The sequence below is a fragment of the Roseovarius sp. MMSF_3298 genome (genome assembly GCF_030733705.1).
Classification (GTDB): domain Bacteria; phylum Pseudomonadota; class Alphaproteobacteria; order Rhodobacterales; family Rhodobacteraceae; genus Roseovarius; species Roseovarius confluentis.
On record NZ_JASHIN010000016.1, the window covers coordinates 1 to 103,723 of the forward strand.

Sequence of the window (103,723 nt, forward strand, 5' to 3'; positions counted from 1 at the left end):
GGCCCCGACGATGGGTTCAGCGGATCACTCGACGGCCAGCGCCTTGTCCAACAGTTCCTGACCTTCGGGCGAGCCTTCCAGGAACGCCTTGTAGGCCGTTTCCTGTGCGATCTCGCGCCAAGCGTCGAACTCTTCCTGGCTCATCTCGGCGATCTCGACACCGTTCTCGGCAAAGACGTCACGCGCATTGCCGTCCTGGCTCTTGGCCTCTTCGAGGTAGAACGCCTCGGCCTTCTCGGCGGCCTCCATCAGCGCGGTCTGCTGTTCCTCGCTCAGGCTTTCGAACTTGGATTTGTTCATCAGAAGCGGCTGGTACATGAACCACAGCGCATAGTCGCCCGCCGGGGTAAAGCACGACACCTGCTCGTAGATGCGGTAGCTGACAAAGGACGAGGACGAGGTGTTGGCGGCGTCCAGAACGCCGGTCTGCATCGCGTTATAGATCTCGGCCGAGCTCATCGACGCGATCGACGCACCGGCCCCCGCCAGCATCTGCTCGAACGCCTTGCCTGCGGCACGGGTCTGCAGGCCTTCCACGTCCTCGGGCGCGGTAATGCACTGCTCCTTGCCGGCAAAGCCACCGGCCAGGTAGCCGTGGACCAGCACCATGATGTCATCCTCGGCCATGATGGCCTCGATATCGCCCATGAACTCGGATTCGTTCAAACGCGCGGCGTGGTCGTGGTTCTTCACCAGCCCGGGCATCAGGGTCAGGTTGTAGGCGTTGCGCAGGCCGCCTGCATAGGACAGCGGAAAGACGATCATGTCGACCTGCCCACGGGCCAGCGGCTTGTATTGCTCGCGCGCCTTGAACAGCGATTGCGACGGGAAAATCTGGATATCCAGATCGACATCCGCCGCCGCGACCTCGTCGGCAACCATCTGCGCCACCTTGTGACGCACGTCGCTCGTGGACCATTGGTGCGACAGGCGCAGATCTTCGGCACTTGCCGTCAGGCTGCCTGCGAATAGCGCTGCTGCCGCGACTGCGGCTGTAAAATTCAGTTTCATATGTTCCTCCCAAAACGTCCTGATTCGTACTCGGACTGCCCCGCACCCTAACGAGATTGTGTCACCAGTCAAATTCTTTGTATACAAGAACGGATTTCTTGCGCTCTAGACTGCGGTGTGCTAGCGGATTGAAATGGAACGCAAGCGCGCAGATCTCATCGCGGACGCCATCGAGGAGTTGATCCTCGACGGAACCTTCGACGATGGGGACAGGCTTGACGAGGTCCAGCTGGCCGAACGCTTCAACGTCTCCAGAACCCCGATAAGAGAGGCGCTTCAAAGGCTTATCCTGTCCGGCCTGGTGGAACAGCTGCCACGCCGCGGGGTCTTCGTGCGCCAGCCAGGCCCCGTCGAACTGATCGAGATGTTCGAGGTCATGGCCGAACTTGAAGCGGTTTGCGCCCGGCTGGCCGCGTCACGCATTTCCGACGCGGCCCTTGCCCAGTTGCGCGCCATAAACGAGCGATGCCGCACCGCGACCGAGGCGCAGGACGCCGATGGCAACTACGACCAGAACGATCTTTTCCACGCCACGCTCTACGCCCAGACCGGCAACGCGTTCCTCGAACAGGAGTGTCTGCGGCTGCAGCGCCGCCTGCGCCCGTTCCGCCGCCTGCAACTGCGCTGGCGCGGACGCATGGCGCAATCGGTGGCCGAACATGACGCCATTCTGGCCGCGATCGAGGCCGGAGACGGCGATCAGGCCGGCAACCTGCTGCGCCAGCACGTCGCTGTCCAGGGCGAGAAATTCCACCGCCTGATGTCCAGCCTGAAGCCCGCCGCCGAGTGACCCCGGCGATCAGGCCAGCGCAGTCTCCACTGCCTGGCCCAGCTTGTCGACCAACTCGTCCAGCTGGTCTTCGGTCAGGATGAAGGGCGGCGCCAACAGCACGTGATCGCCGCGCTGCCCGTCCACGGTGCCGCCCATCGGATAACAGATCAGCCCCGCCTCGAACGCCGCTGCCTTGACCCTCGCGTGCAGCTTCCGGCCCGGATCGAACGGCGCTTTCGTCTCGCGATCCTCGACCAGTTCGATCCCCTGGAACAACCCGCGCCCGCGAATGTCGCCCACATGCGGGTGCTGCCCGAACCTGTCGACCAGCCGCTCCCGCAGCGCCTTGCTCAGCGGTGCCACCCGCGCTGCCACGCCATCGTCCAGCAAACGGTCCAGCACCGCCCCCGCCGCCGCGCAGGCGGTCGGATGGCCCAGATAGGTATGGCCGTGCTGGAAAAATCCGGACCCTTCGGCGATCGTGTCGTGGATCAAGGCCGTGCACATCATCGCGCCGATCGGCTGATACCCGGCCCCCAGCCCCTTGGCGATGGCGCAAATATCCGGCGCGATCCCGTCCTGTTCGCAGGCGAACAGCGTGCCGGTGCGTCCCATCCCGCACATCACCTCGTCGAGGATCAGCAGGATGCCATGCCGGTCGCAGACCTCTCGCACCGCACGGTAATACCCCTCGACCGGCGGCACCGCGCCCAGCGTCGCCCCCACCACGGGCTCGGCCACGAAGGCCATGATCGTCTCTGCACCGTGATGCTGGATCTCGGCCTCCAGCTCCGCCACCAGCCGCGCGGCATAGCCCTGCGCGGTCTCGCCCTCCTGCATGCCCCGATAGGCATAGCAGGGCGAAACATGGCTCACCTCCATCAAGAGCGGCGCGAACGGCGCGCGCCGCCACGCGTTGCCGCCCGTCGCCAGCGCCCCCAGCGTATTGCCGTGATAGCTTTGCCGCCGCGCGATCACCCGGCTGCGCTGTGGCTGTCCCGCCTCGATGAAATACTGCCGCGCCAGTTTCAGCGCCGCTTCCATGGCCTCGGACCCGCCGGACACGAAGTAAACCCGCTCCAGACCCTTGGGCGCCACGGCCACCAATCGATCCGCCAGGGCCTCCGCCGGCTCGGACGACAGGAACCCGGTATGCGCAAAGGCAACCTTGTCCAACTGCGCCTTGATCGCCGCCGTCACATGCGGGTCGCCATGCCCCAGGCACGACACCGCCGCACCGCCGGAACCATCGAGATACGCCTTGCCCGATGTGTCGTAGAGGTAGGCCCCTTCGCCCCGTGACACGGTCGGCGGCGCAGCGCGGCTGTTGCGGTGAAACACGCGGCTCATTCGGCTAACACCTTGAATTCAATAATTTGTCGCCCGATGGCCTTGCAAGCGAGGCAAGTTCTGGCTCTACTGTGCCCATCGACTCATCCCAGGATGATGTTCGCAACAGAGGGAGAACACCATGAAAAACTACCTTCTCGGCGCGTTTGCCGCCGCAGGAATCGCCATTTCCGCCCCCGCATCGGCGCAGGAGTTCATCTCCATTGGCACCGGTGGCGTGACGGGCGTCTATTATCCCACCGGCGGCGCGATCTGCCGTCTTGTCAACAAGTCCCGCAAGGATCACGGCATCCGCTGCGCCGTGGAATCCACCGGCGGCTCGGTCTACAACATCAACACGATCAAGGCCGGCGAGCTGGAATTCGGCGTCGCGCAGTCCGACTGGCAGTACCACGCCTATAACGGCACCTCGACCTTCTCGGACAACCCCTTTCCGGAAATCCGTTCGGTCTTCTCGGTCCACCCCGAACCCTTCACGTTGATCGCCCGGTCCGATGCCGGCATCGAAAGCTTCGAGGACCTCAAGGGCAAGCGCTTCAACGTGGGCAACGCCGGTTCCGGCCTGCGCGCCACGACCGAGGTGCTGATGGCCGAATACGGCATGACCATGGACGATTTCGCGCTGGCGACCGAGTACAAAGGTTCGGAAATGTCGCAACAGCTTTGCGACGGCAACATCGACGCCATGGTCTACGTCGTGGGTCACCCGGCCGCCGCCATCCAGGAAGCGGCGACCACCTGTGACGTCACGCTCGTGAACGTCACAGGCGACGTGATCGACAAGCTGATCGACGAAAACCCCTATTACCGTACCGCCACGGTTCCCGGCGGCATGTACGCCGGCAACGACGAGGACGTCACCACCTTCGGCGTAGGCGCAACCCTCGTGACCTCCGCCGACGTGTCGGAAGACACGGTCTACGTGCTTGCGAAGGGAGTGATGGAGAACATCGACGACTTCCGCCAGCTGCACCCGGCCTTCGCCAACCTCGAGCCTTCCGAGATGGTTCAGGACGCTCTGTCGGCCCCGCTGCACCCCGGCGCGGAAAAGGCCTACAAGGAACTGGACCTGATGGAATAAGCCTCTGACACCCAAAGGGCGCCCCGATGCGGGCGCCCTTTTCACGACGACGAGACTTGCTTGAGGGGGCATGACAGTGAGCGATCAAACCGAGAATACACGCAGTGCCGATGATATGGTGGCCGAGGCCGATACCGGCGCGCGCAACCCGTCCGCCGCATGGCAGACAAGGCTGATCATCGGCACGTGCATCGTCTGGTCCTTGTTTCAGCTCTACATCGCTTCCCGCGTGCCGGGCATCATGGCGCAGGCCACCGGCATGTCGATCTTCGCCAATATCGTCGCACAGGCCCGCTACGTGCACCTGGCCTTTGCCATCATGCTGGCGACGCTCGCCTTTCCGCTGTTCAAGACCTCGCCGCGCGACCGCATCCCCCTCTATGACTGGGCGCTCATCATCCTTGGCGTGTCCGCCTGTCTCTACCTCGTGGTGTTCCGGTTCGAGATCGCCGACCGTCCGGGGCTGTGGAACACGACCGACGTCACCATGTCCGCCATCGGCATGACCGTGCTGATGATCTCGGTCTACCGCTCGCTCGGGCTTCCACTGGTGATCATCGCGTCCTGCTTCATCCTGTTCGCCTTTTTCGGCGGGTATTCGGAATGGGCTCGCAACATCACCAATTACGGCGGCGCGTCCCTGTCCAAGGCGCTTGGTCACTACTGGATGCAGACCGAGGGTGTCTTTGGCGTGGCCCTTGGCGTGTCGACCACGATGATCTTCCTCTTCGTGCTGTTCGGCGCCCTGCTGGACCGTGCCGGCGGCGGCAACTGGTTCATCAAGGTGGCCATCGCCCTTCTGGGCGCCCTGCGCGGCGGCCCGGCCAAGGCCTCGGTCCTGTCGTCCATGATGACCGGCATGATCTCCGGCTCGTCCATCGCCAATACCGTCACCACCGGCACCTTCACCATCCCTCTGATGAAGCGCATCGGCTTTCCGGCGGAAAAGGCCGGCGCGGTCGAGGTCGCCTCGTCCACCAACGGCCAGCTGACCCCGCCCGTCATGGGCGCCGCGGCCTTCCTGATGGTCGAATACGTCAACATCCCCTATATCGACGTGGTCAAGCACGCCTTTCTTCCAGCGGTCATCTCCTACATCGCGCTGCTCTACATCGTGCATCTTGAAAGCCTGAAGATGGGCCTGAAGGGGCTGGAGAAACCGGGCCGCCGCATCGGCGTGCTGATGATCCTGATCCTGTTCCTGTCCGGCTTCATCTTCCTCGGCATCTGCACCTTCCTGATGATCGGCCTGCGCACCGTTCTCGAGCCGATCATGGGCAATTCCATCTATGCGGCGGTCGCGCTCGTGGCCGTGCTCTACATCGTGCTCGTCGCCATCGCCGCGCGTTATCCCGACCTCAAGATGGACAAGGACGAAGATGGCCCGCCCGAGGCGCCGCGTCTGACACCGACGCTGATCGGCGGGCTTTATTTCGCCATTCCGATCTTCATCCTGGTGTGGAACCTGATGGTGCGCACCGACACGCTCGACCGCCTGTCGCCTGCACTCTCGGCCTTCTGGGCGACGATCTTCATGATCATCATCGCGCTGACACACCGCCCTTTGAAGGCGATGTTCCGGGGTGAGGGCTTTGCCGGCGAAACATGGCAGGGCTGGCGCGATTTCATCGACGGGCTGATCCTGGGGGCGCGCAACATGATCGGCATCGGCGTCGCCACGGGCGCCGCCGGCATCATCGTCGGCACGATCTCCCTGACCGGCGCGCACCAGGTCATCGGCCAGGTGATCGAGGTCATCTCCGGCGGGAATATCTGGGCATTGCTGATCCTCGTCGCGATCCTGTCACTGATCCTCGGCATGGGCCTGCCTACCACCGCGAACTACATCGTGGTCTCGTCCCTGATGGCCCCGGTGATCATCTCGGTCGGCGCCACGGCGGGCTATCAGTTCGAGCTCATCGCCGTGCACCTGTTCGTCTTCTACTTCGGCATTCTGGCGGATGATACGCCACCCGTGGGCCTCGCGGCCTACGCGGCGGCGGCAATCTCACGCGGCGACCCGATCAAGACCGGTGTCCAGGGCTTTGGCTACGATATCCGCACGGCGCTCCTGCCGTTCCTGTTCATCTTCAACACCGACTTGCTTCTGATGGACGTGGGGCTGCTCAAGGGCGTGATGGTGTTCTTCATATCACTGATCGCCATGCTGCTCTTCGCGGCTGCCACGCAGGGCTATTTCATCGCCAAATCGCGCAAGTGGGAAAGCGCGATGCTCCTCGTCATCGCCTTCATGCTGTTCCGGCCCGGCGTCTTCCTCGACCAGATATCAGAGCCGTACCAGACCGCCACAGGCAGCGAGGTGTTTGCGCTGATGGACTCGGTCGACACCGGTCAGGACATTCGCCTGACCATCGAGGGGCCGGACTTCGACACCGCCGAGATCCGGCCAACCACCATCGTGGTCCCCGGTATCGCCGGCGACGGCACCGCGGCGCTCTCCGAACAGGGGCTCAATGTCATCGAAGAAGACGGCGTGCTCAAGCTCGAAGAACCCTTCCCCGGCACCCCGCATTTCGAAGCCATCGGCATCGAGTACGACTTTTACGGCGACAGCCCCGTTGTCCTGGACAAGGTCGAGGTCGAGAATGACCGCATGCCGAAGGAGCTGTTCTTCATCCCCGCCCTGATCCTGCTGGCAGGGATCGTCCTGATCCAGCGGCCCCGTGCCACCCAACCGGCCTTCTGAGGAGGACACGCCATGTTCCGGAAACTGCTTCTGGCCGTCGACATCAACGCGATGGAAGGCGCCGACCGCCTGGCGCAAGCGGCCAAGCTGCTGGCCGCAGGCGACGGTGCCGAAATCCACGTTATCAACGTGGTCCCGGGCAGCGGCATGAACATGGTCGGTGCCGCCTTCGAGGGCGACTACAACCGCGAAGCCAAAGCCGCCGCCGAGAAAGCGCTGAAAGACTGGTCTGATGGCGCCTTCGACGGCAAGGCGCAGGTGCACGTGACCGAGGGGACGATCTATGACAGCGTGCTGCGCATGGCCGACAAGATCGGCGCGGACGTGATCGTCGTAGGGGCGCATCGCCCCGAGCTTCGCGATTACCTCGTCGGCCCGAACGCCGCGCGGATCACCCGCCACGCCAACCAGTCCGTGATCGTCATCCGCTAGGATTTGTTGGCGGTCACCCGCGCCAGCAAGGCTTTTGCGGCCGACTGCTCCGCCTGCCGCTTGGCCCCGGCGGTGGCCTCTTCGGCCTCGCCGTTTTCCAGCCGCGCCTCGATGGTGAATTGCGGCGCGTGATCCGGCCCGCTGCGCGCCGTCTCCGCGTAGACCGGCGGGGCCAGCCCCTGCGCCTGCGCCCATTCCTGCAACGCGGTCTTGGCATCCCGCGCGTCGGCCTTGACGGATGTCACCCGGTCCCCCCACAGCCGCAGGATAACCTCCTGCGCCGCGTCGAACCCGGCATCGCGGTAGACGGCGGCGATCACCGCCTCCATCGCATCGCCCAGAAGTGCCTGCTTGCGCCGCCCGCCCGACATCATCTCGGACCGGCCCAGCTTCAGCACCTGGCCAAGCTCGATCTGTCGCGCCACCTCGGCACAGGTCTCCTTGCGCACCAGCGCGTTGTAGCGCGGCGCAAGCTGCCCTTCGGCGGCACCCTTGTCGCTTTCCAGCAGCGCCTCGGCAATGACCAGCCCCAGAACCCTGTCGCCCAGGAATTCCAGCCGCTGGTTATCGTCCCGGTTGGCCGTGGTCATCGACCCGTGCGTCACCGCCCGCACCAGCAGTTCGGGCCGCCCGAACGCATGCCCAAGGCGGCTCTCGAACGCTTTGAGATCGCCCGACAGCTTCATTCCTGCCTCAGTCCAGCTTCTCGAAGAAGCGGTCGCCGCGCCATGTCCAGAAGAACAGCATCGACCGGCCCGCCGATGAAAAGATCACCCGGTCCGCCCGACCGATCAGGTTCTCGAACGGAACGTATCCCACCCCGCCCGGCGCCGTCAGCGGCGCGCGGCTGTCGGTGGAATTGTCCCGGTTGTCGCCCATGAAGAAATAATGCCCCTCGGGCACCTCGTAGACGCCGGTGCTGTCGTACCTTTGCGACCCCACGTTCAGAATGCTGTGCGACACGCCGTTGGGCAGGGTTTCAATCTGCCGCTCTTTCTCGCAAATGCCTCCCACGCCCACGGCCCCGTTGGCACAGCGCGGCGTCTTGCCCAGCGGGCCCTGCGCTTCCAGCACTTCCTCGAAGTTTCCGGCATCTTCCAGTTCGACCGGCTCGCCGTTGATGTTCAGCACGCCGCCTTTCATCTGGATACGGTCGCCCGGCAGGCCCACGACCCGCTTGATGTAATCCGTGCCGTTACTGGGGTGACGGAACACGATGATATCGCCCCGCTCGGGTTCCGAGCCGAAAAGACGCGTGTTGTCGTTATCCAGAAAGCCGCAGATGTTCTTGGCGTCGATGTCGATCCCGAGCCGCTCCATCTTGATGTTCGGGCAGGACGCATAGGAATAGCCATAAGCGAACTTGTTGACGAACAGGAAATCTCCGATCAACAGGGTATCTTTCATCGACCCGGACGGAATCCAGAACGGCTGGAACAGGATCGTGCGGAAAATACCGGCGATCAGCAGCGCCCAGAAGACCGTCTTGACGGTTTCCCAGATCGTGCTCGATGTCTTGGATTCTTCGGCCATGCCTGCCTCCGCTTGCTCTTCTGCGCTACATGCGGGGCGGGGTGACGAGTGTCAAGCCACGCTCACGTGCGCAGCCGGCGTTGCAGCCAGCCACAAAGTCGCACCGCATAACGATTTCACGCCGCCTGTCGCGCCTCGATCACCACAAAGGCCTGCGCCCAGGGATGATCGTCGGTCAACGTCACGTGGATAATCGCCTCGTATCCGTCGGGCGTCATCTCCGCCAGACGCTCGGCGGCCCAGCCCGTGACCTTCATCACCGGCTGCCCGGTCTCCAGGTTGCTGACCGCCATGTCCTTCCACGCGATCCCCATGCGCAGGCCCGTGCCCAGCGCCTTGGAACAGGCCTCCTTGGCCGCCCAACGCTTGGCATAGGTGCCCGCCACATCGCGGCGGCGTTCGGCCTTGCGCTGCTCGATTGGCGTGAACACCCGGTTGCGGAACCGGTCACCGAACCGCTCCAGCGTGCCCGCGATCCGGTCTATGTTGGCCAGGTCCGTGCCGATCCCCAGGATCATGAATGCGCCCCTTATCCGGCTGAAAACAGGGGGAAACTTACACCCAAAGCCCAGGCAAGCGCCAGCCCCAGACCGACACCCGGGCCAACCGCGCCAAAGCGCAGCGCCGCCATCCGCCCGATCCAGCCGAAGCTGAGGAAGAACAGCACGACCACCGGCGCGATCAGAAGCAGGAAGAAAAGCCCTTCGAAATCCAGCGCCACCGCGAGGCCCAGCGATACCAGAAAGCCAAGCCTTGCCAGCACCCTGCGCCCCAGACCTGCGCCCTGAACCGCCCACGCGTCGGCCAGCATGAACGGCACGGCCCCCAGCGCCAGCGCCGCGATGATCCCGTACCGCTCGGGCACGGGCCAGAAGTTGGCGCCGTAGCGATCCAGCGCGAAGCCGAAGACGCCCACGGTCCAGACCAGCACCAGCACCCCGCCCAAGATGCTGATCGGCCCCGGCCGCGCCCCAGTGGCCCAAAGCGCGCCAAGCTGCACCAAACCGTATATCAGCAGGTGCAGCGCCAGGTAATCCGCCACCAGAACCGGCAGGACTTGCGTATCCACAGCCGCGGCCAGCGTTGGGGCCGCAAGCATCGGCGCCGCCACGATTGCAGCGAACCGTCGCCACGACAGCTCATCGGGCAATCCCCCGGCCGCCGGGAACAGCCGTGCGACGGGCGCAAACAGCATCGTGATCGCCGCCAGCAATCCGATCAGCGCCCAGCCCGTCTGGCGCACCTGCGCCTGCCCATCCCATCCGTAATAGGTGTTCAGCCAGTCCAGTGCCGCGGTCCGGCCCGTCCGCGAATGCAGGATCGCCACATGGTCCACCGCCGGTGCCACGATCGCCTCGCGGCGGACGCCGTCCGAGGCCGCGGCCACCGCGTCAGCGGCAAAGCCTTGCAAACGCGGCTCCCACGCGCCAGTGATCATCAGCATGTTATCCGGCGCCTGCGCCGTCACCGCGCCCGAAAACGTGGCCAACAGGACCAGCGGCCCGATGCCCTCGGTCTCCAGCGCCGCCCGGACCAGCACATCGGTCGCCATCGAATGCCCGACCAGCGCCACGTCTCCGGCATCGGCCCGCGCCGCCGCGATCACCTCCAGCGTCTGGTTCACCAACAACCGCGTTGTGCCGTCCACGGCCGTGACATCGCCCGACATCGGTACGGGATGCCGCCCGTGCCCTTCGAAATCATAGGCATGGACGCGGTACCCCGCCTGCGCCAACAGCAGGCCATACCCCTGCATCATCTGCCGCGACCCGGCAAAGCCATGCGCCATGACCACCGCCGGCCCGTCCTCGGACCCGGCCCAGACGGTCACAGGCGTCGGCCCCACACTCATCTCTTCGAACGTGACCCCTGAACGCGCGCTTTCCAGCGTCCAAAGCGCCCAACAGCCCAAAAGCAGCGCCGCCACGGCCAGCCACCGATGCCATTGCACCGTCACCGAAAGCTGGCCTCGATCGCACCGCTGGCCTGGTTCACGCTGAATCGCAGCATCCGATCCTCGGCCTCGATCGGCCCCATAACCCGCACCGCAAGCTCGAAGATCAGCCCGATTGAAGGATCATAGTCCGCCTCAAGCGAACCGAAATCGACGTCCGCGAACCCGCGCGTGCCCTCGACGCTCAGGATCCGGCACTGCCGTGCGCCCAGCTCGTCATAGGGCGGTGACAGGATCAGGATATGCAAAGGCGACGCGCCCGGCTCGATCCGGTCCAGCAGTGCGATCCGCACCTTCCCGTCCGAGAACGTCCGCGTGTAATCCTCCCAGGGTTCGATCAGCCCTTCGGCACCGCTGCGCCAGCCGCAAGGACCGACGTCTTGCGCGTGCCCCTTGCCGCCCAACGCGACAAGGCCAACCGCCAGTGCAGCCAATGTCTTCCTCATGGTTCCGCCCCCGCATACCGCGTAGGGTGGGTGAAAACCCACCGCCGCCCCCTCACATCGCTCGCGCCCATCACTCGCCTCCCCGTTCCTCGCGGGCCTTGTCGCGGCTCATCGTGTTGCCCGCACCGATCCCGTAGAAGAACCGGTTGGCCAACAGGTAGCCGCCCGCATACATCAGCAGCAACGTCACGAATTGCTGAGATCCCGGCGCGGCAATGGCCAGCTTGGCAAATTCCGGCGCCACCTGCGGTCCGGCATAGGCCAGCGCCACGTTCAACACCGTTGCCACACCCATCCCGATGAAGCCAAAGCGCCAGGCCCGGCTCGACCCGGGCAGGCCGGCGTGACGGCGCACATATTGCTGACCTTCGATCAGCGCGGCGATCATCGCCGGCACCATGATCTGCGCGGCCGAGCCCAGCATCTCGTCCTTCGTGATCCCCAACAATCGCACCACCTGCGCCACGCCGATGGCCACGGCCAGAAAAACGGCGCTGTAGCGCAGCCAGATCATCCCGCCGAACGCAGCGTGTCGCCCCGCGCCTCGTCCATCAGCCGCCGCATCTCCTCGATCGCGGGCCCGAGCCCGCGAAAGATCGACTCGCCGATCAGGAAATGCCCGATATTCAGTTCCATCACCTCGGGGAACGCAGCGACCGGTTTCACCGTGTCATAGGTCAGCCCGTGACCCGCATGCACCTCCAGCCCCAGCGACTGCGCGAAAGCCGACATTTCCCGTAGGCTGTCCAGTTCCCGGTCGCGTTCTTCGAAACGGCCCTCGGCATGGGCATCGCAATAGGCCCCGGTATGCAGCTCGATCACCTCGGCGCCGATCCGGTGCGCGGCCTCGATCTGGCGCTTGTCGGCGGCGATGAAAATCGACACCCGGCACCCCGCTTCGCGCAAGGGCGCGATGAAATGCGCCAGCCGGTTTTCCTCGCGCGCCACTTCCAGACCGCCCTCCGTGGTGCGTTCCTCGCGCTTCTCGGGCACGATGCAGACCGCGTGCGGCTTGTGGCGCAGGGCGATCTTCTGCATCTCGTCGGTCGCGGCCATCTCGAAATTCAATGGCCCTTTCAGCGCCGCCATCAGCCCGTCGATATCCGCATCCGAGATATGCCGCCGGTCCTCGCGCAGATGCGCCGTGATCCCGTCCGCCCCGGCCGCCTCGGCCTGCTTGGCGGCCCGGACCGGGTCGGGATAGGCCCCGCCGCGCGCATTCCGCACCGTCGCGACGTGGTCGATATTCACGCCAAGGCGCAGTTTTCCGGCATCGCTCATGAAATTCTCCAGCTTGTGATCGGCGACTCGGCCTTGACCCTAAAGCGTTTCGCGAAAAACCTGAATCACAGATTCTCGCGGAATGCGGTGCACCGTTCACTCGTTGCGCGCGTTCTGCCTTTCGCTGATGTCTCAGGTTAAAGGCAGAACGCTTTAGTGCTTCTCGGGCTCCGCGTCAGCCTTGTCCTTGTTCCCGGTCCTGGCCTCCTTGGCCGCGGCCTTTTCTGCGGCCTTCTCCGCCGCCTTCTCGCGAATCGCGGCCAGCTTGGCCTTGATCCGGCCCTTGCGACGGTTCTGATAAGCTTGGATCAATGGCAGGCTGATGTAATAGCAGGTCAGGCCCGCAATCGTGCCCGGGATCAACGCGCCGATCATGTAGGGAAAGAACACTTCGTCATAAAAGACTGTCAGCCGGCTCCAATCCGCGCTCTGCTCGTTGAAGATCGACCAAAGGTTATCCTTAAGGTCTCGCCCCGCATCGACGAACTTGCTGCCAAGGGTGCCATGCGCCTCCAGCTCGGGATTGTTGCGCAACCCCAGCATGAAATACCCGGTCTGAAGCGAAGACGCCCCGATAAATACGAAAGTGAGGGGATTACCGAAAAAAGTCGACAACAACGCCGCAACAATATTCGCACGCAAGATCCATGCGAGCGTGACCGCCAGCAAAAAGTGCAGCCCGAAGAACGGCGTGAAGCTGACGAAGACTCCGGCAAAAATGCCGCGCGCGATCCGGTGCGGCGGATCCGGCAGGCGTCTGACCCGGTGCTTGACGTAGTGGAACGCCCGCGTCCAACCCGATCGTGGCCAAAGGAACCGTAACGTGGCCTTCCACCAAGGCAGTCTGTCACGGCGTTTGAAAACCACGGGGCGCGGCTCCTTCGGGTCAGCTCTGTTCCGTTCCGCTACTGGCCGCCAGCCGGCCGGGATCACGGAACCGTTCCACCGTGGCCACGTCGCTTTCTGCATCCAGAACCGAGATCACGCCGTGCAGATGTTCTGCATCACGCAACTCGACATCTATCAGCAGCCGGTAAAAATCCGGTTTGCGGTCCACGAATGTCAGGTCCGAGATATTGGCCTTCTGCTCTCCGATCAACGTGCAAATACGTCCCAGCACCCCGGCGTCATTGCCGATGGTCACATCCAGCGTCGCCTCGTAGACGGCCGCGTGCGTGCCGCCGTGCCATTGCAGGTCCATCCAGCGCTCTGGCTGTTCCTCGTAACGTTGCAGGTTCTCGCAGTCGATCGTGTGCACCACCACGCCCTTGCCGCGATAGGTGATGCCGACGATTCGCTCCCCCGGCAGCGGCTGACAGCATGGCGCACGGTCGAATCGCTGGTCCGGCTCCAGACCTATAACGGCACGGTCCAGCCCCACCTCGTTGCCGGTATCCGGCGCCAGGTCCGGGTAGACCGCGTTCAGAACCCGGCTGGTGGTCAGTTCGGCACTGCCCAGCCGCGCCAGGACCTCGTCACGGCCTTTCAGGCGCAGGGTCTTGGCCGCGCGTTCCAGCGCCTTGTCCGTGGGTTTCTTGCCCACATGCTCGAACGCCGCCCGCGCCAGCTCCCGGCCCAGCCGGATATAGCGGTCACGATCGACCTCGCGCAGCGCCCGGCGAATTGCCGCTCGCGCCTTGCCCGTGGTGGCGATATCCAGCCAAGTGGCCTGCGGCGTCTGCCCGTCGGCGGTGATCACCTCGACCGACTGGCCATTCTTGATCCGGGTCCACAAAGGCACCCGCATCCCGTCCACCTTGGCGCCCACGCAGCCATTGCCGATCCGCGTGTGAATCGCATAGCCGAAATCAATCGGCGTCGCCCCGCGCGGCAACTTCACCACGTCCCCCTTGGGCGTGAAGCAGAACACCTGGTCGGCATACATCTCCAGCTTCACCGCCTCGAGGAATTCGTCGTGGTCCTCCTCGCTGTCGAACTGCTCGGTCAGGCTGGAAATCCACTTGGCCGGGTCCACGGCAAAGGGGTTCTCGGCCGGCACGCCGTCACGATACGACCAATGCGCCGCCACGCCGGTTTCGGCCACCTCGTGCATCTGGCGGGTGCGCAGCTGCACCTCGACCAGCTTGCCGTCACGTCCCGACACCGTGGTGTGGATCGACCGATACCCGTTCGATTTGGGCTGGCTGATGTAATCCTTGAAACGCCCTGGCACCGCGCGCCAGCGCCGGTGGATCACGCCCAGCGTGCGGTAACAATCATCCTCGGCAGCCGTGATGATGCGAAACCCGTAGATGTCGCTCAGCCGGGAAAAGCCCATCTCCTTTTCCTGCATCTTGCGCCAGATCGAATAGGGCTTCTTCGCCCGGCCCAGGATCTCGGCCTTGATCCCCGCCTCCTGCAGCTCCAGCCGCATGTCGCCGGTGATCCGCTCGATCACGTCACCCGCCTCGCGCTGCAAGGTGATGAACCGCCGCATGATCGACGCCCGCGCCTCGGGGTTGATGACGCGAAAGGCCAGGTCTTCCAGTTCCTCGCGCATCCACTGCATGCCCATCCGGCCCGCCAGCGGCGCGAAGATATCCATCGTCTCGCGCGCTTTCTTCAGCTGCTTTTCGGGCCGCATCGCGCGGATCGTGCGCATGTTGTGCAGCCGGTCCGCCAGCTTCACCAGGATCACGCGCATGTCCTTCGACATCGCCATGAACAGCTTGCGGAAGTTCTCGGCCTGCTGGGTCTCGGTGCTGGACAGTTGCAGGTTGGTCAGCTTGGTGACGCCATCCACCAGGTCGGCGATCTCGCCGCCAAACCGTTCGGCCACGGCGTTGTACGACGCGCGCGTGTCCTCGATCGTATCATGCAGCAGGGCCGTGATGATCGTCGCATCGTCCAGCCGCTGTTCCGTCAGAATGGCGGCGACCGCCACGGGATGGCTGAAATAGGGCTCCCCGGAATGCCGGGTCTGGCCCTCGTGCATTTCCATTCCGAACGCATAGGCGTCGCGGATCAGGTCGCTATGACTTCTCGGGTTATAGGCGCGGACAAGATCGACAAGCGTATCTGCACCAATCATCTGGTCCGCGTCCCATCACCTGCCCGGAGGCCGGGGTCTCAGCCCTGGCCCTGCGCCTCCATCAGCGCGCGCAGCAGTTTCTCTTCGGACATATCGTCCTCGGCAGGTTTCTCGGCTTCTTCGCCCATCAGCAGCGCCATGGAATCGTCTTCCGGCTCGTCGACCTCGATCTGGCTCTGGTTCGATTCGATCAGACGCTCGCGCAGATCGTCTGCGGCTTGCGTTTCCTCTGCGATCTCGCGCAGCGCCACGACCGGGTTCTTGTCGTTGTCGCGGTCCACGGTGACCGGCGAGCCCGACGAAATCTCGCGCGCACGGTGTGCCGCCAGCATCACCAGGTCAAAGCGGTTCGGGACTTTGTCAACGCAGTCTTCAGTGGTTACGCGCGCCATGGGGCCTCCGGATAGGGCAGATATCTAAAGAAGCCCTTCATTTAAAGCGTCTCCCTAGGCTTTACAAGCAGAGAATCAGTCCAGCGCCACAACCTCCGCAACCGCATCGGCCGGCAGATCCGACAGCATTTCGGCCACGGTCCTCTTCAGAACCGGATGCACCCAGTCTGACGCGACGTCATTCAATGGCACCAGCACGAAGGCCCGCTCGTGCAACCGCGGGTGCGGCAGGATAAGGCGGTCGGGCGCATCCCGCATCTGCCGCTCAAGCGGCAAGCCTTGCCATGCGGTGTATGTCTCTTCGTCCGGCACCACGCGCGCCCCCGCAGCCAAAAGATCAAGGTCCAGCGTCCGCTGCCCCCAGCGTTGGTCCCGCGCGCGCCCGAACGCGCCCTCCAATTCGTGCAAAAGTTGTAGCAATTCGGCAGGACTGGCCTCTACCGCAAGCACAGCAGCCGCATTGACGTAGTCCGGTCCTGCGCCTGCGGGAAAGCAAGGTGTGCGGTACATCCGGCTTGCCTGCACCACGCGCGCACCCATCTGCGGCAACCGGTCCAACGCGGCCCGCAAGGTCGCCTCCGGCGCCCCGGCCTCGGACGGCAAGTTCCCGCCCAAAGCGATCAGGTAGTTTTGCTCAGGCATCGCTCGGCCTTATCCTCGTATATAGGTGTAGCGGTCTTGCGGAGGTCAGACTAAACTTTTAGGTACAGCTTCTGTCCTGCCGAGTTTCAAATCCACTCACAGGTTTATCGTCTAGTACATCGTCGCGGCAGGGCAAACACATTCGGAAGGACATTTTATGTTTTACAAGGACGAACGGCTCGCGCTGTTCATCGACGGCTCAAACTTATACGCAGCGGCCAAGGCACTGGGCTTTGACATCGATTACAAGCTTCTGCGGACTGAGTTCATGCGCCGTGGCAAGCTGCTCCGTGCGTTTTACTACACGGCGCTGCTGGAGAACGAGGAATACTCACCGATCCGCCCGCTGGTCGACTGGCTCAATTACAACGGCTACACCATGGTCACGAAACCGGCCAAGGAATATACCGACAGTCAGGGCCGTCGTAAGGTCAAAGGCAACATGGACATCGAACTGACCGTGGACGCCATGGAACTCGCGCCCCGGATCGACCATATCGTCCTGTTCTCCGGCGACGGCGATTTCCGCCCGCTCGTGGAAAGCCTTCAGCGCCAGGGCGTGCGTGTGTCGGTCGTCTCGACCATCCGCAGCCAGCCGCCAATGATCTCCGACGACCTGCGTCGCCAGGCCGATAATTTCATCGAGCTTGAAGACCTCAAGGAAGTCATCGGTCGCCCTCCGCGCGAGGACGCGCCCGAACGCCAGCAGGCCTCCGCCTGACGTAGCGCAGAGCTTGAGAACGGTGCGGGACGCGCATCATGCCAACGTCCCGCGCCGCCAAGCCAGTGCAACCGATATTCCCACCCCCTCTGGACGCAGCCTGTCACAGTCTTTACGTCTGAGGGTGAACAGGAGTGTCCATGACCAAGCCGCCCCTCACCCTCTATCTCGCAGCCCCGCGCGGCTTCTGCGCCGGCGTCGACCGCGCCATCAAGATCGTCGAGATGGCGCTCGAGAAATGGGGCGCCCCGGTCTATGTCCGCCACGAGATCGTGCATAACAAGTACGTGGTCGATGATCTGCGGGCCAAGGGCGCGGTGTTCGTCGAGGAACTCGACGAATGCCCGGATGACCGCCCCGTGATCTTTTCCGCCCACGGCGTCCCCAAATCGGTCCCGGCCGAGGCCGCCTCGCGCGAGATGGTCTATGTCGACGCCACCTGCCCGCTCGTGTCCAAGGTCCATATCGAGGCCGAGCGTCACGCCGTGAACGGCCTTCAGATCATCATGATCGGCCATGCCGGCCACCCCGAGACCGTCGGCACCATGGGCCAGCTGCCGGACGGTGACGTCCTGCTGGTCGAAACGCCCGAGGATGTGGCGCATGTCGAGGTCCGCGACCCCGGCAAGCTCGCCTTCGTCACGCAGACCACCCTTTCGGTGGACGACACCGCCGATATCGTCACCGCCCTTCAGGCCCGTTTCCCCGACATCACCGGCCCGCACAAGGAAGACATCTGCTACGCCACCACCAACCGGCAGGAGGCCGTCAAGGCCATGGCTGAAAAGGCCGACGCGATGCTTGTGGTCGGCGCCCCCAATTCGTCCAACTCCAGGCGGCTGGTCGAGGTCGGCGCCCGCGCCGGCTGTTCCTACTCCCAGCTTGTGCAACGCGCCGCCGACATCGACTGGCGCGCGCTCGACGGCATCACCACAATGGGGATCACCGCCGGCGCCTCGGCCCCCGAGGTGCTGATCAACGAGGTGATAGATGCGTTCCGCGACCGCTATGACGTCACCGTCGAACAGGTGGAAACCGCGCAGGAAAACGTCGAATTCAAGGTGCCCCGGGTTCTGCGCGAACCAGCCTGATGCCATGGCCCGCGACGGTATTTCCTGGCGCACGTATTTTGACCCGTCCCGATGCTGCCAGCGCCACGCCACTCGAAACGAAGCAAAGGCACCACCCGCGCGACCCGTCCCGGGCCTGACCCGGAACCTCTCTCTGCGAGTCAGGTTTTCCTGTCTTTTCAAATTCCACCGTGACTGTAGGCTCTCCCGAAAGACGGGAACTCAACTTGACACGCGACATCCTTGCCCGGCTCACCGGCAGCGCCATCACCACCTTCGCGCGGCTCATCACCGCCGTTCGTGCCATCTGGGACGGCTCAGATCCCGAACCGGTCCAGCGGGTCTATTTCGCCAACCACACCTCCAACGGCGATTTCATCCTGATCTGGACGGTCCTGCCGCCCAACCTGCGGCGCCGGACGCGCCCGGTGGCCGGGGCCGATTACTGGCTCAAATCCCCGCTCAAGACATTCATCGGCCGCGATGTCTTCAACGCGGTCCTGATCGACCGCGACACCGAGACCCGCACCCAGGACCCGATAAAGCTCATCCTCGACGGGCTTGATGCCGGCGCCTCGCTTATCCTCTTCCCCGAGGGCACCCGGAACACCACGGACAAGCCTCTTCTGCCGTTCAAAAGCGGGCTCTACAACATCTCCGATGCCCGCCCCGAGGTGGATCTGGTGCCGGTCTGGATCGACAATCTCAACGACGTCATGCCCAAGGGCAAGCTGGTGCCGATCCCGCTTCTGTGCACCGTCACCTTTGGCGCACCGATCCGCGTCGAACCCGGCGAGGACCGCAAGGATTTCCTCAATCGGGCCGAAACCGCCCTGCAGGCGCTTGCCCCAGCCGACGACAGTCCGGCAGAGAAGGCCACAGCATGACCGACACGCACGCGGATTTTCTCACCCTGCTGGCCGGTATCATCGGCGTCCTCATCGTCGCCAGCGGCATCGGCTACGTGCTCAAGCAGCGCGTCGCACCGGATGGCTCCAACGCGACGATCGAAAACCTCAATGCCCGCATCATCGCCTGGTGGGGCATGACGGCGTTTCTCGCCGTGGCGTTCCTCGCCGGGCGCGGCGGCGTCATCGCGCTTTTCGCCTTCACCTCCTTCGCGGCCCTGCGCGAATTCGTGACGCTGACAACCCGCCGCGCGTCCGATCACTGGGCCATCGCCTGCGCCTTCTTCGTGATCCTTCCCCTGCAATACTGGCTCATCTGGTACGAATGGTACGGCATGTGGTCGCTCTTGATCCCGGTCTATGCCTTCCTCATCCTGCCCATCATCGCGGTGCTGCAAGGCGACAGCCGCAACTTCCTCGTCCGCATCTCACAGATGCAATGGGCCCTGATGATCTGCGTTTTCTGCGCCAGCCACGTGCCCGCGCTCCTCTTCCTCGAAATCCCCGGCTTCGAGGCCCGCAACGTCCTGCTGATCGCCTTCCTCATCGTCGTGGTCCAGCTGTCGGACGTGCTGCAATACACGTGGGGCAAGCTTTTCGGACGCCACCCGGTCGCGCCCTCGCTCTCGCCGTCGAAGACATGGGAAGGACTGATCGGCGGCGTCGCCTCGGCCACGCTGATCGGCACGGCGCTGTTCTGGATCACGCCCTTCACCCCGCTTCAGGCCGCCGGCATGTCGCTCGTCATCACACTCGCGGGCTTTTTCGGCGGGCTGGTGATGTCCGCGATCAAGCGCGACCGGGGCGTCAAGGACTGGGGCCACATGATCGCAGGCCACGGCGGCTTCATCGACCGGCTCGATTCGGTGGTGTTCTCGGCCCCGCTCTTCTTCCACCTGACGCGGTATTACTGGTCGCTCACATGAGCCTCTTGCGCTCGAACCTCGTGCATATGGCCGGTGGCTTCGTCCTGATGGGCGGCTGGGCGGTCCTTGCCAACGCGGGCCACCCGATGCCGGCGCCGGTGATCGCCGGCATCGTTCAGGGCGCACTGTCCGCCGGCATCACGCTGGTGCTGAAATCGGTGATCGAACGCCTGCTGCCGCGCATCTCCGGAACCCCCGGCCTGATTCTGCCGCCGCTCGCCTGTGCCGCGGTGTCGATCACGGTGCTGTTCCTCGTGCATCGCACCGTCGGCACACCGGAAATCGCGGCGACCCTCGCCCTGCCCGTCACCGTCGCCATCTGTTACGCCGCACTCTACAATTACCGCCTGAGGCACGCCCCATGACCGACACCCGCCGCCCCCTGAACAGCCGAGACACCGGCTGGGCCCGCCGCATCGCGCGCTGGCTCAGCCGCACGTCGCTCACACCCAACCGCATCAGCCAGGGCTCGATCCTCTTCTCGGCCCTCGCCTGCCTCGCGTTCTGGGCCTCCGCGCACACCGGCACGACCGCCACCATCGTCCTGCTGCTGATTGCCGCGCTCGGCTGTCAGGTGCGCCTGCTCTGCAATCTTTTCGACGGCATGGTCGCCGTCGAAGGCGGCAAGTCCGAACCCGACGGCCCCTTCTGGAACGAGGCCCCCGACCGCGCCGCCGATCTGCTGATCCTGACCGGCGCGGGGCTGGCCACCGGACAACTCGCGCTCGGCCTGCTGGCCGGAGCATTGGCCATCGCCACCGCCTATATCCGCGAACTGGGCCGGGCCGAGGGGCTGGGCCCGGATTTCTCGGGCCCCTTCGCCAAACCGCAGCGCATGGCCGCGATCACCGCCGGCGCAGTCCTGACCGCGATCGAACTGGCGCTATTCGACACGCGCTACGCCTTGCTTGTCGCGCTGATCGTGACCGCTCTCGGCACGGGCACCACCGCCCTCGCCCGCTCCGCCCGCATGATCCGCGCCATGAAACACCAGGCGCGCGACATGTCTGACACTTGATCCCGCCGGGGCGGCCTTCTAAACCAATTCCGACGCTTGCAGCCAAGGACCGCCCCGCCCCGTGAACGAGATTCCCCGCACACCCCTGATCCTTGCACTGGCCGGCCTGCTGCCGTTCCTGTGGAGCGCCGCGACCGTGCTCTGGCCCGATCTGGCGATCTGGACCCAGCGCGTGGTCGGGCCGCGCTTCGTCGGGCCTTACGTGGGGCTGTTCTACGGCGCGGTGATCCTCAGCTTCATGTCCGGCGTGCTCTGGGGGTTCGCCACGCGCATGACCGGCCCTTCGGCCACCACCGGCTACGTGCTCTCGGTCATTCCCGCGCTCTGGGTGTTCTTCACCCAAGGCGGCGGCGCCTACAAGGCCGGGATCATGCTGATCGTCGGCTTCGCCGGTATCCTCGCGCTCGACTGGCTGTTCTGGCGCGACGGGGTGACGCCGAACTGGTGGATGCGCCTGCGCCTGATCATCACCGCCGTTGTCGTGCTCTGCCTCGTGATCGGCCTCACGCAATGAGCCATGACGACGAGACCATCCGGGTCTACGGGTCCGAGGCCGCGCGCTATGCCGACATGACGAAGAATGCGGGCAAGGACCCGGCGCTGCGTCTCTTTCTCGACCATCTCGCCCCCGGCAGCCGCATTCTCGATCTCGGCTGCGGCCCCGGCATCGCCTCGGGCATCATGGCGTCCGAGGGACACGCGGTCATCGCCACCGACGCCACGCCGGAAATGGTCGCCCTCGCCGAGGCGCGACCGGGCGTCACCGCCCGGCGCGCCACTTTCGACGAGATCGACGAGGTCGCGGCCTATGACGCGGTCTGGGCCAATTTCTCGCTCCTGCACGCGCCCCGCGCCGACCTGCCCCGGTATATTGCGGCACTGGCGACCGCGCTGAAACCCGGCGGGCTGCTGCATATCGGCATGAAAACCGGCACCGGCGAACATCGCGACACGCTCGGACGGCTCTATACCTATGTCACCGAGGCCGAGCTTTCCGACCTTCTGACCGCGGCGGGCCTGCACCCGTTCAAGACGCGCACCGGCGCCGACAAAGGCCTTGATGGCAGTCTGGCCGAGTGGGTGACCCTCCTTGCAAGAAAGCCCGCTGATGACTGAGCTTTTCGCCTATACCGATGGCGCCTGTTCCGGCAATCCCGGCCCCGGCGGCTGGGGGGCGCTGCTCCAGGCCAAGGACGGCGACGACATCGTCAAGGAACGCGAACTCAGCGGCGGCGAGGCCGAGACCACGAACAACCGGATGGAATTGCTGGCGGCCATCACCGCGCTCGAGACGCTGTCAAAGCCCACGCAGATCACCATCGTCACCGACAGCGCCTATGTGAAGAACGGCGTCACCGGCTGGATTCACGGCTGGAAGCGGAACGGCTGGAAAACCTCGAACAAGAAGCCGGTCAAGAATGTCGATCTGTGGCAAAGGCTCGACGCCGCGGCCAACCGCCATGACGTGACCTGGGAATGGGTCAAGGGCCATGCCGGCCACCCGGAAAACGAACGCGCCGACGAACTCGCCCGCGCCGGCATGGCCCCCTTCAAGCCCGGCAAAGCCAAGTCATGACGGCGCTTTTCCTGCTGGACCACGCCTCGGTTCTGATCTTCGCGCTGACCGGGGCGCTGGTGGCGTCACGCGCGCAGCTCGACGTGGTGGGCTTCGCCTTCATCGCCTGCCTGACGGCGGTGGGCGGCGGCACCGTTCGCGATGTGCTTCTTGATCGCAACCCGGTCTTCTGGATCGCCAACCCCAGCTTCATCGCCACGGCCTGCGCCGCCGCGATCCTGATTTTCTTCACTGCGCATCTGTTCGAGAGCCGGTACCGCCTCCTGCTCTGGCTCGACAGCCTTGCGCTGGCCGTGGCGGTCCCGGCAGGCGTGGCCACTGCACTGGCCATGGCGCAACCGCTGCCCATCGTGGTGATCATGGGCATGGTCACAGGCTGCCTCGGCGGGTTGATGCGCGACGTTGTGTGCAACGAGCTGCCTCTGGTGTTGAAGCAAGGCGAACTCTACGTCACCGCCGCCTTCGCAGGGTCGCTGGCCGCCGTGGCGGTATCGCTGATCACGCGGCAGGAGATCTTTATCCTGATCGCCTGCGCCGGCGTCACCTGGGCCTTGCGCGCGGGGTCATTGGCTTTCGGCTGGCGCCTTCCGGTCTACCGCTCGCGCCCGCCGCGGGCGTAAGCTATTTCCGCGCCTTGTACGCCTGGTAGCCCCAGATCAGCACGAGCGCCCCCAGCACCGCGCCAATGATACCGCCCAGCAGGCCAAGGAAGGCCAGGATACCTTGCAGGATCAGCCCACCCAGCAGCGCCCCGGCCACACCAATGCCGATCGTCACCAGCGGGTCGGCGTCGATGCGCATGATCCGTGTCGCAAGATAGCCCGCAACGGCCCCGATGACGATGAGATAGATCAGTCCCATGCTGCGCCTCCCTCTCAGCGGCCTCTACGCCAGTGCGTCGGAATTATGATCAGCGCCCCGATGGACGAGATGATCGCATCCACCCCCGGCGCACCGAAACGAAAGCCGAACATGATGCGGATGAAGTAGAACAAAAAGGCCCCACCGACGCAGATGATGATCGATTGCAGGATCCCGTTGCGGGTGAAGCCGGATTTCTCGCTGAGATAGCCGACGATCCCGGCGATCACCACGGTGCCGAACAGTTGCAGATACATGAGACCTCGTTGCTCTGGTTGGCGCGATGCTGGCCTGTTTCCGGACCGGACGCAAGCGCGGGTCACTGGGATATTCTTGGCCAGAGGAAAAGGAGGGTCAAAGGCGGGTTCCCTTGGGGAGCGCCATGCCGCGCAGGAAGTCCTCCGTCCCCTGCGGCCCACGTCCGGCCTTTTGCAGTCGCAGGACTTTCACCGCGCCGCTGCCACACGCGATGGTCAGCGCGTCGTCGAGCACCTCGCCGGGCGTTCCGCTGCCCGCGCCAATTTGCGAGGCAAGGAACTTGATCCGCGTGCCCTCGTGGTCGATCCACGCGCCAGGAAAGGGTGAAAGGCCACGGATCTGGCGGTCGACAGCTTCAGCAGGACGGGTCCAGTCGATCCGCGCCTCCGCCTTGTCGATCTTGTCGGCATAGGTGACGCCGTCCTCCGGCTGCGGCTCGGGCGTCAGCGTATCGAGCTGTGCCAGAGCCTCGGTAATCGCCTCCGCACCCAAACGCGACAGGCGATCATGCAGCGCCCCGGTTGTCTCCTCCGCGCCGATCGGTGTCTCGCGACGCAACAGCACCGGCCCGGTGTCCAGACCCGCCTCCATCTGCATGATGCAGACGCCGGTTCTTTCATCTCCCGCCATGATCGCGCGGTGGATCGGCGCCGCCCCGCGCCAGCGCGGCAGCAGGCTGGCGTGGATATTCAGGCAGCCTTGTTTCGGCGCGTCCAGAATGGCTTGCGGCAGGATCAGCCCATAGGCGACCACCACCGCCGCGTCGGCGTTCAGTGCGGCAAAATCCGCCTGCTCGGCCTCGCCTTTCAGACTGACGGGATGGCGCACGGCCAGACCCAGCGCCTCGGCCCGCGCCTGGACCGGGCTGGGGCGGTCCTTCTTGCCGCGCCCTGCCGGGCGGGGCGGCTGGCAATAGACCGCCGCGATCTCGTGCCCGGCATCCACCAGCGCGTCCAGCACCGGCACCGAAAAATCGGGCGTTCCCATGAAGATCAGGCGCACGACACTCTCCTGCTGGCGCCTCAGCGCTGTTTGCGGGCGCGGCGCAGCAGCATGTCGCGCTTCACCTTGCTCAATCGGTCGAAATACATGCGCCCGTTCAGATGATCGACCTGGTGTTGCACGCTGGTCGCCCAAAGCCCGACGAAATCCCGCTCCTCGACCTCACCTTCAGCGTTCAGGAACCGCACCGTCACGGCGCGCGGGCGACTGATCCTGGCATGCACGCCGGGCAGGTTCGGGCTGGCCTCGTCATGCTCGCGCATCTGGGCGCTGGCGTGCAGGATCTCGGGGTTCGCCAAGCGCACCGCCTGACCGCGCGCATCGCTGGCATCGACCACGGCCAGCCGCTTCATCACGCCGATCTGCACGGCGGCCAGCCCCACGCCCGGCATCGCGTCCATCGTCTCGATCATGTCGTCCCAGATCGCGCGCTCGGCATCGGTGACCGCAGCGACCGGCGCCGCGGGCGTGCGCAACCGCTTGTCCGGCCAGGGCACGAAGGGGCGCACGGCCACGCGGCTAGCCCCGCGCCTTTTCGCGCTTCAGCTTCTGCATTTTACGCGTGATCAGCTGGCGTTTCATCGGGCCCAGGTAGTCGATGAACAGCTTGCCGTTCAGGTGGTCGATCTCGTGCTGCACGCAAGTAGCCCACAGCCCGTCGAACGTGTCGGACTGTTCGTTCCCGTCCCGGTCGATCCACGTCACGTCCACCACCTTTGGCCGCGTCACCTCGGCGAACTGGTCGGGGATCGACAGGCAGCCTTCCTCGTAGACGTTCGTCTCGTCCGACGACGCCACCACCTCGGGGTTGAACATCACCAGCGGACGCGGCGGCTCGCCGGCCTCCTCGTCCTTGGCGCAATCCAGCACGATCAGCCGGTCCATCACGCCGATCTGCGGCGCGGCGAGGCCAATGCCAGGCGCGTCATACATCGTCTCCAGCATGTCGTCGGCCAGCGCGCGCAATTCGTCGCTCAGGTCGGATACCGGGTCGCACACCTTTTTCAGGCGCGGGTCGGGATGGATCAGGATCGGTCGCAGCATGGGCGTCCATTTAGGCGATAGATCAGCGCGGCGCAACGCCCTTGCACCTGCGGCACTTTCCGCTAGCTTCCCGCCCGAGGCACAACCGGAGGACACCATGACCATCCATCCCGATTTCGACCGTCTTATCGACCGGCGCGGTACCAACTGCGCGAAATGGGATGCGATGCAAAAAGCCTACGGAGTCGATCCCGTGGATGGCATTCCGATGTGGGTGGCCGACATGGATTTCTCCGCCGCCGACGTGCTGCAAGAGGCGGTGCAGCAGCTTCTGGAGAAGGCCAATTACGGCTATTTCACCGGCGAGGCCGAAATGAAGACGGCCGTGGCCTGGTGGATGGAGACGCGCCACGGCTGGTCCCCCGACCCGCGCCACATGTTTTCCACCGCCGGTCTCGGCAATGCGATCGCGCTCTGTTTGCAGACCTACAGCGATCCGGGCGACGAGATCATCATCTTCACGCCGGTTTATCACGAGTTTACCAACAAGATCGTGAACGCGGGCCGCACGGTCAAGGAAAGCCCGCTTCTTCGCGACGCGGACGGCATGTATCGCATGGATCTTGAAACGCTCGAAACGGCGATGAAGGGACGCGAAAAGATCGTGCTGTTCTGCTCGCCGCACAACCCGGCGGGCCGTGTCTGGTCCGTCGAGGAGCAACAGGCGCTCGCGGCCTTCTGTATCAAGCACGACCTGATCCTGATGTCGGACGAAATCCACCATGACCTTGTGTTTCCCGGCGCCACGCATGTGCCGATGCCGATCGCCGCGCCAGAGATCATTGAGCGGCTGATCATGCTCACCTCGTCGTCCAAGACCTTCAACACTGCCGGGTCGCGGCTTGGCACCGTCACGATCCCGGGCGCCGATCTGCGCGCGCGCTTCGCCGATGCCCTCAAAGCGCTGAACCTGTCGCCCAATCTGCTGGGCTACGTCCTGACACGCGCCGCCTACACCCAGCGGGGCGCTGACTGGGTCGATGCCCTGGTGGGCTACCTCGACCGGAACCGCGTCACGTTTCTCGAGGCGATACGGCAAATTCCCGGCCTGCGCGCGATGCCGATGCAGGCGACGTACCTGGCATGGGTCGATTTCACCGATACCGGCATGGACATGAGCGAGGTGCTGCGCCGGGTCAAATCAGACGCGCGTATCGCGCCGTCCGTCGGCGCCGAGTTCGGCAGCGGGGGCGAAAGCTTCCTGCGTTTCAACATCGCCACGCCGCGTGCGCGTCTGTCGGAGGCGGCAGCACGGCTGCAGGACGCGTTCTCGGACTTGCAGTAGGGTCGCCCTCGGGGATTTCGCATTGCGCGCAGCTCAATGCGATTGATACGAGGGGCCAGCCCCTCGCGCTCCCCGGGATATTTTCGGCCAGAGGAAAAGGCCGGATCAGCCTTCCGCGATCAGCGCCACCGGCGCGTCATCGGGGCGTTCGAAATCCACCGGCTGCTCGCCCGTAGCCTCGTTGACGACCTTCAGCTCAAACCGGATCTCGCGTCCGTCCTCTTCGGACGCCACGATAAGGCACCGCTTGAGGTGCCGCGCCCCATCGTAAAGGTCCACCAACCCGCGCAGATGCGGCGCCGCCCCGGCAGGCAGGGCAAAACCGTCATTCCAAGCCCGCAGAACGGCGTGCGATTGCGCCCCGGCCTCGACCCTCAAACGGTTGCTTTTCTGCCAGCCACGCATCCGCGCTTCTTCGAGGCCCGCAAGGATCTCCGGGGAAAGAAAAGTCGTCATGGCCAGCACCTGTGCAAAGAATCGTCCCGATAGAATGTAGGGCTAAACCATGACAGTCACGTGAAAATTTCGCCGCATTGCCGCAATGCAGTTGCGGCGCACTACGCCTCCAGAAGTCCGGTCAGCTGATCGCCCAGATAATAGCAGACAGCCACCTGCCCGCCTGCGCCATGCGGCCCCATGAAAACCCCGTCTGCATCCGAGATGTAGGCGCAGATCGCCTGGAACTCCGCCAGCCGCGCCGCGTCCACCGGCCCGCCCCGGCTCAGCAGGTCCTCGATCTCCTGCCGCTCCCCGAATTGCTGTACCGCCCAGGCCGCCTGCTGCATCGGCAGGGGCACGTCCGGATGACCCCAGGCCCACATCCAACTGCCATCGTCGGAATAGGTGCCGATCACCTGCGCCTGCGCCGCGGTCTCCTGCCCGCCATCGGGGAAGAAAACGATCCGGCCTTTCTTCAGGTTCAGTCGAAACGCGCTCGATCCGTCCCGCGGCGGTGTGAAACGGCCACCGGCCATGCGGGTCTTCAGGAAAAAGCCCGCGTTGACCGCGAGTTGCCGATAGCTCTCCGGCAATTGCGTCGCTCCGGCATCGGCCTGGCGACCGGCGAATTCCAACAGGATCTCGTTCATTCTCTCGTTCCTTTCGGGATGGCGGGTGGGGCGGCGTTGCGCCGCAGCGCAACCAGCGTCACCTGCCATCGTGGTTAACGCTTCACCATGCTCCATTGCATGACCGTCTCCAGTGCGCGCCATCGGATCTCGCCCTCCACCGGCTCGGCCCGCTCGACCGACAGTCTGACAAGATCTCCGCCATGTGCACCATGGAGATCCGACAGCACAGCTTCGGTTTCCGGCGTGTCCGCATTCGCCACCAACCGCCCCAGCGGACGCAGCCGCGACCACGCCGCGTCGAACACCTCGCGGCTCATCCCTCCGCCGATGTACACGGCGTCCGGCGCGGGCAGTCCCTCGAACGCGGCCGGCGCGCTGCCATCGACAAGGTCGAGCTTCGGAACGCCAAGCGCCAGCGCGTTCGCCGCGGCCATCGCCCGCCGGTCGGCCCGTGGCTCGACCCCGATGGCCCGGGCATAGCGCGCGCCGCGCATCCATTCCACGGCGACCGAGCCGCATCCGGTCCCGATATCCCACAGGACCGCGCCGCGCATGGGCATCAGTCTGGCCAGCGTCACGGCACGTACCTCGCTCGGGGTCACTGTGCCGTCATGCTCGAACAACTCGTCCGACAACCCGGGCACGCGCGGCAATAGTGCTGCGTCCGGCGCGGCCACGCAGTCCACCGCCAAGGTGTTGAACGCGGGCACTACGTGATCCCACGTTTCCGCCATGCCATCAAAGCGCATTTCCTGCGCGCCGCCCATCGCGGCAAGCACCGTCATGCGGGACGCGCCGAACCCCCGCTCGGTCAGAAACCGAGCGATCCGGCCCGGTGTGCCAGCGCCTGTGGCCAGGATGATCAACCGCGCCTCCGGCTGGATAAAGGCAATCATCTGTTCCACCGGACGGCCATGCACGGTCAGCGTTTCCACGTCCGGCAAGCTCCAGCCCATCCGGGCGGCAGCCAGTTGAAATGCGCTCACCTGCGGATGATAGGTGATGTCTGCAGGATCGAGAACGCGCCCGATCCGGGCCCCTATGGAAAACCACAGGGGGTCCCCCGCCGCCAGCACCACCACACGCCGCCCGCGCAGGCTGCGCAACAGCGCGATCAGGTCGTCGAACGCCTCGGGCCACGCCAGGCGCTCGGCCTCGCCCGCGCCCTTCAATGCCGGATGACGGTCGCCGCCGATGATGAATTCGGCGGACTCGACCACGGCCCGAGTCGCGGGCAAGAGGCCTTCCATGCCGTCCTCGCCGATGCCTACGACATGCAACCAGGCTGTTTCCATCGCTCGTCCCTCCCTGGCGCGAGGGCCTCGCCGGGCGCTACTCCACCTGTCGCGAAGACACCTACAGCAGGCGTCACGAACGGGCAAACCAAAGCGGGCACATGGTGCCATTGCGTCGCCCTTGTGTGTGCCTGCACAGCCTCTGCGCGGCGATTGGTCCTGCCCGAAACCATCTGTGCCGCTATGTGTTGACCCAAGGACAAAGGAGGCTCCGATGGGCGAACTGATAGACGGCACCTGGCACACCGGCTGGTACGACACCAAGAAACACAGCGGCGCTTTCAAACGCGAAACGTCGAAATTCCGCAACTGGATCACCTCCGACGGCAGCCCCGGTCCGAGCGGCGAAGGCGGTTTCAAGGCCGAGCCAGGTCGCTATCACCTTTATGTTTCGCTGGCATGCCCCTGGGCGCACCGCGCGCTGATCTTCCGCCGCCTGAAGGCGCTGGCGGACCTGATCGACGTTTCCGTCGTGCATCCCGACATGCTGTCGGATGGCTGGACCTTCGACTCCGAGTACCCCGGCGCGACGGGTGACAAGCTGTTCGGACTCCCCTTTGCGCGCGACCTGTATATCCGCGCGGACCCGAACACGACCGGCCACGTCACTGTCCCGATCCTGTGGGACATGCAGCGCGAAACCATCGTGTCGAACGAAAGCGCCGAGATCATCCGCATGTTCAACACCGCCTTCAACGACATCACCGGCAATACCGACGACTACTATCCCGAGGACCTGCGCGGCGAGATCGACCCGATCAATGAGCGCGTCTACAACACCGTGAACAATGGCGTCTACAAGGCCGGGTTCGCAACCACCCAAGACGCCTATGACGATGCGGTCACACCGCTTTTCGAGTCGCTGGACTGGCTTGAAAACCTGCTGTCAAAGCGGCGCTATCTTGCCGGCGATCGGGTGACCGAAGCCGATTGGCGGCTGTTCACCACGCTCATCCGCTTCGACAAAGTCTATCACGGGCATTTCAAATGCAATCGGGCCCGGATCGTGGACTATCCCAACCTTTGGGGTTTCCTGCGGGAACTCTATCAATGGCCCGAGGTGTCGATGACCGTGAATTTCGACCACATCACCCGGCACTACCATTACAGTCATGACAGCGTGAACCCGCACCGCATCATCCCTATCGGCCCCGATCTCGACCTCACCGCGCCCCACGGGCGCGGCTGACAAGGCCGGTCAGGCGGCGCGCCAGTCACCGGCGTCTGGCTCCGTACCGGCGTTGGCACCTGCTGCGCCTTTGGATTTGCGCCCCTTCAGGCGGAACGCTGTCACCATTCCATGCAGGGTTTCGGCTTCCTTTTTGAGCGAAGTCGAGGCTGCTGACGATTCCTCGACCATCGCGGCGTTCTGCTGCGTGACCTGGTCAAGCTGCGCGACGCTGGTGTTCAGTTCCGAAAGGCTGGTCGACTGTTCGTTCGCACCATTGGCAATATCGCCGATCAGGTCCGCGATGTTCCCGACGCGCGTGACGATGTCGGTCAGCGCGTCGCCCGCGCTGTTGACCAATGACACGCCATTCTCCACATGCGCGCCACCCGCCCCAATCAAGCTCTTGATTTCGCGTGCCGATTCCGCACTACGCTGCGCCAGTGCCCGGACCTCGGAGGCGACGACTGCGAAACCGCGTCCCGCATCGCCCGCACGCGCCGCCTCTACCCCGGCGTTCAACGCCAGAAGATTGGTCTGGAAAGCGATGTCGTCGATCACGCCGATGATCTGATTGATTTCGTCCGACGACTTCTTGATCTCGGACATTGCCCCTATCGCGTCACGCACGACGTCTCCACTGGTCTCGGCCTTGCCGCGGGTCTGTTGTACGACCTCCTTGACGCGCGTGGTGCCCTCGGCGGCCGATCGCACGCTGGATGTCATCTCTTCAAGCGCCGCGGCTGTTTCCTCCAGCGTGGCAGCCTGACCTTCCGTCCGTCGGGACAAGTCCAGCGACCCGACGCTCAGTTCTTCGGCGCGCAGATGAATCTCCGTCGCATTCTCGGCGACCGCGCCGATCAGGTCGCGCAGGCTCCTGACCGTGGTGTTGAAGTCCTCTCGCAGGCTTTCATACTCGGGCGGGAACGGATCTTCGATCGTCTCGCTCAGGTCGCCGGCCGCAAGCGTGTTAAGCTGATCGCGCAGCACACCCACGAGGTCCCGCGCCTCCTGGCCCGCCCGCTGCGCCGCCTTCCGCGCGGTGTCCGCCTCTTCGGTCAGCCGCAATGCCTCGCTGCGCTGCTCGATCATCGTCGCGCGACGCCGTTTCGCGTCCAGCATCGACAGGGACAGGATGCCGCCCTCGATAACGACGATCGTACCGTGGATGGCCGTGCGCATCACGTTGCTCAGAAGGTCCGCCGCAGGATAGACCATCGCCGGCAGCGCCAGCGTCAGGCCAAGGTGGTGCACAGCCGTCAGGCCGCAGGCCATGATCAACACCCGGATACTGCCCATGGTGGAAACCACCGCCAGCACGGCAAAGAACATCATATGGGTGTCGATCTGCCACGGGTGCCCTGACAGCGCCGCCGTCAGCAGGGCCGATTGCCCCACGAGTCCTGCTGCCAGTATTCCGCGCGTCAGTCTGCTGCGCCCCCGATGCGCCAGCAGGCCCGCTCCGGCGAAACCAAGCGACAGAAGCATGAGCGGCAGGGCGGCATTGCCGACGACCCATGCAGCCGCCGCCGGTAGCGGCATCATCAGCAGCAGCATAAGTGCCGCGAATTTCATGCGCTTCTCATCGTCGTCGCTACCGTACTCTGTCATGTCAGGCTCCCTAGAAACCACAAATTGACGCCAGCGCCGTCGCGTCGAGAACTGCCCACGCGCCGCCCGCGACCGCGTCCTCCGGCCTCTCCAGCACGGCAAGCCGCGCCAATGGCGCCACCACCAGCCCGATTTCCCGGCCTCCGGCCGCCGCGATGATCCGGCCCGGGTCCGCGCCCCATGGCGGCACAAGTACCAGCGCCGGCCGCCCCGCCTTTGCAGGGCCGGACATCATCAATGTCACGGGCAGCGTCGCAAGAAGCTGCACGGCGAGAAACCCTGCAAGGCAGGAATCGATGGCAAATGACCGTCGCATATCCCGGGTTTTAGAGGTAGAAACCCTAACAGCAGGTTTAGCCGGCCGGAAAAACCGGCCGCGCATCTGCATGGGGTAACGCAGGCCTGCAAAAAGCGCGCCCGAATCCCTTGACGGCCTGTCCCAATGGCCGTAGATACGCGCAACGGAATTCAGGGCGCTGCCTATGGCGGTGCCCCTTTGCATTGAGTGGGTCCGCCCGTGCGGCCCGACAAACACGAGGATGAACCCATGTCGCGCCGCTGCGAACTGACCGGAAAAGGCCCGATGGTTGGCAACAACTCCAGCCACGCCAACAACAAGACCAAGCGTCGCTACCTGCCCAACCTGAACGACGTGACCCTGCAATCCGAAACGCTGGGCCGCGGCATCAAGCTGCGCATCACCGCCGCTGCCCTGCGCAGCGTCGACCACCGCGGCGGGCTGGACCGCTTCCTGGCCAAGGCCAAGGACACCGAACTTTCGGACCGCGTGCTCAAGGTCAAGAAAGAGATCGCCAAGGCGCAGGCCGCTAGCGCCTGATCGCCACTCGGCATCCAAAGAGACGAAGGCCCTGCCATTTGGCGGGGCTTTTCTTTTGCGGCCGTCTCTCCGCTTCATGAGCGAAGGCCGGCTTCGAGCCCAAACTCGCACCGAGGGCGGGCGCAGCGAATGGTGGCTTCTAAAAGTGCGCAGGACGACGCAGCGTGGTATACTTGCCGAATGATGATCTCGGATATCGAGGACTATTTTTTAAAAGGATGCGGCCGGTGCGAGCGATTCGGCTCATCCAACTGCTCGACGAAGGTTTGGGAGAAGGGACTGGCGAAGCTGCGGGACATCTGCCTATCTGCCGATCTGAAAGAGACGGTCAAATGGGGCCACCCCTGCTATATGCATGCGGATCGCAACATCGTCATCATCGGCGCGTTTCGGGAGAATTTTCGGCTCAGCTTCTTCAACGCCGCGCTGATGCAAGACAGCGAGGGCGTGCTTGAAAAGCAGGGACCGAACACTCGACACGCAGACATGATCCGCTTCACCTCGAACGACGGCCCTGCAAAGCAAGAGAATGTGATCCTCGCCTATCTGGACGAGGCGAAGGCCTATGCTGATGAAGGAAAGAAGCCTTCCAAGACCGAGCACGAACTCGACCTGCCAGAGGAGCTTGTCGAGGCCCTCGATGCGGACCCTGAACTTTCGGAAGCATTCCACGGGCTGACGCCGGGTCGGCAGCGCAGCTATGTCATCAATCTTAATGGCGCAAAGAAGTCACAAACTCGAGTGAACCGGATCGAGAAGTTCCGAGAGAAGATCATCGACGGGAAAGGGGCCAACGAGCGGTAACGCAGACGTTTGGCAAATGGCAGCTCAGTCCACAAAAAGGACATCGGCCGAAGATGCGATCCACACGGTCCAACCCTATCGGTTGACGGCGTGCGCTTCAGTCCGCCACCGCTGCCCGAATGGCCTGCATGTTCTGCCCGTAAACCTCGGGCTTCTCCACCGAGCCGCCCTTGAACACGGCGGACCCGGCCACCAGCACATCCGCGCCCGCCTCCACCACCAGCGGTGCGGTTTCCGGCGTCACGCCGCCGTCGATCTGGATATGCACCTCGCGGTCCCCGATCATCTGGCGCAGCCGGCGCGTCTTCTCGACCCCGGACGTGATGAACTTCTGCCCGCCAAAGCCGGGGTTCACCGTCATCAGCACCACCATGTCCACCATGTCGAGCACGTATTCGATGCTCTCCAGCGGCGTGCCGGGGTTCACGCAAACCCCCGCCTTGCACCCCGCCCCGCGAATGGCTTGCAAGGTCCGGTGAATATGCGGCCCGGCCTCGACATGGGCGCTGATCATGTCCGCGCCCGCCTCGGCATAGGCGTCGATATACTGATCCACCGGCGCAATCATCAGGTGCACGTCCATGAACGTTTTCACATGCGGACGGAACGCCTTGACCGCCGGGGGGCCGAAGGTGAGGTTCGGCACGAAATGCCCGTCCATCACGTCCACATGCACCCAGTCCGCACCCTGATCCTCGATCGCCCGGATCTCGGCCCCGAAATTGGCGAAATCGGCGGACAGGATGGACGGTGCGATCTTGACGGAACGGTCGAACGGCATGGCAGGCTCTCCTTGGGGTTTGCCCTGCTCTTGCGGGGTTTGGCGCACGCCGTCAAGTCTCGCGCCGCCGGATTGCACCGCACCGCCATTCGTGGCACCAATTGATCCCGCCATTCCGTCAAGGGGGACCCGCGCCATGCTCGGCCAGATGCAACATCGCCCGCTCAGGATCATCGACATCCTGACCTACGCCGCCGAAGCCTTCCCCGAACAGGGCCTGGTCTCGGTCCGCGACGAAAGCGACATTCACCGCACCACCTATCCCCAGACGCTGGCCCGTGTCTGCCAACTGGCCCACGCCCTAGACGCGCTCGGGCTCAAGACCGGCGACCGCATCGCAACGCTCGCCTGGAACGGCTACCGCCATTTCGAGCTTTACTATGCCATCGCCGGGATCGGCGGCGTCTGCCATACGATCAACCCCCGCCTGCCGCCCGACCAGATGCAGTATATCCTCGACCACGCGCAGGACAGCGCGATCTGCGTGGATATCAGCCTCGTGCCGCTGCTGGAAAACGTCACGCTACCAGAGGGTTGCCGCGTCATCGTCATGACCGATGCCGCGCACATGCCCGACGCGCCCGACGGCTCCCTCGCCTACGAGACCCTCATGGCGGACCAGCCCACCAGCTATGACTGGCCCAGCTTCCCCGAGGACACCGCCGCCGGTCTCTGCTACACCTCCGGCACCACCGGCAACCCCAAGGGCGCGCTCTATTCGCACCGCTCCACCGTGCTGCACGCGCTTCTGGTCATCGCCGGTCACCCTCAAAGCCTGCGCCACGGGTCGCGCGTGCTGCCCGTGGTCCCGCTCTTTCACGTCAATGCGTGGGGGATGCCCTATACCGCGCCGCTGGCGGGCATGACCATGGTCATGCCGGGGCGCCACCTCGACGGGGCCAGCCTCTATGATCTGATGGACCGCGAAGAGGTCTTCTCCGCCTGGGGCGTGCCCACCGTCTGGGCCGGACTGCAACAGGAGATCGCCAAGCGCGGCACGCCACCAAATGGGTTCAAGGACCTCGTCGTCGGTGGCTCCGCCGCCCCCCGCTCGATGATCGCCGCCTTCGAGGAGATGGGCGTCAACGTCAACCAGGCCTGGGGCATGACCGAGATGAGCCCCATCGGCACGCGCGGGATCCTGCCCAGCCACCTTGCCGATGCGCCTTTCGACGAGCGCGTCGATGCCAAGGTCGGCGCGGGCCGCCGCCTCTTCGGTGTCGAGTTCAAGCTCAAGGACGACGCGGGCAACCTTGTGCCGCACGACGGCGAAAGCCCGGGCGAGCTCTTCGTGCGCGGCAGCACCGTGATCTCGGGCTACTACAATAACGAAGACGCCACCGCGGCAGCCATGGACGAAGACGGCTGGTTCGGCACCGGCGACGTCGCCACCGTCGATGACAATGGCCGCCTGATCGTGCGCGACCGCGCCAAGGACCTGGTGAAATCGGGCGGCGAGTGGATCAGCTCCATCGACCTCGAAAACGCCGCCATCTCGCACCCGCTGATCGACACCTGCGCCGTCATCGCCATCCCGCATCCCAAATGGGACGAACGCCCGGTTCTGGTCGTGGTCCCCGCCGGTGCCGAAAAGCCCACGCTGGAAGACATCCACACCCATCTCGAACCGCATTTCGCCACATGGCAGATGCCCGACGACATCCTCTTCACCGATGCCCTGCCGCTCACCGCGACGGCCAAGGTCTCCAAGCTGACCCTGCGCGAACAGTTCTCCGATTACGTCCACCCCGACCTGCGCGAGGACGGCGCGTGAGCCTGTCGCTCGACACCGCTGCGCTCGAGGCCTGGGCCAAGACCCACCTGCCCGCCCTCGGCGGTCCGGTCACGGCCACCAAGTTCTCCGGCGGGCAATCCAACCCCACCTACATGCTCGACACGCCTTCGGGCCGCTTCGTGCTCCGCCGCAAACCCCCCGGCGTGCTGCTCAAATCCGCCCATGCCGTCGACCGCGAATACCGCGTGCAAAAGGCACTGGCGGACACCGACGTGCCGGTGCCGAAGATGCACGCCCTCTGCGAAGACGACAGCGTGATCGGCTCGGCCTTCTACATCATGGACCATGTCGAGGGCCGCAATTTCGATCAGCCGTCCCTGCCAGACGTCGCGCCCGAAGCCCGTGGCCCCCTCATCGACGCCATGAACCGCACCCTCGTGGCCATCCATTCCGTCGACCTCGACGCCAGCGGCCTCGCCGATTACGGCCCCCCCGGCCACTACTGCGAACGCCAGACCGAACGCTGGACCAAGCAATACCGCGCCACCGCGACCGAGGATATCGCCGAGATGGATGCCCTCATCGACTGGCTCTTCGCCAACATGCCTCCCGATGACGGCCAGCGCACGCTCGTCCATGGCGACTACCGCCTCGACAACCTGCTCTTCGCGCCCGACGCCCCCCGCGTCGCCGCCGTTCTGGACTGGGAGCTGTCGACCACCGGGCACCCCTATGCCGATCTGGCGGCGGTCATCATGCAATGGTCCATGCCCGCCGCCACCGAAGGGCGCGGGCTGGAGGGAATCGACCGCGCCGCCCACGGCCTCTGGTCCGACAGGCAGTTCATCGATACCTATTGCGAAAGGCGCGGCATCCCCGGCATCGCGGATTTCCACTTCTACCTCGCCTTCACCTATTTCCGCATGGCCGCCATCCTGCAAGGCGTCAAGAAACGCGCCCTCGACGGCAACGCGTCGGACCCCGACCGCGCCCTGAAACTGGGCACCTATGTTCCCTTCTTTGCCCGCTCGGGCCTGAAAGCAGCCACCCAATGACCGACACGTTCAATCCCAACCTGCGCGAGGCGCCCTCGCCGCTCTCCGCAACCCTCGGCTTCGACATGACCGACTGGTCCGAAGGCTATGCCCGGGTCGAAGCCCCCCTCGCGCCGCACCTGATGAACCGCCAGGGCCTGCCCCACGGGGGCGTCTACGCGGCAATCCTCGATACGGCGATGGGCTTTTGCGGCTGCTTCACCGGCGACCCGAACGTCAAACAGAATGCCCTGACGCTCAGCATGACGGTCAACTACCTCGCCCGCGCCACCGGCACGCACCTTGTGGCAGAGGCCCGCGTGACGGGCGGCGGCCGCTCGACCTTCTTCGCCAAGGGCGAGGTCCACGACGACACCGGCGCCCTCATCGCCGAGGCCACCGGCGTCTTCAAACTGCGCTCCCGGACATAACCGGCCGCGCCCGCGGGCGCGATCTCACGCACCTCACACATCCCCTGTGCGTAGGGTGGGTGAAAACCCACGCGGCACCCATGTATTTCCTGAAAACCCCCTTGACGTTCCAGTCACTGGAACCCTTATCTACGCCTCATGACAACGCTTCGCCTAGAGATTGACGGCATGTCCTGCGCCGGCTGCGCGGGCCGCGCCGAACGCGCGCTCACGTCCCTGCCGGGCGTGGACGCCGCAACCGTGAACTTCGCCACCGGCACCGCGCAGGTAGACACCGGCACCGCGTCGCTCGACGCCATCACCGGCGCGCTCTCCTCTGCGGGCTATCCTGCCCGCACGGCGCAGACGACCCTCTCGATCGACGGCATGCATTGCGCCTCCTGCGTGGGCCGGGTCGAGGACAGCCTGACGGCAACCCCCGGCGTGCTGACCGCCACCGTCAACCTCGCGACCCAGACGGCGCAGGTCACCTACCTGGCGGGCACCGCCACGCCCGCCGACCTCGCCCGCGTCGTCACGCAGTCCGGCTACCCGGCCCGCCCGTCCGAGGAAGACACGCCCGATCCCGCTGCTTCGCGCCGCGCCGCAGAGATCACCCATGCCCGCCGCATGACCCTGCTCGCCGGGGCGTTGACCCTGCCGGTCTTCGTCACCGAAATGGGCGGGCACCTCATCCCTACATTCCACCACTGGCTGCACGGCCTGATCGGCCAGCCAACGCTCTGGACCCTGCAATTCATCCTCACCACCCTCGTGCTCGCCTTTCCCGGCCGGCAATTCTTCACCCTCGGCCTGCCCGCGCTCTTTCGCGGCGCGCCCGACATGAACAGCCTCGTCGCCCTCGGCACCCTTGCCGCCTGGGGCTACTCGACCCTCGCGCTCTTCGCGCCGACCGTCCTGCCCCCCGGCACCGTCGCCGTCTATTTCGAGGCCGCCGCCGTCATCGTTACCCTCATCCTTCTGGGCCGCTGGATGGAGGCCCGCGCCCGCGGCCGGACCGGCGCCGCCATCCGCCGCCTCATCGGGCTGCAACCCGACACCGCCCGCGTGATACGAAACGGTGAAACCACCGAAATCCCCGTCGCGCAGGTCGGCGTCGGCGACAGGATCCAACTGCGCCCCGGCGAACGCATCCCCGTCGACGGCACCGTCACCGACGGCACGTCCTACGTGGACGAATCCATGATCTCGGGTGAGCCACTCCCGGTCTCCAAATCCGACGGGGACGCCCTCATCGCCGGCACGATCAACGGCGACGGCGCGTTGACCATGACCGCCACCGGCGTCGGCCGCGACACCATGCTCGCCCGCATCGTCGCCATGGTCCAAGAGGCCCAGGGCGCCAAACTCCCGATCCAGGCGCTGGCCGACCGCGTGGTGCGCATCTTCGTGCCCGTGGTCATCGCCACCGCCGTCCTGACCGTCCTTACATGGCTCGCCGTCGGTCCCAATCCCGCCCTCGGTCTCGCCCTCGTGGCAGGCGTCTCGGTCCTGATTATCGCCTGCCCCTGCGCCATGGGCCTCGCCACGCCCACCTCGATCATGGTCGGCACCGGTCGCGCCGCAGAGCTTGGCGTGCTCTTCCGCAAAGGCGACGCGCTCCAGACCCTGGCCGAGGCAAAGGTCGTCGCCTTCGACAAGACCGGCACGCTCACGATGGGCCGCCCAAGCCTCACCGCCCTGCACCTCGCCCCCGGCTTCGACCGCGCCGAAACCCTCGCCGCCATCGCCGCGGCAGAGGCACAGTCCGAGCACCCCATCGCCCGCGCCATCGAGGCCGCCGCCCAAGCCGAAGGCCTCACTCTGCCCGCGGTCAAGGCGTTCAAGGCCAAGTCCGGTCACGGTCTCACCGCGACCGTGGACCATCAAGACATTCTGGTCGGCACCGCGCGCCTGATGCAGATGCACGACATCGACACCGCCCCCCTCAAGGCCGAGCTTGATGAGCTTGCCAGCAAAGGCGAAACGCCCGTCTTCGCCGCCATCGACACCCGGATCGCCGCCTTGCTCGCGGTCTCCGATCCAATCAAGGATCAGGCAAGGGATACGATCCAAGCCCTCCATGGCATGGGCCTGCAAACCGCCCTCATCACCGGCGACACGGCAGCCACGGCTCACGCCGTCGCCGCGCGCCTGGGCATTGACCACGTAGAGGCCGAGGTCCTGCCCGGCGACAAGCGCGACACCATCGCCCGCCTGCAAGAGGCGCATGGCGCAACCGCCTTCGTCGGCGACGGCATAAACGATGCGCCCGCGCTGGCACAGGCCGATATCGGCATCGCCATGGGCACCGGCACGGACGTCGCCATCGAAAGCGCCGACGTGGTGCTCGTCTCCGGCAACCCCGCAAACGTGCTGACCGCGCTCCATGTCTCGCGCCGCACCCTGCGCAACATCCGCCAGAACCTGTTCTGGGCCTTCGCCTACAACGCCGCGCTCATCCCCGTCGCCGCCGGCGCGCTCTACCCTGTCACGGGCGCGCTCCTGTCGCCCATGCTCGCCGCCGGCGCCATGGCGCTCTCTTCAGTATTCGTGCTGACCAACGCCCTGCGCCTGCGCCGCCTGACCCCGGAGACCCCGCAATGAACATCTCGCAGATCGCAGACAAGACCGGCCTGCCGCCCAAAACCATCCGTTACTACGAGGAGATCGGCCTCATCACGCCCGACCGTGGCGCCAACGGCTATCGCGTCTTCACCGACAGCGACCTGCACAAGCTGGCCTTCCTGGGCCGCGCCCGGACCTTGGGCTTTTCCATCGAGGATTGCCGCACGCTGCTGGCACTTTACGAGGACGACACCCGCGCCAGCGCCGACGTCAAATCCATCGCCCGCCAGCACCTGGAACAGATCAACGAGAAAATCGCGCAACTGCAATCCATGGCCGACACGCTCGGCCACCTCATCGACTGCTGCGCCGGCGACAACCGCCCCGATTGCCCGATCCTGAACGACCTCGCCCGCCACTGAGCGCCAGAATTTTCGTACGAAAATTCTCGCCCAAGATTATTCGCACGAATAATCTTGGGCTACAGCTCCGCCCCCGCCTTCCATTCCCCCCACTTCATCGTGGCATTTGCCCCGACATAGGTGAACGGCAACGGCGGCAGGCGCGACGGCTCCCCCTGCGCCATGACATGCTCCACGATATCGCTCTCGACGCCCGAGGCCAGCTCCGCCATCGCCATCCCATGGAGCGTGCCCCGCGCCGTGCCAAGCCCGTTCTGGCAACAGGCCGAGAACAGCCCCTCCTCCACCTCACCCAGCGCCGGCGCGCCGTTCCAGCTCAGGCACAGCCGCCCACCCCAGCGATACTCCATCTCGACACCCGCAAGCTGGGGAAACCGTGCCGCGAGGGCCCTGTCATGCGACCGGCTCATCCGTGCCACGCGCCCTTGGGAGACCTTCAGTGACGGATCATAAGTCACACGGTTGCGCATGATGATCCGCGTGCCGCCCGTGCCGCTGATCTTGCGCACCGTGCTGCCCATCGGGTCCGCCGGGGTCAGTCCCCAGCGTTCCGCGCCAAGCCGGGCATTCTCGCCGTTGGTCAGCGGCCGCGTCATCGAGGCATACAGGAACAGGTGCAACAGGCGTCCCTTGAACTGCCCGAAACTCTCGGCATGACCATTCACCGCCAGGATCACCTTCGGCGCCGTCACCCGGCCCTTCGGAGTCACGGCCACCCAATCGCCGTCGCGCCGCAGTTCGGTCACCGGCGACCCCTCGCAAATGCGCACCCGGTTGCTGACCAGGCCCCGCGCCACGCCGCGCACGAACAGCGCCGGCTGGATCATCGCCGTGCCGGGCGTATAGAGCCCGCTGCGATAATACTCCGATCCGGTCATGTCCTGCATGGCGCCAGCATCCATCAACTCATGCGCCTCGCCCATCGCCTCAAGATGCGCGGCATAATCAAGATTATGCCGATGCCCTTTCCCGCTCGCCGCCGCGTTGGTCTTTCCCGTCTGCTGCCATGCCTCCGCGCCCAACCCGAAGGCCTCCGCCATCTCTCCGGCGAAACCGATGGCCGTCCGGTTCATCCGCGTCTGCCTGACGTCCTTCTCCAGCGCCCCGCCATAATCCTTCGATGACAGGTCATGCGGCAAATCGATCATGAAGCCCGAGTTGCGGCCCGCCGGCCCTTCCCCGATCCGCTTGGCTTCCAAAAGGACGATCTTTGCCTCGGGGTGCAGCTGGCTCAACCGCCGCACGGCCGCCAGCCCCGCGAACCCGCCGCCGATCACCAGCCAATCTGCCGTCATCGCCCCTTCCAGCGGCTTCGCCGGCTCTGCTTCGGGCAGGATCGCGTTCCACCCGGTCACACCCGGATCACAGGGCAACTGGCGCACCTTCATGGCAGGCTCAACTGGGCCATCCGGCCGCCGTCAATGGTCCAGACCTGTCCCGTCACGAAACTCGCCTCGTCGCTTGCCAGCCAGCAGATCAATTGCGCCACTTCCTCGGGTTTGCCCGTCCGCCGCACCGGGTGTATCCCCGCGATCCCGGCGCGAAACGCCGCCGGGTCCGGCATGCTGTCGATGAAATCCTCGTTCAGCGGCGTGTCGATCCACCCCGGCGCCACCGCGTTGCAGCGCACGCCATCCTTGCCGTGGTCCACCGCCACGGACCGTGTCAACCCGTGCAAACCCGCCTTCGATGCACAATAGGCCGGGTGCCGCGGGTTCGCTCCAAGCCCCTCGACCGAGCCGAGATTGACGATGGCGCCACCGCCCTCGCGCAGCATCGCCATTCCGTGACGGATCAGCAGAAACGGCACCGTCAGGTTCATATGCAACTGGATATCCCAGTCCGCCTTCGACGTTTCCTCGACCGTGCCCTCGCGCATCATCCCGGCATTGTTCACCAGGATGTCGAGCGTACCTGCCTTCTGGGCAACCGCCGCCATCACTCGCTCGGGCACGGAGTCATCGCTGAAATCCGCCGCGATATCCTCGTGCGCCGACCCGCCGCGCTGCGCACAGAACACCCGCGCGCCGCCCTCGGCCAGGATCGCCGCAGTGGCCGCGCCCATGCCGCTCGACCCGCCGGTTACCAGCGCGACCTTGCCTTCGAACCTGCTCATATCACGGCCTTTCCACCATTCACTTCGACCAGCGCCCCGCACATGTACCGCGCCGCGTCCGACGCCAGGAACAGCATCACGTCCACGATCTCTTCCGGGCTTGCGATATGCCCCACAGGCACGCTCGCGTTCAGGTCTTTGATCGCCTGCTCCGGGTCCAGCCCGCGTGCCGCAAAGCCCGTGCGCAGCATCGGTGTGTCCACCTCGTTGGGGCAGACCGCGTTCACGCGTATTCCCTGATGCGCATGATCCCGGCCCAGGCATTGCGTCAGGCTGGCAATCGCCGCCTTGCTCGTCACGTAGACCGGATGGTTCGGTCCCGGCCGCAAACCCCAACAGGAAGACGTGTTCACGATCGCCCCGCCGCCCCGCGCGGCCAGGATCGGGATCGCCGCCCGGCAAATCCGAAACGGCGCCTCCACGTTCACCCCAATGGTCAGGCGCCAGTCGTCATCGCGCGTCGTGGTGATATCGCCGCGCGTGATGACGCCGGCATTGTTGAACACCAAGTCCAGACCGCCCAAGGCATTCTCGACCCGCCCGGGCAATGCATCGCAGAAGGCACCATCCAAAAGGTCGCCATCCAGATGCGCCTCCGCCTCGACGGCAGAACTGTCGCGGTCACTCACCGCAAGTCGTGCGCCCTCCGCCCGGAGCGCCCGCACCAGCGCAGCCCCGATGCCGCCTGCGGCCCCCGTGACCAGCGCGACCTTGCCGTCGAATCGCATCACGCGACCTCGTAACGAACGGGCAACCTCAACGCTCCGGTATTGCCGCTATCCGGCAGCCATTCCGGCGCGCCGTCATAGTCCACCGTCCGAAAAGTCTGCCGCAACGCATCCAGTGCGCATCCCGTGTCCGTCCGCGCCACGAAATGCCCGATGCAGTGATGCGCCCCGCCGCCGAACCCGAAATGCCGCTTGCGCTTGACCGTGATGTCAAAGCCCGGGTCCTCGCAAATCTCCGGATCCCGCGCCGACGCATGGACCAGCAGGTTCAGCACCGTGCCCTTGGGGATCATCATCCCGTCCATCTCGACGTCCTCGACCGCCTCGCGCGTGGACCAGGTGGTCGTCGGCCGCGCGCGGATGAACTCTTCCACCGCGTTCGGGATCAGGCTCTCGTCCTCGCGCAGCATCTGCCACTGCCCGGGGTTCTCGATGAACAGTGACAGGCCAAGCCCCAGCAACGCCCGCGTCGTATCCACACCGCCGAAGATCGAAATCACGATGGTATTCAGCAATTCCTCATGCGTGCAGTCCCCGTTGCGGTCGAACTCCGCCACCATGCGCGCGACGTAACTCTCGCTATCCTCGCCGCGCCGCACCTTGACCACCAGTTGATCGGCCAGTTGAAACAGCGTCTCGCAGGCCGCGTTGAACCGCTCCTGGTATTTCGGGGCCTCGATCCCCATCGCCAGCCCCAGATCCGCGGCATTATGCGCCACCAGCGGCCACGCCTCGCGCTCCATCCCCAGCAGCGTCGTGATCGCCTGCCCCGCGAAGGGCTCGCAAAACGCCGATTGAAACTCGCAGGCGCTCTTCTCGCGCAGATCCGCGCACAAATCCCGCGCGATCTCGTCAAACGCGGGCACCAATGACAGCACATACTCCTCGCTCAGCGCCGGCACCGCCAGCGCGCGCAGCTTCTGATGCGCCTCCCCCTCGCGCCCGATCACCGAATCCCGCCAGAAATCCGCGAACCGCCCTTCGATCCCGACCGTATCCGGCCAGTTATGGCTGCCCTGTCGAAACCGCCGGTCGCGCAGGATCTTGCCCACCTGCCGATACCGCAGCACCGCCAGGCCAAAGGGCGTCTCGGCGCACCAATGGGCCTTGCGCGCCGCGACGACCTCCGCCCCCCGGGTCGAAAACTTCGGGTCTTTCAGGTCCAGATACGGCAGGTTGCCCATGTGCATCACTCCCCGCGCCGCGGCGCGTTCTCAATACTCCTGGTTCAGCGCATCCGCCGCCGGGATCTCGCCTTCCCGCTTTGCAATATACGCCAGCAGCGCCTCGTTCACTCCCTCGTCCAGCTTCGGCTCTTCGTACTCGTTCAGCATCTTGCGCGCATAGGCCTGCGCCCGTGCATTGGCCTCCACGGCGCCCTCGGCCTGCCACTGCTCGATCGAGTTGTTGTCGAACAGATCCGGCATGAAGAACGCCCGCTGGAAATTCGCCAGCGTATGGGGATGGCCAAGGTAATGCCCCCCCGGCCCGATATCGCCCACGGCTGCCACAGCCTCGTCGAAATCGTCCCAGCGGATGCCCTCGGCCATCCGGTAGGCCATCGCGCATTGCTCGGCGTCGATCACGAACTTCGCCATCGAACAATGCATCCCGGCTTCGTTCCAACCTGCCGCGTGCCACATGTAATTCGTCCCCGCCATCTGCAACGCCATCAGGGTCGTGGCACTCTCGTACCCCGCCTGCGCGTCCAGCGTCTTGGCCCCACCCAAGTTGGTCGAGGACCGCCACGGCACGCCATAAAACCGCGCCATCTGCCCGATCATCATGTTCATAAGACTGATCTCCGGCGTCCCCGCCATCGGCGCGCCCGACTTCATGCTGACCGTCGACAGGTAATGCCCATAGATCGCCGGCGCCCCCTTGCGAATGACCTGTGTATAGGCCAGCGCGCTCAGCGCCTCGGCATTCAACTGCGCCACCGCCGGTGCCACGGACGCCGGCGTATTGGCCCCGCCCAGCACGAACGGGCTGCACAGCACCGGCTGGTTGCGACGGCAGAACGCCCGCATCGCGCCCAGCATCGTCTCGTCCCACACAAGCGGGCTGTTGCCGTTGCAGTTCCCCGTCGCCACCGGATGATCCTCAAGGAAGTCTTCTCCGAACAGGATCGCACACATCTCCATCACGTCCTCGGCGTTCTTGGGGCTGGTCGTCATCCCCATGAACGTCTTGTCCGAATGCTTCATCGACGAATAGGTGATCCGCAAATGCCGCTGGCTGATCGGGTGGTCATAAGGCTCCACGATATGATGCGCGCTGGAATGCAGCGCGGGCGACATCTGCGCCAGCTTGTGGAAGTTCGCCAGGTCGTCCAGCGTCGGGTTCCGCCGCACGTCGTCCAGATCCCGGAGGAACGGCGCGCCCGTCATCGGCACGAAAATCGCATGATCCTTGCCGAAGGGCAGGTTATGCGCCGGGTTCCGCGCGTGATAGGTGAACGTCTCGGGGATCGACTTGATCAACTCCCGCACCAGCCCCCGGTCCAGATGCACCCGGTCGCCGTCGCGCACCTCCGCGCCGACCCGCTTCCAGTCGGCAATCGCGATCTCATCGCGGAACACCACGCCCACGTTTTCGAGGATATCCATGCTCGCAGCGTCAATCCGCTCGATCTCTTCCGCACTCATCGGCTCGGTCAGCGGCAGCCCCCGCTTCAGGCTGGGCAACATCTTCACGTCCCGCATCGCGCGCTGCGCCGTGCGTGCCCCGCGCCCCCGCCTTGCGGACTTCTTTTCCATAACCTCATCCATCGCGTTATTCCTCGTAGGGTGGGTGCCAACCCACCGTTGCTGCGCTGGTGGGTTCACACCCACCCTACCCGACGTTGTCCCCATCCTTGGGATCGCTCAGATCGACCCAGATCGTTTTCACCTCGGTGAACTGGTCATGCGCATGCACGCCATTGTCCCGCCCGCCAAAGCCTGACTGCTTGTACCCACCAAAGGGCGTGGCGATGTCCCCCTCGCCGTAGCAGTTCACCGTCACCGTCCCCGCCCGGATCTCCCGCGCCGCCCGGATCGCGCGGCGCACGTTCCCGGTAAAGACGGACGCCGCCAGCCCATACGCCGTGTCATTGGCCAATTCGATCGCCTCGGCCTCGCTCGCCACCTCGATCACCGACAGGACCGGGCCAAAGATCTCCTCCTTTGCCCGCTTGTCGTCCTTCTTCACCTCGTAAACCGTCGGCTCGATGAAATTGCCCTTTGGCTTGCCGCCCCCGGCCACCGCCTTGCCTTTGAGATAGCCGGCCACCTTCTTGCAATGCTCGGCATCCACCAGCGCGCCCAGATGGTTCGCCGGGTCCAACGGATCGCCGGTCTTCCAGTCGCGCATCCGCGCCACGATCCGCTCCATCAGCGGTGCCTTGACGGCCTTGTGCACGATCACCCGGCTGGCCGCCGAACAGTTCTCACCCATGTTCCAGAACGCCGCGTTCACCACGTGCTCGGCCACGTGATCGAGGTTCTCGGCATCCTCCAGGACAACAGCGGGGTTCTTGCCCCCGCATTCCAGCGTGACCTTCTTCATGTTGCTGTCCGCCGCATAGCGCAGGAACCGCTTGCCGATCTCGGTCGAGCCGGTAAAGCTCACCATGTCCACGCCCATATGCAGCCCCAAGGGCTCGCCCACGCTCGGCCCATCCCCCGGCAGCACCTGCAACACGCCGCGCGGCACGCCCGCCATATGCGCCACCTCCGCCAGCCGCAACGCGGTCAGCGAGGTCTGCTCGGCGGGCTTCACGATCACCGAGTTTCCGGCGGCCAGCGCCGGCCCGATCTTCCACGCCATCATCAGCAGAGGAAAGTTCCACGGCAACACGCAGGCCACCACGCCCAGCGGCTCCCGCACGATCAGGCTCAGCGCATCGTCGCCCGACGGCCCCACCTGGTCATAGATCTTGTCGATCAGCTCGGCATGCCACTTGATCGTGTGAATGACCTCGGGAATGTCCACGGCCTCACAATCGCGGATGGGCTTGCCGCTATCCAGGCTCTCCATCACCGCGAATTCATGCCGCCGCCGCGTGATCAGTTTGCACAACCGGATCAACACGTCCTTCCGCGCGCCCGGATGCGCCTTTGACCACTCGCCGCGCTCAAACGCCTCCCGCGCCTTTTCCACGGCGAAATCCACGTCCTTCGCATTGGCGGTCGAGATCTTCGTCAGGACCTTCCCCGTCGCGGGGTTCACCGTCTCCATCACCGGCCCCGATCCCTTGCGGAACTTGCCATCGACAAAGGGCGCCTTGGGCAGATCGATCTCGGCGGCAATCGCGCCATACTCGTCCCGTGTCAGAAGCTCGCTCATTTCTTGCCCCCTTCGATCGCGGCAATGGCCGTGTTCATCGTGCGGATCACCTCTTCGAGGCTACGCTTGTCATCCTTGTTCAGCGACAACAGCGGCTTGCGCGGCGGCCCCGCCGGAATGCCCCGCATCGTCACGCCATGCTTGATGCACTGGATGAACTTGCCGCCCTGCTCCAGCACCCGCATCAGCGGCATCATCGCCGACATGATCGCCCGCCCCTTGGTGAAATCCCCCTCCACCACGCAGGCCCGGTACAGCGCCACATGCGCCTCGGGCGCGAAATTCGACCCGGCGCAAACCCAGCCCTTCGCGCCCCAGGCAAAGAACTCCAGCGCCTGGTCATCCATCCCGCAGAGAAGGCCCAGATGCGGATAGTCCCGCGCGATCAGGTGCAGCCGGTTGATGTCGCCGCTGCTCTCCTTGATGCCGCAGAAATTGGCCGAGCGGCCCAGGCGATCCAAGGTCTCCTCGTCCATGTTCACGCCCATCCGGCCCGGGTAATTGTACAGCATCACCGGCATATCCACCGCCCGGTCGATCGCCAGCGCATGCAGCGCGATCTCGCGCCCCGTCGGCACCGAATAGGGCGGCGTCGCCACCAGGATCGCATCCGCGCCCACGTCCTTCGCCATCTTCGCGAATTCGATGCTGTCCTCGGTGCGCAACGCGCCCGTGCCCACGACCAGCGGCAAACGGCCACGGATCAGCTCATGCGTCTTGTCCGCCAGCCACGCCCGCTCTTCAAAGCTCTGCGCGTAATATTCGCCCGTGGTCCCCGCACTGATGATCCCGGCCACGCCGCCCGCGATCAACTGCTCCACCACGTCGCCCAACGCGCCCTCGTCCACCGTGAAATCCTCACGATAGGGCGTCACGATGGGCGTCCAGATCCCCTCAAACTGCATCTTCACGATCCTTCATCGGCAAAACGTCAATCGGCAACGGATCCGGGCTCACGAACCGCTCCAGCCGGTCGCGCGACAGGTTCCAGTGCTCGATCGTCAGATCCACCATCAGGCCCGGCTCCTGCCGCTCGATGGCCACGATCATCGCGTCATGGTGGTCGCAGGCCTTCACCACCCGCAGCGACTCGTCCGCCGATGCGGGGCGATAGAATGTCTGGCTCAGCCGCGTATGGTCGATCAGCATGCGCTTCAGGCTGGGCAGCAGGTAGGGATTGTGCGCCATCTCCCCCATCGCCAGGTGAAAGCGGTGGTTCTGCAACGCCGCCTTCGCCGCGTCGCCGCTTTGGGTGGCCCGGCGAAACGAGTCCTGGATCTCCTTCAACCCGTCGATCTCGTCTTCGCGTCGGTTCTCCGCCGCCAGCCGCGCCACGTTGGCATAGATCATCGGCGCGGTCTGAAAGAACGTCCGCAATACCGGCAGGTCCATCGACGCCACCTTGGCTCCGCGATTCTGCGTGAGGTCCACATACCCCTCACCGCCCAGCCGCTGCAGGATCTCCCGCATCGGCGTGCGCGACATGGCATACCGCTCGCACAGCGTCGCCTCGTCCAGGTCGCTGCCCGGCGCGATATCCTGCGTCAGTATGCGCATCCGCAGGTCTTCCAGGCACTGGGTCTTCTTGTCGGCGGTCAAAACGAATCTCCTTGCTGAATACATATTGTATACATTTCGTATTCATACGTCGATTCAATTCGACATCGCCCGACCGATTGCCCCAAGCCTATCTTTTTCTTGCCAAAATACTCGCGCCGCAGGCCCCCGCCGGCCATACGCGTACCGTCAGGCACAGCGCGTCACGCCGCCCTCACGCCCCCCGAGGCCACAAGGCCGAGACAAACCTGCGCGCGTGAAACGCGCTCAACCTGACTGGATCAGCGCCGTGCGCCCACCGGCGGATCGGCCCGGCTCGCGTCCCAGTCGGGCTCGAACCCCAGAACCTCGGTCGCCGGCGGCAGGGCCGGGTTGAACAGGACGTTATGCGCCATCGTCGACTGGTGCAGCAGGTTGTGCGGCGCCAACCGCCAGACCTTGCAAGCCAGCTCGAACTCCTGCCCGTAAGCCGCGAAGCGCAATGTCGCATGGCCCGCCTCGTGCAGCGCCCTGGCGCCTTCACTGCCCGGCGGGAAGGTCGCAGTCAGGATATCGGAAAATTCCTTGGCCTTCTGGTAATAGGTCGCCGACAGGAATTGCAGCGCGGTCTGCCGCCGCTGCGCCGGGTCGTTGGTCTTGGCTGCCATGTGCTGCAACTCGGGCGTCACCGAATACCCCGGCGCCTTGTTCAACAGCGTGATCACAACGCCCATCGGCTGATCATGCCCCTCCGGCGTGACTTCCGGCATGATCGCATCATCCGGCCGCCCGTCATTGTTGCGCATCGCCAGCTGCCGCACATGGCACTGCCACTTCAGGAACCCCAGCCGCAGCGGGTTGTCGGAATAGCTTTGCCCCAGTTGGGCCGCCAAAGATGTCATGCCACGTTCCTCTCGGGGTCTGGCGTTTCCATGTCGAACTCCCGGTCACTCGTCAGGCTCGGCACCCGGCCCGCGGCCGTCTCGACGTCATCCAGGTCGATCTCCGCCTGCACCACGCCCGGCTCCGTGCCGCCCTCGGCCAGCACCTCGCCCCAGGGTCCGACGATCAGCGAATGACCGAAACATTCGCCCCCACCCGGCACCGGACCGATGGCACACGGCGACACCACGAACCGCGTAGTCTCGATCGCCCGCGCCCGGTTCAGCACATGCCAATGTGCCTCGCCAGTTTTTTTCGTAAAGGCCGCAGGACAGATCAGCATCTCCGCCCCGGCCTGCGCCAGCCCGCGCCACAGCATCGGAAACCGCAGATCGTAACAGATCGTGTGCCCGATCCGCCCGAACGGCGTGTCGTGAATGACCGCGCGACTGCCCGGCGCCACCCGCTCGCTTTCGCGATAGACTTCCGTTTCGCTCAGCTGGATGTCGAACATGTGGATCTTGTCATACCGTCCGCGGATCACGCCGGAATCGTCCAGCATGATCCCGCGATTGATGATCCGCCCATCCGGGCCATCGACGGCGATGGAGCCGAGGTTCATCCACACCCCCGCCGCCCGCGCAAAGGCCTGCGCCTCGCGCAGGAACGGATGCTCGTCCTCCGGGGCAGAGGGCGCCGCCACAGCCGCACCCTCCGTTTTCAACCCACCGCAATATTCCGGCAGGAAAAGAACCTGCGCCCCGTCGGCCGCCGCCTGTCCGGCCAGAGGCCGCGCCTCCGCCCAGGCCGATGCGAAATCGGGCATGGGCCGTGTCTGCAGGCTGGCGATGTTGATCGGGCGCGTCATGTCTGGTCCTTTCAAAGTTCCTTCAGAACTTCATATAGGCCTTGCGCAGGTTCACCAAAGGGTGCCGGTCCGACATCTGGAACTTGATCAGGAGTTCCCGCGCGATCATGTCCCGGTCCTGCTGGTTGTCGGGCAGCTCGATCGTGTCGGGCACCCGCACCCAGCCATTGTTGTTGCGGTCGAACACCGCCGGCGAGCCTTCCTCGTAACCCATGTGCACGTCTTCCAGCCAGTTGAGGTCGTCCCAGCCCATGGTCTCGATGTACTTTTCCAGGAACGGCGTGATCCGGTCATAATCCGGCACAAGGTTCACGTCATAGCGATAGCCGATATGCTGGCCGATTTCCTTTTCCCGCTCCGAGCCGAGCCCGTCCTTGTCCTTCAGGAACTGGTCGACATCGGTAATCTCCGAGCCGCGATATTGTGTTCCAGCCATTGTTTTCCCTCCTTATCGGGAGGTGGGGTGAAACCCCACCCTACGCCGTACACGTAGGGTGGGTTTCCAACCCACCGTTTAGAAATGGTGATAATCCTCGACGCCAACCGTATGGCCGGTGCCTGCCAGCGGAACCCCCGCCATGGCCGAGGCCTCCATCGTCAACGCGGCCAGGTCCTCCGGCTCCAGCGAGTGCAGGTAGGTCTTGCCGCACGCCCGTGCGAACAACTGCGCCTCGATGGTCAGCGTGTGCAGGAAGTTGTACACGCGCTCCGCCGCCTCGTCCGGGTCCAGCCGCTCGCGCAGCTTGGGATCCTGCGTCGCCACGCCCACCGGGCAGCGCCCCGTGTGACAGTGATAGCAATAGCCCGGCTCGGCCCCGATTTCCTCGGGATAATTGGCCTCGGGGATGTCCTTGTTGCAGTTCAGCGCCATCATGGCCGAGTGACCGATCGCGATGGCATCCGCGCCCAGCGCGATGGCCTTGGCCACGTCCGCGCCGTTCCGGATCCCGCCCGCGTAGACCAGGCTGATCTCGCCGCGCTTGCCAAGGCTGTCGATGGCTTTCCGCGCCTGACGGATCGCCGCCATGCCCGGCACACCGGTATCTTCCGTGGCCAGGTGCGGGCCCGCGCCCGTGCCACCTTCCATCCCGTCGATATAGATCGAATCCGGGTCGCACTTCACCGCCATCCGCACGTCGTCGAACACGCGGGAGGCCCCCAGCTTCAGCTGGATCGGGATCTGCCAGTCGGTCGCCTCGCGGATCTCCTGGATCTTCAGCGCCAGGTCGTCCGGACCCAGCCAGTCGGGGTGCCGCGCCGGCGAGCGTTGGTCGATCCCCGCGGGCAGCGACCGCATCTCGGCCACCTGGTCGGTCACTTTCTGACCCATCAGGTGCCCGCCCAGACCCACCTTGCAGCCCTGCCCGATGAAGAATTCACAGCCATCGGCCAGAACAAGGTGGTTGGGGTTGAAGCCATAGCGCGACTGGATGCACTGGTAGAACCACTTCGAGCTATAGCGCCGCTCGTCGGGGATCATGCCCCCCTCGCCCGAACAGGTCGCCGTGCCCGCCATCGTGGCGCCCCGCGCCAGCGCGGTCTTCGCCTCGTAGGACAATGCGCCGAACGACATGCCCGTGATATAGACCGGGATATCCAGCTCCAGCGGCACCTTGGCGCGCGGACCGATCACTGTCTTGGTCTCGCATTTCTCGCGATACCCTTCGATCACGAACCGCGTCAGCGTGCCGGGCAAAAAGGTCAGGTCATCCCAGTGCGGGATTTTCTTGAACAGCGAGAACCCCCGCATCCGGTACCGGCCAAGCTCGGACTTGATGTGGATGTCATCCATCACACGCGGCGGGAAGATGAAGCTGTCACCGATGCGGTTTACATCGCGGTCCAGCTGTTTTTTCTGCGGCAGATCACCATCAGCCATGATTGTCTCCTTCGTGCATGGTGAGGTGGGTTGCAAACCCACCCTACACGTCCGGCGTAGGGTGGGGTTTCACCCCACCATTACAAAATCAGTTTCTTCTCGGACGGCTCGAGGTTGTCGTAGTTCCACAGCATCTTGCCGGCGACGACCTTGGTGAAGTGATCCACCCCCTTGTCGGGCATCAGGCCGTATTGCGTCAGCTTCCGTGTCAGCCACTTCTTGTCGAGCTCGGTCAACTCCGCCTCGACAGCATCCACGCCCAGGCTCTTGATGTCGCCGCCCACGTAGATCGTGCCGTCATACATCGAGTCGCCCAGGTTCTTGCCCGCGTTGCCGCAGACCACCATCCGGCCCCTTTGCATCATGAAGCCACTCAGCGCGCCGGTATCGCCACCGACGATGATCGTGCCGCCCTTCTGGTCGATCCCCGTGCGCGAGCCCACCGAGCCCCGGCACACAAGGTCGCCGCCCCGGATGGCCGCGCCAAAGGTCGAGCCTGCGTTCTTCTCGATCATGATCGTCCCGGACATCATGTTCTCGCCACAGGACCAGCCCACACGTCCGCTGATGCGCACGTTCGGCCCGTCGATCAGGCCGACGGAAAAGTACCCGGTCGAGCCTTCGATGATCAGGTTCAGCTTGCTCAGGATCCCCACGCCAAGGCTGTGCATGCCCCGCGGGTTCTGCAGCACGATCGTGCCGTAACCTTCCTTCATCAACTCGCGGATGTTCGAGTTCACTTCCGTCACGGTCTTGCCGTCACAGTCGATCTCGGTCCGCTTGTTGAAGTCCACGTCGGGCGCCCACGGATAGGTGAAACGCTCCTCGGCATCCGGGTCGAACTCGACGTAAAGCGACTTGCCCGTCAGCTGTTCGGTCCGCATGCCCAGCGCGGTCACCCGCTCTTCCTGGGTCATCTTCTTCAGTTCTGCGTCGCTTACGCTTGCCATACCCGGACCTCCTCATCATAGGGATCTGTCGTGTCGATTTCCTGCGGAAGGATCGCGCGGATCGCCACCTCTTCGCTCGCCATGGCGATCAGGTCGTCGGATTCGTAAAGAACCAGCGGTTTCGCCGCCATCGTGTCCTTCGCCATGCCCAGCTGATCCTTGGTGGCCACAAGATAGGTGAACACCCCGTCGATCTCCTCGATCGACTTGCGCAGGGACTCTTCCAGCGTGATGCCGTTGGCCAGGTTGTGCGCGGTATAGACCGCCAGCAGTTCGCTGTCGCAGTTCGACATGAACCGGTGGCCCTTGCGCTCCATCTCGCGGCGCATGATCCAGTAGTTGGTGATCTGGCCGTTATGCACCACGCTCACGTCGTTATAGGGAAACGCCCAGTAGGGGTGTGCCGACTTGATGTCGACGTCCGATTCCGTGGCCATCCGCGTATGCCCGATGGCATGCGTGCCCTTGAAATCGTTGAGGCCGTACGCCTTCGACACCACCGACGCATCGCCCAGATCCTTGATCAGCTCCAGGCCGTTGCCCATCGACAGGATCTCGATCCCATCGGTTTCCTCGATATGCTCGGCCATCTCGCCGACATTGTCGGCCCCGCTGAACACGTAGCGCAGCGCGTATTCCAAGGGCGCTTCCTTGGACTTGATCTTGGCGCCATGCTCTTCCATCACCTGTTCGACATAGGCGATACGGTCCTCGATCACCTTGTGAACGCCACGGCCCTTTTCCATGTCCTCGGCCTCGGCCACCTTCAGGCGCATGATGTAATCGCCCTCGGTCGGTTCACCGTATACCGCGTAGCCGGTGCTGTCCGGCCCACGGTGCTTGAGCGCCAGCAGCATCGAGGTCATCTCCGACCCCACGTCGCTGCTCTTGCCCTTGTAGATTAGTCCAGCAATTCCACACATCTGGAAACGCCTCCTCTGGGTTGCATAGTCGTTAGAGCGGCGGCGGGCTCCTCAACCCGCCGCCAGACGCATGGGATGCCTCAGGGCAGGCATTCCATGTACGTGTCCTTGTCCCAATCCGTCACGGTGGACATGAACCGGGCATATTCATCGTGCTTGTACTCGTCGAACAGGCGGTACATCTCGCCGGGCATCCCGCGCTGCACCACTTCGTCCTTCTTGAGGAAGTCCAGCGCCTCGCCAAGCGACATCGGCAGCTTCTTCACCTGCTTGCCGGCCTCGATCGCGGCGTAGATGTTGCGCTCTTCGGGCTCGCCCGGGTCCAGCTTGTTGTCGATACCGTCGTCCATCGCCGCCAGCAGGGTCGTGCCCATCAGGTACGGGTTCACCATGCTGTCGACCGAGCGGTACTCGAACCGCCCCGGCGCCGAAACGCGCAGGCCCGTGGTGCGGTTCTGGAACCCCCAGTCGGCAAAGACCGGCGCCCAGAAACCCGTGTCCCACAGACGACGGTAAGAGTTCACCGTCGAACAGCCCACCGCGGTCAGCGCCTGCAGGTGATGCACCACGCCGCCGATCGCCTCGAGGCCTTCCTTGCCGGGCATCTGCGGATCGTCGTCATCGGGCATGAACGTGTTGTCGCCGCCCTTGACGTACATGTAGTTCTCTTTCATCCCCGGCAGATCCTTGGGATCGTTGCCGCACTTGACGAACTCGTCCTCGCCGCCGCGCCACAGGCTCATGTTGTGGTGACAGCCGCTCGCCGACACGCCCATGAACGGCTTCGTCATGAAGCAGGCGAAAATGCCGTTTTCGCGCGCCACCTGCGCACAGATCTGGCGGTACGTGGTCAGACGGTCCGCGTTGCGCAGCACGTCGTCGAACATCCAGTTCAGCTCCAGCTGGCCGGGCGCGTCCTCGTGGTCGCCCTGGATCATGTCCAGCCCCATCATGCGGGCATACTTGATCACCTGCATCGACACCGGGCGCAGGCTTTCGAACTGGTCGATGTGATAGCAATAGGGCTTGGAATAGCCGTCGCGCGGCTTGCCGTTCTCGTCGAACTTCAGCCACATCATCTCGGGTTCGGTCCCGATCCGCAGGCTCCGGCCATGCTTCTTTTTGAAGTCTTCGTGCATCCGGCGCAGGTTGCCCCGGCAATCGCTGGTCAGGAACCCACCCGGATTTTCCTTTTCCTCGCGGTTGCGGAACAGCGTGCAGTAGAAGCGGCCGATCGTCGGCGCCCAGGGCAACTGCATGAAGGTTTCAGGTTCCGGAATGCCCACCAGCTCGGCCGCTTCCGGGCCATAGCCCAGGTACTCGCCCGCGCGGTTGGTGAACAGGTTCACCGTGGCGCCATAGACCAGCTGAAAGCCCTTCTTCGCGACGGTTTCCCAGTGATCGGCAGGAATGCCCTTGCCCATGATCTTGCCGGTCACCGACACGAATTGCAGATAAAGGTACTCGATGCCTTTCGCATCGATCATCTTGCGGACTTCTTTGATTTTCTCGTCGCGCCCGGGGGCCTCGACAAATTTCTCAAGATCCATTTCAGCCACGGTTTAGCTCCCTGATGTTGCGCCGCCTTGCTTGTGTCTGGACCCAAGAAGCGGCTGGTATTTTAGGTGGCATGAGCAGGCATCGCGATGCCGCCCAGCACCTTCACGATTCCGAGGCTCAATCCAAAAGTCAACCGAATTTGATCCAAACATGCAGATTCTGCTGGAAATAGCCGCTATATGGTATATAATTGGTCCAGTTAACGGAGGAATCACAGTGAGCGACGCACAAAGAATGGGCGCGGCGGATATCGCCGGCCTCATCCGGCGCGAAATATCCAAGGGCACGCTGCAACAGCATGACCGCCTGCCACCCGAACGGGTGCTGTCCGAGACATACGGCGCCGCCCGCGGCACCGTGCGCAAGGCGCTCATGCAATTGGAATCCGAAGGTTTTGTCGAGATCCGGCCAGGCAGCGGCACCTATGTCATGCACAAGACCGAGACAGCCGCGGCCAGCGCCATCGACAACGCTACCCCCCTGGAATTGATGGATGCCCGATTCGCGCTCGAGCCGCACAGCTGCCGCCTGTCGGTCCTGCACGGCCGCCACGCCGATTTCGACCGGATGGAAGAGCTCTGCGAGCAGATGGAGGCCAGCGTCGACGACCCCGCCGCGTTTTCCGAGGCCGATACGCAGTTTCACCGCGCCATCGCCGACAGCACCCGCAACGGTCTCCTGGTGTGGATCCTTACCCAGATCGGCAGCGTCCGCGGCCAGGACGACTGGACCCGCATGCGCCGCCTGACGCTGGATGAGCCGACCATCAACACCTACAACCGGCAACACCGCCAGATTCTCGAGGCCCTGCGCGCCCGCGAACCCGAACGCGCCGCGACCATCATGAAGGAACACCTGGAAACCGCCCGCCTGTCCCTCACCCGCGCCTCCGAGACGTGAAGCCGTCCCGGGCCTGACCCAGGACCTCTTGACGCGAAGGGACTGCCCACCGCTACCCGCGTAGGGTGGGTGAAACCCCACGCGCCGCGACGCCCGCTACTTCTTGTAAAGCCGCGCCATCTCGTCCCCGAAGAGCCGGTCGAACTCATCCGGCGGCAACCACCCCACCGGCGCATCCTCCAGCTTTTGCCCCAGGAACAGCTTCAAGGCCGCCACCGCGTGCCAGCTCTGACTGCCCGCCGCGTGATAGGGCCGCATCGGCACGTAGGTCCCATCCTTCAAGAGCAAATGTGGCCGGCCGATCCCGCTATCCGTGCCATGGGCGCCCACCGTGCCGATCACGGCGGTTTCGACGTCGCTCAACCGCCATTCCCATTCCTCGGCCCCCTTGCGGTCCGTCACCGTCAGGTGCACCCGGTCCGCCGCCCGGTCGAAGACCAGCACAGACCGCATCTTGCTGCGCTTCCAGTAGACCACCATCCCGACGATCAGCACCGCTCCCGGCAACAGCAACTCGGGAAACCCCTCCCACGCCATGAAGAGGCTCATGCCGGCCACGAACACGCCAGCCAGCGTCAGGCCCAGCTTCTTGTCCTTCTGGTCATCCACCAGGGTCAGGGTGGTGTCGGTCTTGTCCTCGATCCGCATCCATCGACGATGCCCCGCGTCCCGAGTTCCGTCAATCCTGCACGTAGGGTGGGTGACAACCCACGCTTACCACCGCACGCCGCATTAACGACCCGATCTGCCGACGCCCCCACCGCCGCGATACCACCCGGATACCGACGCGATACCGACGTCCCAAATCAGCCAAACAAGGCCGTTAAACTTTTTACTCGCGCCAGTCGAAAAATCCCGGCCCCGCGCGCTCCAGCAATCCGCGCGCCAGCGCGTCGCCCAGCTTGGCCCCGTCCTCGACCGGCGCCTCGCCCTCGTCGCTGAGGCTCTCGCTGCCATCGGGCCGCAGCACTTCGCCGCGCAGCCGGATCCTGTCGCCCTGCAACTCCGCCAGCCCGGCAATCGGCGTCTCGCAGGAACCGTCCAACGTCGCCAGAAAGGCCCGTTCCGCCGCCAGCCGCTTGCCCGTCTCGACGTCATGGATCGCCGCCAGCATCTCGGCCGCGCGGCTGTCATCCGCACGCCGCTCGATCCCGATGGCCCCCTGCGCCACGGCGGGCAGCATGTCCTCGGTATCCACCGCACCTACCGCCACCTCGGGCTGCCCAAGACGGTTCAGCCCGGCCATGGCGAGAAACGTGCATTCCGCCACGCCGTCATCCAGTTTCTTCAATCTTGTCTGAACGTTACCGCGAAACTCCACCACCTCAAGATGCGGAAATTTCACCAGCACCTGCGCCTTGCGCCGCAGGCTCGACGTGCCCACCTTGGCGCCCTCGGGCAGCCCCGCCAGCCCCTCGTAGCGCGGCGACACGAACGCATCGCGCACATCCTCGCGCGGCAGGTAGGTGTCCAGCATCAGCCCCTCGGGCTGCAACACAGGCATGTCCTTCATCGAGTGAACCGCGAGGTCGATCTCGCCCGACAGCATCGCCTCCTCGATCTCGCGGGTGAACAACCCCTTGCCGCCGATCTCTTTCAGCGGCCGGTCGATCACCCGGTCGCCGGTTGTCTTGATGACGACGATCTGGAACGCCTCGTGCGGCAGGTCAAAGGCGTCGGCCAGACGGTCGCGCGTCTCGTTCGCCTGCGCCAGCGCAAGCGGGGAACCTCGTGTACCGATCTTCAACGGCGCGGCGGGGGTGGGCATGGTCACAGTCATGCAGACGGTCTAGACGTGTAAATCTGGGCTGACAAGTTTTGGTTGACTTTCCAAGGCTCAAAGGGGACCAAACTCGCAAAAGGGAGACCGGACATGGCGTCACAAAAAACCATCCTCAAGGCCCTCGCCGGCGAGACGCAGGCAACGCCGCCGATCTGGATGATGCGCCAGGCCGGGCGGTATCTACCCGAGTATCGCGCGACGCGCGAACAGGCTGGGGATTTCCTGTCGCTCTGCTACAACCCCGACCTCGCAACCGAGGTCACGCTGCAACCGATCCGCCGCTACGGCTTTGACGGGGCGATCCTTTTTGCCGATATCCTCTTGGTCCCACAGGCCCTCGGCGCCGATCTGTGGTTCGTCACCGGCGAGGGCCCACGCCTGTCGACCGTCACCCAGCAGGCCGATTTCGACAAGCTCGGCCCAGCGGAAGAGGTGCACGAGACGCTCAACCCGATCTACCAGACCGTCCGCAATCTCTCCGGCGCCCTGCCGCCCGAGACCACGCTCATCGGCTTCGCCGGCGCGCCCTGGACCGTCGCCACCTACATGATCGCCGGCCGCGGCACGCCCGACCAGGGCCCCGCCCACGCGCTCAAATCCGAAAACCGCCCCCTGTTCGAGGCGCTGATGCAGCGCATCACCGAGGCCACGATCCATTACCTGTCGGCCCAGATCGACGCCGGCGCCGAGGTGGTCAAGGTCTTCGACAGTTGGGCCGGATCGCTCAAGGGCCAGGACTTCGAAGATTTCGCCGTGGCGCCGACCAAGCGCATCATCTCCGCGCTCAAGGAAAAGCACCCCGGCATCCCGGTCATCGCTTTCCCGCGCGAGGCCGGTGACGGCTATATCGGTTTCCATGAAAAGACCGGCGCCGATTGCGTGGCTATCGACAATTCGGTCAGCCCCGAATGGGCCGCGGAACACGTGCAAAAGGACGGCTGCGTGCAGGGCAACCTCGCCTCGTCGCACATGGTCACCGGCGGCGACGCCCTGGTGCGCGAGACGCGCCAAGTGGTCGAGGCGTTCCGCGGCGGCCCGCACATCTTCAACCTCGGGCACGGCATCACGCCCGACGCCGACCCCGACAACGTGCAACTGATGATCGATACGGTCCGCAGCACCTGACCGCGCCTTTCATCGTTCCAAAATACTCAAAGAAAACCCGCCCGACGCACACGCACCGGGCGGCTCTGGCGTGGCTCAGTCCAGCCCCATGCAATTCGCGTAATAGGTCACCGTCGCGGGCCAGTCGCTGAACACACCGACCACGCCGACCTTGTCATGCAGCGCCTGCAGCATGGTGAAATAATCCGCATCGGTGTCGATCGTGTCCGCCACCGACTGGAAGTACCAACCGCCACCGCCGGTCAGCGGGCCAGAGCGTTCCAGCGTCCAGGTGATGATGTTCAGCCCGGCCTCGCTGGCCGCCGTGGCATAGGGAGACGGCACGATCTCGTCGCCCTCCAGCGTCACCAGCATCCACATCGGCGGCGCGATGTAATTGACGCCCTGATCCGCCAGTTCCTGCATCGACGGCTCGAACGTCGCCGGGTCCATGTAGTCGAACCCCTCCATGTCATACCGGCCGTCCAGGTACACCGCCTGCGCACCGAACTCCGGCTCGTTCTCGATCCAGTAAAGCACATCGTCCAGGTTGAAACTTTGCGGCCAAACGTCCGAGGCCGGCACGCCCGCCGCCTTGTACTCGTCGATCATCTTCTGCGCATAATCCTCCTGGCTGAACCCGTCATGCGGCATCTCCACCGCCGGGCTCTTCAGCTCGGGCGTGAATTTCGCGCCCAGGTCTCGGAACAGCGCGATCGACTCGGCATGGGTCATCAGCGTTCCGCCCGCGACCGCGTAAAGATCGGTGCGCCAACTGGCGGTGCCGTCCATGTACCCCTCGACCGTCGTGGCCGACGTGTCCGCCGCATCCATCTTGCCGGTCAGCGTGCGAAACTCGGCCAGCGTGACTTCCGAGGCCCGGCATTCCGCCGTCGCGTCCGTCTCGCCATCGGCGGGGCTGAACGGGGTCACGCAAGTCCCCGCCAGGTCCGACGCCAGGATATCGGTCGTCGTATGCAGATCGTTCTGCGCGTGGCGGCAGACCAGTTCATGATCCTTGGTGAAGGTCACGTCGCACTCCAGGATGCCCGCACCCATCCGCGCCGCCGCCTTGTTGGATTCAACCGTATGTTCCGGGAACAACAGCGGCGCCCCCCGGTGTCCGATAGAAAAATCCGACCGCGCCGGCGTCTGGCCCGTGCACGAGGCCAGCTTTTCCTTCAACGGTCCTTCGGCCATCCGGTCGATCAGGTAGCCCGGGCGCGGCCCGTACCCGACCTCTTCGGCGGCCAGCGGCGTCGCCAACCCGGCAATGGCAATAGGCAACGCGGCGAATGTGAAACGGATCATTCTCGATCTCCCATGACGTGTTTTCATCGCCCGGGAGTATCCCTGCTCTTCCAAAAAGATCGTGACGGTTTCGCAAAACCTTTGTGACGCGCCGGCGCAGTTCCGACATTCCCGATGTCGCATTCCGTCGAGCAAATCGCGGCTTGGGCGCCCAATCTTGAACCAGACTCGAAGAGCCCGACGATGAACATCCATTTCCGCGACACACGCAAGATCGACCCCACCCGAGGGCCCGTTCTGGGCGACAACACCCCCAACGACGCCGACCGGATCGAGATCGGCCCGACCCAACTGGCCTTCCGCGAGTGGGAGGCGGCAGATCTTCAACTCCCCGATCTGCAAGCCATGCGCCGCTACCGCTGGGAACGCCTGACCCGCTTCGTCCAGGACCGTGATTATGCCGGGCTGCTGGTCTTCGATCCGCTGAACATCCGCTACGCCACCGACTCGACGAACATGCAGCTCTGGAACACACACAACCCGTTCCGCGCCCTGCTGGTCTGCGCTGACGGCTACATGGTGATGTGGGACTACAAGAACTCACCGTTCCTCAGCACGTTCAACCCGCTGGTGCGCGAACAACGCTCCGGCGCCGATCTGTTCTACTTCGATCGCGGCGACAAGGTGGACGTGGCCGCCGATACCTTCTCGAACGAAGTGCGCGCGCTCTTGGCCGAGCACGCCCCGGGGAACAAACGCCTCGCGCTGGACAAGATCATGCTCCACGGCCTCCGCGCGCTCGAGGCTCAGGGCTTCGAGATCATGGAAGGCGAGGAACTGACGGAAAAGTGCCGCGCCGTCAAAGGCCCCGACGAGATCCTCGCCATGCGCTGCGCCTCCCACGCCTGCGAGGTCGCGGTGACCGAAATGGAGCGCTTCGCGCGCCTCAACGTGCCCTTGGGCAGCACCAGCGAAGACGATATCTGGTCGGTCCTGCACGCCGAGAACATCCGCCGCGGCGGCGAATGGATCGAAACCCGCCTGCTCGCCTCAGGCCCCCGCTCCAACCCGTGGTTCCAGGAATGCGGCCCGCGCATCACCCAGATGAACGAGATCATCTCGTTCGACACCGATCTCGTCGGCAGCTACGGCATCTGCGTCGACATCTCGCGCAGCTGGTGGATCGGTGACGCCAAACCGCGCCCCGACATGATCTACGCCATGCAGCACGCGCATGAGCACATCATGACCAACATGGAAATGCTCAAACCCGGCGTCACGATCCCCGAACTCACCGCCGGCACCCACGTGCTTGACGACCGATACCGGGCGCAGAAATATGGCTGCCTCATGCACGGCGTCGGCCTTTGCGACGAATGGCCCCTCGTCGCCTATCCCGACCAGGCCGTGCCCGGCGCCTTCGACTATCCGCTGGAACCCGGCATGACCCTCTGTGTCGAGGCGTTGGTGGGCGAGGTTGGCGGCGATTTCTCGATCAAGCTCGAAGACCAGGTGCTGATCACCGAAGACGGCTACGAGAACCTCACGCGATATCCATTCGACGCCGCGCTGATGGGCGAGACTTGAACGCTCAGCCGTCCGGCGGCATGTCGTAAAAGCCCAGAGACTGCACCGCGTAGGCTTCCTTTTCCTCCACGTTCGGCGTCACCACGAGTTCCAGCGCCAGGGTAAAGCGCGGCGTCTCGATGTCCTTGTCTCCAACCACCTGAAAGTTCAGCTGCGCCACCTTCCCCGGCGGCAAGACCGTCGCATATTTGGGATCGCTCGAATTACAGTATTGCAGATAGCCCTCGCCATAGCAGGTTCGCAGGCCCGACCAGTTTCCCTTGGGTTCCATGAACCCGCCCTGCCCGTCCGCGATCGAGATCGAGTTCGGAAGATACGACAAGGCGATGGTGTTCTCGGTCGTATTCTTGAACCGCATCGCAAAGGTCGCCTCGCCCTTGGATTTCGAATAAATCAAGCTCGACACCTCAGCCTCGTACACATCCGACGAATATCTGCGTGACGGTTCCGCCAAGCTTTGCTGTTGCACGCTTGCCTGTCCACTCCCGCTGTCGACCACGACGACCTGCGTGGTCGCCGCCTCCCCGCCGCTTGCCTCGGCAAAGCCACAGGCGCTCCGACTGCGCGTCGCCATCATCTCGGCCACACTGCCCACGCTGGGAAACTCCGACCGGGCCGTGGCGAACAGCCGGCCGTCCTGCGTGCCGATCATCCGCGCCTGCACCTTCACCTGTTCGCCGAACTGTATCAGCGAGCCGGTCACCAGCGCGTCGACCCCCTCGATCTCGCCCAACCGCTTCGCGGCATCTGGTGCGATGGTCCCGTCGAACACCAACTCCATCTCCCGGAAAATCGCGCTCAGCTGCGACCGCTCGATGATGTCGATCTTGCCCTCGCCCGCATTGAACAGGCTGTCCACCACGAACTCGCTCACGTAATTGGACAGATCGGAACAGGTGCCGTCACTGTGCGTAAAGGTCGAAATGCCGATGGTCGCCGTTCCGTCCGTGCGCGTCCGCTCCACGATCTGGCCCGCGATCTCATCCAGACTTTCGTCCACGGAGGAGGCCGCCTCCGCAGTCCCCGCTAGCCCCGCCATCCCGGTCAGGCCCGACAGAAGGCAGGCAATCACCGCTTTTCTCAACCCCATGTTCACTCCCCTTTGCAATTCGCCTTGAAAATTCCGGTCTGCGTCACCTGCTCCTCAAAGCCGCGCAGGGCCATGTCGGTGGCGCCGATTGCTCCCGTCGGGCCCTTTCCCGATCCGACCAGACGCATTCGCTCCGGCCCATCGGACCCGGCCAGAACCACCGCAGCTTCCAGCGTATGGCCCTCGAAACCGTGGGTCGTCTCTTCGTCAGGCACCACAAGCGCCGTTGCCGTGACCTGCTCCACCGCGACACCGGCGCAGTCGTATCTCTGTAGCTGCTGTTCGATCCGCGTGGCCAACTCGCGCTCCAGAACGCTGCGCGTGGGCGCGTCGTGTGTTTCAACGGATGCCGCTTGCCCCCCGCCGCTCTCGCCCCCCGTGGCGCCCGTCTGACTGTTGTCCAGAGCGCCCGTGATTGACTGGGTGGTGACCTCGCCATCCTCTTCGGTCGCGACCATGAGCCTGTCGCTGAGTTCAAACAAGCCGACGACCCCACCTACAAGGGCACTCACAAGGATGACCGACTTGGCCATGAAGGAATTTGTGGACATGCGACTGTTATTATTTGACGACTATGCGCCCACCATTGCACAGCGCTCCCAGCCCATCAACGATTCCGCGCAGAATGACGGGAAGGCTGTCACGGGACAAATCTGAAACTCGGCCGCCCCGGGATGCTGACCGACCGCGCAGGCGCCTCACAATCCCGAGACGACCGTGAAACACTCCTTACGCATGCGATCCGAACTGCCATCTTGAAGGCAACCGAAAGGACCACCCATGCCAAGCGAACGCTTCACTTTCAAAGGCCATGACGGGCATGAGCTCGCCGCCCGGCTCGACCTGCCCGAAGGCCCGCACCCGGCCACCGCGCTCTTTGCGCATTGCTTCACCTGCTCCAAGGACATTCCCGCCGCACGCCGGATCGCGGCTCGGCTGGTGGGGGCCGGGATCGCCGTGCTGCGCTTCGATTTCACTGGGTTGGGCCATTCCGAAGGCGAGTTCGAGAACACGTCTTTCACCTCGAATGTCGAGGATCTCGTGTTGGCCGCCAACGCGCTGGCGGCCCACGACATGCCTCCCAGCCTGCTGATCGGCCACTCGCTCGGCGGCGCCGCCGTTCTGGCGGCCGCGTCGAGTATCGACAGCGCCCGCGCCGTGGCCACCATCGCCGCGCCCTTCGATCCCGGCCACGTCACCCACAATTTCGACGGCGCGCTCGAAAAAATCGCGGCCGACGGCGCCGCCGAAGTCGAACTGGGCGGCCGCCCCATCCGCATCGGCCAGAAATTCGTCGAGGATGTCCGCGCCGAAAACCTCGCTCCACGCATTGCCGGCCTCAAGCGCGCGCTTCTAGTGCTGCACGCCCCGCTTGACGAGACCGTCGGCATCGACAACGCCACCGAGATCTTCAAGGCCGCGAAGCATCCCAAGAGCTTCGTCACCCTCGACAGCGCCGACCACCTGATCACCGATCCCGGCGATGCCGAGTACGCCGCCGGGGTCATCGCCGCCTGGGCACAACGCTATCTCGACCTCAAGCGCCCCGCGCCGCCCCCCGGCGCGCCCGAAGGCGTTGTGCGTGTCTGCGAAGTGGACCCAGACGGTTTTCTGCAGGACATACATGCGGGACCACATCACCATGTCCGCGCCGACGAGCCAGAGGCCTATGGCGGCACCGACCGCGGCATGAGCCCCTACGGCTTTCTCGCCTCGGGTCTCGGCGCCTGCACGTCGATGACCATTCGCATGTATGCCCGTCGCAAAGGCTGGCCGCTGGATCATGTCTCGGTCGACGTCACCCATGACAAGGTCCATGCCCAGGATGCCGATGGCAGCAGCCCGGCCAAGATCGACAGCTTCATTCGCACCATCCGCCTCAAGGGGGATCTCAGCGACGACCAGCGCCAGCGCCTGCTCGAGATTGCGGACAAATGCCCCGTGCACCGGACGCTGGAAAACGCGTCGAAGATCGAAACCCGGCTGGCCGACCCGGACACCAGGCCTCAGCCCGAGCGGGCGTAGTGCTCCACCATCGCCGTCAGGTCTTCCGGCGGCGTCGCGGCATTCACGTAAGCCCGGGCATTGGCGCAATATCCAAAAACCGACCCGTCCGAAAAAAACGAGGTATTCGTGACGAACAGGATCGGGATACCGGGATGACGCGCCTCGGCCGCGTCGGCGATGGAAAAAGAACTGCTGCGCGTCAACAGCAGGTTCAGCACGATCAGGTCGAAGGGCCGCAAGTCCAGCGCCTCTATCGCCCCGGCCTGATCATGCTCCAGTCGCACGCGCAAGCCTTGCCGTTCCAGGTGACGCTGCCACAGCTGGCCGAGCGACACGTCGCTCTCCACGATCAGAACGTTCAGTTGGCTCTTTCTCACTCAAACGACTTCCGTACTTTAACCCAGCACGCACAGCACCTCGGTCTGCATGTCTAGATAAACGCTGAATATGATCAGTTAGTTCTGGAAAAAGAAAACGATATAAGGACTTAACACCTTACGTGACGTCAGTCCAGGCTCCGCCGGACACTCAGTGCACAAGAAACGGTACACCAGACTCCATCAAGTCGTCCAGTTCGACGTCGCCTAGCGCGAACCCGGCAGATGAAACCCCGACGCCCCGGGGGCGTTGCCCCTCCGATATTGAATAACACAATGCCCGAATACAGGTTTTCCGGACTGGCCAAGGCCAATCCGCTGCTGCACTCTCACCCGGAAAAGGAAGTACTGAATGATCCGCTGCCTCGCCCTCGCCCTGTCGCTCTGCACCGCCACCACCGCCTATGGTCAAAGTTGCGGCGGCTCGTTTTCCGGTTTCGTCGACGCGCTGCGGCAAGAGGCGATTGCCCGCGGCCACGCGCCCGACAGCGTGAACAGCTTTTTCGCCTCGGTGCGCCAGGACCAAAGCGTCCTGCAGGCCGACCGTCGCCAGGGTGTTTTCCAGAAACCCTTCACCGACTTTGCCCGTCGCCTGATCAGCGCGAACCGGCTCAACACCGGCCGCGCCAAGTCGCAGCAGTTCGATGCCGTCTTCGACCGGATCGAGGCCGAGTACGGTGTGCCGCGCGGCGTGCTACTGGCCTTCTGGGCGTTCGAGACCGACTACGGCGGCTTTCAAGGGGATTACAACACGCTCAACGCGCTGGTCACCCTGTCGCATGATTGCCGCCGGCCCGAGCTTTTCCGGCCTCAGGTCTTTGCCGCCCTGGAACTCTACGAGATGGGCAATTTCGACCCCATCGGAACCACCGGCGCCTGGGCCGGGGAAATCGGCATGGTCCAAATGCTGCCGCAGGATATCATCGACAACGGCGTCGACGCTGACGGCGACGGCGAGGTCAACCTCAAGACCTCCGCCCCCGACGCGCTGATGTCGGGCGGCAAGATGCTGCAACATCTCGGCTGGCGCGCGGGCGAGCCTTGGTTGCAGGAAATCGACGTGCCCGACAACTTCGACTGGTCCAAGACGGGCCTGCGCACGACGCTGCCCGCCTCCGAATGGGCCGCCATGGGGGTTACCCCCCGCCATGGCCAGATCCGCGGCGACCTGCCCGCGAACATTCTCCTGCCCGAGGGGCGCAAAGGTCCGGCCTTTCTCGCCTACCCCAATTTCAACGTCTATTTCGAATGGAACCAAAGCTACACCTACGTCCTGACCGCCGCCTATTTCGCCAACCGTCTGGAAGGCGCGCCGGTCTTCGACGCGGGCAACCCCGATCCGGGCCTTTCGGGCGATCAGATGAAGCGCTTGCAGGAAAAGCTCGCCGCACGCGGCTATGACGTGGGCGGGGTCGACGGCATCCTCGGCTCCGGCACCCGCGCCGCCGTGCAGGACGTGCAGCAGGAACTCGGCATGCCCGCCGACGCCTGGCCCACGCCCGCGCTTCTGAACGCCCTATGATGCCACGCCGCGCGTTCGAGATCTTTCTCACCGCCCCGCCCGGTCTCGAACTCACCCTCAAGGACGAGGCGCAGGCAGCCGGGTTCGCCAAGCCCAAGGCCACCCCCGGCGGTGTCCGCTTTCGCGGCCACTGGCCGGACGTCTGGCGCGCCAACCTCGCCCTGCGCGGTGCGGGCCGGGTCCTCGCCCGCGTCGCCCGCTTTCAGGCGATGCATCTCGACCAGCTCGAAACCCGCACGCGCGAAGTCGGCTGGGCGGGTCTCCTCCGCCCCGACGTGCCGATCACGGTCGAGGCCACGACTCGCAAATCAAAGATCTACCACCAAGGCGCCGCCGCCGAACGCGTCGCCCGCGCCATCCACGAGGTCACCGGCGCGCCGCTTGAAGGCGACGACCCCGTGCGCGTCCAGCTGCGGATAGAGGATAACCAGTGCCTGCTCAGCCTCGACACCTCGGGCGAGCCACTCCACCGCCGCGGCCAGAAACCCTTCGTGGGCAAGGCCCCCATGCGCGAGACCCTTGCCGCGCTTTTCCTGCGCCAATGCGGCTACACCGGCACCGAGTCGGTGCTGGACCCGATGTGCGGTTCCGGCACCTTCCTGCTGGAGGCTGCGGAAATCGCCCTCGGCCGGGCCCCTGGCCGTGACAGGGAATTCGCCTTCGAGCGTTTCGCCAATTTCGATACAAGCGCATGGCAGGACTTGAAAAGCGGCCAAACTGACACCGAAACCACCCTCCGCTTCCACGGCAGCGACCGTGACGCGGGCGCCGTCACCGGCGCGCGGGCCAACGCCGACACCGCCGGCCTCGGCGACCGGGTCACGATCTCGCACCATGCCTTCAGTGATCTCCAACGCCCCGACGGTCCACCCGGCCTCGTCATGGTGAACCCGCCCTACGGCACCCGCATCGGCGAGCGCAAACAGCTCTTCGGCCTCTATGGCGCCCTCGGCAAGACCCTCGCGGAACGGCTCGCAGGCTGGCGCGTCGGCCTCGTGACCACCGACGCCAGCCTTGCCAACGCCACCGGCCTGCCCTTCACCGACCCCGGCCCGCCCGTCGCCCATGGCGGCCTGCGCATCACGCTCTGGCAGACCGGACCGCTGCCGTAAGGCGTTAACCAAGGTCGCGCGCTCGGCTTTACTTTTTGGTAAGAAAAGCGCATCATATTAAGAATGCGGAAGTTGTCTTTCAGGTGAACCACCAAAGACGTGACCCCGCGAAGTTGCTGCTTCGCGGGGTCTTTCTTTGTCAGGGTATCAAAGCCCTATACAAAGTCGAATGATCGTCACGACCAGCGTTCCCGCTGCCAGAACGACCATCCATTTGCGGAAGGTGTTTTCCTTCAGTTGAACCACCTCCTCTCACTGCAAAGGGTTGCAGCGAGACCAGAGATATCGGCTCTATGTTCATAAAATCTTAACGACGGATGGCTCACGCCACCATCTGCTCCGCCTTCTTGAGATCCACCGACACCAGCTGGCTGACACCCTGCTCGCCCATCGTCACCCCGAAAAGACGGTCCATCCGGCTCATCGTCACCGCGTGGTGTGTGATGATCAGGAACCGCGTCTCGGTCCGGCGGCACATCTCGTCCAACAGATCACAGAACCGCCCCACATTCGCGTCGTCCAAGGGTGCGTCCACCTCGTCCAGCACGCAGATCGGCGCCGGGTTGGCCAGGAACACGGCAAAGATCAGCGCCAGCGCGGTCAGCGTCTGCTCACCCCCCGACAGCAGGCTCAGCGTCGCAAGTTTCTTGCCCGGCGGCTGGCACATGATCTCCAGACCAGCCTCCAGCGGGTCGTCGCTCTCGACCATCACCAGGTTCGCCTCGCCGCCGCCGAACAGGTGCTTGAACAGCATCGAGAAGTTCGAATTCACCTGCTCGAACGCCGTCAGCAACCGCTCGCGCCCCTCGCGGTTCAGCGACGCGATACCATTGCGCAGGGTGCGGATCGCTTCCTCGAGATCGGACTTCTCATTGACCAGCGTGTCATGCTCTTCCTGCACCTCACGCGCGTCTTCCTCGGCCCGCAGGTTCACCGCCCCCAGCGCATCGCGCTGACGTTTCAGGCGGTTCACGTCGGCCTCGATCGCCTCCGACGCGGGCATTGTCTCGGGATCGGCCTGCAACGTCTCCAGCAGGTCCTCGGGCGAGCACTCCAGTTCCTCCTCGATCCGCGCCGCCGCCTGTGCCTGGGTTTCCCGCGCTGCTTCCGCCCGCGCCTCGGACCGCGCCCGCGCCTCGCGCGCCTCGCCGGCCAGCCGCTCGGCATCACGCTCGTTCGCCACCGCCTCACGTGCCACGCCCTCGGCGTTCGACAGCGTGTCGGCCGCCTCGGCCCGCCGCGCCTCGGCCTTCGAAATGTCCGCGCTCAATTCCTCGCGCTTCGCGGCCAGTTCGCCCGGCTTCGCCCCGGCTTCTGCCAGTTCCGCCTCACTCGCCTCCTTGCGTTCGGCCAGCTCCGCGCTGCGCGTCTTCGCCGTTTCCAGCCGGTGCCGCCAGCCCGACAATTCCTTGGTCACTTCCTGGCTGCGCTTCAGCCGCGCTTCGCCCTCGCGACGCAGCTCATCATGGGCCGAACGCTTGGACATCATCGTCATCCGCGCCGCCTCGACCGTCATCTTGACGTCTTCCACCTCGGCGCGCGCGGTATCCAGATCACCCAGATCGCCCATCGCCTTTTCCGCCTCGGCCAGCGTCTTGCGGGCGGCCAGCGCCTCTTCCTCGTGGCGCTTCACCGCCAACCCGAGGCTTTCCAGCTTGGACCCGGCCAGGCTCCGCTCCGCCTCGGCCCGGCTCAGCGCCCGGTTCGCCTCGGCGACCTTGCCATCGGCAGCACGCCGCGCCTCGCGCGCGGCCTTGTCCGCCTCGGTCAACTCGACCAGCCGCGCCTTAAGCGTCTCGTGCGCCCGCTGCGCACCCTCGGCCCGCGCGTTGGCATGCGACAATTGCTGCTTCAACTCTTCCAGCCGGTTCAACTGCTCCAGTCGCAGCGCAGCAGCCGACGGCGCATCCTCGGCCCAGGCGCGGTACCCGTCCCAGCGCCACAGGTCACCCTCGACGCTGACCAGCCGCTGCCCCGGTTTCAGAAGCGCCTGCAACCGCGGCCCGTCATCCGGATCCACCAGCCCGATCTGCGCCATCCGCCGCGCCAGCACGCCCGGCACGTTCACATGAGCGCCCAAAGCAACGACACCTTCAGGCAAAGTCTGCGCCTGGGCATACCCGTCCAGCGGAACCCAGCCCGACGGCCCGTCCGCATCGACCTCGGGCGCGCGCAAATCATCGGCCAGCGCCGCGCCCAGCGCCTTTTCATACCCCGGCGCCACCTGCACCGCGTCAAGGATCTGCCCGCCCTCTGCCGTGTCCCGTTCCAGCAGCCGCGCCAGCGCCGACACCTCCGCCGACAGGGCACTCACCTCGCCCTCGGCCTCGGAGCGTTCCGCCCGCGCATCCGCCTCGCGCCCCTGCGCATCGGCCCGCGCGTCGTCGGCCGCGGTCAACGCTGTTTCGGCTGCCTGCGCCGCCTCGGTCGCGTCCTTCTCGGCTGTCTCGGCGGCCTCGAACTCTTCGCTGGCCCGCGTCACGGTGTATTGCGCCGCCTCCACCGCGTCCTTGGCCCGCGCCGCCTCGGCATCCGCCCGGTCGCGGGTCTTGCGGCTGTCCTCGACCAGCCGCTGCGCCGACTGGTGCCGCGCGGCCAGCCGTGCAACATCCTCCGTCAGTTCCGACAGTTCGGTTTCCCGCGCCTGCAAGACCTGGCTGGCATCTGCCGCCTCGGCGCTCGCCGATTCCAGCTTGCCCTCGTGGCCTTCGGCGGCCTTGGCCAGTTCCTGCGCTTCCCATTCCAGCCGTTCGATCGTCTCGCCCGCGTCGCGGTTCAGGCTGTCCTCGCGCTCCATGTCGCGGGCCAGCTGCTCGATCCGGGATTGCAGCGTCTCGATCCGGTCCTTGGCCGCGGCTTCCTGCTCGGCCAGCGTGTCGCGGCTCACTTGCAACCGCTGCAACACCGCCGCCGCGATGGCCTCTTCCTCGCGCAGGGGCGGCAGTGCCTCGTCCGCCCGCGCCCGCAGCTTTGCCGCCTCGCGCGCCGCCGCCTCGGCCCGCGCCGCGTCGCTGGTCCGCTCGGTCAGCTCGCTCTGCGCCTTGGCCCGCGCCAGGTCGGCTTCCTTCCAGCGGCGATACAGCAGCAATCCCTCGGCCTGCCGCAACTCCTCGCCGATCTGGCGATACCGCGCCGCCTGCTTGGCCTGCCGCGCCAGCTGCGCCAGCTGCGTCGCCAATTGCTCGATCACGTCATCGACGCGGGCCAGGTTGCTCTCGGCCCCCTTCAGCTTCAACTCCGCCTCGTGTCGCCGCTGGTAGAGGCCGGAAATCCCCGCCGCCTCTTCCAGGATGCGCCGCCGCGCCGTGGGCTTGGCGTTGATCAATTCCGAAATCTGCCCCTGCCGCACCAGCGCCGGCGAATGTGCACCGGTCGAGGCATCGGCAAACAGCATCTGAACGTCCCGCGCCCGCACGTCCTTGCCATTCACCTTGTAGGCGCTGCCCACATCCCGCGTGATCCTCCGGATGATCTCAAGGTGGTCGGCATCGTTGAACCCCGCCGGCGCCAGCCGGTCGGAATTGTCCAGATGGATGCTCACCTCGGCAAAGTTGCGGGCGGGCCGCGTGGCCGCCCCGGCAAAGATCACGTCCTCCATCCCCGAGCCACGCATCGAGGTCGGCCGGTTCTCCCCCATCACCCAGCGCAACGCTTCCAGCAGGTTCGACTTGCCACAGCCATTCGGCCCCACCACCCCGGTCAGACCGTCCTGGATGAAAAGGTCGGTCGGGTCGACGAAACTCTTGAACCCGGTCAATCTCAGCTTGGTGAACTGCACGGCACGTGTCCCTCCGGTGGGGCCGGCTTGATTATCGGATGTGATTCCGGCCTTGGAAGGACATGCAAGCGCACGACCTTGGGCCCTGTCAACGCAAAACCCCTGCATATGGCGCGATGCCGGCACTTATCCACAAGATATTGCGTGATCTCGCGCGGATTCTGAATTCTCCCGATGCAGTTATTGCGGCGCACGCGCCCCAAACATATGCTTCGGCGCAGATCACGCTCACGCCACGGAACGCTTCGTCATGTCAAACCCGATTGCCCTTCTTGTGGCCGGCCTCGCCGCCGGGGCTGGTCTCGGCGCGCTGGTCACGGCCACGGTGATCGACCGCCCGGCCATGTCCAATACGGCCACGTCCGAGGGCATGTCCCATGACCACTCCGCCCATGATCACGGGCAGGACAACGCCATGCACGACCACAAGATGGTCGAGGCCGGCGATCCCGCCCCGACGCTGGCCATCGAGCTTCATCCCGACGGCCCGCAAAGCCGCAACCTGCATATCATGACAACCAACTTCACCTTCGACCCCGAAGGCGTGAACGGCGATCACCGCCCCGGCCACGGCCACGCGCATGTCTATATCAACGGCGTCAAGCAGCCCCGCGCCTACAGCCCGTGGGTGCAACTCGACGCACTGCCCAAGGGCACGCACGACATCCGGGTCACGCTCAACGCCAACACCCACGGTCACCTCGCCACGAACGGCACGCCGATCGAGGCCATGACGACCCTGACAATCGAATAGCCCGCGCCCCATGCTCATCGTCGAAATCGCCAAACCCTCCAGTCCCGGCCCCCGTGCCCTGCTGGAACAAAGCCACGCCATGATGCGCGACCTGTTTCCGCCCGAGGACAACTATTTCCTGGACCTCGAAGAGTTGCGCGGCCCGGATATCCGCTTCTACGCCGCCCGCGACGGGGCCGAGACGCTGGGCACCGGGGCGCTGGCCCTCAAGCGCGGCTATGCCGAGGTGAAATCCATGTTCACCTCAGAGGCCGCCCGCGGCCGGGGCGTGGCCGCCGCGATCCTGCGCGCGCTGGAAGACGAGGCGCGGGGCGAAGACATCACCGTCCTGCGCCTGGAAACGGCCGAAGCGCTCGACGCCGCCATCCGCCTTTACGAACGCCATGGCTTTAACCGGCGCGGCATCTTCGGCGATTACCGCCCGAACACCACCAGCGTCTTCATGGAAAAGATCCTGTCCCCCGTGGCGGCTCAGAACGGGTAACAGATCAACGCGCCGCCATCCGCGTCCAGATCGAACGCGTCGCATTCAAGATACGGCTCGCGCTGTCGTGGCGCCGGGGCGCCCGCCCCGCAATCCAGCGTGGCCCGCATCATTGCCTGGTCCCCGCGCAGCCGGTCCACCCGGCACCCGCTGACCCTCTCGATGGCCAGCACGGCCGGCACGCCCACGCTGGCCAGCCGCATTGCGGGTCGCGGGTTCAGCCGGATCGCTTCGGCGCGCCGCCCCGCCACGCGGATGTCAAAGACCGACTTGCCCAACTTGACGCGCACCGGCGCGACCCCGGCGAACTCCGGGCCGGGCGTCCCGCAGGCCCCCAGCACCAGCAAAATCAAAAGCATCCTGAGCATGGTCCCAGCTTGCCCGCCACAAGGTTAAGAAATCATGAGCAGCGACGCCCGCGCCAAGCGCCCTAACGCACTCCCCCCGCCAAAGGTTTCACGCGCTAAGCCTCAATTTTTCAATAGTTTTTCGGAACGACACGCACCCCCCGCCGCGTTGATCCATCAGAACAGAAATGAACAGGAGACAGATAATGAAACTCTTTGGAACCACCGCCATCGCAATGGCACTCGTAGCCACCACCGCGTTTGCCCAGAGCGACTCGAACACCGAGATGGACACCGACACCCAGAACACCCAAGTCGAATCCAACTCCGAAATGGACACGGCCAATGACACCGCCACCGACAGCAGCAGTGACGCTCAGGACGATCAGTCGGCCATGAACGAAGACTCGTCCAACATGGAAACCGAGCAATCGGCCATGAGTGACGGTGACAGCGACATGGGCTGGGACAAGTCCAGTGAAGAAATGAGCCAGATGCAAGGCGAGCTGATCCGCAGCCGCGACATCACTGGCGGTGCCGTTTACACCACCAACGAAGCCAACGATGAAGGCGAAAGCTGGGACATGACCGAGTATGACGAAGTCAACTCGGAGTGGAACCAGATCGGCGAGATCGAAGACCTCGTGATGTCGCAAGACGGCAAGCTGACCGGCATCATCGTCGAAGTTGGCGGTTTCCTCGACATCGGCGACAAGCACGTCATGCTGTCAGTGAAAGATGCGAAACTCGTGCCCGTCGATGACATGAGCTACACCTTCGTGACCAAGTTCAACGAAGAAGATATCGAAGCCATGAACGGCGTTGACGAAGCCTTCTGGAACTAAGCCGAGAAGTATCTCGCTTTTGCCGCCGCCCTTGCCGGGCGGCGGTTTGCGTTTGCGCAACAGCCGGGCTTAAAAGCTCTTCCAAAGCTGGTGCGCCACGAAACCCGCCCGCATCGCGCCGGTCTTCATCGCCTTGAACGGCACACGCTTCAGATCGCTCATCGGCACCGGCAGGCCCGCCGGATCTCCGCCCGCGATCAGCTCCGCCATGCACTGACCAAACACCGTCCCGGTCGTGATCCCCCGCCCGTTATACCCGATCGGCGTCAGCACACCGGGCGCCAGCCGGATAATCCGCGGCAAATGATCTGGCGTCATCGCGATCTGCCCATGCCAGGCCTCCTCGAAAGCCACCGCCCCAAGCTCCGGGAACAGCCGCTCCAGCCGTTTCGCCGCCCAGCGCCGCGACAAGCCCCGCCCGGCCTTGCCCACAACCGGCCCCATAGACCCGAGAACGATCCGACCTCGCACGTCGCGCCGCAGGCTGGTCATGATCGTCCCGGTGTCCCAGACCCCTTGCCGCTCCAGCAGGACATGCGCCATCTCCGCCCCCAGCGGCGGCGTCGCCAGTTGAAAGAATTCGATCGGCGTGAATATATCGCGCAGACCCGGCCACAGCGTGTCGGTATAGGCATTCGTCGCCAGAACCACATGCCGCGCCCGCATCGTGCCCTGGTCGGTTTCGACAAGCCATGCCTCCCCGTCGCGTCGCAGCGCCGTCGCCCTCACGCCGGTATGCACCTCCGCGCCGGCCCCCTGCGCCGCCCGCGCCAACCCACGTACGTATCCCATCGGATTCACCGTGCCGGCACGATGATCCAGCAACCCGCCATGAAACGCCCGCGTGCCAGTCCGCTCGGCCACCGCGTCGCGCGACAGCAATTCCACCGGCGCACCCAGCCGTTGCCACGCGTCGTACCGCGCCCGCAAGCCTCGCATCCCGCCGGGCGCATGGGCCGCATGGATGGTCCCCGTCCGCGTCACCTCGCACCGCATCTGGTGCTTCTCGATCAGGTCGAACACCTGCCCCGGCGCGTTCCCGAACCGCTCGATGAACCGCGGCCCGTAGGTGTCGCCCAACAGCTTGCGCACCTTGTCCGGCGGATACCACACACCGGCGTTCACCAGCCCCACATTGCGCCCCGACCCGCCAAAGCCGATCCGTTCGGACTCCAGCACATGCGCCTCCATCCCCTGTTCGGCACAGTAAAGCGCGGTCGCCAGCCCGGTATAGCCGCCCCCCACGATGGCCACGTCCGTCACCACGTCGCCGCGCATCGACGTGCCGCTCTCCGGCTCCTCCGCCGAATGGTCCCAAAGGGATATGCCGGGTATGTCCCCTGTCACGGTTGTCCTCTCATGGCCCGCCATGCCGCGGCACCGTGAAACGCGGATGCCCCGACGTCAATATCACACCGCCTCCGCGCAGCCTCGCCGCGCTCAACGCACGCGAGAAATAAAAATTGGCCGATTGCCGATTCTGTGAGACGATTTTCTTCTGATGCGCGCGAAACCGGAACAGCGTCCGCACCCAAGGGAGGAATTGCAGATGAACCTGAGACCAGACCCAACCTTCTACCCGACTCCGAAAATGGCGATGGAGGCCCCCGCCGAAAAGCTCGCCTTCACTCTCATGCTCAGCCCCGACGGCAGCCAGCCCGACGGCCTCGCCATCGTCGACGTCGACCCAAGCTCCAAGACCTATTCCCAGATCGTCCATCAGGTGATCATGCCCAACACCGGCGACGAGTTTCACCATTTCGGCTGGAACGCCTGTTCCTCGTCCCTCTCGCCGCTCTCCGGTCACGCCTTTCTCGAACGGCGCTACCTGATCATCCCCGGCATCCGCTCGTCGCGGATCTACGTGATCGACGTCAAGGAACCGCTCAAGGCCAAGATCCACAAGATCATCGAGCCCGAGGAAGTCTTCGCCAAAACCGGCTATTCCCGGCCCCACACCATCCATTGCGGTCCCGAAGGCATCTATGTCTCCACCCTGGGTGGCGGCGGCAAGGACGGCACCGACGGCCCTCCGGGCATCTTCATCATGGATTGCGAAACCTTCGAGATCCTCGGCCGCTACGAGATGGACCGCGGCAAGCAGGACAAGCACTACGATTTCTGGTGGAACCTGCCGCGCGACTACATGGTCAGTTCCGAATGGGGTCTGCCCCCGCAATTCGAGAACGGCATCGTCGCCGAGGATCTGCTGTCGAACAAGTACGGCCATTCGATCCACTTCTGGAACCTGCGCCAGCGCAAGAACGTCCAGACGATCGACCTCGGTGAAAACCACCAGATGGCGCTGGAAATCCGCCCGGCCCACGACCCTGGCAAGGATTACGGCTTCTGCGGCGTCGTGGTGGACACCACAAACCTCCAGGGTTCCATCTTCACGTGGTGGCAAAAGGACGACGGCACGTTCGAGGCCAAGAAGACACTCACCATCGACCCCCGCCCCGAGAAACCGGAAAACCTGCCGCCCCTGCTGCAGGGGTTCGAGGCCGTGCCGCCGCTGGTCACCGATATCGACCTCTCGCTCGACGACCGCTTCCTCTACGTCGCCTGCTGGGGTTTGGGCGAGATGCACCAATACGACGTCTCCGACCCGTTCGCGCCGAAGCTCGCCGGCAAGGTCGAACTCGGCGGCATCGCCCGGGGCACAAAGCACCCCAACGGCCAGCCTTTCGCCTATGGCCCGCAAATGGTCGAGATCAGCCGCGACGGCAAGCGCGTCTACTGGACCAACTCGCTCTATTCCACCTGGGACGATCAGTTCTACCCGGATGACGAAGGCGGCCAGATGGTCATGGCCAATGTCGGCGAAAACGGCGGGCTGGAACTGGACAAGGACTTCTACCTGTCCTTCCCCGAAGGCTATCGCAGCCACCAGATCCGGCTCGAGGGCGGCGACTGCTCCACCGACAGCTTCTGCTACCCCTCGGTCTGATCCATGCAAAACGGCGTCCCGGGCTTGACCCGGGACCTCCCCGGCGCTGACATCGCCCCATGACCGCTGACATTTCCACGACGGCGGCCCTGTGGTGGGCGGTGCTGGCCTCGGGGCTTTATCATGGCATCAATCCCGGCATGGGCTGGCCGCTTGCCGTGTCCTCGGCCCTGATGGAACGCCGCCAGTCCAGCCTCTTCAAGGCACTCGCGGCCCTCGCCATCGGCCATCTTGCCGCCATGACCGCCATCCTCCTGCCCTTCTCGGCCCTCCTTTGGCTGGCCGAATGGCAGACCGTCCTCCAGACCGGCGCCGCCGTCTTGGTCATCGCCCTCGGGATCTACCTGCTGATCAACCGCCGCCACCCGCGCTTTCTCGCCCGCGTGCCGCCCTCGCGCCTCGCCCTCTGGTCCTTTCTCGTGGCGATGGCTCACGGCGCCGGGCTGATGCTGGTGCCGATCTATCTCGGCATCTGCGAAACAGCCGACGCCGGCCACACCGCCGCCGACACGCTCATGCGCGGCACGCTCTCCACCGCGCTGCTGGTGGCGCTCGCGCACACCGCCGCCATGATCGTCTCCGGCGGCGCACTCGCGCTCGGCACTTACCATTGGCTCGGCCTCAAGTTCCTTCAGAAATCGTGGTTCAACCTCGACATACTCTGGGCGCTCAGCCTCATCCTCGTTGGCGTCCTCGCGCTGCTGCTGACCCACTGACGCCTTGCATTTTCACTGTTCAAAAAATACTCAAATCCCAACGCCAGCCACCCGGAGCACAGACATGCCCAAAACGCGCCTCCTCACCGAATTCGGCATCGGCTCGTCCCTGCGCCACCGCGATTACACCGCCGCCGCCCGCCGCGCATTGCAGGACGCGCTCTGGCGCAACTCCATCAACCTCGCGGAGCTTTTCGGCCAGCCCAAAGAGGCGATGATGATCGACGTGGAAATCGCCGCGCAGGACCCCGACGCCGTCGACACCACGGCGCTCGCGGACGTCTTCCCCTACGGCCAGGTCACCGTAACCGCCCACAAGGGCGGCCTGGACGTCCCCCGCCCCGACGGTGAGCCCACCGTCATCGTCAACGCCGCCATCAATGTCAGCCTGAACCTGGAGCCCGCCCAATGACCGATCACCGCTTCATCATCGAAATGGGCATGGGCAACGACCAGTACGGGATGGATTACCAAAAGGCCGCCGCCCGCGCGATCGAAAGCGCGATCCGCCGCTCCGCCATCCCGATGTATTCGACCACCGCCCTCGACCCGTCGCAGATGCGCGTGCAGGTCACCATCGGCGTGCAGGACCCCGACAAAATCGACACGGACGCGCTCGCCGCCTGCCTGCCGCGCGGAAACGCCACCGTGACTGCCACCTTCGGCGGGCACAACGTGGTGAACCCCGACACCGGCGACACAATCGTCATCGCCACCGCGGCGGTCGAGGCGTTCCTGCCCGACCAGTCCGGCAACTACACCGCCGGCTGACCCCGAACGGCTCGGCGCTTGCCCCGTATCGCCTCTGGTCATATGATTTGACCAATTCACTCCCGAGGCGCCCATGCCGTTCCAGAAAGTCACGCCCGAAAAACTCTCGCTCGCGGTCACCCGCCAGATCGAGAAACTGATCCTGCGCGGCATCCTGCGCCCCGGCGAACGCCTGCCCTCGGAACGCGAGCTTGCCGACCGCTTCGGAGTCTCCCGCCCCTCCCTGCGCGAGGCGGTGGCCGAGCTTCAGCAGAAGGGACTGCTGACCTCCCGCGCCGGCGCCGGCATCTTCGTAGCCGATGTCCTGGGCAGCGCCTTCTCCCCCGCCCTGATCGAGCTTTTCGCCAGCGACGACGAGGCCGTGTTCGATGTCATCGCCTTCCGCCGCGACATGGAAGGGCTCGCCGCCGAACGCGCCGCCCGGCTGGCCTCGGACACCGACCTGCAGGTCATCGCGTCCACCTTCGACCGCATGGAGCAGGCCAGGGGCCGCGCCAACCCCGAACGCGAGGCCCGGCTCGATGCCGAGTTCCACATGGCCATCCTCGAGGCCAGCCACAACGTCGTGATGCTGCACATGATGCGCTCGATGTTCCAGTTGATGCAGGAAGGCGTGTTCTACAACCGCCAGATCATGTTCAACCAGTCCACCAAGCGGTCCAGCCTGCTGGACCAGCACCGCGCCATCCGCGACGCCATCCTCGCGCGCGACCCCGTCGCGGCCCGCGCGGCCGTCGAAACCCATCTCGATTTCGTCGAACGGGCACTGACCGACCAGCGCAAGGCCGAGGCGCATGAGCATATCGCCCGCCAGCGCCTGGAACACGAAAACCGCCGCTGAATTCATTGCCAACATCGTAGGGTGGGTGGTTCTGCGCGATGCGCAGGTTCACCCACCGTTACACCGCACACCCTGCAAATCACGGGCTTTAGCGCGCCGCGCCGCCGCTTTTCGCGCCGTTCACAAACCGCCTAAATTTTACCAATTGATAAAATTTTGATCTGTGCAATACTTTCTACAAAGCGCACAGCCACTGGAGCCCTCCATGAGCCATTCCGCCCTGACCCCCGGCATCACCTCCGGCCGCCTGTCAGAGGACGACCTCGCCCGGAACTTCTCCGACCTGCACCCACCCCTAGACCCGCACGAGGCGCTGGTGGCCGCCGACCGCTGCTATTTCTGCCACGATGCGCCCTGCATCACGGCCTGCCCCACCGATATCGACATCCCGCTCTTCATCCGCCAGATCGCCACCGGCACGCCCGAGGCCGCCGCCAGGACGATCCTCACCCAGAACATCCTCGGCGGCATGTGCGCCCGCGTCTGCCCGACCGAGACGCTTTGCGAACAGGCCTGTGTGCGCGAGACCGCCGAAGGCAAGCCCGTCCTGATCGGGCAACTACAACGTTACGCAACCGACACCCTCCAGGCCGCGGGCACGCATCCCTTCGCCCGTGCGCCCGAGACGGGCAAGTCGGTCGCCGTGGTGGGCGCGGGACCAGCCGGTCTGGCCTGCGCCCATCGTCTGGCGATGCACGGCCATTCCGTCACGCTCTTTGACGCCCGCCCCAAACCAGGCGGCCTCAACGAATACGGCATCGCCGCCTACAAGACAGTGGACGGCTTCGCCGAACGCGAGGTCGACTGGCTGCTGAAGATCGGCGGCATCACCCTGGAAAACGGCAAGGCCCTTGGCCCCGACCTCAGCCTCGACACCCTGCGCGACCAGTTCGACGCAATCTTCCTCGGCATCGGCCTGGGTGGCGTCAACGCGCTCGGCCTCGACGGCGAGGACAAGACCGGCGTGCTCGACGCGGTCGATTTCATCTCCGACCTGCGCCAGGCCAGTGATCTGCGCGCGCTTCAGGTGGGCCGCGACGTCGTGGTGATCGGCGGCGGCATGACCGCCATCGACGCCGCCGTGCAGGCGAAACTGCTGGGCGCGCTCAACGTCACGCTGGTCTACCGCCGCGGCCGCGACCGCATGAACGCCAGCGTCTATGAACAGGACCTCGCCGCATCCAAGGGCGTGCGCATCATCACGAATGCCACCCCCCGCGCCATCCACGGCAACGGCACCGTCCGCGAGATCGAGTTCGAATATACCGACGACGCCCTCACCCCGACGGGCGAGACCGTCCGCATCCCCGCCGACCAGGTGTTCAAGGCCATCGGCCAGGCACTCGCGGGCGATGCCCTGCCCGATCTCGATGGCCGCAAGATCGCCGTCACCGGCGCGGGCCGCACCTCGGTCACCGGCATCTGGGCGGGGGGCGACTGCGCCGCGGGTGGCGACGACCTGACGGTGACAGCCGTGGCCGAGGGCCGCGACGCCGCCGAAGACATCCATAAAAGCCTCGTTTCGTGATACACTGCGCACCATCCCGGTTCCGCAGGAGAAGCGCCATGAGCGATGTCGAGTCCCGTGTGTCCACCCATTATTCCACCACCAACCTGATCGACGCGATCCGCGCGGCCCTCGAAAAGGCCGGCGCCAACCCCGACGCGCCCGGTCTTGATGACCTCAAGCCCGTGGACGAATTCCACACCGGCGGGGTCGAGGCCACCGATGCCCTGATCGACCAGCTCAGCATTACGCCCGAGACCCGCGTTCTCGATATCGGCTGCGGCATCGGCGGCGCATCCCGCCACGTCGCTGCCCGCACCGGCGCGCATGTGCGCGGTATCGACCTGACCCCTGATTTCATCGCCGTCGCCAAGGCGCTCAGCGCCGCCACCGACATGGCCGACCGCACCAGTTTCACAACCGGCAGCGCCCTCGACCTGCCCGAGGCGGATGCCAGCGCTGACCTCGCCCTCATGTTCCATGTCGGCATGAATATCGAAGACAAGACCCGCCTTTTCTCCGAGGCCGCCCGCGTCCTCGTCCCCGGCGGCACCTTCGCGCTCTTCGACGTGATGCGCGGCTCGGACCGTCCCCTGACCTTTCCGTTCCCCTGGGCGGAACAGGCCGATTTCTCCTTCGTGGCCCCGCCCGAGACCTACCGTCAGGCCGCCGCCGCAGCCGGCTTCTCGCAAGTGGGCGAGCGCGACCGCTCCGAATTTGCAAAGGCCTTCTTCGATCGCGTTTTCAAACGCATCGAAGAGGCCGGCGGCCCGCCGCCCGTCGGCATCCACCTTCTGATGCACGACACCGGGCCCGAAAAGATCAAGAATTACGTGACACACCTGCAGGCGGGCGACATCGCACCGGTGGAAATGATCTTTCGCCGCAACGCGCCCCAGTCCCCGCGACACCAGACAAGGGAAACACGCTCATGGCTGACCTGACGACGAATTTCATCGGCATCACCTCGCCCAACCCGTTCTGGCTGGCCTCCGCCCCGCCCACCGACAAGGAATACAACGTCCGCCGCGCCTTCGAGGCCGGCTGGGGCGGCGTGGTCTGGAAAACCCTGGGCGAAGAGGGCCCACCTGTCGTCAACGTCAACGGGCCCCGCTACGGCGCGATCTGGGGCGCCGACCGCCGCCTGCTGGGGCTGAACAATATCGAGCTGATCACCGACCGCCCGCTGCAAACCAACCTCGACGAGATGACGCGGGTGAAAAAGGACTACCCCGACCGCGCCCTCATCGCCTCACTCATGGTCCCGGTGAACGAGGACAGCTGGAAGTCCATCCTAGACCGTGTGCTGGAAACCGGTTGCGACGGCGTGGAACTGAACTTCGGCTGTCCGCACGGCATGTCCGAACGCGGCATGGGCTCCGCCGTTGGCCAGGTGCCGGAATACGTGGGCCAGGTCACCGAATGGTGCAAGAAACACTCAAACCTGCCCGTCATCGTGAAACTCACGCCCAACATCACCGACGTGCGCAAACCCGCGCAGGCGGCCAAGGACGGCGGCGCCGACGCGGTGTCACTGATCAACACGATCAACTCGATCACGTCCGTCAACCTCGACAGTTTCGCGCCAGAACCCACCATCGACGGCAAAGGCGCGCATGGCGGTTATTGCGGCCCGGCAGTGAAACCCATAGCGCTCAACATGGTGGCCGAGATCGCTCGCACGCCCTCGCTCGCCGGGCTGCCCATCTCAGGGATAGGCGGCATCACCACATGGCGCGACGCCGCCGAGTTCATGTCGCTCGGCGCAGGCAACGTGCAGGTCTGCACGGCGGCCATGACATACGGCTTCAAGATCGTGCAGGAAATGATCTCGGGCCTGTCCCAGTTCATGGACGAAAAAGGTTTCACCTCCACCGACGACCTCGTTGGCCGCGCCGTCCCGAATCTCAGCGACTGGCAGCACCTCAATCTCAACTACGTGACGAAAGCCCGGATCGACCAGGACCTGTGCATCAAGTGCGGTCGCTGCTATGCCGCCTGCGAGGACACCTCGCACCAGGCGATTTCGATGTCTCCGGAGCGCACCTTCGAGGTGATCGACGAAGAATGCGTCGCCTGCAATCTCTGCGTCAATGTCTGCCCCGTCGATAATTGCATCACGATGGAGGAACTCAGCCCCGGCACGACAGATCCCCGCACTGGAAAGACGGTCCAGGACGACTACGCCAACTGGACGACCCACCCCAACAATCCGGGGACCTGCGCCGCGGAATGACCGCCCCAGATTCTTCGTACGAAAAATCTGTCCCCCAGAAAATTCGTACGAATTTTCTGGGGACGATCCGCACCGCATCAAAACACGATCCGAATGGGCCCCGCATGGCAGACCACGATCATCTGGTCGCCGGTTTCGATCAGGTGAAAGCCGCGCCGGCGCACTTCGCGCTCAAATTCCTCACGCCCGACTTCGCGCTCCACCCACCGGCGGGACCGCCGCACGACAGAGCCTTTGCGTGCCGATTGGCTCGAAAACAGTTGCGATACCCAAGGGGCGGCCGGAACAGGGCGAATGACATGGGTCATGCTCCAAAGCTGACGCCACCGTGGTAAAGATCAGGTTAAGGCGTCAGGGGGCCTTCCGGTGCCCTGCGCATCGCCACCCACGGTTTCGCGCGCGGTCCTCAGGACCCGTCTTCAACGGCAGGACTGGCTGACGGGCTTGGCGATTGGTCCCCGCCCACCTCGATCTTCAGAACCTCGATCATCTCGCGAAGGTCGGTGATGTCGCGCGCGGCCTGCGACTGTTCCAGTCGCGTGCTGGCCCGCAGAAGGTCCTGCTGGCGCCCGACCAACTCGTACTGCGCCGCGACCAGTTGATCGCGCGGAGTCTCCTGGCTCTTGATCCGCGCGTCGAGCATGCTTTCGCCTGACGCCTTGGCCGGCAGCCGCGAGACATCGTCGGCAGCCGGATCACGGGCGGGACGCGCCGTCGCATCCATGCGCGGCCCGTCGCCGCCCGTGGCATTGTCGGAATTGTTGCCGCTCGCACTGCTTTCCGCCGACCCCGCGGCGCTCTTGACGGCGAGTTTCTGAAGGTTCTGCCCGGCGCTGGCTGGCACCGAGGGCAGGAAGGTCACAGGGGCTGGTCCTGTGATGTTCATGTATCCACTCCAAACACGGGGGATCGCTAGATCCGGCGCCCGCACCCAACTGCCTTCATACCACGCAGCGGGCAGGTGCCGCGACCGTATTCTAAGCAGCATTTTATGCGTTTTTGTCCCGCGCGCGCCTCAGATTGCCAGCATCCTGCGATAGAGCGCATCAAGAAACACCACAGCCTCGTCATGCGTATCGCGCCCATCCATCAACGCCTGAACCTGCGCGTCGAAATCAGCGTAATGCTGCGTCGTGGCCCAGATCGAAAAGATCAGGTGCCGCCCGTCCACCGGCTTCAGACGCCCCTCCGCCGCCCAGGTCTCGATCAGCGCCGCGGTCTCATCCACCAGCGGCTTCAAATCCGTCACCAGTCCCGCCCCGATCCTTGGCGCGCCTTGCAGGATCTCGTTCGCGAACAGCCGGCTCTCGCGCGGCAACGTCCGGCTCATCTCCAGCTTGCGATGCACGTAGCGCAGGATTTCCTCCAGCGGCTCGCCGTCGGGGTCGATCTCGCGCATCGGGTCCAGCCACGTGTCCATCAAACCGCTCAGCAGCGTGACGTGGATCTCTTCCTTGCCCGCGAAGTAATACAGGATGTTGGGCTTCGACAGCCCCGACGCCTCGGCGATCTGGTCCAGCGTCGCGCCGCGGAACCCGTGCATCGAAAACACGTCCAGCGCGGCGTCCAATATGCGCTTGCGGTTGCGCAACTGTATCCGGCTCGGCTTGGCGCCGCCCGCCGCCTGCGTCCCGTCTTCCATCGCGCCTCTCATGTTTCACTGCCCGAAGATTTAGCATCACCCAGCCCGAATTGGCCAGCAACAGGTGCAATGCTTGACAGACCCGCCCCGCTTCGCAATCGTGGTTTTACCATTTGGTAAAAAAGTGGCAACCGGGATGGCAGCCAATATCGCGCCCTTCCGTGCTATGATACGTCAGACAAGGGGACAGCGATGACCGCACCGGGCCAAAATCTCAAGATCGACGGCGACCGGCTCTGGGACAGCCTGATGGAAATGGCCAAGATCGGCCCGGGCGTCGCGGGCGGCAACAACCGCCAGACCCTGACCGACGAGGATGCCGAGGGCCGCGCGCTCTTTCAATCCTGGTGCGAGGCGGCGGGCATGACCATGGGCCTCGACACGATGGGCAACATGTTCGCCCGGCGCGAGGGCACAGACCCCGACGCGCTCCCCGTTTATGTCGGCTCCCACCTCGACACGCAGCCCACGGGCGGCAAGTATGATGGCGTGCTCGGAGTGTTGGGCGGGCTGGAAATCATCCGCACTCTCAACGACCTTGACATCAAGACGAAACACCCCATCGTCGTCACCAACTGGACCAACGAGGAAGGCACGCGCTACGCCCCCGCCATGCTCGCCTCGGGCGTCTTCGCCGGCGTCCACGACCAGCAATGGGCCTACGACCGCGTCGATGCCGACGGCAAGAAATTCGGCGACGAGCTTGACCGCATCGGCTGGAAGGGCGACGAGCAGGTGGGCAACCGCAAGATGCACGCCTTCTTCGAGCTGCATATCGAACAAGGCCCTATCCTCGAGGCCGAAGGCAAGGATATCGGCGTCGTCACTCACGGCCAGGGCCTGCGCTGGATCGAATGCACCGTCACGGGCAAGGAAAGCCACACCGGCTCGACCCCGATGCACATGCGCAAGAACGCCGGTCGCGGCCTCGCCCGGATCACAGAACTGGTCCACGAGATCGCCATGAAGAACCAGCCCAATGCCGTGGGCGCCATCGGCCAGGCCAACGTCTATCCCAACAGCCGCAACATCATCCCCGGCAAGGCCGTCTTCACCATCGACTTCCGCTCGCCCGACCTGGACAAACTCGAAGGCATGGTTGCCGAACTTCTGGAAAAGGCCCCGAAGCTCTGCGAGGAAATCGAGGTCGGCTTTTCCTCCGAGATCGTCGGCCAGTTCAACCCGCCCGCTTTCGACGAGACCTGCGTCAAGGCCGTCCGCGACGCCGCCGAACGGCTGGGCTATTCCCACATGGACATCGTCTCGGGCGCGGGCCACGACGCCTGCTGGATCAACGACGTCGCGCCGACAGCGATGGTCATGTGCCCCTGCGTCGACGGCCTCAGCCACAACGAGGCCGAGGAAATCTCCAAGGACTGGGCCACGGCGGGCGCGGACGTCCTGATGCACGCGGTGGTCGAGACGGCGGAGATCGTCGAATGATCGTCACACGATCATTCGACGTCCCGGACTTGATCCGGGACCTCCCAGCCACCCGGCGCAACGCAGTCCCGGACTTGATCCGGGACCTCCCGGCCACCCGCGTCCCGCCACAAACACCAAAGCCGCGTTTACATCAAATTAACCATGTTCCCACACCACCGGTCCATGGCGTTCTACACCTACATCATGGCCTGCGGTTCAAACACGGCGATCTACGTTGGAACCACAGGCAACCTGCGCGACCGCGCGGCCCAGCATCGGCTGGGGGCCGGGTCCGTGCACACCTCGAAATACAACATAACCAAGCTCGTCTATTTCGAGACCCACGAGACACTGGATGCCGCCGTCGCCCGCGAACGCAAGTTGAAACGCTGGCGGCGCGAATGGAAAAACAAGCTGATCGAACACGCAAACCCAAGCTGGTCCGACTTGAGCATGGAGGCCTCGTTTCTCTGAGGTCCCGGATCAAGTCCGGGACTGCGTAGCACCAGGGAGACACCCAATGACCACCAAAGTCATCAAGAACGGCACCGTCTGCACCGCCGACCGCACGTGGAAGGCCGATGTCCTGATCGAGGACGAAAAGATCAAGCAGATCGGCGAGGACCTCAAGGGCGACGAGACCATCGACGCCGAGGGCGCCTATGTCATCCCCGGCGGCATCGACCCGCACACGCATCTGGAAATGCCCTTCATGGGAACAACGGCGGCCGAGACCTTCGAGACCGGCACCTGGGCGGCGGCCTGTGGCGGCACCACGATGCTGGTGGATTTCTGCCTGCCCGGCGCCGACGGCTCCATCAAGAACGCCATCGAGGAATGGCACCGCAAGTCCGCCCCCCAGATCTGCGCCGATATCGGCTATCACATGGCGGTCACCGGCTGGAACGAGACCATCTTCAACGAGATGAAGGACGCCGTCGACATGGGCGTCAACTCCTTCAAGCATTTCATGGCCTACAAGGGCGCGCTGATGATCGAGGATGACGAGATGTTCGCCTCCTTCAAGCGCTGCCGCGAGCTGGGCGCGCTGCCCATGGTCCATGCCGAGAACGGCGATCTGGTCGCCGACATGCAGCAGGAGATGCTGTCCAAGGGCATCACCGGCCCCGAGGGCCACGCCTATTCCCGCCCGCCCGAGTTCGAGGGCGAGGCCGCCAACCGCGCCATCACCATCGCCGATGCCGCCGGCGTGCCGCTCTATATCGTGCACGTCTCCTGCGAACAGGCGCACGAGGCCATCCGCCGCGCCCGCCAGAAGGGGATGCGCGTCTATGGCGAGCCTTTGGCGCAATTCCTGACCCTCGACGAAGGCGAGTATTTCAACACCGACTGGGACCATGCCGCCCGCCGCGTCATGTCGCCCCCCTTTCGCAACAAGGAACACCAGGACAGCCTCTGGGCGGGCCTTCAGGCCGGTTCCCTGCAGGTCGTCGCCACCGACCACGCCGCCTTCTCGACAGAGCAGAAACGCATGGGGCTAGACGATTTCACCAAGATCCCCAACGGCTCCAACGGGCTTGAGGAACGCATGCCCGTGCTCTGGACCCGCGGCGTTGAAACCGGCCGCCTCACGCCCAACGAATTCGTCGCGGTGACTTCGACCAACGTCGCCAAGATCCTCAACATCTACCCCAAGAAGGGCGCCATCGTCGAAGGGGCCGACGCCGACATCGTGGTCTGGGACCCCAAGATCACCAAGACGATCTCGGCCTCCAACCACCATTCGATCCTCGACTACAACGTGTTCGAGGGCTTCGAGGTCACGGCCAATGCCCGCTACACCATCTCGCGCGGCGAGGTCATCTGGGCCTGGGGCCAAAACTCCCAGCCGCAACCCGGCCGCGGCCGCTTCGTCCCCCGCCCGGCCTTCCCCTCGGCGCATGAGGCGCTGTCGAAATGGAAGGCGCTGACGGCCCCCAAGATGATCGAACGCGATCCGCTCAACATCCCGGCGGGCATCTGACCCCATGCGTCTCGCCCTCACCCTTCTCCTGCTGGCCAGCCCGGCCACGGCCCAGCTGGCCGCGCCACTCGGCAACCCCGACGGCTGCGCTCGCATCCTCGGCGAGGACAGCAACAAGGAAAACGAGGTCGCCATCGTCGCGGGGCACCTCAACCTGCACGGCGCGATCTGCCAGATCACCGCCGTGCAGACCGGCACGCTCATGGCCACCTGCCCGGGCGACGCCGACAGCCGCAAAAAGGTCCTCGGCATCACCCGCAGCGCCGATGGCAGCGGCGTGACGCTGACCCTGCCCGACGGCGCGGTCGAAGACCTGGCGCCCTGCGAATGAGCCACGCCGCCATGCGCCCGCGCCACTGCCCGCAAATTCATCATGTGCCTGCACCACAGGCAGATGACGCCGGGACCTGCCTTGACACCGCGTTGCGGCGTGGGATTGTTCCTTCCACCCGGCCCGGAGACACGACACCGTAATGCAAGACGCCCAAGCCACCTCGACAGCCAGCCCCGTGATCGCCGCCCGCGACCTGTCACTGACCTTCCAGACCAATGACGGCCCGGTGCACGCGCTCAAGGACGTGACGCTGGACGTCGAAAAGGGCGATTTCGTCTCCTTCATCGGCCCCTCTGGCTGTGGCAAGACCACCTTCCTGCGCTGCATGGCCGATCTCGAACACCCCACCGGCGGCAGCATTTCCGTCAACGGCATGACCCCCGCCGAGGCCCGTCAGCGCCGCGCCTACGGCTACGTTTTCCAGGCCGCGGGCCTCTACCCATGGCGCACCATCGGCGGCAACATCCGTCTGCCGCTGGAGATCATGGGTTACTCCAAGTCCGATCAAAACGCCCGCATCGCCCGCGTTCTCGAACTGGTCGATCTCGCGGGGTTCGAAAAGAAATTCCCCTGGCAGCTTTCGGGCGGGATGCAGCAACGCGCCTCCATCGCCCGGGCGCTGGCCTTCGACGCCGATATCCTCTTGATGGACGAACCCTTCGGCGCGCTCGATGAGATTGTCCGCGACCACCTGAACGAACAGCTCCTGCATCTCTGGGACCGGACGAACAAGACCATCTGCTTCGTCACCCACTCGATCCCCGAGGCGGTGTACCTGAGCACGAAAATCGTCGTCATGTCCCCGCGCCCCGGCCGCATCGCCGACGTGATCGAAAGCACCCTGCCGCGCGAACGCCCGCTCGATATCCGAGACACGCCGGAATTCCTCGAAATCGCCCATCGCGTCCGCGACGGGCTCCGCTCGGGGCACAGTAATGACGAGTGAGCTTGCACCGCCCGCCCCGGACCTGCTCCGGGGCCTCCTGCTCACCGCGGGCCCAGAGGCCCCGGCTCGGTGGCCGGGGCGGGAGGCGCCCTGATGCGCAACGTCGTTCCCGTCCTGACGGTCGTCGCGACCCTCATCGCGCTCTGGTATGCCGGCGCGGTCGCGCTCAACGCGCCCTGGGCCTATGACAAGGCCGCGCGGGCCGAGGTCACGCTGACCTTCCCCGAACTGGTGGCCGACACCTGGTCCCAGGAAAAGCCCAAGCTTCCCGCGCCGCACCAGGTGGCGACCGAGATGTGGAACACCACCGGCGCGATGATCGCCAGCGGGCGGCCCTTTTCCAAGCGGTCGCTCATTTACCACAGCTGGATTACCTTCAGCTCCACCGCCCTCGGTTTCCTCCTCGGCACCGCGCTCGGCACGCTTCTGGCCATCGGCATCGTCTACAACCGCACCATGGACATGAGCGTCATGCCCTGGGTCATCGCGTCCCAGACCATCCCGATCCTCGCCATCGCGCCCATGATCATCGTCGTGCTGAACGCGGTCGGCATCTCCGGCCTGTTGCCCAAGGCCATGATCTCGATGTACCTGTCGTTTTTCCCGGTCGTCGTCGGCATGGTCAAGGGCCTGCGCAGCCCCAGTCAAATGCAACTCGACCAGATGCGCACCTGGAACGCCAGCCGGTCCCAGACCTTCTGGAAACTGCGCCTGCCATCCTCCATGCCCTATTTCTTCACCTCGCTGAAAATCGCCATGGCCGCGAGCCTCGTGGGCGCCATCGTGGGTGAGCTGCCCACCGGCGCCGTCGCGGGCCTTGGCGCGCGGCTCCTGGCCGGCAGCTATTACGGCCAGACCATCCAGATCTGGAGCGCGCTGATCATGGCCGCCACCCTCGCCGCCGTTCTGGTGGGCCTGATCGGCCTCATCCAGCGCATCACGCTCAAACGAATGGGGATGGCAGCATGAGCTGGCTGATCGCAGGGGCGCTCATCTGGGCCGTGGGCTGGTGGATCAACACCCGCCTCGCGCGCCACCCGCAGAACACCGCCGCGCAGCTGGCCGCGCCCATCGTCTTCGGGGCCACGCTCATCGCGGTCTGGGAGTGCCTCGTCTGGGGCCTCGGGATCAAGCTCGCCCTCCTGCCCGCCCCCAGCGTCATCGCCGTGACCTTCGCGAACTCTCTCAACATCCTCTGGGGCGATTTCCTCCAAACCGCCATCAAGGGCGCGCTCACCGGCTACATCCTCGGCTGCGGCGCCGCGTTCCTCACGGCCATCGCCGTCGACCGCTCCGATTTCCTGAAACGCGGCCTGCTGCCCGTGGGCAACTTCGCCGCCGCGCTTCCCATCATCGGCCTCGCCCCCATCCTCGTCATGTGGTTCGGCTTCGACTGGCAGTCGAAGGCCGCCGTCGTCGTCGTCATGGTGTTCTTCCCCATGCTGGTGAACACCGTCCAGGGCCTCTCCGAGGCCGACGCCATGCAGCGTGACCTGATGCGCACCTACGCCGCAGGCTACTGGACCACGCTCCTGAAACTCCGCCTGCCCGCCGCCATGCCCTTCGTCTTCAACGGGCTCAAGATCGGCACCACGCTCGCCCTCATCGGCGCCATCGTGGCCGAATTCTTCGGCTCGCCCATCCAGGGCATGGGCTTTCGCATTTCCACCTCGGTGGGGCGCCTCGCGATGGATCTCGTCTGGGCCGAGATCGTCGTCGCCGCCCTCGCCGGTTCGGGATTTTACGGCGCGGTCGCCCTCATCGAGCGCGCCGTCACCTTCTGGCACCCGTCCCAACGGGGCCGGACATAACCAAAGCAAACCAGAACAGGGAGAAGACAATGAAACATCTCACCACTACGCTTGGCCTCGCCGCCGCCACCCTCTGGGGTGGCATGGCCCAGGCCGCCGATGACGTCACGCTGCAACTCAAATGGGTGACGCAATCGCAATTCGCCGGCTACTACGTGGCGCAAGACCAGGGCTTCTACGAAGAGGAAGACCTGAACGTCACCATCAAGCCCGGCGGACCCGACATCGCCCCGGCTCAGGTCATCGCCGGCGGCGGCGCGGACGTCATCATCGACTGGATGCCGTCCGCCCTGGCCAGCCGCGAAAAGGGCCTGCCCCTCGTCAACATCGCCCAGCCCTTCAAAAGCTCCGGCATGATGCTGACCTGCCGCAAGGACACCGGCATCGAAGGCCCCGAGGATTTCCGCGGCAAGACGCTCGGCGTCTGGTTCTTCGGCAACGAATACCCCTTCCTGTCATGGATGAGCCAGCTCGGCATCCCGACCGAGGGCGGCGAGGATGGCGTCACCGTCCTGAAACAGGGCTTCAACGTCGATCCCCTGCTGCAAAACCAGGCCGCCTGCGTCTCGACCATGACCTACAACGAATACTGGCAGGTCATCGACGCCGGACTGACCCCCGACGACCTCGTCGTGTTCAAGTACGAGGACCAGGGCGTCGCCACGCTCGAGGACGGCATGTACGTGCTGGAAGAGAACCTCGAAGATCCCGAGTTCGCCGACAAGATGGCCCGCTTCGTGCGCGCCTCGATGAAAGGCTGGAAATGGGCCGAGGAAAACCCCGACGAGGCCGCGATGATCGTGCTCGACAACGACGCCACCGGCGCACAGACCGAGAAGCACCAGAAGCGCATGATGGGTGAGGTCGCCAAGCTGACCGCCGGCTCCAACGGCGCGCTCGACCCGGAAGACTTCCAGCGCACGGTCGACTCGCTGCTCTCGGGCGGCTCCGACCCGGTGATCACCGAGGACCCGGGCGAGGCCGCCTGGACCCACCAGATCACGGACGAAGCCCTGAACTGAGGGCTTTGAAAGCCTGACATCGGAACGCCCTCGCAGGGACCTGCGGGGGCGTTTTGCATTGGGACTCAACCCCATCCCGGACTTGATTCGGGACCTCCTTCTCCAAGCCGCGCGTGGCTCTGCGGCCTCGTAGGGTGGGTTTCCAACCCACCACGCGCTACCCCAGGAACACCTTGTCGCTCGGATACCGCACCCGGGGCCGGCTCTTCGCTGCCAGGAAGAAGCCCAGCGTCAGCGGCCCCACACGGCCCAGGAACATCACCGCGATGATCACGGCCCGCCCCAGCCAATTCAACTCGCCCGTCGCACCGTGCGACAGCCCCACCGTGCCAAAGGCCGAGGCCACTTCGAACGCCAGGTCCCGGAACGCGATGTTCTGCGTCGCGGTCAGCACGAACAGGCTTGCGAACATCAACAACCCGCTGATCGTCGCCAGCGCCATCACCTTCAGCACCTGGTCCAGTTCCAGGCTCCGCCCGAAGACATGCAAGGCCGGCCGCCGCTGGAAAAACGCCGCTGTCGCCAGCAGCATCACGATCAGTGACGTCACCTTGATCCCCCCGGCGGTGGAGGTCGACCCGCCCCCGACGATCATCAGCATGATGGTCAGCAGGGTCGTCCCGTCCCCCATCGCCGCGGTGTCGATCGTGTTGAACCCCGCCGTGCGCGGCGTCACCCCCTGGAACCAGCTGGCCCACAGCTTGTCGCCCGTACTCTCCAGCCCGCCCAGGGTGCGCGGGTTGTTCCATTCCAGCAATGCGAAACAGACCACGCCGATCACGATCAGCCACAGCGTCCCCGCGATCATCAGCTTGGAATGCAGCGACAGCTTGCGCCACTTGCGATGCTGATAGACGTCGCCCACCACGATGAAGCCGAGCCCGCCGAGGATGAACATCACCGTGACCGTCAGGTTGACCACCGAGTTCCCGACCCAGTCCGACAGGCTGTCGGGCTGCAGCGCAAAGCCCGCGTTGTTGAAGGCCGAGATGCTATGAAAAATTGCGTGCCACAGCCCCGTGCCCCAGCCCATCTCGGGCACGAATACAAAGGCCAGCAGCACCGCGCCCACCGCCTCGCAGCCCAGCGCCACGTACAGGATGATCTTCACCAGCCGGCCCAGGTTGCTGATCGTCGCCTGGTTCAGGTCCTCGCGCAGCATCACCTTGTGCGGCATGCCGATGGGAATGCCGAACGCCGTCAGTATCAGGACCGCGAACACCATCAGGCCCAGGCCCCCGAACTGCATCAGGCCGGCGATGATGATCTGCCCCAACAGGGTGAAATCCGCGCCGGTATCGACCACCACCAAACCCGTCACCGTCACCGCCGAGGTCGCGGTAAAGATCGCCTCGCCCAGGCCCACCTTGCCGTGATGCGACACCGGCAACCATAACAGCAGCGCGCCCAGCGCAACGATCATGAGATACATCACCGCCAGCACCGCCGGCGGCGACAGGCTCAGCCGGGTCGACCCCAGCTTGATCGACGATCTGCGCGCCACCTCAGAGGCTCGCGGAGAAGTCGCGCAGGTTGTTGCGTTCTCCCAGCATCAGCAGCAGGTCGTCGGTCTTCAGCGTGCAATCGTCACCGTCGCGGCCGATGAACTTCGTCCCGCGCATCACCCCAAGGCAGCGCAGGTCAAACTTGTCCGCGTGGCCCAGCTCGGACAGTTTCCTGTCCTCCATCTCCTCGGGCACCTTCAGGTTCACCACGAAGAACCCGTTGCCCAGGCCCACGTAGTCGCGCACCAGCGGGTTGTGCATCACCTGCGCGATCCGCTGGCCGATCTCGACCTCGGGGTGAATCACCCGGTCCACGCCGATCCGCGACAGGATGCGGTGATGCGTGCGGCTGGTGGCCTTGGCCCAGACCGCGCCCGCGCCCACCTGCCGCAGGTTCACCGCCGCCAGGATGCTCGACTCCAGGTTGTCGCCGACCGCCACCAGCGCCATGTCGACCTCGCCCAGGCCCGCTTCCTTCAGCGCCTCGTCGTCGCGTGCGTCCAGGATGATCGCCTCGCCCAGCTTGTCGGCGTGGCGGCTGACGCGGGTCTCGTCGATGTCCACGCCGATCACGTGATTCCCGAACCGCTCCAACTCGGTCGCCACCGTGCTGCCGAAATTCCCAAGGCCGATCACGGCGAAACTGCGATGTGACATGAGGTCCCCTTCCTCTTCGCACGCAAACGCGCGGTACCATGCACCAGTTCCGAAGCCGGCATGGAACCCGGTCCCGGTCCCGCCATCAGGGCTGCCATCCGGGCCGCCACAATCCCGCCACAATTGCCGGTTTAGCGGTCACGGTAAATTTAACCACAACATGTGCCGTCAATTCTCGAAGAGTGCCCTCAAAATATTTGAAAATAAACACTTTATTCAAATGACCCCCTGTGCTACCTTTTTCTGCAATAAATAAGGCCAGCCGAACAATCGGCGGTTGAACGAGGCAGAGAAAGAGCAGTTCCATGAGAACGCGGAGCAGGCAGCCCATCCGTTGGGGTCTGGTGGCTATGGCCACTATCTGGATGATGGTTATCGTACCGCTAAGCGCGGTCGCGGCCCCCTACGCAGCTTTGGTGATGGACGCACGATCCGGCGAGGTGCTTCATTCGCGCAACGCCGACACTCGCCTTCACCCGGCGTCGCTGACCAAGATGATGACCCTCTACGTGGTCTTCGAGGCGGTCGAGAACGGCGAGATCACCCTCGACACCCCCGTGCGCATCTCCAAGCACGCCGCCAGCGAACCGCCCTCGAAACTCGGCCTGCGCTCGGGCTCGACGATCAAGCTGCGCTACCTCATCCGTGCCGCCGCGGTGAAATCGGCCAACGACGCCGCCACCGCTTTGGGCGAGGCGATCGAAGGCTCCGAGGCCGCCTTCGCCCGGCGCATGAACCGTACCGCCAAGGCGCTCGGCATGACGCGCACGACCTTCAAGAACGCCCACGGCCTGACCGAGAACGGCCACCTGTCGACGGCCCGCGACATGACCCTCCTGGGCCGGCACCTGTTCTACGACTACCCCGAATACTACAACCTCTTCTCGCGCGTGACCGCCGATGCGGGCATCAAGAAGGTCTACCACACCAACCGCCGCCTTTTGGGCGACTACCGCGGCGCCGACGGCATCAAGACCGGCTACACCCGGGCCGCGGGCTTCAACCTCACGGCCAGCGCGGAACGTGGCGGCGAGCGCATCATCGCCACCGTCTTCGGCGGCCGCTCCACCGCGTCGCGCAACGCCAAGGTGGCCGAACTGCTGGACCTCGGCTTCCGCCAGGCCCCCAGCCGCGTTGCGGTGAACCGCCCCTCGAAACCCGCCTACATGGGCAAGATCGGCCCCGCCGACAATCACTCCGTTCCCGGCGGCAAGGGCCGCACCGTGCGCCTCGCCTCCGCCGCCGCGGTCAAGAAATCCCTCCGCCCACAGCGCCGCCCCGGCGAAGCCGTCGTGGCACAGGCCGCGCCCACTGTCGGCAAGGAAGATATCGAAAAGGCCCTGCTGGCCGCCGCCGAGACCATCACCGAGGACGCAACCCCACCCGCAGCGCAGGGCAGCGCCCTGGCCACGGCGACGCCCAAGGCACGGCCCAAGGACCTCGTCCTGGCGAGCGTCGATGCGAAGGCACAGACCACGCCCAAGGCCAAAGAGCCCGCCAGCGACCCTGTGCAAAAGGTCGTCACCCGGATCTCCACCTCCGGCGGCCGCCACTGGGGCATCAATGTCGGCCGCTATCCGTCGGAATACAAGGCGCGCAAGGTCCTGTTGAAAACCGCCCTGAACGAGATGGAGACGCTCGACGGCTCCCTGCGCAAGGTGGTCAAGCGCTCCACCGGGTTCGAGGCGAATTTCATGGGTATGACCCGCGAAAGCGCCGACCTCGCCTGCCGCCGGCTTCAGGCCAAGCAGATCACCTGTTTCATGATCGACCCCGGCGCGTAACGCCGCGCCCGATCCAGAGAACGCCTGCGCCTCCCTCCGCGCAGGCGTTTGCCGTTCCGGGCCCCACCCCCGGCTTTTTCTTGCTGAAAATACTCAAATCCGACAGGCGCGACCGGGTGCTACCGCTTCGGCTTATCGTCGTAAGTGTCGCTCAGGATGCGCTGCGCGTTGCCCTCGGGGTCGTCATACTGGTTGCTGCGCACCGTCCACACGAAAAACCCCAGCCCCAGCCCGCCCAGGATCAGCGAGATCGGGATAAGATAGGCCAGAATGGTCATGCACGCCTCCCCGACAGCCTTAGCGCGTTCAGCGACACGGTAATCGAACTCGCCGACATCGCCAAGGCCGCGATCAGCGGCGTCGCCAGCCCGGCCACGGCCAGCGGCACGGCAATGATGTTGTAAAGCGTCGCCAACCGGAAATTCTCGGTGATCCGACGCCGCGCTTTCCGCGCCACGACCAGCGCGTCGGCCAGCGGGCTCAGGTCCGTGCCCAAGAGCACCACGTCGCTGGCCACCCGCGCGGCATCCAGCGCCGAGGCGGGCGAGATCGACACATGCGCCGCCGCCAGCGCCGCGGTGTCATTCAGCCCGTCGCCCACCATCAGCACATGGGCGCCTTTGTCCGACAACGCTGCCACGATCAGCGCCTTGTCCTCGGGCAGCACGCCCGCGTGCCAGGCTTCGATCCCCAACCGCTCCGCCAGCGCCTTCACCGCCGGTTCGGTATCCCCCGACACCAGCCAGACGGCCTTGCCCGCGCGCAAGAGCGCCGTCACGGCCTCTTCCGCACCAGGCCGCAACGCACCCTCGAAAGTCAGCGCCACAGGCGCCGCCTTCCCGATCTTCAGATAGGTCGCCGTCTCGGCACGCGGCTCCGCCCCGACCCAGGCCGCCCGGCCCAGCCGTACCTCCAGGTCGCCGACGCGCCCCGACACGCCATAGCCCGGCACCTCGGCAATCCCGGTCACGTCCGCAGGTTTCGCCTCCGCCTCGCCCAGCGCCTTGGCAATCGCCCGCGCCAGCGGATGCGCCGAGCCCCGCGCCAGCGCCAACGCCACGCCCCGCGCCGCATCGTCCAGAACGTCCGGGTTGGTCAGCACCGGCACCCCCGCCGTCAATGTCCCGGTCTTATCGAACACCACCGTGTCGACCTCCGCCAGCCGCTCCAGCGCGGTCTCGTGCTTGATCAGCATCCCCTTGCGGAACAGCCGCCCCGACGCCGCCGTGGTCACCGCCGGCACCGCAAGGCCCAGCGCACAGGGGCAGGTGATGATCAGCACCGCCGCCGCTATATTAAGCGCCGTGCGCATGTCGAACGTGTAAAGAAACCAGCCCGCAAAGGCCAAGGCAGACAGGATATGCACGCCGGGCGCATAGAGCTTCGCCGCCCGGTCCGCCAGCGACGTGTACCGCGACCGTCCCGATTCCGCGATCGCCACCAGATCCGCCATCCGGTGCAGCGACGTCTCCGACCCCACCGCGCTGGCGCGGATACGCAGCGGCCCGGTCAGGTTCACTTCGCCCGCCGACACAGCGTGCCCCGGCCCGGCAAAGACCGGCACGGTCTCGCCGGTCAACAGCGACCGGTCCAACTCTGACGTGCCCTCGACGATCTCGCCATCCACCGGCACGCGCCCCCCGGCCCGCACCAGCAGCACGTCGCCCACCGCCAGTTCCGCGATGGGCCGCTCTACCTCTTGGTCGTCCTCGATCCGCCACGCGCGCGGCACTTCCAGCGCCGTCAACTCCTCGGCCGCCGACCGCGCCACGGCCCGTGTCCGGTGATCCAGGTAACGCCCCGCCAACAGGAAAAACACCAGCGCAATGGCGGCGTCGAAATACGCATGATGCCCCGACAGCGCCGTCTCCCAAAGCGACGTCACCACCGCCAACGCCACGGCCAGCGTGATCGGCACGTCCATGTTCAGCCGCCCCTGCCGCAGCGCACTCCACGCGTTGCGATAGAACGGCACGCCGCAGAACGCGACGGCGGGCAAGGCAATCGCGGCGGAAATCCAGTGGAACATGTCCCGCGTCGCGTCATCCGCGCCAGACCAGACCGACACCGACAGCAGCATCACGTTCATCATCGCGAACCCGGCCACCGCCAGCCGCATCAACAATTCGCGCCCGGCCTTGTCCGTCGCCGTGGCGCTCAGCGTGCCGGGATCCAGCTCATGCGCCTCGTATCCCAGCCCTTCGACCAGCCCCACCATCTCGGCGGGCGTCACGTCGGCCTCGGCGTCGATGCTCGCCCGTTTCAGCGTCAGGTTCACCCGCGCCGAGCGCACACCGGGATGCGCGTTCAGCCCGTCCTCGATCCTGGAAATACACGCGGCACAATGGATCGTCGGCAGTGACAGCGCGATCTGCCCTCCCTCCGGCGCGACCTCCACGTCGTCGGCACCGGGGGCCGCCGCACAGGCCGGGCAGCCCATCGCCGCCTGATGCCGCATCGCCACGGTCACGCACCGCTCTCCTTGATCAGCACCACGCGCTGCTGAAACACCGTGCCGTCCTCGGCCCGTGCCTCCATGCGGATGTTCCAGTTGCCCGCGCCCAGCGGCACCGTGGCGAAATAGGCCTCGCCGTCGAACCGGAACGCGGGCGTCACGTCATCCTGCACATGGGTCGCCCGCCCCACCGTTGCGTCCAGCGCCGCCACTTCCACCGGCTGGCCGTCCGCATCGGTGATCTTCAACTCCAGCAGGCCCGCCCTGTGTGTCGCCTCCACGCTCCAGCCCAGGGCCTCCTGCGCGTCGCGCCGGTCGTCAAAGCTTTGGCTGGCGATATAGGAATTCTTCGTCTCCAGCCCCGGAAAGGTCTTCACCGCCGAGAACGCCAACACCAGGTTGACCGCGATGATGATCGAAAACGCCCCGGCAAACCCGGCAAAGACGTGCCATCCCTTGATCGTGAAGTCGCGCTTCATTCGCCCCTCCCGTTGAACACCGTGTCCTTGTGGGCGCGGTCTCCGTTCGAGATATCCTCGACCCACAGGCGCACGTCCGTCGCATCGCTCTGCGCCGCGTCCGATCCCGGCGGCGCGATCAGGTAGACGCGCTGCAAATAGGTCTCGTTGGCCGGCACATCTACCGTTTCATAGGGGGTCCCTTCAAGCTGCACGCGAATGGCCGGGTCGCCCTTGGCCGAAATCCGCATCGGGCGCGCCTCGCCATGCTTGTTGCGCAGCCGCACCTCGTAGGTGTTGCGGATCGACCCGTCCGACAGCGTGACGAAGGTCGGGTTGCGCACCGGCGCCACCGTCAGGTCGATATCCGCCCGGATGAACAGCGCAAACAACAGCCCCGCCCCCACCAGCGACCACAGCAACGTATACATGATCGTGCGCGGCCGCAGTATATGCTTCATCACCGGCTTCGGTGGCTTGCCCTCGCGCTCGCGCTCCTCGTCGGTCAGCGCCATGTAGTCGATCAGACCCCGCGGCTTGCCGATCTTGGCCATGATGTCGTCGCAGGCGTCGATGCACAGGCCACACGTGATGCACTCCATCTGCTGCCCGTCGCGGATGTCGATCCCCATGGGGCAAACGTTCACGCAGGCCATGCAGTCGATGCAGTCCCCCGGCCCCTTCGCCGCCGCCGCGGCATCCGGCACCATGTCGCTCTCGTTGTTGGGCACCGGCGTCCGGGCATAGCTGGCCCCGGCGGTTTCCCCCGCCGCATGCGACGCCGCCTCGGCCTTGACCGCGTCCTCGGTCTGCCGCCGCCGCACGTTGCCTTTGCCCCGCGGCTCGCCCCGCCAGTACCGATAGCCGATGGTCAGCGTGTCCTCGTCCATCATCGCCGCCTGGATACGCGGCCACGGACAGGCATAAATGCAGATCTGCTCGCGTGCGAACCCGCCGAAAAAGAACGTCGTCCCGGTCAGGATGGCGATGGTCGTATAGGCGATGGGATGCGCGTTCAGGGTGAAAAGATCCACCAGCAGCGTCGGCGCATCGGTGAAATAGAACACCCACGCGCCCCCCGTGGCCACCGCGATCAGCAGCCACAGCGCCCACTTTGTCAGCCGCAGGCGCACCTTCCGCGCGTCCCATTTCTTCTGCCGGTGCAGGCGCAGCCGCGCATTGCGGTCCCCCTCGACCCAGCGTTCCACCAGGATGAACAGGTCCGTCCACACCGTCTGCGGGCAGGCATAGCCGCACCACACCCGCCCCAGCGCCGAGGTGAACAGGAACAATCCCAGCCCCGCCATCACCAGCAAACCGGCCACGAAATAGAACTCGTGCGGCCAGATCTCGATCCAGAAGAAAAAGAACCGCCGGTTCGCCATGTCCACCAGCACCGCCTGGTCGGGCAGCGACGGCCCCCGGTCCCAGCGGATCCAGGGCGTGACGTAGTAGATCCCTAGCGTCACGATCATGATGATCCACTTGAACCGGCGGAACCAGCCACTCACGCGCTTGGGAAAGACAGGCTCCCGCGCGGCATAGAGGCTCGGCGGGGTCTCGGGAGAATCAGATGTAGAGGACACGGATAGCTCTCGCTCCGATAAAGGTCTGTTGCGCCGGCCCGTTCTGACACGGCGGGTTTTCCAAAACCTTGACTCAGATCAACCCTTTTCGTCGCAGGGCGCTTCCTTCTGGCGGCGCAGCCACGTCACGAAGGCCTTGGCCTTTGGGCGCAAAACACCGGGCCGCGTGACGATATGATACCCCGTCTCGCCCGCATCCCGAAACAGCAGCTTCAGCCGCCCCGCATCCACTTCCGCCTGGACCGAGGACATCGCCGTGCTGATGATCCCCTGCCCCGCGCGGGCGCCTTCCAGCATCAGGTTGCCCGGCACCTGCGTCACGCTCTTGGCGCGGCCCTCGGTGACGCCATGCTTGCGCAGCCAGTCGGTGGATTCTGACGTGCCAAGCTCTTCCAGCCACGGATAGTCCAGCAGATGCTCGGGCCGGGTGATCTCGCACGTCCCAACCAGCTTGGGCGCGGCGGTGATCACGATATCCGAGGGCACCAGCATCTCCACCTCCAGCCCCGGCCAGTTGCCGTCGCCAAAGCGCAGCGCAAGGTCATAGCCCCCCGGCGTCAACTCGTGCAGCTCCGCCGACGGGTTGATCATCAGATCGATACCGGGATGCCGCGTCTGGAAATCCATCAGCCGCGGCATCAGCCAGGTGGTCGCGAAAAGCTGCGTGGTCGAGACCTGCACCGCCCGGTCTGCATCCGCCCCGGTCAGCGCGTCGACACTGCGCGCGATGGTGTCGAACCCGGTCTTCAGCGCATCGGCCAGCTCACGCCCCTCGGTGGTCAGCTGCAACTTGCGCCCGCTGCGATCCACCAGCGGCACGCCCATCCGGGCCTCCAGCGCCTTGACCTGCTGGCTGATCGCCGCGTGGCTGACGTTCAGCGCCGCGCCCGCCGCCTGCGCCGAGCCGGTCTCGGCAAGGGCCGCGAACGCGCGCAAGGCCGTCAGGGGCGGGAGGGTCAGCCAATCCGTCATGTAATCTAATCTTACATATCCGAATTTTTCCTGAGTCGCAATAACACGCTATGGCTGTCAGATTGAGGCTATCACACGAACCTCAAAGGAACACGTCATGCTTGGAATTCTTTCAGATAGCTTCCGCACCGCCACCCGCCTGAACGATGCCGATGCCCGGCAGGGCCGCGGCCACTGGGCGCCGAACACGCGCTTCGACAACCGCCGCGACGCCGAGCTTGAGGCGCACCGCATCGGCCGCCTGCCACGCTAGGCCGGGACGATGCTCGAGGCCCGCATCTTTCACCCCAAGCCGGCCTTGCGACCACGGCCCTGGCCCTGGCGTACACGCCGCTGGCCCTACCAGACTCCTGATGTCGGCCCGCGCACAGG

109 protein-coding genes are annotated in these 103,723 nt (G+C 65.0%); 50 read left to right on the forward strand and 59 right to left on the reverse strand.

Features of this window, described 5'->3' with window-relative positions; translation table 11 throughout:
* Positions 1-24: 24 nt before the first annotated feature.
* A complete protein-coding gene (dctP, locus tag RBB18_RS14610; RefSeq protein ID WP_103764777.1) occupies positions 25-1,011 on the reverse strand; it encodes a TRAP transporter substrate-binding protein DctP in 987 nt (328 codons plus the stop codon).
* A gap of 133 nt (positions 1,012-1,144) precedes the next feature.
* Between dctP and RBB18_RS14615 the strand changes: the two genes are divergently transcribed.
* Complete coding sequence (locus RBB18_RS14615; protein WP_103764776.1) at positions 1,145-1,801, forward strand: GntR family transcriptional regulator; 657 nt, start codon at positions 1,145-1,147, stop codon at positions 1,799-1,801.
* Between the two features lie 9 nt (positions 1,802-1,810).
* On the opposite strand, the gene RBB18_RS14620 is transcribed toward RBB18_RS14615, so the two are convergent.
* Positions 1,811-3,133, reverse strand: coding sequence for an aspartate aminotransferase family protein (locus RBB18_RS14620; protein WP_306111110.1), 1,323 nt, complete (start codon positions 3,131-3,133; stop codon positions 1,811-1,813).
* A gap of 121 nt (positions 3,134-3,254) precedes the next feature.
* Between RBB18_RS14620 and RBB18_RS14625 the strand changes: the two genes are divergently transcribed.
* The 3 genes from RBB18_RS14625 (at position 3,255) to RBB18_RS14635 (ending at position 7,353) form a co-directional block, all read left to right on the forward strand.
* Positions 3,255-4,214 (forward strand): TAXI family TRAP transporter solute-binding subunit, encoded by a 960-nt coding sequence (locus RBB18_RS14625; protein ID WP_274593916.1) that lies wholly within the window; start codon positions 3,255-3,257, stop codon positions 4,212-4,214.
* Between the two features lie 70 nt (positions 4,215-4,284).
* Positions 4,285-6,921: a TRAP transporter permease gene (locus tag RBB18_RS14630; protein ID WP_306111109.1), complete on the forward strand. Its 2,637-nt coding sequence runs from the start codon at positions 4,285-4,287 to the stop codon at positions 6,919-6,921.
* Positions 6,922-6,933: 12 nt separating this feature from the next.
* On the forward strand, positions 6,934-7,353 hold the full coding sequence (locus RBB18_RS14635) for a universal stress protein (RefSeq protein WP_103764772.1): 420 nt from the start codon (positions 6,934-6,936) through the stop codon (positions 7,351-7,353).
* Here RBB18_RS14635 and rnc read toward each other — a convergent pair.
* From rnc to folK, 11 genes are all read right to left on the reverse strand, one after another.
* Entirely contained in the window at positions 7,350-8,039 is a 690-nt protein-coding gene (gene rnc / locus RBB18_RS14640) for a ribonuclease III (RefSeq protein WP_306111108.1), read from the reverse strand. The two genes, RBB18_RS14635 and rnc, sit on opposite strands and share 4 nt — an antisense overlap.
* Positions 8,040-8,046: 7 nt before the next feature.
* On the reverse strand, positions 8,047-8,886 hold the full coding sequence (gene lepB, locus RBB18_RS14645) for a signal peptidase I (RefSeq protein WP_103764770.1): 840 nt from the start codon (positions 8,884-8,886) through the stop codon (positions 8,047-8,049).
* A gap of 116 nt (positions 8,887-9,002) precedes the next feature.
* Positions 9,003-9,404 (reverse strand): holo-ACP synthase, encoded by a 402-nt coding sequence (gene acpS / locus RBB18_RS14650; protein ID WP_306111107.1) that lies wholly within the window; start codon positions 9,402-9,404, stop codon positions 9,003-9,005.
* Between the two features lie 11 nt (positions 9,405-9,415).
* A complete protein-coding gene (locus RBB18_RS14655) occupies positions 9,416-10,843 on the reverse strand; it encodes an alpha/beta hydrolase (protein ID WP_306111106.1) in 1,428 nt (475 codons plus the stop codon).
* The gene (locus RBB18_RS14660; protein WP_306111105.1) at positions 10,840-11,286 is read right to left on the reverse strand and encodes a hypothetical protein; all 447 of its coding nucleotides are present in this window, start codon (positions 11,284-11,286) and stop codon (positions 10,840-10,842) included. Before RBB18_RS14660 ends, RBB18_RS14655 begins: the two co-directional genes overlap by 4 nt.
* Positions 11,287-11,356: 70 nt before the next feature.
* Positions 11,357-11,800, reverse strand: a complete 444-nt coding sequence (locus RBB18_RS14665; RefSeq protein ID WP_306111104.1) for an ABZJ_00895 family protein — start codon at positions 11,798-11,800, stop codon at positions 11,357-11,359.
* Positions 11,797-12,567 (reverse strand): pyridoxine 5'-phosphate synthase, encoded by a 771-nt coding sequence (locus RBB18_RS14670; RefSeq protein ID WP_274593924.1) that lies wholly within the window; start codon positions 12,565-12,567, stop codon positions 11,797-11,799. Before RBB18_RS14670 ends, RBB18_RS14665 begins: the two co-directional genes overlap by 4 nt.
* A gap of 153 nt (positions 12,568-12,720) precedes the next feature.
* Positions 12,721-13,434 (reverse strand): DUF2062 domain-containing protein, encoded by a 714-nt coding sequence (locus RBB18_RS14675; RefSeq protein WP_306111103.1) that lies wholly within the window; start codon positions 13,432-13,434, stop codon positions 12,721-12,723.
* 19 nt (positions 13,435-13,453) lie between these two features.
* On the reverse strand, positions 13,454-15,598 hold the full coding sequence (locus RBB18_RS14680) for a bifunctional (p)ppGpp synthetase/guanosine-3',5'-bis(diphosphate) 3'-pyrophosphohydrolase (protein ID WP_103764764.1): 2,145 nt from the start codon (positions 15,596-15,598) through the stop codon (positions 13,454-13,456).
* Positions 15,599-15,636: 38 nt separating this feature from the next.
* Complete coding sequence (rpoZ, locus tag RBB18_RS14685; RefSeq protein WP_103764763.1) at positions 15,637-15,990, reverse strand: DNA-directed RNA polymerase subunit omega; 354 nt, start codon at positions 15,988-15,990, stop codon at positions 15,637-15,639.
* Positions 15,991-16,065: 75 nt separating this feature from the next.
* Positions 16,066-16,632 (reverse strand): 2-amino-4-hydroxy-6-hydroxymethyldihydropteridine diphosphokinase, encoded by a 567-nt coding sequence (gene folK / locus RBB18_RS14690; RefSeq protein WP_103764762.1) that lies wholly within the window; start codon positions 16,630-16,632, stop codon positions 16,066-16,068.
* Between the two features lie 157 nt (positions 16,633-16,789).
* Between folK and RBB18_RS14695 the strand changes: the two genes are divergently transcribed.
* From RBB18_RS14695 to RBB18_RS14740, 10 genes are all read left to right on the forward strand, one after another.
* Entirely contained in the window at positions 16,790-17,353 is a 564-nt protein-coding gene (locus RBB18_RS14695; protein ID WP_103764761.1) for an NYN domain-containing protein, read from the forward strand.
* 140 nt (positions 17,354-17,493) lie between these two features.
* Complete coding sequence (ispH, locus tag RBB18_RS14700; RefSeq protein ID WP_103764760.1) at positions 17,494-18,444, forward strand: 4-hydroxy-3-methylbut-2-enyl diphosphate reductase; 951 nt, start codon at positions 17,494-17,496, stop codon at positions 18,442-18,444.
* Positions 18,445-18,650: 206 nt separating this feature from the next.
* A complete protein-coding gene (locus RBB18_RS14705; RefSeq protein ID WP_103764759.1) occupies positions 18,651-19,310 on the forward strand; it encodes a 1-acyl-sn-glycerol-3-phosphate acyltransferase in 660 nt (219 codons plus the stop codon).
* The gene (locus tag RBB18_RS14710; protein WP_103764758.1) at positions 19,307-20,257 is read left to right on the forward strand and encodes a phosphatidate cytidylyltransferase; all 951 of its coding nucleotides are present in this window, start codon (positions 19,307-19,309) and stop codon (positions 20,255-20,257) included. Before RBB18_RS14705 ends, RBB18_RS14710 begins: the two co-directional genes overlap by 4 nt.
* The gene (locus tag RBB18_RS14715) at positions 20,254-20,622 is read left to right on the forward strand and encodes a hypothetical protein (protein ID WP_306111102.1); all 369 of its coding nucleotides are present in this window, start codon (positions 20,254-20,256) and stop codon (positions 20,620-20,622) included. The genes RBB18_RS14710 and RBB18_RS14715 overlap by 4 nt, the downstream gene beginning before the upstream one ends.
* A complete protein-coding gene (locus tag RBB18_RS14720) occupies positions 20,619-21,275 on the forward strand; it encodes a CDP-alcohol phosphatidyltransferase family protein (RefSeq protein WP_306111101.1) in 657 nt (218 codons plus the stop codon). Before RBB18_RS14715 ends, RBB18_RS14720 begins: the two co-directional genes overlap by 4 nt.
* 61 nt (positions 21,276-21,336) lie before the next feature.
* Positions 21,337-21,789 (forward strand): DUF3429 domain-containing protein, encoded by a 453-nt coding sequence (locus tag RBB18_RS14725; protein ID WP_274593932.1) that lies wholly within the window; start codon positions 21,337-21,339, stop codon positions 21,787-21,789.
* Positions 21,786-22,391, forward strand: a complete 606-nt coding sequence (locus RBB18_RS14730) for a bifunctional 2-polyprenyl-6-hydroxyphenol methylase/3-demethylubiquinol 3-O-methyltransferase UbiG (RefSeq protein WP_306111100.1) — start codon at positions 21,786-21,788, stop codon at positions 22,389-22,391. The genes RBB18_RS14725 and RBB18_RS14730 overlap by 4 nt, the downstream gene beginning before the upstream one ends.
* On the forward strand, positions 22,384-22,851 hold the full coding sequence (gene rnhA / locus RBB18_RS14735; RefSeq protein WP_103764753.1) for a ribonuclease HI: 468 nt from the start codon (positions 22,384-22,386) through the stop codon (positions 22,849-22,851). Before RBB18_RS14730 ends, rnhA begins: the two co-directional genes overlap by 8 nt.
* A complete protein-coding gene (locus RBB18_RS14740) occupies positions 22,848-23,471 on the forward strand; it encodes a trimeric intracellular cation channel family protein (RefSeq protein ID WP_103764752.1) in 624 nt (207 codons plus the stop codon). The genes rnhA and RBB18_RS14740 overlap by 4 nt, the downstream gene beginning before the upstream one ends.
* A 1-nt stretch (position 23,472) precedes the next feature.
* Here the strand turns inward: RBB18_RS14740 and RBB18_RS14745 are convergent, their stop codons facing one another.
* From RBB18_RS14745 to def (RBB18_RS14765), 5 genes are all read right to left on the reverse strand, one after another.
* Positions 23,473-23,712 carry a GlsB/YeaQ/YmgE family stress response membrane protein gene (locus RBB18_RS14745; protein WP_103764751.1) on the reverse strand — a complete coding sequence of 80 codons (240 nt, stop codon included), beginning with the start codon at positions 23,710-23,712 and terminating at the stop codon, positions 23,473-23,475.
* Between the two features lie 14 nt (positions 23,713-23,726).
* Positions 23,727-23,969 carry a hypothetical protein gene (locus tag RBB18_RS14750; protein WP_103764750.1) on the reverse strand — a complete coding sequence of 81 codons (243 nt, stop codon included), beginning with the start codon at positions 23,967-23,969 and terminating at the stop codon, positions 23,727-23,729.
* A gap of 97 nt (positions 23,970-24,066) precedes the next feature.
* A complete protein-coding gene (gene fmt, locus RBB18_RS14755) occupies positions 24,067-24,972 on the reverse strand; it encodes a methionyl-tRNA formyltransferase (protein WP_306111099.1) in 906 nt (301 codons plus the stop codon).
* A 20-nt stretch (positions 24,973-24,992) separates the two neighbouring features.
* Positions 24,993-25,487, reverse strand: a complete 495-nt coding sequence (gene def / locus RBB18_RS14760) for a peptide deformylase (RefSeq protein WP_103764748.1) — start codon at positions 25,485-25,487, stop codon at positions 24,993-24,995.
* Positions 25,488-25,491: 4 nt separating this feature from the next.
* Positions 25,492-26,016, reverse strand: coding sequence for a peptide deformylase (gene def / locus RBB18_RS14765; protein ID WP_103764747.1), 525 nt, complete (start codon positions 26,014-26,016; stop codon positions 25,492-25,494).
* Between the two features lie 97 nt (positions 26,017-26,113).
* Between def (RBB18_RS14765) and RBB18_RS14770 the strand changes: the two genes are divergently transcribed.
* Positions 26,114-27,301 carry a MalY/PatB family protein gene (locus RBB18_RS14770; RefSeq protein WP_306111098.1) on the forward strand — a complete coding sequence of 396 codons (1,188 nt, stop codon included), beginning with the start codon at positions 26,114-26,116 and terminating at the stop codon, positions 27,299-27,301.
* A 105-nt stretch (positions 27,302-27,406) separates the two neighbouring features.
* Here the strand turns inward: RBB18_RS14770 and RBB18_RS14775 are convergent, their stop codons facing one another.
* The 3 genes from RBB18_RS14775 to cbiE form a co-directional block, all read right to left on the reverse strand.
* Positions 27,407-27,757, reverse strand: a complete 351-nt coding sequence (locus RBB18_RS14775) for a hypothetical protein (protein WP_103764745.1) — start codon at positions 27,755-27,757, stop codon at positions 27,407-27,409.
* Between the two features lie 101 nt (positions 27,758-27,858).
* Complete coding sequence (locus tag RBB18_RS14780) at positions 27,859-28,389, reverse strand: DUF6882 domain-containing protein (RefSeq protein ID WP_306111097.1); 531 nt, start codon at positions 28,387-28,389, stop codon at positions 27,859-27,861.
* A gap of 74 nt (positions 28,390-28,463) precedes the next feature.
* On the reverse strand, positions 28,464-29,666 hold the full coding sequence (gene cbiE, locus RBB18_RS14785) for a precorrin-6y C5,15-methyltransferase (decarboxylating) subunit CbiE (RefSeq protein WP_274593936.1): 1,203 nt from the start codon (positions 29,664-29,666) through the stop codon (positions 28,464-28,466).
* Positions 29,667-29,880: 214 nt separating this feature from the next.
* Here cbiE and RBB18_RS14790 point away from each other — a divergent pair, with 214 nt between their 5' ends.
* Positions 29,881-30,855, forward strand: a complete 975-nt coding sequence (locus RBB18_RS14790) for a glutathione S-transferase family protein (protein ID WP_306111096.1) — start codon at positions 29,881-29,883, stop codon at positions 30,853-30,855.
* 9 nt (positions 30,856-30,864) lie between these two features.
* On the opposite strand, the gene RBB18_RS14795 is transcribed toward RBB18_RS14790, so the two are convergent.
* Positions 30,865-32,445: a methyl-accepting chemotaxis protein gene (locus RBB18_RS14795; RefSeq protein ID WP_306111095.1), complete on the reverse strand. Its 1,581-nt coding sequence runs from the start codon at positions 32,443-32,445 to the stop codon at positions 30,865-30,867.
* Between the two features lie 10 nt (positions 32,446-32,455).
* On the reverse strand, positions 32,456-32,713 hold the full coding sequence (locus RBB18_RS14800; protein ID WP_306111094.1) for a hypothetical protein: 258 nt from the start codon (positions 32,711-32,713) through the stop codon (positions 32,456-32,458).
* A 279-nt stretch (positions 32,714-32,992) separates the two neighbouring features.
* Between RBB18_RS14800 and rpmB the strand changes: the two genes are divergently transcribed.
* Together rpmB and RBB18_RS14810 are read left to right on the forward strand one after the other, a co-directional pair.
* A complete protein-coding gene (gene rpmB, locus RBB18_RS14805) occupies positions 32,993-33,283 on the forward strand; it encodes a 50S ribosomal protein L28 (protein WP_103764807.1) in 291 nt (96 codons plus the stop codon).
* Positions 33,284-33,463: 180 nt separating this feature from the next.
* Entirely contained in the window at positions 33,464-34,087 is a 624-nt protein-coding gene (locus RBB18_RS14810; protein ID WP_274593940.1) for a YdeI family protein, read from the forward strand.
* 97 nt (positions 34,088-34,184) lie between these two features.
* Here RBB18_RS14810 and rpe read toward each other — a convergent pair whose 3' ends face one another.
* The gene (gene rpe, locus RBB18_RS14815) at positions 34,185-34,868 is read right to left on the reverse strand and encodes a ribulose-phosphate 3-epimerase (protein WP_103764805.1); all 684 of its coding nucleotides are present in this window, start codon (positions 34,866-34,868) and stop codon (positions 34,185-34,187) included.
* A 136-nt stretch (positions 34,869-35,004) separates the two neighbouring features.
* Between rpe and RBB18_RS14820 the strand changes: the two genes are divergently transcribed.
* The 5 genes from RBB18_RS14820 (at position 35,005) to cueR (ending at position 41,037) form a co-directional block, all read left to right on the forward strand.
* Entirely contained in the window at positions 35,005-36,642 is a 1,638-nt protein-coding gene (locus RBB18_RS14820) for a long-chain fatty acid--CoA ligase (protein WP_306111093.1), read from the forward strand.
* Positions 36,639-37,658, forward strand: coding sequence for a phosphotransferase family protein (locus tag RBB18_RS14825; RefSeq protein ID WP_371931661.1), 1,020 nt, complete (start codon positions 36,639-36,641; stop codon positions 37,656-37,658). Before RBB18_RS14820 ends, RBB18_RS14825 begins: the two co-directional genes overlap by 4 nt.
* Complete coding sequence (locus RBB18_RS14830) at positions 37,655-38,068, forward strand: PaaI family thioesterase (RefSeq protein ID WP_306111092.1); 414 nt, start codon at positions 37,655-37,657, stop codon at positions 38,066-38,068. Before RBB18_RS14825 ends, RBB18_RS14830 begins: the two co-directional genes overlap by 4 nt.
* A gap of 138 nt (positions 38,069-38,206) precedes the next feature.
* The gene (locus tag RBB18_RS14835) at positions 38,207-40,654 is read left to right on the forward strand and encodes a heavy metal translocating P-type ATPase (protein ID WP_306111091.1); all 2,448 of its coding nucleotides are present in this window, start codon (positions 38,207-38,209) and stop codon (positions 40,652-40,654) included.
* On the forward strand, positions 40,651-41,037 hold the full coding sequence (gene cueR, locus RBB18_RS14840) for a Cu(I)-responsive transcriptional regulator (protein WP_306111090.1): 387 nt from the start codon (positions 40,651-40,653) through the stop codon (positions 41,035-41,037). Before RBB18_RS14835 ends, cueR begins: the two co-directional genes overlap by 4 nt.
* Positions 41,038-41,096: 59 nt before the next feature.
* Here cueR and RBB18_RS14845 read toward each other — a convergent pair whose 3' ends face one another.
* The 15 genes from RBB18_RS14845 to RBB18_RS14915 all read right to left on the reverse strand — a co-directional run bounded on the left by RBB18_RS14845 (position 41,097) and on the right by RBB18_RS14915 (position 56,798).
* On the reverse strand, positions 41,097-42,425 hold the full coding sequence (locus tag RBB18_RS14845; RefSeq protein WP_306111089.1) for an FAD-binding oxidoreductase: 1,329 nt from the start codon (positions 42,423-42,425) through the stop codon (positions 41,097-41,099).
* A complete protein-coding gene (locus RBB18_RS14850) occupies positions 42,422-43,153 on the reverse strand; it encodes an SDR family NAD(P)-dependent oxidoreductase (protein WP_306111088.1) in 732 nt (243 codons plus the stop codon). Before RBB18_RS14850 ends, RBB18_RS14845 begins: the two co-directional genes overlap by 4 nt.
* Entirely contained in the window at positions 43,150-43,881 is a 732-nt protein-coding gene (locus tag RBB18_RS14855) for an SDR family NAD(P)-dependent oxidoreductase (protein WP_103764732.1), read from the reverse strand. Before RBB18_RS14855 ends, RBB18_RS14850 begins: the two co-directional genes overlap by 4 nt.
* Complete coding sequence (locus tag RBB18_RS14860) at positions 43,881-45,065, reverse strand: cytochrome P450 (protein ID WP_274593946.1); 1,185 nt, start codon at positions 45,063-45,065, stop codon at positions 43,881-43,883. Before RBB18_RS14860 ends, RBB18_RS14855 begins: the two co-directional genes overlap by 1 nt.
* Positions 45,066-45,095: 30 nt before the next feature.
* A complete protein-coding gene (locus tag RBB18_RS14865; protein WP_306121255.1) occupies positions 45,096-46,640 on the reverse strand; it encodes a trimethylamine methyltransferase family protein in 1,545 nt (514 codons plus the stop codon).
* A 76-nt stretch (positions 46,641-46,716) separates the two neighbouring features.
* Entirely contained in the window at positions 46,717-48,210 is a 1,494-nt protein-coding gene (locus tag RBB18_RS14870; protein WP_306111087.1) for an aldehyde dehydrogenase, read from the reverse strand.
* Positions 48,207-49,115, reverse strand: coding sequence for a dihydrodipicolinate synthase family protein (locus RBB18_RS14875; RefSeq protein ID WP_306111086.1), 909 nt, complete (start codon positions 49,113-49,115; stop codon positions 48,207-48,209). The genes RBB18_RS14870 and RBB18_RS14875 overlap by 4 nt, the downstream gene beginning before the upstream one ends.
* Entirely contained in the window at positions 49,105-49,809 is a 705-nt protein-coding gene (locus tag RBB18_RS14880) for a GntR family transcriptional regulator (RefSeq protein WP_306111085.1), read from the reverse strand. Before RBB18_RS14880 ends, RBB18_RS14875 begins: the two co-directional genes overlap by 11 nt.
* Positions 49,810-50,048: 239 nt before the next feature.
* On the reverse strand, positions 50,049-50,648 hold the full coding sequence (locus RBB18_RS14885) for a hypothetical protein (protein ID WP_103764726.1): 600 nt from the start codon (positions 50,646-50,648) through the stop codon (positions 50,049-50,051).
* The gene (locus tag RBB18_RS14890; RefSeq protein WP_306111084.1) at positions 50,645-51,496 is read right to left on the reverse strand and encodes a nitrilase-related carbon-nitrogen hydrolase; all 852 of its coding nucleotides are present in this window, start codon (positions 51,494-51,496) and stop codon (positions 50,645-50,647) included. Before RBB18_RS14890 ends, RBB18_RS14885 begins: the two co-directional genes overlap by 4 nt.
* Positions 51,497-51,518: 22 nt before the next feature.
* A complete protein-coding gene (locus tag RBB18_RS14895) occupies positions 51,519-51,932 on the reverse strand; it encodes a hypothetical protein (protein ID WP_103764724.1) in 414 nt (137 codons plus the stop codon).
* A gap of 78 nt (positions 51,933-52,010) precedes the next feature.
* Positions 52,011-53,375: an FMN-binding glutamate synthase family protein gene (locus RBB18_RS14900; RefSeq protein ID WP_103764723.1), complete on the reverse strand. Its 1,365-nt coding sequence runs from the start codon at positions 53,373-53,375 to the stop codon at positions 52,011-52,013.
* An 80-nt stretch (positions 53,376-53,455) separates the two neighbouring features.
* A complete protein-coding gene (locus tag RBB18_RS14905) occupies positions 53,456-54,325 on the reverse strand; it encodes a GXGXG motif-containing protein (RefSeq protein WP_103764722.1) in 870 nt (289 codons plus the stop codon).
* The gene (locus RBB18_RS14910; RefSeq protein ID WP_103764721.1) at positions 54,313-55,248 is read right to left on the reverse strand and encodes a glutamine amidotransferase; all 936 of its coding nucleotides are present in this window, start codon (positions 55,246-55,248) and stop codon (positions 54,313-54,315) included. The genes RBB18_RS14905 and RBB18_RS14910 overlap by 13 nt, the downstream gene beginning before the upstream one ends.
* A gap of 80 nt (positions 55,249-55,328) precedes the next feature.
* Complete coding sequence (locus RBB18_RS14915) at positions 55,329-56,798, reverse strand: glutamine synthetase family protein (protein WP_170067267.1); 1,470 nt, start codon at positions 56,796-56,798, stop codon at positions 55,329-55,331.
* 226 nt (positions 56,799-57,024) lie between these two features.
* Between RBB18_RS14915 and RBB18_RS14920 the strand changes: the two genes are divergently transcribed.
* On the forward strand, positions 57,025-57,708 hold the full coding sequence (locus RBB18_RS14920) for a FadR/GntR family transcriptional regulator (protein ID WP_245890564.1): 684 nt from the start codon (positions 57,025-57,027) through the stop codon (positions 57,706-57,708).
* A 96-nt stretch (positions 57,709-57,804) separates the two neighbouring features.
* Here the strand turns inward: RBB18_RS14920 and RBB18_RS14925 are convergent, their stop codons facing one another.
* Together RBB18_RS14925 and hemC are read right to left on the reverse strand one after the other, a co-directional pair.
* On the reverse strand, positions 57,805-58,356 hold the full coding sequence (locus RBB18_RS14925) for a hypothetical protein (protein WP_306111083.1): 552 nt from the start codon (positions 58,354-58,356) through the stop codon (positions 57,805-57,807).
* A gap of 184 nt (positions 58,357-58,540) precedes the next feature.
* Positions 58,541-59,488: a hydroxymethylbilane synthase gene (gene hemC / locus RBB18_RS14930; protein WP_103764717.1), complete on the reverse strand. Its 948-nt coding sequence runs from the start codon at positions 59,486-59,488 to the stop codon at positions 58,541-58,543.
* A 93-nt stretch (positions 59,489-59,581) separates the two neighbouring features.
* On the opposite strand from hemC, the gene hemE reads away from it, so the two are divergent.
* On the forward strand, positions 59,582-60,616 hold the full coding sequence (gene hemE, locus RBB18_RS14935) for a uroporphyrinogen decarboxylase (protein ID WP_306111082.1): 1,035 nt from the start codon (positions 59,582-59,584) through the stop codon (positions 60,614-60,616).
* A gap of 75 nt (positions 60,617-60,691) precedes the next feature.
* Here hemE and RBB18_RS14940 read toward each other — a convergent pair whose 3' ends face one another.
* On the reverse strand, positions 60,692-61,906 hold the full coding sequence (locus RBB18_RS14940; RefSeq protein WP_306111081.1) for a glycerophosphodiester phosphodiesterase family protein: 1,215 nt from the start codon (positions 61,904-61,906) through the stop codon (positions 60,692-60,694).
* A 183-nt stretch (positions 61,907-62,089) separates the two neighbouring features.
* Between RBB18_RS14940 and dddP the strand changes: the two genes are divergently transcribed.
* Positions 62,090-63,433: a dimethylsulfonioproprionate lyase DddP gene (gene dddP, locus RBB18_RS14945; RefSeq protein ID WP_306111080.1), complete on the forward strand. Its 1,344-nt coding sequence runs from the start codon at positions 62,090-62,092 to the stop codon at positions 63,431-63,433.
* Positions 63,434-63,437: 4 nt separating this feature from the next.
* On the opposite strand, the gene RBB18_RS14950 is transcribed toward dddP, so the two are convergent.
* Both RBB18_RS14950 and RBB18_RS14955 read right to left on the reverse strand, forming a co-directional pair.
* Positions 63,438-64,523 carry a FlgO family outer membrane protein gene (locus RBB18_RS14950; RefSeq protein ID WP_306111079.1) on the reverse strand — a complete coding sequence of 362 codons (1,086 nt, stop codon included), beginning with the start codon at positions 64,521-64,523 and terminating at the stop codon, positions 63,438-63,440.
* A 2-nt stretch (positions 64,524-64,525) separates the two neighbouring features.
* The gene (locus tag RBB18_RS14955; protein ID WP_306111078.1) at positions 64,526-65,074 is read right to left on the reverse strand and encodes a hypothetical protein; all 549 of its coding nucleotides are present in this window, start codon (positions 65,072-65,074) and stop codon (positions 64,526-64,528) included.
* Between the two features lie 229 nt (positions 65,075-65,303).
* On the opposite strand from RBB18_RS14955, the gene RBB18_RS14960 reads away from it, so the two are divergent.
* Complete coding sequence (locus RBB18_RS14960; protein WP_306111077.1) at positions 65,304-66,548, forward strand: bifunctional alpha/beta hydrolase/OsmC family protein; 1,245 nt, start codon at positions 65,304-65,306, stop codon at positions 66,546-66,548.
* On the opposite strand, the gene RBB18_RS14965 is transcribed toward RBB18_RS14960, so the two are convergent.
* Positions 66,530-66,907, reverse strand: a complete 378-nt coding sequence (locus RBB18_RS14965) for a response regulator (protein WP_274593959.1) — start codon at positions 66,905-66,907, stop codon at positions 66,530-66,532. The two genes, RBB18_RS14960 and RBB18_RS14965, sit on opposite strands and share 19 nt — an antisense overlap.
* A 352-nt stretch (positions 66,908-67,259) precedes the next feature.
* Here RBB18_RS14965 and RBB18_RS14970 point away from each other — a divergent pair, with 352 nt between their 5' ends.
* Both RBB18_RS14970 and RBB18_RS14975 read left to right on the forward strand, forming a co-directional pair.
* Positions 67,260-68,429 (forward strand): lytic murein transglycosylase, encoded by a 1,170-nt coding sequence (locus tag RBB18_RS14970; protein WP_103764711.1) that lies wholly within the window; start codon positions 67,260-67,262, stop codon positions 68,427-68,429.
* The gene (locus RBB18_RS14975) at positions 68,426-69,541 is read left to right on the forward strand and encodes a class I SAM-dependent RNA methyltransferase (protein ID WP_306111076.1); all 1,116 of its coding nucleotides are present in this window, start codon (positions 68,426-68,428) and stop codon (positions 69,539-69,541) included. Before RBB18_RS14970 ends, RBB18_RS14975 begins: the two co-directional genes overlap by 4 nt.
* Positions 69,542-69,863: 322 nt before the next feature.
* Here RBB18_RS14975 and smc read toward each other — a convergent pair whose 3' ends face one another.
* Positions 69,864-73,319, reverse strand: a complete 3,456-nt coding sequence (gene smc / locus RBB18_RS14980; protein ID WP_306111075.1) for a chromosome segregation protein SMC — start codon at positions 73,317-73,319, stop codon at positions 69,864-69,866.
* Positions 73,320-73,569: 250 nt separating this feature from the next.
* Here smc and RBB18_RS14985 point away from each other — a divergent pair, with 250 nt between their 5' ends.
* Together RBB18_RS14985 and RBB18_RS14990 are read left to right on the forward strand one after the other, a co-directional pair.
* The gene (locus RBB18_RS14985; protein WP_274593963.1) at positions 73,570-74,073 is read left to right on the forward strand and encodes a hypothetical protein; all 504 of its coding nucleotides are present in this window, start codon (positions 73,570-73,572) and stop codon (positions 74,071-74,073) included.
* Between the two features lie 10 nt (positions 74,074-74,083).
* Positions 74,084-74,557 (forward strand): GNAT family N-acetyltransferase, encoded by a 474-nt coding sequence (locus RBB18_RS14990; protein ID WP_306111074.1) that lies wholly within the window; start codon positions 74,084-74,086, stop codon positions 74,555-74,557.
* Here RBB18_RS14990 and RBB18_RS14995 read toward each other — a convergent pair.
* A complete protein-coding gene (locus RBB18_RS14995; protein WP_146050092.1) occupies positions 74,545-74,916 on the reverse strand; it encodes a hypothetical protein in 372 nt (123 codons plus the stop codon). The two genes, RBB18_RS14990 and RBB18_RS14995, sit on opposite strands and share 13 nt — an antisense overlap.
* A 194-nt stretch (positions 74,917-75,110) precedes the next feature.
* Between RBB18_RS14995 and RBB18_RS15000 the strand changes: the two genes are divergently transcribed.
* On the forward strand, positions 75,111-75,749 hold the full coding sequence (locus tag RBB18_RS15000; protein ID WP_245890562.1) for a PRC-barrel domain-containing protein: 639 nt from the start codon (positions 75,111-75,113) through the stop codon (positions 75,747-75,749).
* Between the two features lie 69 nt (positions 75,750-75,818).
* Here the strand turns inward: RBB18_RS15000 and RBB18_RS15005 are convergent, their stop codons facing one another.
* Positions 75,819-77,096 carry an FAD-binding oxidoreductase gene (locus RBB18_RS15005; RefSeq protein WP_245890561.1) on the reverse strand — a complete coding sequence of 426 codons (1,278 nt, stop codon included), beginning with the start codon at positions 77,094-77,096 and terminating at the stop codon, positions 75,819-75,821.
* 202 nt (positions 77,097-77,298) lie between these two features.
* Here RBB18_RS15005 and RBB18_RS15010 point away from each other — a divergent pair, with 202 nt between their 5' ends.
* The 8 genes from RBB18_RS15010 to preA all read left to right on the forward strand — a co-directional run bounded on the left by RBB18_RS15010 (position 77,299) and on the right by preA (position 84,770).
* Positions 77,299-78,699, forward strand: a complete 1,401-nt coding sequence (locus RBB18_RS15010; RefSeq protein WP_103764704.1) for a selenium-binding protein SBP56-related protein — start codon at positions 77,299-77,301, stop codon at positions 78,697-78,699.
* Between the two features lie 59 nt (positions 78,700-78,758).
* On the forward strand, positions 78,759-79,415 hold the full coding sequence (locus tag RBB18_RS15015; RefSeq protein ID WP_306111073.1) for a hypothetical protein: 657 nt from the start codon (positions 78,759-78,761) through the stop codon (positions 79,413-79,415).
* Between the two features lie 64 nt (positions 79,416-79,479).
* Positions 79,480-79,827 carry a Lin0512 family protein gene (locus RBB18_RS15020; RefSeq protein ID WP_306111072.1) on the forward strand — a complete coding sequence of 116 codons (348 nt, stop codon included), beginning with the start codon at positions 79,480-79,482 and terminating at the stop codon, positions 79,825-79,827.
* A complete protein-coding gene (locus RBB18_RS15025) occupies positions 79,824-80,186 on the forward strand; it encodes a Lin0512 family protein (protein ID WP_103764701.1) in 363 nt (120 codons plus the stop codon). Before RBB18_RS15020 ends, RBB18_RS15025 begins: the two co-directional genes overlap by 4 nt.
* Before the next feature lie 73 nt (positions 80,187-80,259).
* A complete protein-coding gene (locus tag RBB18_RS15030; protein WP_306111071.1) occupies positions 80,260-81,027 on the forward strand; it encodes an FCD domain-containing protein in 768 nt (255 codons plus the stop codon).
* 205 nt (positions 81,028-81,232) lie between these two features.
* Entirely contained in the window at positions 81,233-82,555 is a 1,323-nt protein-coding gene (locus RBB18_RS15035; protein ID WP_306111070.1) for an NAD(P)-dependent oxidoreductase, read from the forward strand.
* A gap of 38 nt (positions 82,556-82,593) precedes the next feature.
* Positions 82,594-83,478: a class I SAM-dependent methyltransferase gene (locus RBB18_RS15040; RefSeq protein WP_306111069.1), complete on the forward strand. Its 885-nt coding sequence runs from the start codon at positions 82,594-82,596 to the stop codon at positions 83,476-83,478.
* Positions 83,466-84,770 (forward strand): NAD-dependent dihydropyrimidine dehydrogenase subunit PreA, encoded by a 1,305-nt coding sequence (gene preA, locus RBB18_RS15045; RefSeq protein WP_306111068.1) that lies wholly within the window; start codon positions 83,466-83,468, stop codon positions 84,768-84,770. Before RBB18_RS15040 ends, preA begins: the two co-directional genes overlap by 13 nt.
* Positions 84,771-84,847: 77 nt before the next feature.
* On the opposite strand, the gene RBB18_RS15050 is transcribed toward preA, so the two are convergent.
* The 3 genes from RBB18_RS15050 to RBB18_RS15060 all read right to left on the reverse strand — a co-directional run bounded on the left by RBB18_RS15050 (position 84,848) and on the right by RBB18_RS15060 (position 86,412).
* Positions 84,848-85,078 carry an N-(5'-phosphoribosyl)anthranilate isomerase gene (locus RBB18_RS15050; RefSeq protein ID WP_103764696.1) on the reverse strand — a complete coding sequence of 77 codons (231 nt, stop codon included), beginning with the start codon at positions 85,076-85,078 and terminating at the stop codon, positions 84,848-84,850.
* Between the two features lie 98 nt (positions 85,079-85,176).
* Positions 85,177-85,656, reverse strand: a complete 480-nt coding sequence (locus RBB18_RS15055; RefSeq protein ID WP_146050091.1) for a hypothetical protein — start codon at positions 85,654-85,656, stop codon at positions 85,177-85,179.
* 129 nt (positions 85,657-85,785) lie between these two features.
* Entirely contained in the window at positions 85,786-86,412 is a 627-nt protein-coding gene (locus tag RBB18_RS15060) for a TetR family transcriptional regulator C-terminal domain-containing protein (RefSeq protein WP_274593975.1), read from the reverse strand.
* Positions 86,413-86,604: 192 nt separating this feature from the next.
* Here RBB18_RS15060 and RBB18_RS15065 point away from each other — a divergent pair, with 192 nt between their 5' ends.
* The 8 genes from RBB18_RS15065 (at position 86,605) to RBB18_RS15100 (ending at position 93,934) form a co-directional block, all read left to right on the forward strand.
* Entirely contained in the window at positions 86,605-87,855 is a 1,251-nt protein-coding gene (locus RBB18_RS15065) for a Zn-dependent hydrolase (protein WP_306111067.1), read from the forward strand.
* 144 nt (positions 87,856-87,999) lie between these two features.
* Positions 88,000-88,311, forward strand: a complete 312-nt coding sequence (locus tag RBB18_RS15070; protein ID WP_306111066.1) for a GIY-YIG nuclease family protein — start codon at positions 88,000-88,002, stop codon at positions 88,309-88,311.
* A gap of 46 nt (positions 88,312-88,357) precedes the next feature.
* Positions 88,358-89,821 (forward strand): dihydropyrimidinase, encoded by a 1,464-nt coding sequence (hydA, locus tag RBB18_RS15075; protein ID WP_306111065.1) that lies wholly within the window; start codon positions 88,358-88,360, stop codon positions 89,819-89,821.
* A gap of 4 nt (positions 89,822-89,825) precedes the next feature.
* The gene (locus RBB18_RS15080; protein WP_306111064.1) at positions 89,826-90,152 is read left to right on the forward strand and encodes a hypothetical protein; all 327 of its coding nucleotides are present in this window, start codon (positions 89,826-89,828) and stop codon (positions 90,150-90,152) included.
* A gap of 142 nt (positions 90,153-90,294) precedes the next feature.
* Entirely contained in the window at positions 90,295-91,101 is an 807-nt protein-coding gene (locus tag RBB18_RS15085) for an ABC transporter ATP-binding protein (protein ID WP_306111063.1), read from the forward strand.
* 93 nt (positions 91,102-91,194) lie between these two features.
* Positions 91,195-92,070 carry an ABC transporter permease gene (locus RBB18_RS15090; protein WP_371931662.1) on the forward strand — a complete coding sequence of 292 codons (876 nt, stop codon included), beginning with the start codon at positions 91,195-91,197 and terminating at the stop codon, positions 92,068-92,070.
* Entirely contained in the window at positions 92,067-92,912 is an 846-nt protein-coding gene (locus tag RBB18_RS15095; protein ID WP_103764688.1) for an ABC transporter permease, read from the forward strand. The genes RBB18_RS15090 and RBB18_RS15095 overlap by 4 nt, the downstream gene beginning before the upstream one ends.
* Positions 92,913-92,941: 29 nt before the next feature.
* Entirely contained in the window at positions 92,942-93,934 is a 993-nt protein-coding gene (locus RBB18_RS15100; protein ID WP_306111062.1) for an ABC transporter substrate-binding protein, read from the forward strand.
* 157 nt (positions 93,935-94,091) lie between these two features.
* Here RBB18_RS15100 and RBB18_RS15105 read toward each other — a convergent pair whose 3' ends face one another.
* The 3 genes from RBB18_RS15105 to RBB18_RS15115 all read right to left on the reverse strand — a co-directional run bounded on the left by RBB18_RS15105 (position 94,092) and on the right by RBB18_RS15115 (position 96,403).
* The gene (locus RBB18_RS15105; protein ID WP_371931663.1) at positions 94,092-95,438 is read right to left on the reverse strand and encodes a TrkH family potassium uptake protein; all 1,347 of its coding nucleotides are present in this window, start codon (positions 95,436-95,438) and stop codon (positions 94,092-94,094) included.
* Position 95,439: 1 nt separating this feature from the next.
* Positions 95,440-96,096, reverse strand: coding sequence for a TrkA family potassium uptake protein (locus RBB18_RS15110; RefSeq protein ID WP_306111061.1), 657 nt, complete (start codon positions 96,094-96,096; stop codon positions 95,440-95,442).
* An 85-nt stretch (positions 96,097-96,181) separates the two neighbouring features.
* Complete coding sequence (locus tag RBB18_RS15115) at positions 96,182-96,403, reverse strand: hypothetical protein (protein ID WP_146050090.1); 222 nt, start codon at positions 96,401-96,403, stop codon at positions 96,182-96,184.
* Here RBB18_RS15115 and RBB18_RS15120 point away from each other — a divergent pair.
* Positions 96,402-97,880, forward strand: coding sequence for a D-alanyl-D-alanine carboxypeptidase family protein (locus tag RBB18_RS15120; RefSeq protein WP_103764686.1), 1,479 nt, complete (start codon positions 96,402-96,404; stop codon positions 97,878-97,880). The genes RBB18_RS15115 and RBB18_RS15120 overlap by 2 nt on opposite strands.
* Positions 97,881-97,999: 119 nt before the next feature.
* On the opposite strand, the gene ccoS is transcribed toward RBB18_RS15120, so the two are convergent.
* The 5 genes from ccoS to RBB18_RS15145 all read right to left on the reverse strand — a co-directional run bounded on the left by ccoS (position 98,000) and on the right by RBB18_RS15145 (position 103,351).
* The gene (gene ccoS / locus RBB18_RS15125) at positions 98,000-98,158 is read right to left on the reverse strand and encodes a cbb3-type cytochrome oxidase assembly protein CcoS (protein ID WP_103764685.1); all 159 of its coding nucleotides are present in this window, start codon (positions 98,156-98,158) and stop codon (positions 98,000-98,002) included.
* Complete coding sequence (locus RBB18_RS15130) at positions 98,155-100,350, reverse strand: heavy metal translocating P-type ATPase (protein ID WP_306111060.1); 2,196 nt, start codon at positions 100,348-100,350, stop codon at positions 98,155-98,157. Before RBB18_RS15130 ends, ccoS begins: the two co-directional genes overlap by 4 nt.
* The gene (locus tag RBB18_RS15135) at positions 100,347-100,814 is read right to left on the reverse strand and encodes a FixH family protein (RefSeq protein ID WP_274593985.1); all 468 of its coding nucleotides are present in this window, start codon (positions 100,812-100,814) and stop codon (positions 100,347-100,349) included. The genes RBB18_RS15130 and RBB18_RS15135 overlap by 4 nt, the downstream gene beginning before the upstream one ends.
* Positions 100,811-102,379, reverse strand: coding sequence for a cytochrome c oxidase accessory protein CcoG (locus tag RBB18_RS15140; RefSeq protein ID WP_306111059.1), 1,569 nt, complete (start codon positions 102,377-102,379; stop codon positions 100,811-100,813). Before RBB18_RS15140 ends, RBB18_RS15135 begins: the two co-directional genes overlap by 4 nt.
* Before the next feature lie 78 nt (positions 102,380-102,457).
* A complete protein-coding gene (locus RBB18_RS15145) occupies positions 102,458-103,351 on the reverse strand; it encodes a LysR family transcriptional regulator (protein WP_103764682.1) in 894 nt (297 codons plus the stop codon).
* A gap of 97 nt (positions 103,352-103,448) precedes the next feature.
* On the opposite strand from RBB18_RS15145, the gene RBB18_RS15150 reads away from it, so the two are divergent.
* Positions 103,449-103,604, forward strand: coding sequence for a hypothetical protein (locus tag RBB18_RS15150; RefSeq protein ID WP_170067265.1), 156 nt, complete (start codon positions 103,449-103,451; stop codon positions 103,602-103,604).
* Positions 103,605-103,723: the final 119 nt, after the last annotated feature.

Excerpts from the sequence above, each read along its gene's own strand:
- RBB18_RS14750 (WP_103764750.1), bottom strand. The coding sequence starts at position 23,969 with ATGTATCTGCAACTGTTCGGCACCGTGGTGATCGCCGGGATCGTCGGC.
- RBB18_RS15000 (WP_245890562.1), top strand. The coding sequence starts at position 75,111 with ATGAAACTCTTTGGAACCACCGCCATCGCAATGGCACTCGTAGCCACC.
- RBB18_RS14995 (WP_146050092.1), bottom strand. The coding sequence starts at position 74,916 with ATGCTTTTGATTTTGCTGGTGCTGGGGGCCTGCGGGACGCCCGGCCCG.
- RBB18_RS14875 (WP_306111086.1), bottom strand. The coding sequence starts at position 49,115 with ATGCAGTTTGAGGGGATCTGGACGCCCATCGTGACGCCCTATCGTGAG.
- RBB18_RS14850 (WP_306111088.1), bottom strand. The coding sequence starts at position 43,153 with ATGAGCAGGTTCGAAGGCAAGGTCGCGCTGGTAACCGGCGGGTCGAGC.
- RBB18_RS14695 (WP_103764761.1), top strand. The coding sequence starts at position 16,790 with ATGTTTTACAAGGACGAACGGCTCGCGCTGTTCATCGACGGCTCAAAC.
- RBB18_RS14985 (WP_274593963.1), top strand. The coding sequence starts at position 73,570 with ATGTCAAACCCGATTGCCCTTCTTGTGGCCGGCCTCGCCGCCGGGGCT.
- RBB18_RS15020 (WP_306111072.1), top strand. The coding sequence starts at position 79,480 with ATGCCCAAAACGCGCCTCCTCACCGAATTCGGCATCGGCTCGTCCCTG.
- RBB18_RS14795 (WP_306111095.1), bottom strand. The coding sequence starts at position 32,445 with ATGACAGAGTACGGTAGCGACGACGATGAGAAGCGCATGAAATTCGCG.
- RBB18_RS15090 (WP_371931662.1), top strand. The coding sequence starts at position 91,195 with ATGCGCAACGTCGTTCCCGTCCTGACGGTCGTCGCGACCCTCATCGCG.
- ispH (WP_103764760.1), top strand. The coding sequence starts at position 17,494 with ATGACCAAGCCGCCCCTCACCCTCTATCTCGCAGCCCCGCGCGGCTTC.
- RBB18_RS14665 (WP_306111104.1), bottom strand. The coding sequence starts at position 11,800 with ATGATCTGGCTGCGCTACAGCGCCGTTTTTCTGGCCGTGGCCATCGGC.
- RBB18_RS14960 (WP_306111077.1), top strand. The coding sequence starts at position 65,304 with ATGCCAAGCGAACGCTTCACTTTCAAAGGCCATGACGGGCATGAGCTC.
- RBB18_RS15050 (WP_103764696.1), bottom strand. The coding sequence starts at position 85,078 with ATGACCCATGTCATTCGCCCTGTTCCGGCCGCCCCTTGGGTATCGCAA.
- RBB18_RS15110 (WP_306111061.1), bottom strand. The coding sequence starts at position 96,096 with ATGTCACATCGCAGTTTCGCCGTGATCGGCCTTGGGAATTTCGGCAGC.
- RBB18_RS15135 (WP_274593985.1), bottom strand. The coding sequence starts at position 100,814 with ATGAAGCGCGACTTCACGATCAAGGGATGGCACGTCTTTGCCGGGTTT.
- RBB18_RS14845 (WP_306111089.1), bottom strand. The coding sequence starts at position 42,425 with ATGAAGGTGCGCCAGTTGCCCTGTGATCCGGGTGTGACCGGGTGGAAC.
- RBB18_RS14990 (WP_306111074.1), top strand. The coding sequence starts at position 74,084 with ATGCTCATCGTCGAAATCGCCAAACCCTCCAGTCCCGGCCCCCGTGCC.
- dddP (WP_306111080.1), top strand. The coding sequence starts at position 62,090 with ATGAACATCCATTTCCGCGACACACGCAAGATCGACCCCACCCGAGGG.
- rpoZ (WP_103764763.1), bottom strand. The coding sequence starts at position 15,990 with ATGGCGCGCGTAACCACTGAAGACTGCGTTGACAAAGTCCCGAACCGC.
- RBB18_RS14870 (WP_306111087.1), bottom strand. The coding sequence starts at position 48,210 with ATGAGCGAGCTTCTGACACGGGACGAGTATGGCGCGATTGCCGCCGAG.
- folK (WP_103764762.1), bottom strand. The coding sequence starts at position 16,632 with ATGCCTGAGCAAAACTACCTGATCGCTTTGGGCGGGAACTTGCCGTCC.
- preA (WP_306111068.1), top strand. The coding sequence starts at position 83,466 with ATGGCTGACCTGACGACGAATTTCATCGGCATCACCTCGCCCAACCCG.
- RBB18_RS14780 (WP_306111097.1), bottom strand. The coding sequence starts at position 28,389 with ATGAACGAGATCCTGTTGGAATTCGCCGGTCGCCAGGCCGATGCCGGA.
- RBB18_RS14890 (WP_306111084.1), bottom strand. The coding sequence starts at position 51,496 with ATGACGCGCCCGATCAACATCGCCAGCCTGCAGACACGGCCCATGCCC.
- RBB18_RS14955 (WP_306111078.1), bottom strand. The coding sequence starts at position 65,074 with ATGTCCACAAATTCCTTCATGGCCAAGTCGGTCATCCTTGTGAGTGCC.
- RBB18_RS14860 (WP_274593946.1), bottom strand. The coding sequence starts at position 45,065 with ATGGGCAACCTGCCGTATCTGGACCTGAAAGACCCGAAGTTTTCGACC.
- RBB18_RS14740 (WP_103764752.1), top strand. The coding sequence starts at position 22,848 with ATGACGGCGCTTTTCCTGCTGGACCACGCCTCGGTTCTGATCTTCGCG.
- RBB18_RS14670 (WP_274593924.1), bottom strand. The coding sequence starts at position 12,567 with ATGAGCGATGCCGGAAAACTGCGCCTTGGCGTGAATATCGACCACGTC.
- RBB18_RS14710 (WP_103764758.1), top strand. The coding sequence starts at position 19,307 with ATGACCGACACGCACGCGGATTTTCTCACCCTGCTGGCCGGTATCATC.
- dctP (WP_103764777.1), bottom strand. The coding sequence starts at position 1,011 with ATGAAACTGAATTTTACAGCCGCAGTCGCGGCAGCAGCGCTATTCGCA.
- RBB18_RS15025 (WP_103764701.1), top strand. The coding sequence starts at position 79,824 with ATGACCGATCACCGCTTCATCATCGAAATGGGCATGGGCAACGACCAG.
- cbiE (WP_274593936.1), bottom strand. The coding sequence starts at position 29,666 with ATGGAAACAGCCTGGTTGCATGTCGTAGGCATCGGCGAGGACGGCATG.
- RBB18_RS14915 (WP_170067267.1), bottom strand. The coding sequence starts at position 56,798 with ATGGATCTTGAGAAATTTGTCGAGGCCCCCGGGCGCGACGAGAAAATC.
- RBB18_RS14975 (WP_306111076.1), top strand. The coding sequence starts at position 68,426 with ATGATGCCACGCCGCGCGTTCGAGATCTTTCTCACCGCCCCGCCCGGT.
- RBB18_RS14620 (WP_306111110.1), bottom strand. The coding sequence starts at position 3,133 with ATGAGCCGCGTGTTTCACCGCAACAGCCGCGCTGCGCCGCCGACCGTG.
- RBB18_RS15030 (WP_306111071.1), top strand. The coding sequence starts at position 80,260 with ATGCCGTTCCAGAAAGTCACGCCCGAAAAACTCTCGCTCGCGGTCACC.
- RBB18_RS14855 (WP_103764732.1), bottom strand. The coding sequence starts at position 43,881 with ATGCGATTCGACGGCAAGGTCGCGCTGGTCACGGGGGCCGCAGGCGGC.
- rnhA (WP_103764753.1), top strand. The coding sequence starts at position 22,384 with ATGACTGAGCTTTTCGCCTATACCGATGGCGCCTGTTCCGGCAATCCC.
- RBB18_RS14970 (WP_103764711.1), top strand. The coding sequence starts at position 67,260 with ATGATCCGCTGCCTCGCCCTCGCCCTGTCGCTCTGCACCGCCACCACC.
- RBB18_RS15010 (WP_103764704.1), top strand. The coding sequence starts at position 77,299 with ATGAACCTGAGACCAGACCCAACCTTCTACCCGACTCCGAAAATGGCG.
- acpS (WP_306111107.1), bottom strand. The coding sequence starts at position 9,404 with ATGATCCTGGGGATCGGCACGGACCTGGCCAACATAGACCGGATCGCG.
- RBB18_RS14660 (WP_306111105.1), bottom strand. The coding sequence starts at position 11,286 with ATGAGGAAGACATTGGCTGCACTGGCGGTTGGCCTTGTCGCGTTGGGC.
- RBB18_RS14730 (WP_306111100.1), top strand. The coding sequence starts at position 21,786 with ATGAGCCATGACGACGAGACCATCCGGGTCTACGGGTCCGAGGCCGCG.
- RBB18_RS14865 (WP_306121255.1), bottom strand. The coding sequence starts at position 46,640 with ATGGAAAAGAAGTCCGCAAGGCGGGGGCGCGGGGCACGCACGGCGCAG.
- RBB18_RS14910 (WP_103764721.1), bottom strand. The coding sequence starts at position 55,248 with ATGTGTGGAATTGCTGGACTAATCTACAAGGGCAAGAGCAGCGACGTG.
- RBB18_RS15100 (WP_306111062.1), top strand. The coding sequence starts at position 92,942 with ATGAAACATCTCACCACTACGCTTGGCCTCGCCGCCGCCACCCTCTGG.
- RBB18_RS14820 (WP_306111093.1), top strand. The coding sequence starts at position 35,005 with ATGCTCGGCCAGATGCAACATCGCCCGCTCAGGATCATCGACATCCTG.
- hemE (WP_306111082.1), top strand. The coding sequence starts at position 59,582 with ATGGCGTCACAAAAAACCATCCTCAAGGCCCTCGCCGGCGAGACGCAG.
- RBB18_RS14745 (WP_103764751.1), bottom strand. The coding sequence starts at position 23,712 with ATGGGACTGATCTATCTCATCGTCATCGGGGCCGTTGCGGGCTATCTT.
- RBB18_RS14885 (WP_103764726.1), bottom strand. The coding sequence starts at position 50,648 with ATGACATCTTTGGCGGCCCAACTGGGGCAAAGCTATTCCGACAACCCG.
- RBB18_RS15015 (WP_306111073.1), top strand. The coding sequence starts at position 78,759 with ATGACCGCTGACATTTCCACGACGGCGGCCCTGTGGTGGGCGGTGCTG.
- RBB18_RS14810 (WP_274593940.1), top strand. The coding sequence starts at position 33,464 with ATGATGATCTCGGATATCGAGGACTATTTTTTAAAAGGATGCGGCCGG.
- RBB18_RS14630 (WP_306111109.1), top strand. The coding sequence starts at position 4,285 with ATGACAGTGAGCGATCAAACCGAGAATACACGCAGTGCCGATGATATG.
- RBB18_RS14720 (WP_306111101.1), top strand. The coding sequence starts at position 20,619 with ATGACCGACACCCGCCGCCCCCTGAACAGCCGAGACACCGGCTGGGCC.
- RBB18_RS14895 (WP_103764724.1), bottom strand. The coding sequence starts at position 51,932 with ATGGCTGGAACACAATATCGCGGCTCGGAGATTACCGATGTCGACCAG.
- RBB18_RS15065 (WP_306111067.1), top strand. The coding sequence starts at position 86,605 with ATGACCGCACCGGGCCAAAATCTCAAGATCGACGGCGACCGGCTCTGG.
- RBB18_RS15085 (WP_306111063.1), top strand. The coding sequence starts at position 90,295 with ATGCAAGACGCCCAAGCCACCTCGACAGCCAGCCCCGTGATCGCCGCC.
- RBB18_RS15055 (WP_146050091.1), bottom strand. The coding sequence starts at position 85,656 with ATGAACATCACAGGACCAGCCCCTGTGACCTTCCTGCCCTCGGTGCCA.
- RBB18_RS14950 (WP_306111079.1), bottom strand. The coding sequence starts at position 64,523 with ATGGGGTTGAGAAAAGCGGTGATTGCCTGCCTTCTGTCGGGCCTGACC.
- RBB18_RS15145 (WP_103764682.1), bottom strand. The coding sequence starts at position 103,351 with ATGACGGATTGGCTGACCCTCCCGCCCCTGACGGCCTTGCGCGCGTTC.
- RBB18_RS14615 (WP_103764776.1), top strand. The coding sequence starts at position 1,145 with ATGGAACGCAAGCGCGCAGATCTCATCGCGGACGCCATCGAGGAGTTG.
- RBB18_RS14680 (WP_103764764.1), bottom strand. The coding sequence starts at position 15,598 with ATGATTGGTGCAGATACGCTTGTCGATCTTGTCCGCGCCTATAACCCG.
- rnc (WP_306111108.1), bottom strand. The coding sequence starts at position 8,039 with ATGAAGCTGTCGGGCGATCTCAAAGCGTTCGAGAGCCGCCTTGGGCAT.
- lepB (WP_103764770.1), bottom strand. The coding sequence starts at position 8,886 with ATGGCCGAAGAATCCAAGACATCGAGCACGATCTGGGAAACCGTCAAG.
- RBB18_RS15035 (WP_306111070.1), top strand. The coding sequence starts at position 81,233 with ATGAGCCATTCCGCCCTGACCCCCGGCATCACCTCCGGCCGCCTGTCA.
- RBB18_RS14625 (WP_274593916.1), top strand. The coding sequence starts at position 3,255 with ATGAAAAACTACCTTCTCGGCGCGTTTGCCGCCGCAGGAATCGCCATT.
- rpe (WP_103764805.1), bottom strand. The coding sequence starts at position 34,868 with ATGCCGTTCGACCGTTCCGTCAAGATCGCACCGTCCATCCTGTCCGCC.
- RBB18_RS14925 (WP_306111083.1), bottom strand. The coding sequence starts at position 58,356 with ATGCGGATCGAGGACAAGACCGACACCACCCTGACCCTGGTGGATGAC.
- RBB18_RS14790 (WP_306111096.1), top strand. The coding sequence starts at position 29,881 with ATGGGCGAACTGATAGACGGCACCTGGCACACCGGCTGGTACGACACC.
- RBB18_RS14900 (WP_103764723.1), bottom strand. The coding sequence starts at position 53,375 with ATGGCTGATGGTGATCTGCCGCAGAAAAAACAGCTGGACCGCGATGTA.
- RBB18_RS15060 (WP_274593975.1), bottom strand. The coding sequence starts at position 86,412 with ATGGAAGACGGGACGCAGGCGGCGGGCGGCGCCAAGCCGAGCCGGATA.
- RBB18_RS15040 (WP_306111069.1), top strand. The coding sequence starts at position 82,594 with ATGAGCGATGTCGAGTCCCGTGTGTCCACCCATTATTCCACCACCAAC.
- RBB18_RS14830 (WP_306111092.1), top strand. The coding sequence starts at position 37,655 with ATGACCGACACGTTCAATCCCAACCTGCGCGAGGCGCCCTCGCCGCTC.
- RBB18_RS14770 (WP_306111098.1), top strand. The coding sequence starts at position 26,114 with ATGACCATCCATCCCGATTTCGACCGTCTTATCGACCGGCGCGGTACC.
- RBB18_RS14635 (WP_103764772.1), top strand. The coding sequence starts at position 6,934 with ATGTTCCGGAAACTGCTTCTGGCCGTCGACATCAACGCGATGGAAGGC.
- rpmB (WP_103764807.1), top strand. The coding sequence starts at position 32,993 with ATGTCGCGCCGCTGCGAACTGACCGGAAAAGGCCCGATGGTTGGCAAC.
- hemC (WP_103764717.1), bottom strand. The coding sequence starts at position 59,488 with ATGACTGTGACCATGCCCACCCCCGCCGCGCCGTTGAAGATCGGTACA.
- RBB18_RS14835 (WP_306111091.1), top strand. The coding sequence starts at position 38,207 with ATGACAACGCTTCGCCTAGAGATTGACGGCATGTCCTGCGCCGGCTGC.
- hydA (WP_306111065.1), top strand. The coding sequence starts at position 88,358 with ATGACCACCAAAGTCATCAAGAACGGCACCGTCTGCACCGCCGACCGC.
- RBB18_RS14775 (WP_103764745.1), bottom strand. The coding sequence starts at position 27,757 with ATGACGACTTTTCTTTCCCCGGAGATCCTTGCGGGCCTCGAAGAAGCG.
- RBB18_RS14940 (WP_306111081.1), bottom strand. The coding sequence starts at position 61,906 with ATGATCCGTTTCACATTCGCCGCGTTGCCTATTGCCATTGCCGGGTTG.
- RBB18_RS14905 (WP_103764722.1), bottom strand. The coding sequence starts at position 54,325 with ATGGCAAGCGTAAGCGACGCAGAACTGAAGAAGATGACCCAGGAAGAG.
- ccoS (WP_103764685.1), bottom strand. The coding sequence starts at position 98,158 with ATGACCATTCTGGCCTATCTTATCCCGATCTCGCTGATCCTGGGCGGG.
- RBB18_RS14715 (WP_306111102.1), top strand. The coding sequence starts at position 20,254 with ATGAGCCTCTTGCGCTCGAACCTCGTGCATATGGCCGGTGGCTTCGTC.
- RBB18_RS15095 (WP_103764688.1), top strand. The coding sequence starts at position 92,067 with ATGAGCTGGCTGATCGCAGGGGCGCTCATCTGGGCCGTGGGCTGGTGG.
- RBB18_RS15150 (WP_170067265.1), top strand. The coding sequence starts at position 103,449 with ATGCTTGGAATTCTTTCAGATAGCTTCCGCACCGCCACCCGCCTGAAC.
- RBB18_RS15115 (WP_146050090.1), bottom strand. The coding sequence starts at position 96,403 with ATGGAACTGCTCTTTCTCTGCCTCGTTCAACCGCCGATTGTTCGGCTG.
- def (WP_103764747.1), bottom strand. The coding sequence starts at position 26,016 with ATGCTGCGACCGATCCTGATCCATCCCGACCCGCGCCTGAAAAAGGTG.
- RBB18_RS15070 (WP_306111066.1), top strand. The coding sequence starts at position 88,000 with ATGTTCCCACACCACCGGTCCATGGCGTTCTACACCTACATCATGGCC.
- RBB18_RS15120 (WP_103764686.1), top strand. The coding sequence starts at position 96,402 with ATGAGAACGCGGAGCAGGCAGCCCATCCGTTGGGGTCTGGTGGCTATG.
- RBB18_RS15080 (WP_306111064.1), top strand. The coding sequence starts at position 89,826 with ATGCGTCTCGCCCTCACCCTTCTCCTGCTGGCCAGCCCGGCCACGGCC.
- cueR (WP_306111090.1), top strand. The coding sequence starts at position 40,651 with ATGAACATCTCGCAGATCGCAGACAAGACCGGCCTGCCGCCCAAAACC.